Below are 115,343 nucleotides of genomic sequence, written 5' to 3' on the forward strand. Positions count from 1 at the left end.
CTAGCTCAATATCTAGATTTAAACACAAGTAAAATTCTCAAGCTCAACAGGCTTATTGTTAACCCTGTTAATAGATAAGGCTTGCCCAAAAAATCGATTATTAATTTTCGTTTTACGCAAGCAAATTCACGCTAAACCAGATGTAAAAAAATTATCGAATTGTTCTTGACTAAACATTTTGAATGAACGATAAAATTATTAAGCGCGAATTTAAGACCAAACGGATGTGTAAATCCAAAAAAGCTAGAGCAGATAGAAATTAAAAATCAAAAGTTTAAAAAAATTAACATAATTTAAGTGTAAAAAACCAAAACGGATAGGATAAATCGCCAATTTAAAACACAATCAAATTGCAGCGGTTTATTACAGGGGCATTAAAAACAGCAACAAAAAATAAAGTTTTAAAAACGTGACAAAACACTCTTTTAAACTGTTGCTTAGCCCCATACATTAAACACTGAATTAACATACAGTAGTTATAAAAGATTAGATTTGGCAACATTAATTAGGCACTACTAAATTACATAAATAAGCCAAATCCGACAGACAAACTGTCATAGACAAACAAAGAGTACCTGCAATCAATTTCATAACAAGGATTGATCTGCTACTAAAAGACTAGAAATTTTTCGTAAAGAAATTTGAATTTCGATGTCAGAATGAAAACCAAATTTTATTTCGAAATTGATAGATACAAAAAACATTACGGAAAAAATGTTTACTGATATCAGTTTCGAATAAAACACTGCAAGGAAGCAGAAACAACAAAAGGGCATACGCCACTAGTCCAACATCTACCTACTGAAAACATTGTTGGCCTCTTAGCGTGAAACTTGCTGAAAACCAAAATAGATTACACAAAAAGTGTAACGAAAAATTAAAAATACATTTTATTAAAACTGCGGATTCATTAATCGTTTACAAGGAAGCTAAATTATGAACACTGAAAAAGTAAAAAGAAGTTCTCGTGGTCGTCCAATCTCTTTCGACAAGGGTCAACTTGTACAATCAGTTATGCACAAGTTTTGGGAACAGGGTTATAACAACGTCTCTTTAAACGAGATTGCACGTGACAACGGTCTAACTCGTGCAAGCTTGTATCACAGCTTTGATTCAAAAGAAGCACTATTCCTACAAGCATTGAACCTATACATTAAAAACTCACCAGACGCTTTACTAGATAACTTGGATGAAGACGTACACGTTGGTGACACTTTCTTCTCCTTAATGGATCGAATCAGTGAAGCACGCGCTGCCGACGAACGTCATCGTGGTTGTATGGTGTTTAACTGCATCAACGAATTAATCACTTCTGATAGCGCGCTTGCTAAGCAACTGACTGATGTATTAGAAAAGCGTCGTCAACGTGTAAACTCCTTATTCGCTATCGCGGTTAAGAATAACGAATTGCCACAACACACTGATGTTGTTCTTTACAGTAATATGTTCCTAACCTTCCTTTGCGGTTTGAGCACGTTCTCTAAGACGGCTTCTGGCGAGCAAGAATTGAAACAATTGTGCGAAGGCTTCCTAAACAGCTTAGGTTTCTACCGCCGCTCTGCTACTCAGTAATAATCAGTAGTTAATAAGTCCTCGCCTTTGTTTACTAAAAAAATTAGTTAAGCAAAGGCGGACTTAAAGTTCTCTCTTCCCCTCTTTTTTATTTATCAATCCCTCGTTGTTTCTCTTCTCTTAACTGAGCGCCCGTTTTTCTTTCGTTAGAAAATAATTTACTCGTTACCTAAAAACTAAAATTAATGAACATTCAAAAAATAAAGATTCACGGTTAACAAAAACCCAATTACTTTATTAAAGATCGAACGTTCAAGAAAAGATTGTTAGGAAGCGATAGAAATAGCCGAAGCTAAGAAGGAAAGGATAAGAACTGGATTCAAGGCTTTCCACTCATAACTAGCAACTGAATGAAAAGCCTGTGTACAAGGTAGAAGATGCAAAATACTAGAAAACTAAAGGATCCTAGGGCCTGTTCACACCGATTTGGATTTTTCCGGCAAAGGCAACGCCGGTAAAGACGGGCTCAAAATAAGCGCTGATTGGCGATAGGAGTCACGGCTGAGTTCATTTTCGCCCAAGCTTTCTAACAACCTGCCAAGCTCAGCGTAAGCGCTGTGGCTAGGCTTTAATTGAATGCTCTTTTCAAAATATTCACGAGCCTGGCCCCACAGTCGATTGCGCAAGCTGATTCTGCCCAACGCCAAATACAACGCCGGATCATCATCGTGTGTTTTGATCCATGCTTCGGCAGCAGACAGCTGTTTCTGTGGATTCTCAGCGTTGAGGGTGCCATAAAGATTGAGCAGTTCGGTATCCCAACGCTCAGAAAGAATCTTTTTAATGGATTGTTCGGCCTGAGTAACCGCATTCAACTGACTCAGCAAGCGAATGTAGCTATCAAGCAGTTGCGGATCGTGACGGAACTTAGACGGCAGTTCTAACCATTTAACTTGCAGTTGCTCAGCAACCTTAGTTTTATCACTCACTTGCGATTGCTCAGCAATGTCTCTTAATTCGTACAGTGCAATTTGCCGCTGAAAATAATCTTTTCTTTCATGAGTTAATCGCTTTTTGAGTTTAGGTAATGTGCTGCGCACCTTGGCCCAATCACCTGTCTCTGCGTATAAATGGCATAAACGTTCCAGCAACAGTCCGTTATTTCCATACTCCTCAAGGTGCTGTTCCACACAGACAATACTTTCACGTAATTTACTCTGTTGCTCGAGTAGTTGCGAACGCGCCAATGTCAGGGCAACCGTGTTAGAAGAGTATTTCTCTGCTTCGCTCAGAATTTCTTGCGCGTTATTTTCATCACCCAAAAAATGCGCCGATTGCGCGGCAACCAGTAAATTTACTTCGGGCATGGGCGAGCGTCCGGCAGAGCCCAACAGTAATTTTTTTGCCGTGGCGTAGTTACCAATTAAAAATTCAGTGATACCTTGCGCCGTTTGTTTTGCCCGTGCCGACTGGCTTTTCACCCCCAATAATCGCAGTGAAATTCTGAACAACACTCGTATAAATTTAATTAGAAGATACAGCAGCAATACGGAAAAAATAACCAAAAAAACCGAAAACCAAAACTCGGTTTGCACAGTGGTATTGCCAATAGAAATCAGAACAAAACCGGGGTTAGCGGTGATCAGTTTCTCAAGAAAAAATCCGCCGACTAAAACCGCTAAAATTAACAGCAATAATTGAATTAATTTTGTTTTCATTATTGCTCATCCTCTTCGAGTTCTGGCTCGGCAGATGAGGCTTCTTGACTGCCTAATTTGTGCAGTTTTTCAATGTACGCTTGTAATTGTTGCTGAGAATTATTGACCGCTGGCAATGTTCGTATAATTTCTAGTTGCGACAAATAATCCAATTCAGAAATTAGTGCGCCAGCAGAGTTGGATTGTGGAAAATAGGTTTCTACCAATATTTTCGCGTTATTCAAAGCCGCGGTATAAATGCCCTTTTCTTCTCTTAACATGGCCAACTGCGCCTGTTCGATAGAAAAGCGTAAGTTCTGACGCAAATATTCAGACGCCGAAGGCGGCAGCAATGGCGCTACAGGTTCGTCGTGATGTTGAATTTGGAAATACTGACCAAACGATTTCGCAGCGTCGCTAACCCCCTCTGAGACACGATTCCATAAATTATCGGATGCAGGTTCTTCTGTCGTATCATTTTCAACTGACAAAGACGTTGTTTCACTGCGCAACGCTTCGGGCAATTGATGAGTCGGCAATACCGATACTGTCTCGGCAAGACCTTGGAGTCGCAAATAAATGCCTTCGCGATCCACTTCTGCGGCCAATCGAATCGCGGCAAGATCGCGGGCTAAAGCCTGACGAACGGGGAATAAATCTGGCAAGGAAAGATCTCGCAAGATGGCATCGGCAGCTTCCATTAACCCTAGAGCCGATTGCACATTTTGGTCGATTAAAATGCGCTGACTGGCCAATCGAACTAAGTAGTGTGCTTCGGCGAGCAACCAATCTTCTCGGCTGGTATTAGACAGCGATAACAAGCGCTCGTTGTGCGTGTTCAGTCGTTGAGTCACTTCTTCAACACTCAATGTGAGTGCTTCAGCAGTCGATTGGCTTTGCGACGCTTGGGTTTTTAACTGTTGGTTTAGCGTCGCGACAGATTGCTCCAATCGCTTAACTTCACCATCGCGCTGTTGTATTTCCGAACGTAGAGAAACGACTTGTTCCGCTTGCTGCTGCCACTGCGGGTAAAACCAGTAACCGACAAATCCAGCCGCGGCTATCAATCCGATCACCAATAGAAACAATAAGCTGAGGAAAACTCCGGTAAATCGGCTTTTCTTAGCGGGTTTATGACTCGCTGCGGATTTTTGTTTTGGCTCAGACTTTGGCTCAACCTGACTTGAATCGGTACTTTTGGAGCTGGCTTTGCTGTTTTTATCTGAAACAGTGCTTGTATCTGGAACAGGTTCTGCGACTAAGGTTTCGGGATCAGCTTTTTTCGATTCATCGTGCTGATTTGAAGTCGAAGTCTCTGTGGGCGAAGAATCTGTCGACGAAGTTTTATTAGGTAACTGGGGGGATGAATCGGAAGGCGTGTTTTCCGGTGATTCGTTTTGATCTTTTGGAGCGTCTGTCATGCCGTAATGTCCTAGGCGCGAGCCTAATTAAAATTGTGTCCTTGCCTATAACGATGGCACCGAATTACAAGCTATCGCAAGCTTGTGTCATGGTTGTGATCATCGCTTCCTCAGAGGCGTTTTTAGCTTCGAAAATGGTCGTGAACCCGAGGGATTTTGCCATCGCCGCAACCCGCGCTCCGGGTACGACAACAGCAGTATTGAATACGTGTGTTTTTTGGCTTTCTAAAATACTGCGCTGGAGGTTTTGCAAACTCTCGCCGCTGTATACCAGTATGATATCTTGCGAGTCATTGCCGAATTGGCTGACTGCCAGCGCGCTGGCGCAGTCGCTGGGATAAACGCGTTCGTACAGCTCACAATAGTCAACGCAAGCGCCGCGAGAAATCAGTTCATCGGCAAGCTTGGTGCGCCCGCCTAAGCCTCGAAATATCACCACTTTGAGCCCATCAACCGCGTTGAGTTGAGGCAACATCAGCAGAGATTCGCTGTCCATGGCTTCACCGAGACCCGACTCTGCGTTCACACCGTGCAAGGTCAAGGTACGCGCAGTTGCGCTGCCAACGGCGAAAAACTCGGTATTCAAGGGCAGTTGCGGCCAAAAATCATCGATTACATCAAAGGCAAACTGAACCGCATTTTGGCTCACAAAAATTGCGATGTGATACAGATCGAGATCCATGACCTGGCCGCGAATTTTCTGCCGTTGCTGAGCACCCGCTACGGGGACAATCTCCATCAACGGCTGCGACCAAATCGATTCGTATCCCAGCGCAACCAAGCGCTCATGGGTTTTTGCTGCCTGAGCTTTCGGGCGTGTTAACCAAATTGTCAAAACGTCGCCCTATTTAATCGAGTGGCCGTAAACTTCTTGCAAGATGTCACCAGCACCTGCGCTCAAAAGGCGTTCTGCCAACTGAATACCGAGTTCAGATGCCTGAGCTTTAGGGCCTCGAACCTCATCAGACAAGATAACTGTGCCATCCGGACGACCGACTAACCCTCGCAACCAAACCTCTTCGCCTTCTAGTTCAGCGTAGCAACCAATAGGAACCTGACAACCGCCCTCTAACCGGCGATTCATCGCTCGCTCTGCGGTAACGCGAATTGCAGCTGCATCGTCGTGCAGCGGCTTTAGCAGTGCCAGCACTTGCTCGTCGTCGGTTCGGCATTCGATACCCACCGCACCTTGTCCACCAGCTGGCAAACTGAGTTCGGGCTCTAGGAATTGTTTAATTCGCTCGGCCATTTCCAGGCGAATTAAACCTGCAGCAGCAAGAATAATGGCATCATATTCACCTGCATCAAGCTTTGCCAAACGGGTATTTACATTTCCGCGTAAGAATCGAATTTCAAGATCGGGGCGAATGGAAGACAGCTGGCACTGACGGCGCAGACTGGAAGTACCGACAATGGCACCTTGAGGGAGGGCATCAAAACTATCGTAGGTATTGGAAACTAATGCATCACGGGGGTCTTCTCTTGGACAAATAACCGCCAAACCGAGCCCTTCTGGGAATTCCATGGGCACATCTTTCATGGAATGAACGGCAATATCGGTCTCGCCGGCAAGCATGGAGGTTTCCAGTTCTTTTACAAACAGCCCTTTACCACCCACTTTCGCCAACGGAACATCAAGGATTTTATCGCCTCGACTGGTCATAGGACACAGCTCAACGCTCAAATCGGGATGGATACGCTCAAGCTCAGCTTTCACATACTCCGCCTGCCACAGCGCCAATGCACTTTCTCGGGTGGCAATACGGAGTGTTTTATTCTCGGGGGTTGATTCGTCAGTTGAGGGCAATTGCGACATAATCTTTTCTCATCTAGCTCGGGCATGTGCCAAAGCGCAAATGATACCAGTCTCAAATGACCCCGTGAAATTGCCTATAGGCGCTGCATCAATTCCTTTACACTTGTTAAGTGACGACGGCTGACCACAGGCTTGATTTCACAATCTTGTAAGCACAGCTGATAACCCTTCTCCGGGCCTTTTTCTAACGCGACAATGTACTTTTTGGCCACCAACGCATTGCGGTGAACTCGAATAAAGCTATCGCTAAAATTCGCCTCAAGATCTTTTAAGGTTTGATCGATTAAGGTTTGTCCGCCAGTGTGAATTACCGTGACGTATTTTTGATCGGCGCTGAAAAAACGGATGGTTTCGATTTCAATCAACTCCACACCGCGATGGGTCTTGGCGGTTATATGGGCACGTCCAGGTTCTGGTGGTTGATGATTGTCTGTGGTTTTTTGTAAGCGATTTAGCTTTTTCGCATTTTCAATCGCTTCTTGCAGCTGTTGCGATCGAATCGGCTTGAGTAAATAGCCCACCGCCTTTACATCAAATGCCTCCAACGCATACTGGTCGTAGGCGGAACAAAAGATAATAGCCGGGGGGTCTTCAATGGTCGAAATTTTTTGCGCCACTTCCATGCCGCTCGGGCCGGGCATACGAATGTCCAATAACACTAAATCGGGGTCTACGCGGTGAATTTGCTCAAGTGCTTCATCACCGGTAGAAGCTTGGCCAACGATTTGGCAATCTGGAATGTCTGCCAATAACTTTACCAATCTTGCCCGCGCTAAGGGTTCATCATCAACGATCAATATATCCATAAAATATTCATTACTGCCTGTTTTAGACTAACGCTTTTGCTCTGATTCCAATAAATCAGGCTCCAGAAAATCGCGTTGAAGTTTCGTTTTGTTGTAGCTTAGGTTGACGTGATATTCCCCGTCGTTAACATTTGTCTCAAATGTGGCTGAAGAGCCGCAATAAGCCGACAAACGCGCACGAATGTTGTCCTGAGCGAGCCCATTGCCGCGCCGCAAAGGCTCAATGGGCCGCCCCAGAGCGTCCTTCGGAATCGGATTGGTAATAGAAATATAGATAACGGATTCAACCTCCGACACCGAAATGGAAATTTCGCCGCCATTTTCACGGGGTTCAATACCGTGGTAAATCGCATTTTCCAGCAGTGGTTGCAAAATCATACTTGGGATAAGTACATCGCTCAGATCACCCGACTTTTTCCAATGCACGACCAGCCTGCCCCCTAAACGGAGCTTTTCAATCGAAAAATACTGATTCACCAACTCAAGCTCAGTATTCAATGGCACCAACGCCGGTTTGGCCAAACTCGATCGAAACAAATCGCACAAATCTAGGGTAACGCGCTCGGCGCGCTCGGGATCAATCGTGATCAAGCTGACAATGGAATTCATGCTGTTGAATAAAAAGTGCGGGCGAATACGGGCTTGCAGGGCTGAAATTTGCGCTTTGGCGCTGGCTTGCTGCTGATGGTATAGCTGCTGCTGTAGGTACATGTAGCGCAAGACAACACCACTAATAATCGCGGTAATAAAGCCAGTTCTGGCGAGAATATCGTAATCAATGGTGTTGTAGATAAGCCATTGACCGATGGCGGTAAAGACCAGTGCGATAACCACCACAAACGAGTAACACAGAGCCCCAGCCACTGCGACCGGAATTCGGCCCAACCAAAAACGCAGCTGGCACAGCACCGCCGCCGAGCCAAGCGTAATCCACTGCAACAACATCGATAATTGCCCGAGCATGGGCCAATTAAAATTACTGAGTGACGAATCCACCAAAACCAACGCAATAGCAATCAGCAAGGCTCCGACAACCAGCACCAATACTGACTGCAAAGAACATAAATCTGGCAAAAACGCGGCACTTTCATTTCTGTTATTGGGAACGGTTGCTGAATTGTCGGCGCTCGCTGGCCCACTGCCGGTATTTTTCAATTAGGCGTCCTGTCGATTCATTTGAACTATCAATTCTTTATAAATAAAAAAAGTCTAAGACATTCGCTGCAAATATCGGTAATTTAAAGGCTCTCGCAGCTAACCATGGCTTTCTTTATACTATGCCCCAATACTATGCCCGAGCAGTCAATTAATTTAACCGGATAATTGATGCAGTTGGCCGATATTTTTCGAACAATGCTCGCCAATGACTTTTAGCAGAAATCTCCATTTAAAATGTTAATGAATTATTCATGGTTCTCAAACAGTTGGCAGATTTCCGATTTAAGCAACCGCCATTGAGGATCAGTTTCCGCTGTTTGCGACCGCTTTTTATGATGAAGCACTAAAGCCATGAGGTTTTACGCAAAAGTGAGAGAATGAAATGGCTGGAGAGAAACAGCAAACAGTAATATTTGCTCTTCATTTTAAGAACTAAATTTCTTTCAAGCCCGAGCATTTTTATCAGCTTGATAGAAAATTGGCGTTTTATACTCACATTTTACAACGCTAATTCCAGTTTTACGTTAATTTCAGTTTCGATTTTGCAAGGTTTTAACATGTCTTCAGACTCTTCTACGAATCAACAATGGGGCGGCCGTTTTGCCGAGCCAACCGACGCTTTTGTTCAACGCTTCACGGCATCCGTGGACTTTGATCAACGCATGTTCCGCCAAGATATTGCCGGCTCAAAAGCGCACGCAAAAATGCTGGCAAAAGTCGGCGTGCTCACCGAAGAAGAGTGCGATCAAATTCACCAAGGTTTAACCCAAATTGAAGGCGAAATTGAGCGCGGAGAATTCGCTTGGAGCGTTGAGCTTGAAGACGTGCACATGAACATTGAAGCGCGCTTGACTCAACTGATTGGCATTACCGGTAAAAAATTACACACCGGCCGCTCTCGCAACGACCAAGTTGCGACGGATATTCGATTGTATTTGCGCGATGAAATCGACAACATCGAGCAAGAATTACAACGCTTACAAACGGGTTTACTGGACCTCGCTGAGCGTGAAGCTGAAACCATTATGCCCGGATTTACCCACCTACAAACCGCGCAACCGGTTACCTTCGGTCACCACTTATTAGCGTGGTTCGAAATGCTCACCCGCGACGCCGACCGTCTGCGCGACTGCCGCAAACGCCTCAATCAGTCGCCACTGGGCGCCGCTGCCCTCGCAGGCACCAGCTACCCAATTGATCGCGCTTATTCAGCTGAATTATTGGGTTTTTCTAAACCTACCGAGAACTCGTTGGATTCCGTCTCTGATCGCGACTTCGCCATTGAATTCTGTGCGTTTTCAAGCTTGTTACTGACTCACCTTTCCCGTGCATCGGAAGAGTTGGTACTTTGGACCTCAGCGCAGTTTGATTTTATCGAATTGCCAGATCGTTTCTGTACCGGCTCATCGATCATGCCGCAGAAGAAAAACCCAGATGTACCCGAGCTTGTGCGCGGAAAAACCGGCCGTATCAACGGTCACTTAATTGCCTTGTTAACTCTAATGAAATCGCAGCCATTGGCGTACAACAAAGACAATCAAGAAGACAAAGAACCACTGTTTGACGCCATCGACACCGTCAAAGATTGCCTGCGCGCATTCGCCGATATGATTCCTGCGATTCGCTCGAAAAAAGACTCTATGTACGAAGCCGCAAAACGAGGCTATGCCACCGCCACCGATTTAGCCGATTACCTGGTATGTAAAGGCTTGCCGTTTCGCGATGCCCACGAAGTTGTCGGTCGCTCGGTTGCTTTTGCACTGGAGAAAAATGTCGATTTATCGGAACTAACGCTCGAACAACTCCAGCAGTTCTCCGATATTATTAGTGAAGACGTATTCGATGTTCTCACCCTAGAAGGATCTGTAGCCGCGCGTAATCACTTCGGCGGAACCGCTCCTGAGCAGGTCAAACTTGCGGTTAAACGCGCACGCGAGGCCCTCGCATAAACTAGGGCCGATACATGCTCACTTAGGCCACTAAACCAACATGGAAATCTGGTAAAAACCTGGCACCATGAACCAACTTTTACCCACCGCAGAGATCGCGCCTGACCTTAACCAGCAGGACATCGATAACATCAAGCAACGCTTCTTCGCCATCAGCGAAGAGCGTTTGGCGCGAACTCGCTTTGGTTTAAATGACCGCCAGCAAATTGTTCTAGACACGCTACCTGCGCTGTTTCATTACAATCATCCTGCACTCCCAGGTTACGTTTCTCAGAAAACGCCGTCGGGCCTAAGTGGCTTTAACATCAGTAATCGCAATAAGTTAGCGATTAAACGCCTCGCCAGTAATTTTGAATTTCCACAGTCAAACGCCGAAAATGCCATTTACTCCATTTTCATCATGGGAAGTGTTGGCAGCATCGCCCACGGCAATCGCAGTGATTTGGATGTTTGGATTTGTCACAATCCCGACCTAGACAGCGAAAGTAAACGTCTGCTGGAACACAAATGTGAGCGGATTTCCCGCTGGGCAGAAGCATTCGAGGCCGAAGTTCACTGCTTTGTCATGAACAGTGAAGAATTCCGCCAAGGCAAAATTGCGCAACTCGATGACGAAAGCAGCGGCAGCTCGCAGCACTATCTTTTACTCGACGAATTTTATCGTTCGGGTATTTGGTTAGGCGGCCGTATTCCGCTGTGGTGGTTGGTGCCGCCGCACTGTGAGAACCAGTACGAGCACTTCGCAAAAAGTTTGCTCGACAGCAAGTTAGTCGCAACCGACGAGGTCATTGATTTCGGCTCGGTCGCCAAAATGCCGATCAATGAATTTGTTGGCGCCGGCATTTGGCAGTTGTATAAAGGCATCGATTCGCCTTATAAATCGGTGCTTAAACTTTTATTGCTTGAAACCTACGCCAGCACCTACCCCAACATAAAAAGCTTAAGCGTTGAATTTAAAGAGCGCGTCTACGGCGACGAATTCGATTTGAATCAGATCGACGCTTATCTGTGCTTGTATCGCCGTATCGAACTGTATTTAAAGGGTCGCAAAGAACGCAAACGCCTGGAACTGGTCAGACGAAGCTTTTATTTTTTGGTCGATTGTCCGTTGACCCAGCAGTCTTCGCCATTGGGTTGGCAGTGGCGCTTACTCCAGGAGATTGTTCACGAGTGGGGCTGGCAGCACCGCCAACTCACCCGATTGGACGCTAGAGCCACCTGGAAAGCGGCGCAAACCACGCTAGAAAAACAAAACTTAGTCCAAGAATTAACACGCAGCTACCGATTTGTTTCGGACTTTGGTGCGCGCCAAAGTGATGAGAACGCCATCGATCAATCTGAGCTGCGTACCCTAGGCAGAAAACTCAACGCAGCATTTGATCGTCGCGCCGGGAAAATCGAATTTATTAATCCTGATATCAGTCTCGATATCAAAGAACGTGTGCTTCTGTTTAAGAAAACCGAATTAAATCAGTCGTCCGGTTTTTGGCAGGTTTACGGCCTTCCTAAAAAAGAATCGAATCCAACCATTAATTTATTACTCAAACAGTCTCACAGTTTAAGTGAATTGCTGTGCTGGTGTTATTTAAACGGCATTTACGATTTAGACACAGACATTATTGTTCGCGACGACACGGTTTCTGAGAGCTACGTTAAGCAATTTTTGAGTTCAATTGGTGCATGCATTGTAACGCCGCCGGTTAAACCCAAACACGATGAGTTTCTTCGAACACCGCACATTAAACAGGTGTTGGTTTTTACCAATCTCGCTGGGCACGTTGATGTTAAAGACAACAAATCCAACGATGATCCCAACGATACTCGCGATGCATTTAGCTACGGCAGTCAGCAGAAAAATCTTGTCAGCAGCATCGAATTAATCGTTATCAACAGCTGGAATGAAGTCGTTTGCCAAAGCTTCAGCGAAAATTGCGTGCAGCAAATTGCGGTCAGATATCTGCAGTTGTTTTACAGCCAACCGACGCAAGAATTCCCCGAAATTATAGTTTTCTCTCCGCGTTCGCCGCACTCCAATTGTGTCTCTGAACGCATGCGCGAATTGTTTCGAGATTTGAATTCTGAACTCACTCGTCAAACCCATTCGCCCACGGAATCAGGTTTGCGGTACGTTTTTAAGGTTGCCAAGAAATACCACTTACTGCGGTCATTTCCGAACAAACCTCACGTAGATCAGTTCGACTCACAAGAAGCTTTGTTGGCAGCGTTGCAACGACCACAGAGCCGGTCGTCAATTTTGGCACTTGACCGCTACGCTCTGAACCATCACCCCCTTAAATTGGTGATTGATAACGCACAACAACGCGGAATTAAGGTGTTTGTTTTGCCGCTGGCGTTACACCGAGCGCGAGTGTTTATTGTCGATTGCAACCAAAGCTTAATTCAGCTGCAATTCCCATTCGGTCATTTGGACAATCTGCTCCACTCACTGAAACAGTTCATTCAAAATGTCTTGCACAAGCAGCCAATTCTAAACAGTGACGATCCAAAAGCGGATGAATGCCCGATTTTGTTCTATCGGTTGAAACAAGAACATGGCCAATGGCTTGATTGTGAAACTATCGAATTAAGTAAACGGGCTTCGATGTTTTCCGATTTCGAGGTCAAAGTCATTGTTGAGCCAATCAATTCAAAAAAACTGCACTACCGACTATTTTGCGATCAGTTTGAATTCTCGGGCGATTTGCCCCAACAAATCGCGGCGGTAAAACAATTCATTCTGTCGCACCGCAAAGGCGACAAAAACTACCCCTGCTATCTGTCAGACGTCGATATTTCGCTGTGCAGAGAACAAATCAATAACGGTGGTGAGCTGTTTTTGAGTCATTATCTGCGTATCAAAAACGACATTGAACAAAAACTCAATTCGACATTACTGCGATAATTCCGATCTTTTCACCCAAAACGCTTTAAGCACTGTTCAAATTTTGCAAAGCCAATGCTAGTGCTCATTAGCTTTGCTATACTCTTGCCTTTTTGCTGAGCTGATAGAAAATGCCTCATTATTTTCACGTATTGCGCACTTGGGCAATTCGCTCAAAATTGTTGTTTATTGGTATTTCGCTGGCGAGTCTTTTGGCTTTATCGGGCTGTGGCCAAACCGGGCCGTTGTATTTGCCCGATGAAAAGCCCAACGAAAACCAACAACCGAACAATTAGCATTCTCTATTTTATCGCGCGCTTTACAGTTAGATTTGAATTATGACTTACTTTGATTGGCAACAGGACTCCCTGTTAGCAGAAAACCTTTCCGTACAATCTTTAGCAGAGAACTATGGCACGCCGCTGTATGTGTACAGTAAAGCGGCCATTACCGACGCGTTTTTATCCTATCAAAACGCGTTAAAAGATTACCCCGGTCTGGTTTGCTACGCCGTCAAAGCAAATTCAAATTTGGCCGTACTTGGCTTGCTTGCACACCTTGGCAGCGGTTTCGATATTGTTTCTGCCGGAGAATTGGATCGCGTTATCGCCGCAGGCGGCGACCCTAAGAAAGTGGTATTTTCGGGGGTCGGCAAAACCCAAGCGGAAATGAAAAAGGCACTCGAAGCCGATGTGCTTTGTTTTAACGTCGAGTCGAAAGCTGAATTACACAGACTCAGCGAGGTTGCGCTCAGCTGTAATAAAGTCGCGAAAATTTCATTGCGCGTTAATCCCGACGTCGATGCCAAAACGCATCCCTACATTTCTACGGGATTAAAAGAAAACAAATTTGGCATTGCCATCGACGATGCACTCGATACCTATCGAGTGGCAGCGGCACTAGAAAATATCGAAATTACCGGCGTGGACTGCCACATCGGTTCCCAATTAACGGAAGTAACTCCGTTTTTGGACGCCATAGATCGATTACTCGTATTAATTGATCAGCTAAAAGCTGAAGGTATTGTACTCAAGCATTTAGACATTGGCGGCGGCTTAGGTGTTACTTATCAGGAAGAAACACCGCCAAATGCCGGCGATTATCTCGCCCAAGTTATCGAAAAAATTAAAGGCCGAAATTTAGAACTGGTTATGGAACCGGGTCGCTCTATTGTTGCCAACGCCGGCATTTTGGTCACACAGGTCGAATACTTAAAACCCACAGCGGATAAAAACTTTGCCATTGTCGATGCGGCAATGAACGATAATATTCGCCCTGCACTTTACCAAGCGTGGCAAGCGATAGAGCCGGTAACAAAAGGTTCTGGCGAAGCTCAAGCATGGGAAATTGTCGGACCGGTTTGTGAAACCGGGGATTTTCTTGGCCGCGATCGCAAATTGGCGATTGAAGCAGGTGATTATCTGGCAATGTTTGGCGCTGGCGCTTATTGCTTTACGATGAGTTCGAATTACAATTCAAGACCACGCGCTTGTGAAATCATGGTTGATAAAGACAGTGCATTTGTAGTCAGAGAAAGAGAGTCTTTTTCCGATTTAATTAAAGGTGAATCTCTTTTACCGATTAGTGAATAACACCAATGCGACTTCGATTTACAAAAATGCACGGTCTGGGTAACGACTTCATCGTTATCGACGCAATCAGCCAACGACCGAACCTGTCACCGGAAACCATTCGCAGTTTAAGCGACCGGCGCTTTGGTATCGGCTGTGATCAAGTGTTGGTGGTCGATTACCCAACCAACCCTGAGGTAGATTTCCGCTACCGCATTTTTAACGCAGACGGCAGCGAAGTCGAAAACTGCGGCAATGGTGCGCGCTGTTTTGCTAAATTCGTTCGCGAGCGTAAGTTGACGGGTAAATCATCAATATCGGTTGAAACCTCAACCGGAATTATGGTGCTAAAAGTTAACGACAGCGGTGAAATTCGGGTCGATATGGGCGAGCCGGAATTTACACCAGCGAATATCCCGTTTATCGCCGATGCCACTGCATCAAGCTACGCCATTGAAGTCGACAATCAGTGCTACAACATTGGCGCTGCATCGATGGGGAATCCCCACGCAGTATTGGTTGTAGAGGATGTTGAAACAGCACCGGTATTAACTCTCGGCCCCAAAATCGAGAACCACCCGGCGTTTCCCAACAGAGTCAATGTTGGCTTTATGTCTGTAGTTTCTCGAACCGAGGTTAACCTTCGGGTATTTGAGCGCGGTGTCGGTGAAACACTAGCATGTGGCACTGGCGCTTGTGCGGCGGTAGCCTGCGGAATTCAACAAGGCATTTTGGATAGTGCCGTCACCGTGCATTTGCCCGGCGGCGATTTAACGATTCATTGGGAAGGCCCCAATCACGCATTGTTTATGACAGGGCCTGCAACTTCGGTATTTCATGGTCAGGTACGCATATGAGCGACAATGTCGACAATAATGAACTAACCCCAGAGCAAGTTAGCCAATACCTTCGTAATCATCCGGAATTTTTTCTTTCCCAATCTCAACTTCTGCAATCTCTCGAACTCCCACACGAAAGCGGCAAGGCTATTTCGCTGATTGAAAAACAAGTCAGTGTTTTGCGAGATCGCAATGTCGAGCTGCGCCACCGTCTCGGCCACTTAATCGACAACGCCCGCGAAAACGATGTTCTGTTTGATAAAACCCGTCGTTTAGTGCTCGGGCTTTTAGAAGCCGAAGATTTGGGCGACCTTGTCGATGCCTTGCTTTACAGCTTTGACAGCGACTTTCAGGTGCAGTACACTAGCCTAATTTTGTTCTCAGAGAGCAAACCCGAAGGCGTCGGTCCCGTTCGATTGATTTCTCTGCGAGACGCCAAAAAATCCCTGCCACGATTTACGCGACTCTCGAAAACTCTGTGCGGCCAGTTTTCACCGGAAGATACTCAAGAGCTGTTTCCAAAAGAGCACCCACACATCGGTTCATGCGCCATCACACCTTTGTCGAATGGCTACCCACTGGGAATTTTAGCCATCGCCAACAGCGATCCTGATTATTATCGCTCCAGCATGGGAACCCTATTTCTGAGCTACATCGGCGAAGTCTTAAACCGGTGCTTACCACGACTGATGAGCTAGCCCCAAATACCAAGGCCTAGATCGGACGACTGCCGTAGTTACTGGAAGGTTTTTGCGGCGGATCGGCTGTGATATTCGCATCGATCTGATCAATTTTTCCGCCCTTGGCCAAAAACTCTTCCACCTGATTTTGTAACATCAAGCGCTCTTGTTCTTTCACCGATAAACTGTAATCAGCGTTAACGTCTGCATTTACTGATGACTCACCATCACCATTACTTTCACTATCAGTCAGCGATTCATCCGCTGCATTGTCTTCGTAGTCCTCGTTAGAATCGTCGGACATAACCTACCCCCTTGAAATAAACGTCGTATAAGTCGGTCATTTTCAAGTCAATATTTATAGCGCAACTTTTCTAACTTTATTTGGCATTACAAGCTTTTTCTTAGTTTATTTTGAAATGCTTTACAGACCAATTAATAGCCAATAAATAAAAAGAAAGATTAAGGCAGGAACTTACAGGCAAGAAAGGGAAAAATTAGGGAAGATAGGCATACCAAGCTCTCGGGGGTAGAGAGCTTGGAAGAGAGAACTTACACAGCGTCTGCGCCGGTTTCTCCAGTACGGATACGAATAATCTCATCCAGTGACGTGATGAAGATTTTGCCGTCTCCGATTTTGCCGGTTTGCGCCGCCTTGGTGATTGCATCAACTGCTTGCTCAACCACAGCGTCATCGACCGCTAATTCGATTTTTACTTTAGGCAGGAAATCAACGACATACTCTGCACCGCGATAAAGTTCAGTGTGACCCATTTGGCGACCGAAGCCTTTAACTTCCGTCACGGTCATCCCCTGAACGCCCACCTCAGACAATGCACTGCGCACATCATCCAATTTAAATGGTTTAATAACAGCAGTGATTAATTTCATTAATGTGTCCTTGTGTACGTAACTATTTTATTTTTACTCTGTATGTTTATTGGTCACGTCAGTAGATGCATCTCCATTAGAGACCTCAATTTAACCTTACCATAACATACAACCATTTCCAGAAATTCCAACTTGGTTGGTAACACTATCAGGAATATGGTTTAACAATATTTCTGGCCTTGACACACATAATTGGGGTGAAGTTGAAATTAACAAGCATTTCAAAGCAATACCCAAAACAAAAAAAGCCCGCAAAATGCGGGCTTTTTTCTAGAAGGTAGATTACTTACCGGTAGTGAATTCCGGATAAGCTTCCATACCACATTCTGAGATATCAACGCCTTCGAACTCTTCTTCTTCGCTGACTCGAACACCCATGATTGCTTTGATGATAAACCAAACAATCAAGCTGGTTACGAATACCCAGACGAAGATGGTGAGTAGACCAACGATCTGACCACCAAACGTAGCATCTGAATCTGATAGAAGAACGGCTAGAACACCCCAGATACCAACAACACCGTGAACAGAGATAGCACCAACAGGGTCATCGATCTTCATTTTATCCAATGCAAGGATACTGAATACCACTAACACACCACCTACAGCACCAATAATGGTAGAGAGAAGAGGCGATGGATCTGCAGGCTCAGCAGTAATAGCAACCAAACCGGCCAACGCGCCGTTCACTGCCATGGTTAAATCCGCTTTACCAAACATAATGCGAGCAACGATAAGTGCAGCAATCAAACCGCCAGAAGCTGCAGCATTGGTGTTTAGGAAGACACTCGCAACTTCGTTTGAAGAACCGATGGAAGACAATTGAAGTGTTGAACCACCGTTGAAGCCGAACCAACCCATCCAAAGGATGAACATACCAAGCGCGGCAAGCGGTAGGTTAGCACCTGGAATTGCGTTTACTTCGCCGTTCGGGCCATATTTGCCTTTACGTGGACCAAGTACCAATACACCCGCAAGCGCTGCAGCGGCACCAGCCATGTGCACAATACCAGAACCAGCGTAGTCACTGTACTCAAGAGTGAACATGCCGAATACTTCTTTACCACCCCAGGTCCAGCCACCTTCCATTGGGTAGATAACACCAGTCATAACAACTGCAAACAGTAAGAATGCCCAAAGCTTCATGCGCTCAGCAACAGCACCAGAAACAATCGACATTGCGGTGGCTACGAAAACCACTTGGAAGAAGAAGTCTGATGCACCTGAATAAGGCATAGAAGCATCTTCAACACCGTTTCGGAAATCTGCTTGTGCAGAGAGCACACCAGCAACGGCTTCTTCTGTCATTGAAGCAACACTGTCAGTGTCGAATAAGAAGAAACCACCGCCGTACATGAGTTGGTAGCCGCATATTAAGTACATGGTACAAGCGATCGCGAACAACGCCACGTTTTTGGTTAAAATTTCAGTGGTGTTTTTAGCTCGCACCAAGCCGGCCTCCAGCATGGCAAAACCAGCAGCCATCCACATTACCAAGGCTCCGCACACCAAGAAATAAAAGGTGTCCAGAGCATACTGGAGTTCGTATACATTGTTTTCCATAGCAGCTCTCCAAAGCTCCAATTTATCTAGTTTTAAAGGTATAAATAACAGCGAGAAAGCTGCTTAAAGTGCGTCTTCGCCAGACTCACCAGTTCGAATTCGAATCACTTGTTCGAGGTTAGCAACGAAGATTTTGCCGTCACCAATCTTGCCGCTATGCGCCGCTTTACTAACGGCTTCGACAACGGCCTCAAGCTGATCATCAGCGACTGCGACCTCAAGTTTGGTTTTCGGTAAAAAGTCGACGACATACTCAGCGCCACGATAAAGTTCGGTGTGACCTTTCTGGCGACCGAATCCTTTAACTTCTGTAACGGTTATACCTTGAACGCCCATCTCGGAGAGCGCTTCTCGTACGGCATCTAACTTAAATGGCTTGATAACAGCAGTTACTAATTTCATGCCTATCCCCTAACTGTGTGCTTTGTGTATTCAGCGATTGCGATCACTTGCCTGACCTTTGAAGCAAAGAATCAAACAAATAAGAAAACGATTTCCAACCCTGTGCTTAGGTTTTGTAGTTTTTGCAAATAGGGTGATCAACTAGCAAAGAAGTACTTTCAGAACTCTTCTATGGTTGAGTGTTGAGAAGCCGCGCCTTAGCGCGGCTAAAAATTTCTTAGAAACCTTTGGTCCAAGAAATCCAAGTCAATGGATCCTCTTCACCAGATTCCTCATCAGCGTCACTGAGTGAAATTGTGATATCGCCCCAGTCACCGTATGACTTAGTTAAGTCAACTTGGAAGTAACCGTAGCTAACATCACCTACAGCAGCATCGCCGTCGAAATCAAAGTCGTAGTAACCGTAAGTTAGACCTAAACTCCAGTCATCACCTAGGTCGAAACCACCACCGATGTAGTAGTGAACGTCGCCTTCAACAAAAGTAGCAGGCTCGTCCGCGTCACCATTAGTCGTGTAAGAAACACCAAATACTAAAGCGTCATAGCTGAAGTCGAGAAGAATCTCACCGTAATCGATATCGTCGGTAGTTGGGTACGCGTAGTAGATGTAACCAATGCTGTAACCGAAGTCTCCAGCTTCACCGCCGTAACCTAGATATAGGTCGATTTCGTTACTACCGAAGCTGGTGTTTGACAACCAAGTACCAGCGTAGAAACCGCTTTCATCTTCATAGTCAATGCCGCCAGAAATCGCAGCACCGTGCTCAGTTTGTGATACGCCACGGAATACGTAGTCACTTGATGCGCCAATATTAGTGCTTACTTCTGCCATTGCAGTAGTTGAACCCAAAACAGCAACAGCGATAGCGCTAGCTACCAAATTTTTTGCCAATTTCATTCGTTGAATCTCCAAAAGAGTGCTCTTTGTCTTTTAATTTTGATTGCCTTTTTGGGTCTGTTGAAAAGCAACCTGCTCACGGGATTAGCACTTGATATGCCAAATTCAGTTTTTCATGTAAATACAAACACTTACGATAAAAAACATAAGCACGAGTAATTGCCAGACCTGATAACCATCAAAATCACATGCATCTTACTAGTGCTAGAACAAGCATTCAGGTGCTTTTCCAGTGCATCTTGACTATAGACAAAGCGTTCAAAATTTTCATTAACATGATTTAGTTAGAAAGCAATCGAATAAAACCCAGCAAACAGAAAGTTTGCTCAAATACTGAACTAAAAGTTGACTTTTTTTACTAAGAAACTAAATATTTTGTCCTCCTCTTTTGTAATCTGTATAAAACTAATACTTTTTGCGCACCATTAGTGCTCATAAGCCGTTATAAAACCAAAAGGGTGAGCGTTTTTGGTACTGCAAACCGGTTCTCAAAAACTGAATCTGCCCACTCAATGGGCCGACTAATCTCCAAACCAAAACCCAGCGCGAACAAAAAACGAGGCCAGACAATTAATTTCTGGGATAAAACCCTTTAAAATTCGATTCCACAAAATTCGCACAGATTTCGCCCCCAGAGACCAACATGAACCCGTTCGAACAACTCCTTAACGCTTCGGCACTGAAAGAACTTCCGCTTCCAAAATCGAACCCTTTGTTTGATTTATTCGTTCAAAAAATTATTAAAGACAATCAATTAGTGACTCGAGAAGAGTTTGAAGCCCAAACTCGCGTGCTGCATGAAACCCAACAGCGCTTAAAAGATATGGAAGCGCTGATTACCTCTTTAGAGTCAGAAAAAGAAGCACGCAAAGAAACCGACTAAAGTCAGCATATTGTTCACACTATAGTCAATTTTAGACAGATTGTTCAAAATGCGATAAATTCTTCTCCGAAACGTGAGGTACGTCAGGCTCCAGCCCAGGTACTGTGAGCTATCACTTAAGGATGAGTTTTATGTCGTTGTCGGTGGTTAAAACCCGCGCCCAATTAGGTATTGAGGCGCCCGAGGTATCCGTTGAAGTTCACATATCCGGCGGGTTGCCCAGTCTAAATATTGTCGGCCTGCCAGAAACCGCCGTCAGAGAATCAAAAGAGCGAGTCAGAAGCGCTCTAATCAACAGTCACTTTGAATTCCCCACTCGCCGAATCACCATCAACCTAGCACCGGCCGACTTACCAAAAGAAGGGGGGCGTTACGATCTACCGATCGCTCTCGGCATTCTCGCAGCCTCCAATCAAATACCAGCAGAATCCTTAAACAATATTGAATTTTTGGGGGAGTTGGCACTATCAGGAGATATTCGTCCTGTTAAAGGCGTTTTGCCCGCAGCGATTAACTGCGAGCAAAAACAGAGGACTCTGTATATTCCTCTGGAAAATCAAACCGAAGCAGCGCTCGTTGAGAACTTAGACTGTTTTCCATTCGACAACTTATTAAACGTTTGCGCCCATCTAAAGGGCGCAATCGAATGGCCAAAAGCACAAGTCATCGCACAACATCACAGCGATGACTCCAGCCATAACCTTAATCAATTAGATTTAAGCGACGTTAAAGGACAGCAACAAGCAAAACGGGCATTAACCATCGCCGCCGCAGGTCAGCATAATTTATTGTATTTTGGGCCGCCGGGTACCGGAAAAACACTATTGGCTAAACGCATGCCGACCATTCTGCCCAGACTCACCAATGCCGAATCTCTAGCCGTTGCCTCTGTATATTCGGTAGCGGGAACCACACGACCCGCTTGGGGAGAGCCGCCTATTCGCTCACCGCACAACACAGCATCAGCAACTGCCATTGTTGGCGGCGGAATACATCCCAAACCTGGAGAGATCTCTCTGTCCCATCATGGAATATTATTTTTGGATGAATTTGCAGAATTTCCCCGCTCGGCACTGGAAGTTTTGCGCGATCCGTTAGAGTCCGGTTTGATACATATTTCAAGAGCCAATCAACAAGTCGCCTACCCCGCTAGATTCCAATTATTGGCTGCGATGAACCCGTGCCCCTGCGGTTATTTGCACAGCCAACGCTGCCACTGCACTCCTGATCAAATACGTCGTTATCGCAATAAAATTTCCGGGCCCATACTCGACCGTATTGATCTGCAGGTTGCTGTAGGAATGATAAATCCCAGCGAACTGAAAAATATGAGCGGTGGAGAAACCAGCGAGCAGGTTCGCGCCAAGGTTGTTGCCGCCAGAGATCGTCAGCAAACACGCCAAGGGTGCACCAACGCCAATCTTTCCAGCAAGCAGCTGGATAACATCTGTAAGCTTGGAAACAGCGAAAGCTTGCTGCTAGAAAGGGCCATAGAAAAACTGGGGTTATCAGCTCGGGCCTACCACCGAACCATTAAGGTCGCCAGAACCATCGCCGACCTTGCTCAAAGTGAAGACATTAAAAAAGAACACGTTATGGAAGCGTTGACTTATCGGCAGCTAGAAAAACAACCGACACACTCTCAGACTGGCTAAGACTAATTAAACTCAAAACCAAATGGGTTGCCTTTAGATCGCCGAGAGCGCCCGCCGTCGGCGTCTGACTCAACACTGATATCAAACTTAGAGATCGAACCCAACTGAGACACTTGGCACGACACAAAAGAGGACTCCGATTCTTTTTGTGGCCCGCTCAGTACCTCAATATTCATGAAAACTAAGAATCGTCGGTGTTGCTGATCATAACGAGTGGATAAATCATCCATTGCGTAAGCATACAACTCATCTCCGTACTCATTAGTGACCCGATCAACGCACTTGAGATAGGCGTCGGTCATAGTAACGTTTCGATATTGCGCCTCAGAGCCAGACCGAGACTCAGCACGATTAAAAAACGTTTTTGTCAGGAGAATAGAAATGAACGCCAATACAATCATCAGCACAGCAATCAATACTTGAGATCGAGTATTCTTGGAAAAGATCGACAACATAAACCCCGACAACGAACCACCTTATCAAAAGTGTAGTCGATACTCGGGTCGGCCCTAACGAAATTACGCTGGCTCAAGGCATAATTTCGTTAGCTATCAACTGACCTTTTACGGTCTACAATTACGACTTGCTTGGTTTGCGGTAGACACCAAAGTTGCCAACGCCGCCATTGAGTAAATGGCTGGCGTGCATTTTACTCATAACCCCTTGATCACAATACAAAAGATACTGACGCTTGGGCAGCTCGTCGGCCTGCTTGAGTAAGGCGTAAAACGGTATTTCTAGGGTTTCGGCTGAAACACCCAGTTGCAATGGTGCAGCCTCAATTTCATCGGGGTGGCGGATATCAATTAACACCGCATCGGTGGGTAAATAAGTAAACTCATCCACCTCAAGATCACCATCAGCCACTGCCATTACTTGCTGTATTGGCTCCACTTTGGCCTTTTCGATGGCTTGCTCAAGAATATTAAAATCGAAACCCTGTTCCTCGCTTTCAACTTTATCTATCTTGGCCCGCGTCGTTGGCTTGCGGGAAATTACCCCGCAATATTCCGGCATATTGGCGGCAAATTCTTCAGCGCCAATCTGTCTGGAAATATCAATGATGTCGCCCTTATCCATGGTGACCAGAGGTCGCATTACAAGAGTGTCAGTCACACGATCGATAATAGATAAGTTGGTTAAGGTCTGGGAGGATACTTGCGCAACGGCTTCACCCGTGACTAGTGCTTGAATGCCTTGATGCTCAGCAACTTTGGTCGCCGCTCGCAACATCATTCTTTTTAAGATAACACCCATATTGGCGTCGGATACTTTTGTCAGAATTTCCCCGACAACCTCTTCAAAGGGAACCGTGACAAACCTCACCTGATGGGATGCACCAAATTTGTGCCACAGATAATAAGCCACTTCTTTACAGCCAATTTCGTGGTCTCGCCCACCCAAACTAAAGAAGCAAAAATGCGTTCTAAGCCCTCTTTTGATGGTCAGATAACTAGCCACCGTAGAATCGAAACCGCCCGAGATCAGCGATAACACGGGATCTTGGGTACCCAAAGGAAATCCGCCGAGACCCGCGATCTGCTCGCGAACCACATAAAGATTTTGGTTTTTGATCTCCATCTTAACGGTAACATCGGCGCCTTTTAACTTCACACCAAGAGCTTTGGAGTGCTGGTTTAAACCTCCGCCGACATACTTTTCAACGTCGATAGAACTGAATTCCTGATCTCCGCTGCGCTTCACTCGAACACAGAAAGTCTTACCCTCAAGCGCATCCAACCAAATCGACGCGGTTTTTTCGTAGATATCGTGCATATCCTCGTAGGTAAAAGCGGATACCTCATAGAAAAAAGCCACACCGGGCGTGCAGGACAGAATATCCTTCGCTTTGGCGATGACTTGCTCATCATCATTTTCAGACACCACATCAATTTTTTCCCAATCTCGAATCACCTTGACGGTGGCATCCAAAGGTTTGAGCAGTGAACGCAAATTATTTTGCAACTGACGAGTAAAGCGCTTGCGCACCGGCGCACTTTTGATGGTGATTTCTGGGAAGAGCTTAACGATAAAATGCATGAAGAGACCAAAAATGGGGTTATTCAACAAAATTGTCAATTATAAGCCAGCGAATTGATTTTCACACATTCCAAGATCGCCTTATCCAAGGTAGCATATGCAGCTCGCTGAATGCCTGCAGTTAGTGCACCAAAAAGATGCGCCTGCACCAAAAGCGACCACCCTCGTGTTTTATATTACAAATCCAAGTGACGCAAGGTCTGCGGTTAGCGGAGGGTATTATAAAACACAGGGGCCCAAAAGGTAGTGGCATACAACTTGCTCACTTATGATGCACCCAACACTTGTCTGTTGGCTTTGTGCACGCCAAGGGGCAGATCACCTACATCAGCATTGGGTAGAAGGCGCTATAAAAGCGCTTAATCCCTAATAACCTTATTCTGGCACAGCCATTTTGGAGGAAACATGTCAGAGCAGACTCTGAATTTGATAAAAGAAAACGAAGTTAAGTGGGTTGACCTACGCTTCACCGATACCAAAGGTAAAGAGCAACACGTAACTATTCCTACAAGCGAAGTTGATGATAACTTCTTCTCTGACGGAAAAATGTTTGACGGCTCCTCAATCGCTGGCTGGAAAGGCATTAACGAATCTGACATGATCTTAATGCCAGATGACAGCACCAGTTTCCTTGACCCGTTCACTGATGAATCTACCGTTATCTTGCGTTGTTCAATCGTTGAACCTACTACAGGTGAAGGCTACAACCGCGACCCTCGCTCTATCGCAGAACGCGCTGAAGCTTACCTACAATCTACCGGTTTTGGCGACGCTGCTTTCTTTGGCCCAGAACCAGAATTCTTCGTTTTTGACGACATCAAGTGGGGCGCAGACATCTCTGGCGCGTTCTACAAAATCGATTCAGAAGAAGCTGCTTGGTCTTCAGGCAACGATATGATCGACGGCAACATGGGTCACCGCCCAGGCGTTAAAGGTGGTTACTTCCCAGTACCTCCAGTTGATTCTCTTCACGACGTTCGTGCTGCCATGTGTAACGCAATGGAAGCAATGGGCCTAGAAATTGAAGTACACCACCACGAAGTGGGTACTGCTGGTCAGTGTGAAATCGGTGTTGGCGCAAACACCCTAACTAAGAAAGCGGACGAAGTTCAAATTCTTAAGTACGCTGTTCACAACGTAGCTCACGCTTACGGCAAAACCGCGACCTTCATGCCGAAGCCACTTGTTGGCGACAACGGTAACGGCATGCACGTTCACCAATCTTTCGTAAAAGACGGTGTTAACCAATTCGCTGGTGATGCTTACGCTGGACTTTCTGAAACTGCTCTTTACTACATCGGCGGTATCATTAAGCACGCTAAAGCATTGAATGCTTTCTGTAACGCATCTACCAACTCTTACAAGCGTTTGGTTCCAGGCTTCGAAGCACCAGTCATCTTGGCTTACTCTGCTCGCAACCGTTCTGCTTCTATCCGTATTCCTTACGTTGCTTCTGCTAAAGGCAAGCGTATTGAAACTCGCTTCCCAGACGCAACTGCGAACCCATACTTGGCATTCGCTGCATTGCTAATGGCTGGTCTTGACGGTGTTAAGAACAAGATTCACCCAGGAGATTCTGCAGATAAAGATCTTTACGACCTACCTGCTGAAGAGCTTTCTGAGTACCCAACGGTTTGTGCATCTCTTGAAGAAGCACTAGCGTCTCTTGATGCAGACCGTGAGTTCTTGAAAGAAGGCGGTGTATTCGACGACGACATGATCGACGCTTACATTGATCTTAAGAACGAAGAAGTTGAAACATTGAACATGACTACTCACCCAGTAGAATTCTCAATGTACTACAGCGTGTAATCACTTCTTACCAAGTGCATGACACCGAAAACCCCAGCCTAGCTGGGGTTTTCTTTTTTTGGCCTCACTCACGCCACACCATGTCGAACACCAAACTAGATCGAACCGCAAACTCCCTGTAGAACCTTCCCCAAACCTGACGAAAACCAAAGACTCACCGCATCGAACGAGCTACTATAAAAACTGCTTGATAACATCAAATCAGAAATTCAAACCTTCGGATTACTCATCTAGAGGTCTTTATGAACAGATATCACACTCAACTACTCCTCTTGATCTCGTTGAGCTTGCCATTCAATCCGCTTGTCTTCGCTCAGGAAATCTACAAATCCGTTGATGAACATGGCAATGTCACTTACAGCGACAGCCCAAGCAAAAACTCGAAAGTCGTTGAACTGCCTACTATCAACAGCCAAATTCCCATTGATGGCGAAGTCGCGCCGAGGCTATTTCCCGGAGACACAGAAGAAAAGCCTGTTAAATACAAATTGACCATTTCCGAACCCGCAAACGATACCGCCATACCTCCCGGCCAACTCAGCTTTTCCATTCAAGCTTCCATCAAGCCACAACCGACAACAGCGCTCACCTACACCTTGGTTTACGACGGCAACGAGCAACAAACCTCCAGCGCACCCTCTTTTGTCATCAACCACCCGCTTCGAGGCAGCCACAATATAGCCATCAAAGCTAAGCTTGAAGGGAAAACGGTTGCATCATCAAATAGCATAACTGTTCATGTTATTCGCCCCACTGTCTCAAGATAGTGCATTTTCAAAATCAGGGCGGATAGGGCAACTCATAAATGCCTCTATATCGGGTGTGAAAACCCGGTAAAGCTGGTCTTTACGTGCACTCGAATGGTTCGAATTTTGCTATTTCTAAATTCAATTGATTGAAAGTGCTCACCAAGAATGACCCTCGAACCGAATTACAAACAATTACTCGACAGCCTTAGCACCGCTATCGTCGTCGTTACCAACAAGCTAGAGATCTGCTACCTCAATCCGACAGCAGAGGCTTTGCTTGCCATTTCGGGCGCTCGGGTTATCGGCACCAGCATCAACAATTATTTTGCCGAATCTGAAGCTGCAATCACCGCGATGCAAGAAGCGGCGAAACATCAACATCTATACACCAAGCGCCGCGCCAAATGGCAACTGCACAACAATCAGCAGTTGACGGTGGACTACACAGTCACGCCACTGGCTGACCACGAAAACATGGCAGTAGAGATTCAACCACTGGACCGGTTATTGCGCATCAGTCGAGAAGAAGCCGTGGTATCTGCGCAAGAAACCACCAAAAATTTGATTCGCGGCTTAGCCCACGAAATCAAAAACCCACTCGGAGGTATTCGAGGCGCCGCGCAATTACTCGCGCGCGAACTGCCCGAGTTATCTTTGAGCGAGTACACCGATGTCATCATTGACGAAGCCGATCGCCTCAGAAACCTTGTCGACCGCATGCTCGGCCCTCGGCAGTTGCCCAATTGGGCCGACATCAATATTCACGAAGTTTTAGAGCGAGTGTCCACACTAATCAGCGCTGAGAGCAAAGGACTGGTTGAACTCAAACGCGATTACGACCCCAGTATTCCTGTATTGCAGGGGGACAGAGAACTGCTCATTCAGGCGATCTTGAACATCATGAGAAATGCGATGCAGGCGCTAACCGAAGCGAAAACAGCATCGCCGGAAATCATGGTGCGCACACGCATACAACGACAGTTTACGATCGGCAGAGAAAACCATTCTCTCGTTTGCCGAATTGACATCGTTGATAACGGACCTGGAATTCCGCCGAATCTAATCGAGGATATCTTTTATCCGATGATTTCCGGGCGCGCCGAAGGCACGGGACTTGGGCTTTCCATTTCCCAACAACTGATCAACCAACACAACGGCTTGGTGGAATGCGAAAGCCGACCAGGCAGCACAAATTTTTCGATATATTTACCGATGGAAATGCACAATGCAGAAACCAAATAGCGTCTGGATTATTGATGACGACAAATCAATCCGTTGGGTACTGGAAAAGTCACTACAACAAGCGGGCATTGAGACCACTTGTTACGAATCCGGTGACCAAGCACTTAGTGCCGTCTCAAGCGGCAAAGCACCCGATGCCATTTTGAGCGATATTCGCATGCCGGGCATTGATGGTTTGGCGCTTTTGGAAAACCTACACATCAAATACCCAAATCTGCCCATCATCATCATGACGGCGCATTCCGATTTGGACAGCGCCGTGGCTGCGTATCAAAGTGGTGCATTCGAATACCTTCCCAAGCCCTTTGATGTCGACGAAGCACTCGCCGTAACTCGCCGAGCACTGGCTCATGCCGAAGAGCAGGAACAACAGATTGTCGAGGCTGCCAGCCCAGTGGAAGAAGCCGAAAACAACGGCGATATCATCGGTGAAGCACCGGCTATGCAGGAAGTGTTTCGCGCCATTGGTCGACTCTCACAATCAAACATCACCGTATTGATCAACGGTGAATCCGGCACGGGTAAAGAACTCGTTGCCCGCGCGCTTCACGAACACAGCCCGCGCAGACAGCAACCATTCATCGCACTGAACATGGCAGCTATTCCTCGAGATTTGATCGAATCCGAGCTGTTTGGTCACGAAAAAGGCGCGTTCACAGGCGCTGGCGGTCAACGCCAAGGGCGATTTGAACAAGCAAACGGCGGCACCCTGTTTTTAGATGAAATCGGCGATATGCCGTCAGACACGCAAACACGATTGCTTCGCGTACTAGCTGACGGCGAATTCTATCGAGTTGGCGGCCACACTCCGGTGAAAGTTGACGTTCGAATCATCGCCGCAACGCACCAGAATTTGGAAACCTTGGTAACGGAAAATCGCTTCCGTGAAGATTTATTCCACCGTTTAAACGTTATTCGTATCCACATTCCAAGACTATCAGATCGCCGAGAAGACATTCCGAAGCTGTCTCAGCACTTTTTCCAAAAAGCCGCATCCGAGCTTGGTGTCGAACCGAAGGTTTTATTGCCAGAGACCGAAAAGTACCTCTGTAATATCGCCTGGCCAGGTAACGTCAGACAATTGGAAAACACGTGTCGTTGGATTACGGTCATGGCCTCTGGCCGAGAGGTTCACGTTCAAGACTTGCCGCCGGAGCTGATGGATCAAAGCCACGAAGTTGAGCCATCTGGCGACTGGAACAAAGCCTTACGCCACTGGGCCGACCAAGCGCTCGCTCGCGGTCAATCCGATATTCTTTCTGAAGCCGTGCCGATCTTTGAACGAGCTTTGATCGAGACTGCTTTGAAGCACACTGCGGGAAGAAAACGAGATGCAGCAAATTTGCTCGGCTGGGGCCGAAACACGCTGACTCGAAAGCTCAAAGAATTGGGCATGGTTGAGTCCGGCGAAGAAGCGCCAGAAGAATAAAATCCTATCGTTGGAAATCGAAGTCCCTCGATCACACGACACTTCGATTTCTATCTTTCATGACACTTGTTGATTCCAACAACCACCAAATTTCCTCACTCTCAACTCCGATAACTGCATCGCTCAGATTAGCCAGCAACGCGCAGAAATACCCAACAAACCTGTCGCAGCACGCACTTCGACAAAAACTAAAAAACAGAATGTGAGTAGAAGAGGAAGAAAAATAAGCTGAAGCTAACAGCAGAAAGGAGCTGGGGAATCTATATAGAAAAGAAAAGCGAGAAGTAAAAAAGTATAGAAAGGGGAAACTAAAGCACTGAGTAAAACCAATTCTACATTGGTAACTTCTACTCAGTGCTTACACAGAAAACCAAGCCTTAGTTAACGGCTGGATCTTCCTGGCCTTTTGCTTCCGCGTTTTGCTGTGCTTGAGCAACAGCTTGCGCGAATAAGGCATCGAAGTTAACTGGTGGCAACATCAACGCAGGGAAACTTCCCTTAGTTACAACACCGTCAATCGCTTCGCGAGCGTATGGGAACAAGATTTGTGGACACGCTGTGTTCAACGCGTGCGCCAACTGTTGGCCTTCTAGACCGGCAACAGTAAATGCACCACCTTGCTGAACTTCAACCAAGAACGCAGTTTCTTCTTCGATCTTAACGGTAACCGTTAGAGTCAAGATAACTTCGTATAGGTTTTCATCAATTTTAGTGGTTTTGGTGTTCAACTCTTGGTTGATCGCAGGTTTCCACTGCTTGCGGAAAGCCTGTGCACCCATCGGTGCTTCAAACGATAAATCTTTGATGTAAATTCGCTGGATTGCAAATTGTACTTTTTGCTCAGAGCCCTCTGAAGCGGCTTGCCCTGCTGCGTGTTCTTCAGCCATGTTACTGCCTTATATTCTAGAATTAAAACTAAAAGACACCCGAACGATAATATCCATGTGTCCAGCGATTACTAAAAATCTTCCTTCGCGAAGGATATGAGGGTATTTAGCAGCATTTCAACCCTAATTTGATCCGCAAAGAAGACTAGCTAACTTGCGCAACGAGAGTATCGAGCTCGCCGGTAGAATCGGCGTAATACAGGTCGTCACAGCCACCGACGTGACGGTCGCCAATCCAGATTTGTGGAACACTGGTGCGGCCAGCTTTCTTAGTCATCTCTCTGCGTAACTTGTTGTTGTTATCAACAGGGATCTCTTTGTATTCAAGCCCTTTGTTTTTCAACAAGTGCTTTGCGCGAATACAAAAAGGACAAAAACGGGTCGTGTAGATCACAATGTTAGGCATAATTCCTCCAAATTACTTCACAACTGGTAATTTCTGATTTTGCCATTCACTCATCCCGCCCTCGAGCCGGCAAACTTGGCGTCCTGCTTTAACCAATTCGCGTCCAATAGCAGCGGTGTGGGTGCCTAGCTTATCTACCAAAATAACGGTCTTGTCCGGTTGGACATCAAACTGAGATAAATTGTTTTTCATCTTTGTGTAAGGCATATTAATCGCGTTAGCGATATGCCCTGTTTTAAACTCATTCGCCTCTCGGATATCAATCAACACCGCTGTATCGCTGTTAATCAAACGAGTGGCTTCGTGAGTTGATATTGACTGACCACTCCTGCGTTTTTCATTCCAAAAATACAGCATGATCAAACTGACCAATACAGTGACTAATATCCACTGCTCAGAAGCGAACACCAATATATCCACAAAGACACCTTACCGAAACAAAAATTCAAAAATTAACAAAACGAGGAAGAACGCCACAATTTTTACATCTGGCACTCGAATAATGGGCGGCAAGTATACACTATGAACATATAATGCGAAGGGCCGAGGAGAAAACCAAAACCCTGCCTCAGCTCCCATCAACCGGAAACATCGATCACTTAGGCGCTGTATTAACCATGTCTCGCAATGTGCTTTTATTAGCTATCGGATTAATCTTTTGCACTCACTGTTACGCCCAAACCGCAAGCAGTGATGAAGATTACCAGGCAAAACTGGACGAACTTAGAGTCATTATTGAGCAAGTAAAGAAAGAAATTGGTCAGGTGCGAGATTCAAAAAACGAGCTGGTCGACGAACTTGAATCCAACGAAAAAGACATCGGCAGTTTGAGTAAAAAAGCGGACTCCATCGAAAAGGAGCTCGACCACCAAAAAAAGCAACTAGCGCTGCTACGCCAGCAGCGCAATCAGGTAAACCAGAATAAGAATGAGCAGGCAGTATCAATTCGCCAGCACATTGTTTCTGCCTACAAGCTCGGCCACCAAAGCAACCTAAAAACCCTGCTAAATCAGGAAGATACCGAGCTATCCGCGCGAATGGTGAAGTATCACGAATACATCGTAAATGCGCGCACCGATCGGATCGCTGAATATCAAGCCATTCTCGAAAAGCTCACCGCACTGGATCGGGAAATCACGACAAAAACAGAACGCTTTGCTCGCCAAAAACAAAACCTGGAACAGCAACGCAACGCGTTAGAGGCGGCAAACGCTAAACGCAAGCAAACCCTGGCTCGATTAAACCAACAACTGCAGCAACAAGGAAAACAGCTCTCTTCGTTAACCCAAGAACAAGCGGATCTCGAGCAACTCATCAAAGAGGTTGCACAAGTGATTCTGGCGATTCCAACCCCTGAAGACCACAACCCATTCAATCATCAACGGGGAAAACTAAAGTGGCCGGTAAAAGGCAAAATCAAACACCGATTTGCCTCTGCGAAAGCCGCCGGCCGATTGACTTGGGACGGCGTACTGATCACCACAAAACGCGGCGCAGAAGTTAGCGCGGTACACGGCGGAAGAGTGGTCTTCTCCGACTGGCTGAAAGGCCAGGGAATGTTATTAATTGTCGACCACGGCGACGGCTATCTCAGCTTATACGGTCACAATGAAACACTTTTTAAAGAGGTGGGCGACTGGGTCAACAAAAATGAAGTCATCGCTTTAGCAGGAAGTACCGGCGGGCGTTCGGAACCTGGCTTATACTTTGAGATTCGAGAAGACGGGAAACCGCTCAATCCTGCCAAATGGTGTCGCGGCTGATAACAGTGATCCATACCGCTCACACGCAGGTAAGCAATTAGCAAGAAATATAATTGCACTATTGCTTTAATAAACAATCAAAGTACAAATATCCGTTGAGATCTTGTTTTTAAACCCAAAATCATCAACAGTTAATCATTGAAATTCATCGGGGAACGCCTAGAACACGTGTTTTCTAGGACGATTTTGACCTTTAGGAGACGACCATGAACTTCCGAATTTTGCCTTGCGCACTCCTCGCTTTTGCTGCAACCGCCTGGGCACAGGAAGAGCAAACGGAGCCTCAAGCTCAATTGCCTCTAGATGATTTGCGCACCTTCACACGCGTCTATTCGCACATTCGCAACGCCTACGTTGAAGAAATCAGTGACAAAGAACTGCTGGAATACGCCATTAAAGGCATGCTCTCCGAATTAGATCCTCACTCCACCTATTTAGACGCCAGCTCGTTCGATGACCTGCAAGTCAACACTACCGGCGAATACGGCGGTCTTGGAATTGAAGTGGGTATGGAGCGCGGATTTGTCAAAGTGATCTCCCCCATCGATGACACTCCGGCCTCACGCGCAGGTATCGAATCTGGGGACTTAATCATCGCCATCGACGATAAACCCGTTAAAGGCTTGAGCTTAAATGAAGCCATTGAATTAATGCGCGGGCCGATTGGTACCGACGTCATCATTTCTGTTATTCGCGAAACCGTAGATCAACCTTTTGATGTCACCCTCACTCGTGACACCGTCAAGGTTCGCAGTGTTCGCTCGCGCATGATCGAACCAGGCATTGGCTACCTTAGAATCGCCCAGTTCCAAGTCAGCACTGGCGATGACGTTTTGTCTGAAATTGCCAAACTCAAAGACAACGAAGAAGAATTAGAAGGCCTAATCTTAGACTTACGCAACAACCCTGGCGGCATACTGCAAGCATCCGTTCAGGTTGCCGATGCCTTCCTTGAAGAAGGATTAGTGGTTTACACCAAAGGCCGAATCGATAACGCCGACATTGAGTACAGCGCCAAACCCGGCGACAAGATAAACGGCCTACCGCTGATTGTTTTGATCAACTCGGGCTCTGCGTCGGCATCAGAAATTGTTGCCGGAGCGCTTCAAGATCACAGCCGAGCCATCATTATGGGTACCGACAGTTTTGGTAAAGGTTCGGTACAGACCGTTCTCCCAATCACGGATGATCGCGCCATTAAGCTCACCACCGCGCTTTACTTCACGCCCAATGGCCGCTCCATTCAGGCTCAAGGCATTGTTCCCGACATCAAAGTTGAACGCGCGAAAATCACCTCTCTACGCCAAGAAACCTTTACCGAAGCAGACTTGAGAGGTCATTTAGATAACGCCAACGGCGGCGAAGAGAGCGATTCGGAATCTCGTTTAGAAAATGCGCCCGAAACCACCTTAGCCGAACGCGACAATCAATTATTTGAAGCCGTGAACCTCCTGAAAGGCTTAACGATTTTCAACAACAGGACCCAAGCAACCGGTCACTGGGTAAAGTCTGAAAGCTAATCATCGATAACTGATACTGCCAGTGAAAGCTATTAAAACAGTGGGCGTGTTGTTCACGCTCATATGTTGTTCTTTATTCCTCTCGCAATCTTTCGCCGCTACAGACAACCCATCCACCGCTACCAAACCCGTTATCGTCATTATCATTGACGACGTCGGCCACAACCTCAGAAAAGGTCGAGAGCTAATCGATCTCAACGGGCAAATTACGCTATCGATTTTACCTTTTAGCCCACACGGAAAAACCATTGCCCACCTAGCCCACAACCAGGGCAAAGAAGTGATATTGCACTCACCGATGGCCCCACTCAATCACACAAGCCCACCGGATGGCCTCACCCTCGATATGGATAAAGCGCGATTTGTCCGACTGCTGAATCAGCAAATCAATGACATTCCCAATGTATCGGGCATCAATAATCACATGGGTAGCGCACTGACCCGCAATGTCATCGCCATGAGCTGGGTGATGCAAGAGCTTAAAAAAAGAGACCTCTATTTCATCGATAGCCGAACAACCGCTGAGAGTATCGCCTGGCACACGGCACTACATTATCGGGTGCCGAGTTGGAAGAGAGATGTATTTTTGGACAACCAAAGAGACGTTTCGGCAATCAACAAACAGCTTAATAAGCTGGTCAAGAAAGCAAAAGAGAAGGGAATCGCTTTTGGTATTGGCCATCCTTATGATGAAACAATAACTGCTTTAAAAGGCTTTCTGAATTCTCAAGCTGCGCACAACATTGAGATCAGAAGCCCATCTCAACTCGATAGTTGGATTAAAGTTAAGTACGCATCAAATAATTTGGAATAAATTGTAAAAAATTTATTTATTAAACACATAGATACATTTTACAATGAATTATAAAGCTATCTAAGCAGAGCAAAATGGAATAAAAATAGTGAAAATCGCTACCGTTGGTAGCAACTTCTTCACTTAAGCTCTATCGCTCATCGCCACTGGTGATTTTTTATCCACAACCAGCTATGCTATAGTTTTTACTTAACAGGGCAGTTTACAAAACGTAGTAGGTTTTCAGTAAAGCGCACAGGCCAGCACTTTATATGAAATAAAACTTATTTAAGGACTTCAGGCGTTATTTGAATTCGACTTACTCACACAGTCGTTTTCTACCCGGCTCGCCCAAAGAGAACGCTTTTATATGTATTTGCAATTTCTATGAGGGTTTAACAATGACCAATCATCGTCCAGGCGAACAGGGACCTATTCCCGGCCGTAGTGAGAGAATTTTCGTAAAACAAGGCTATTTCTATTACCGCACTCGTGAAGGTATTGATATCGGACCTTTTGATACAGAAGCTGATGCCGCTCGCGGTGTTGAAGATTTTGTTGGGTTCTTAGCTGACGATCCACATTCTGCGGAAACCTTGTCTCATTACTCGGGCAAAAAAGTCGCCTAAGTTTTTCAAAACTTATTTAACAGGCGAACATTCAATATAAATAATATGATTACTAGCATTACATATTATTTATATTGAACTGCAACATTCCTTCCTCAAACAACAATATTCAAACTTTCCTTCCTTCAATTAAACGCAAGTTATTTGCATTCAAAAAAATTTAACATTTGAATTTGCTTCACTGTTTTAAAAAACCTTTTTAAAACGCAAATAAGTTTTAAGAAAAATCTGAATAACTTTACTAATTTATTGATGGCTAATTTTTCTCAATAAAAACTATCAACAAATAGTTTGACCTTAAAATTTATCGCAAAATAAGGTTAGATTCTTACATCCACACCTTGCTCTTGCATAAATTCTTTTGCTTGCTGGACGGTGTATTCTCCAAAATGAAAAATACTGGCCGCCAACACGGCATCTGCCTTACCGACTTTAATTCCATCAACCAAATGCTGCAGATTACCAACACCGCCAGAGGCAATGATTGGTACATTCACTCGCTCACTCATCGCTTTAACTAACGGCAAATCAAAACCGTTTTTTGTGCCGTCTCGATCCATGCTAGTCAGCAAGATTTCACCGGCTCCATTTGCCACCATTTTTTCTGACCATTCCAAGGCGTCGATACCTGTCGGTTTGCGACCGCCGTGGGTAAAGATCTCCCAGCGATCTGGCTCACCGGGTTCACTGACTCGTTTCGCATCAATAGCAACGACAATACATTGCGCTCCGAATCGCTCAGAAGCTTCACGGACAAAATCAGGGTTTTTCACTGCGGCAGAATTGATACCGACTTTATCGGCACCGGCATTTAACATCGCGCGAATATCCGCCGTGGTACGAATACCGCCGCCAACGGTAAGCGGAATAAATACTTGGGAGGCGATCTTTTCGACCATGTGAATCGTGGTGTCACGGCCTTCGTGGGTTGCCGTAATATCCAAGAAGGTGATCTCATCTGCGCCCTGCTCATTGTAGCGTTTCGCCACTTCCACCGGATCGCCAGCATCGCGTATATCTACAAACTGAACACCTTTGACAACGCGACCGTTATCAACATCAAGACAGGGGATAATTCGTTTAGAAAGCGGCATAGGGTCGGGGCTCTTAATTCTGTGTAATCAGGCCCGGATTTTACACCTAAGTTTGGGGAAGTTTGAAATTTATCGAGAAATAAGCACGAATTGTGAGGACATAAAATCCATAAGGGTAAATCGAGTAACAGGAACGATCTTAACCGACATGCTGCTTATCGGCGTACATGCGCATATCAGCAACGTTTTTCAGCTCTTCTAGGGAATTACCATCAACCGGCCACACAGCAATACCAATACTGATTTCCAACTCAACCGTTTTGCCGCCAGACACATTCATTGGCAACCGGGTCGCAGCGCGCAATCGATCAACCAAAGCAACTTTTTGGTTTTCATCCAACGCCTCACGAATGACCACCAAGAACTCATCGCCACCAATACGACTGATGTACTCACCGCCGCGCAGTTTTGAACGCAATCGTCGAGCAAATTCAATCAGAACCTGATCACCAACACTGTGACCGTTTTGATCATTGACTTGTTTAAAACGGTCAAAGTCGATAAACACAACACTAAATCCAGAACCGTCACGAAGACTTTGCGCCTGAATTTTTCGCAATTGGAAATCAATAAATCGTAAATTAGGCAGCTGTGTTAAAGGGTCTAAATGAGCGAGCTGTCGAAGTTTGCGCTCAGTGACTTTATTGCGAGTCACATCGTGAAAAATCACCATTGCCGCCTCAACAGCACCGGCGTCATTTTTTATTGGGTAACAACTAAAATCAAAAAAACGATCATTCGCACAAAAATGATTGATAACGGCGTGATTGGATTTAACAGTTTCGCCTAAAAAACAGCGGATAAGAGAAGGGTCTAAATACTCAACAAATTCATCTTCTTCGACAAAGTTCTTAATGCTAGAACCTTCGACTTGACCGACGGTGGCCTCAAGATAAGTTTTAAACAGCGTGTTTAAAGCCAAAAAATTATAATCTGGGTCAACGAGCGCAAAGTAGTCTCGATCATCGTGATCGAACAAATCCAATAGCGTCTCAAATTTTTTCACCAATGGAGAAATAACTACGTCGCTACCAATTGTGCTATGCACGTCTTTCATCATTCCCCCAGACCGGATTAATTTTTCCTAGATATTTATTCGCTAAGTATAAAATAATCAATACCGAAACACTTTTAGTAGCTTCACCTTCTTTAAGCATTCGTATTCTTATATATTATTCTTGTTATTTTTAAGCGAGACCCTTTCTAATAACTCTAGGAACCTAAGATTAAATATAATTGTTCATTTTAACGGTGAACGTAGTCTTAATCCCAATAAATACACTGAATTAATTCGAATAATAAAATGTAAATTCTTACTTATCTCACTTAAACGCGGGTTTAGCTTAAGATAAAAACAAACACTTATTAGACCACCGCAATGTTACCATTTGGAATGGTAATTACTTATAAAATCATCTTTGATTTTATAAGCATAGTGTTAAAGTTAAGGAAATACTCCCGTCTTTATTGCTAAATTTGGAATTTAATTCGAAAAAAAGAGATAAGAGTTATAAGAATTTAGAACAATTACTTTCGTTAAACTGTAACTGGTCCACAGCTGAATTTTAGATTCTTAAACTCAAAAATAAAAATTACACTCAATTACAGGCTTTTAAGTATTGACTAATGCTTATTTAAAACAAGAAAAAAATCATTCATTCAAAAAAGAATCGCCTTTTAGCTTGTAACAACTGTTCACGAACCTTAAGAAATATCGCACGTCTCGCAAAAATTCAAGATTCGAGAAAATATTTATAAACAGTAGGAATTAATATTCTTGAATTACTCGCCAGTCCACCGACAAAAATTTGCTAACAACTGTAGACCATCGCGGTGACTTTTTTCTGGGTGGAACTGTGTGGCAAAAAGATTATCTTTCGCAATTGCGGAGGTAAATTCACTGCCATACTCAGAAACGCCTGAAGACAGATCGCTATTTTTTGGCTGGCAGTAATAACTGTGTACAAAATAAAATTGCGCTTGATCGTTAATGCTTTCCCATAAGGGGTGAGCAACGGATTGACGAACGTTATTCCATCCCATGTGCGGTACTTTTAACTTTTCACCCTGAGCATCAACGAGGTCATCGCCAAAATATTTAACGACACCGTCGACTATTCCCATACAGTCGATCCCGCCATTTTCTTCGCTGTTAGAAAACAATAATTGCATGCCAACACAAATACCCAATACGGGTTTACCGCTGGCAATAGCACGCTTAACGATGGTATCGAATCCGAGACGTTGAATTTCAGACATGCAATCTCGAACCGCGCCAACGCCTGGAAAAATCACTCGCGTTGCGCGCTCAATAAGTTCTGCGTCCGCTGTGATATGCACGTCAGCATCTGGCGCCACTTGAGTGATCGCACTGGCGACAGAATGTAAATTACCCATACCGTAATCACATATTGCAATGGTATTCACAGCGAGTTTCCTATGGTTGTTAAGCTAATGGTTGTTAAACAAACGGTTATTCAACCAACTAAAAATTAGGGAAGTTAGAGCTAAAGCGCCCCTTTGGTCGAAGGCATACGGTCGCCAAGACGCGGATCTGGTTCCAACGCCATTCGCAACGCCCGCGCAAACGCTTTAAATACCGTTTCAATTTGATGGTGAGCGTTATCGCCACGCAAGCAATCAATATGCATGGTCACTTGAGCATGATTAACAAAACCGTGGAAGAATTCAGAGAAAAGCTCAGTATCAAAGGTACCGACGCGTTTTTGAGTAAACGGAATGTTTAAAATCAAACCCGGTCTGCCGGAGAAATCAATCACAACCCGAGACAGCGCTTCGTCGAGCGGAACATAGGCATGGCCGTAGCGGCGAATACCTTTCTTTGAACCCACTGCTTTCGCCATAGCTTGACCAATGGTGATACCAATATCTTCAACCGTATGGTGATCGTCAATGTGAGTATCGCCTTTGCAATACACATCCAGATCAATCAATCCATGCCGAGCAATTTGATCCATCATATGCTCCAAAAAAGGAACGCCTGTATCAAATTGACTTTTACCGGTACCGTCCAAATCTAAAGAAACACGAATTTGCGTTTCCAGTGTATCTCGGCTGACCGTGGCTGTTCGCGCAGTCATAGAAGACTCTCCGCACTCAAAAAAAGATCGCGGATTATAAAGCGGCTAGCGCTTTGGCGCTAGCATTGGCAGGAACTTAACAATTTAAGGGTTAACGCGAACGCGGTTTTTCACACACGATAGGCAAAAAGCCTACTCGTATTGGCAATATTAAATTTCTGACTCAAGCGTTTAATACAACCGAATTAGCCACAAAGAAATTGGCTGGATGAGCGTGAATACGAGCGATAGCAGGCCCTAGAGCCTGCCGTTCATTAAGCATTTAACTTGAACGAAGATGACTGCGACCATGATCCAGCAAGAGATTTGAGTCGGGACCCACAGGAATAACACCCGACGGATTAATGGTTTTATGACTGTAATAGTAGTGGCGCTTGGTTTGTTCAAAATCGACTGTCTCTGCAATACCCGGAAATTGATACAACTCACGCAGATAACCCGATAAATTGTTGTAGTCGGCAATACGCTGTTTATTGCACTTAAAATGCCCCACATAAACGTCGTCAAAGCGGACCAAGGTGGTAAACAAACGCCAGTCTGCCTCGGTAATTTGCTCGCCCGTCAGGTAGCGACTTTTCTCTAAACGCTGATCCAATTCATCAAGCGTCTTAAATAAAGAATGAAATGCTTCTTCATAGGCCGACTGAGTTGTCGCAAAACCGGCTCGATAAACACCGTTATTGACCGTTTCATAAATGACCGCATTCAACTCATCGATTTCTGAACGCAGAGACTCGGGATAATAGTCCGTTGTATCTCCCGTTAATTCATTGAAGGCGGAGTTGAAAATTCGAATGATGTCTGCGGACTCATTATTAACAATGGTCTGATTGCGCTTATCCCACAGTACCGGAACGGTAACCCTACCCGTGAAATTAGGATCAGCGCGAGTGTAGATCTCGTGCAAAAAATCACTGTTATACAAGTCATCGCCACGAGAAGGCCCCAGACGATCAAATGTCCAGCCATCGCCGAGCATGTCAGGGTGCACAACCGAAACGCTGATCAAATCAGCCAGGCCTTTCAACGCCCGAAAAATCAGCGCCCGATTAGCCCAAGGGCAAGCCATTGCAACGTAGAGATGATAACGACCGGCTTCGGCTTTAAAGCCACCGTCTCCGGTTGGGCCAGGAGTACCGTCGGCTGTTATCCAGTTGCGAAAGCTCGCTCGTTCGCGAACAAACGCGCCGCCACTTTTTGTCGTGTCATACCATTTATCTTGCCATTGCCCATCGACCAAAAGACCCATAAATGCTCCGCTTACCTGTATTTCAGTTGCGGCAATCCTAGTCAGATATAACTGCCGACAACAGCAAGCAGTTTTAAGGGTGATATTCGATAAATTTGACCAACCTAAAAGTCGCGAGAAACACTAATTCATTTAAATCATTGTTAAATATGATTTAAATCTGCCAAACAAAAAACTTAATCTTTTCTCAGTGATCAATAAAAATTCACCAAATTCAAATATTATGAATAACTTTATGAATTCACACGTTTTGATCGCACAGAGATGACAACAAGCTGAGGAGGGATTTCAGAGCAGAGAACAACACAACCATGTGTCGATAGAACAAATTGGACGAAACAATTACATTAACCTTCAATAATGTTACTATATAACATTATATAAATAGAAATGAGAATTAAGTATTTGTAATTTTCATTCGTCTTTCAAGCTCACGCTAATCAATATCATCAGCACTGCACACATTTATCAATGACAGCTCAACGCCCAGCCGGAATTACCAAGCCAGCCGTTCGTGCAATCTGCCTGATATTATTGTTTTTACTCTCAAAGTTAGTGTGTGCTCACCACCTTGTCAGCCATACTGATGTAGACGCCGCAGAAGAACACACATGCGAATTGTGTGTCTATGCCTCCTGTGCCGCAGCGCTTCCTGCACCACCGCCTGAATTCATGCCGCCTACGGCACTGAGCGACTCACCTTTATTTTCAAATCACTGCACCAACAAAAATTCATCCGAATTTGCGGCAATACGTGCACCCCCTGCGAATTTCTCCTCTTAAAACCATCATCACAATCAACAACTCACCACCGTGCGTAAACCGTGGTGTTCTATTAAATGAATTCGAGTAAATAAGTCATGAATCACAACCAAGGCTTGAGCCGCTCTGTGCTCGGCAAACAATTGCGTAAAAACTTGTTATCAAAAAGCATTCGCACCGCTACTGCGGTTTTAGTCTCAGGTTTATCCGCAGCGGCAATCGCGACCGAAGGCCACGGCGTTCACAAAGACATTGAAGAAGTTATCGTTTCTGGCGCGCTCGACAAAAGCCGTCAAGATACTGCACTGCCAGTGAGCATCATCAGCGGCGACGCATTGAGAGCGGCCACTAAAAATTCATTGGGTGAAACCTTAAGTTCTCTTCCAGGCGTTCAATCCGGCACCTTTGGCACCAACGTTGGCCAACCGATTATTCGTGGCCAATCTGGCAACCGTGTGCGCGTTCTTCAAAATAACATCGCCGTTCTTGATGCCGCCGCAGCAAGCCCGGATCACGCCAACGGCATTTCGCCTTTTGCCGCTGAAAAAATCGAAGTACTTCGCGGACCAGCAACGCTTTTATACGGAAACGGCGCCATTGGTGGTGTGGTTAACGTTCTCGATAACCGCATTCCTAAAGCCGTTCCAGAAGAAACTGAAATCCAATTCTTACAAAAGCACAGCACATACAACGACCAAGACACCAGCTCATTGGCTATCGACGGTGGCGTTGAGCAATTTGCTTTCCACGTAGACGGCACTTACTACGAGTCTAACGATTACGAAATTCCAGAATCGACATTTCTACCGCCATTCCAAGATGAAGCGCGTCGCGGCACCTTAGGCAACTCAGACTCAGACAGCACCAATCTAACCGCTGGTGGCTCTTACGTTTTTGATACCGGCTACTTTGGTTTCTCTGTTAGCGATTTGGAACAAGAATACGGCTTGCCTGCGGCACCTCCAGGGGTCAGCGATGAAGAAGGCGTCGACATTCGAATCGACCTAGAGCAAACCCGCTATGAATTCGAACTTGGCTTAGAATTCGAAGGCTGGGTTGAGTCTTTCACCGCGCACATTGGTTTCACTGACTACGAACACCAAGAAATCGAAATCGAGCCTGAAGAAGAGGAAGAAGGCGAAGAGGGTGAGGAAGAGGAAGAAGAGGGTCCAGGTACCGTTTTCTCCAACGAAGGTTTTGACTCTCGCTTCACCATCAACCACGCACCGGTTGCTGGTTGGGACGGTATCATCGGCCTACAGGTTCAGGATCGTGAATTTGGCGCAGAAGGTGCCGAAGGCTTTATCGGTGAAACCGATATTTCCTCGTTCAGTATTTTCGCCCTAGAAACACTAGAGCGTGGCGATTACATCTATGAAGTTGGCGCACGAGTAGAAAGCAGCGATACCGAGCTATCGAGCAGCTGTGACCAATCCGAAACTACCTTCAGCGCGTCGGGCTCTGTACTTCGTAAGCTGACTGAATCAACCAACATTTGGTTCTCCACCAGCCTTTCTGAACGTGCCGCAACTGAAATCGAATTGTTCTCCAACGTTGACGGCAGCACCTGTACAAACCCAGCAGAAGACGAGTTGGTTGAACACGCCGCGACTCGCCGAATTGAAGTGGGCAACCCAGATCTTGATACCGAAACCAGCACCAACATTGAATTGGGCATCTTAAAACATTCCGGTAGCTGGACGGGTGAATTCAACCTTTACTACAACGACATCAGCGATTACATCTTTGCTGATTTCACCGACGACCCAGAAATTGTTGTTTACGAACAGCAAGACGCTGAGTTTATTGGGGTTGAGGCATCACTTACCCACCACATCATCGATGCTGAAAACCACCACTTGGATATCATTTTATTCGGTGACTACGTTGAAGCCGAACTTGACGACAACAACGATGTACCGCGTTTAGCGCCTGCACGCATTGGTGCGGAATTAAGTTGGGTAAGCACTCAGTGGAACGCATCTTTGCGTTTGGTTGATGTTGCCGATCAAACTCGTACCGGCGAAAACGAAACTGAAACCGACGGTTACACGTTGCTTGAAACCTACGTTGAATACAAAATCCCAACTGGCGCTGGCAATTGGGCTGTATTCGCCAAGGGCAACAACCTCTTAGACGAAGACATTCGTGACCATACCTCGTTCACGAAAGACTCCGCTCCAGCCCCAGGTATTGGTTTTGATTTAGGCGTTCGCGTGAACTTCTAATTCCTTGCCACTTATACCGGTCTCAAAAACTCCTCGCACTGCGGGGAGTTTTTATTTTCGCCATTAAAAATCGTCAACATTTGGCGAGACGTCTCCTTGCCATTACAATGCGCCAACATTAAAACCCAGTCTATCTGTTGCTTAAAAGATAAGCGCTCTACGTGTTCGGCGGCTCTTTCCAAAGCGAGATACAACCCAAGCGTGACAACGCCCTAAAAAAATAACATCGCATTGGCACTATAAATCTGTTGGCACTATAAATCTGTTGGCACTATGAATCTGCACGAACCCATTCCCGAATCATTCAGCGCATCATCGGTAATTACGCCAAGACGCATTGCGCTGCTAGGTTATCGCAGTGACCCTCACGTCGGCGGCCAAGGAATTTATTTAAAATATTTAAGCCGTGCACTCGCCAAGCTCGGCCACACCGTAGATGTCCTCAGCGGACCACCATATCCTGAGCTTGACGACAATATTCGCCTTATCAAAATTCCAAGCCTGGATTTGTACGCCAGTGCTGACCCTATGCGTGAACTTCGCTGGAAACATTTTTTAAGTGTGAGCGATTTGTACGAGTACGGTTCGAAAATGACCGGCGGTTTTGGAGAGCCTTATGTTTTCAGTCGTCGAGCGGCAAAATACTTATTAAAGCACCGGTCAAATTATGACATTGTTCATGACAACCAATGCTTAGGACACGGCCTAATTACCTTGCAAAAAGCGGGTATTCCAGTCATTGCCACTATTCATCATCCAATTACGCGCGACCGAAACCTTGCCGTTGACGCCCAAGATCATTGGTTTATGAAACTCGCTACCAAGCGTTGGTATCGTTTTTTAAGCATGCAAATCAAGGTCAGCCAAAAATTGCATCACGTGGCGACTGTATCGAAACAATCGCAGCACGATATTTTTAATGAATTTAATCGTCCCCAAGAAAATACACACATTGTCGCCAACGGCATTGATATCGACACATTTAAAAAGTTATCGGAAGAAAAAGTTCCTGGTAGAATTATTTCTACCGCCTCGTCCGATCAGCCATTAAAAGGGCAAAAATATTTATTGTTGGCGCTTGCGGCAATTATCAAAAAAATACCTGCCGCACATTTGGTGTTAATTGGTGAATTCAAACCCGGCAGCGAATGTGCTCAAATTATTGATCAACACCAACTTAAAAAGTACATTACATTTCGCTCGAATATTTCCACGCAAGAATTGGTCAAGCTGTACAACTCAAGCTGCGTTGCCGTCACACCATCACTGTACGAAGGTTTTGGTTTACCTGCAGCAGAGGCCATGGCGTGTGCCACTGCGGTTATCACCACCAACGCCGGCGCCTTGCCAGAAATCGTGGGTAATGCCGGAAAAATAGTGGCCGCGGGCGATGAGCACCAACTCAGTCTTGCCATCGAAGAATTATTAACAAACACTGCAAAACGCCACTATTTAGAAGTCGCCGGCCGAAAACGCATTGAACAGCATTTTAGCTGGCACAATTGCGCACTCGAATTTTCCAAACTCTACGAAACCATGCTTGAGCATTATTCTGAAAAATCATGCACACCGTCGAATATTCATATTTAAAGCCTGAACAAGGTCAAATCTGGCTGGACTTGGGTTGTGGCGAAGGCCGCCACTGTATTGGCGCATGCAACCAACAATTGCCAATAACCGTTATTGGTGTGGATCTCGGATTTCAAGATTTAATTAAAGCTCAAGAAAAATGGCGGGAAACCAACGATTTTCACCAGCAAATTGGTTTACCCGAATTAGAACCCAGCCACTGGCTTAACGCCAATGGTTCACAATTGCCTTTTGCCGACAACAGTATTGATGTCATTATTTGCTCCGAAGTCTTGGAGCACATTCACGATTATTTATCGGTACTAAAAGAAATTCGTCGAATACTAAAGCCCAATGGCAGATTGGCAATCAGCATTCCCAGACGCTGGCCAGAATGGATTTGTTGGCAGCTCGCCGAAGAATACGCACAAGTCGAAGGCGGACACGTTCGTATTTTTAATCACATTACCTTAGTTCGAGAAATTCGCGAACTCGGATTTGATCACTACAGAAGTCACGGCGCTCACGCCTTACACGCACCTTACTGGTGGTTAAAATGCGCTTTTTGGCACCAGCCCAATCAGCCAATCGTAAAAAAATACCACGACTTTTTAGTTTGGGATTTAATGGAAAAACCAAAATTAACGCGCACGCTAGAAAAGCTTTTAAACCCCTGGATGGGGAAAAGCTCCGTTTATTATTTTACAGCCAGTTGACACTCAGCATCTCTAATAAACTTATAAAATGAATTCAACGAGCACGCTTTGACAATAACAATACAGCAATCTGCGATACAACAATCTGCGACCCAACAATTATCACCCGCATTAACAAAAGCGGCGAAATATATTATGAGCCAACAGTCACCAACGGGCGCAATACCTTGGTTTGACGGCCACTTTGCCGACCCCTGGGATCATATTGAAGCGGCGATGGGATTAACGGTTGCTGGAAAATATCGCGAGGCACAACGTGCTTATTTATGGTTGGTACACAACCAAGAGAGAGACGGCAGCTGGTACAGTGAATACCATAAAAATTCCCACGGGGAATACGCAGCCAACACAGCCACATTAAAACAAACCCATCACGCAGCCTACATTGCCACCGGCCTTTGGCATTATTATTTGTGCACACAGGATGTAGAATTTATCCGCGAACTTTACCCACGTGTTGAAGCGGCTTTCGATTTTATCCTGCCACTACAAACTCCCGAGGGAGAATTCAACTGGGCAGTTAACTCCAACAATGACGTGCAAGAAGATGCGCTCATTACCGCTTGCAGCTCAATTTTAAAAAGTTTGTCCTGTGCAAGCTTATTAGCTCGCACACTTAATTTTCCGTCGAACTATTTCGATCACAGTTATCAGAAATTACAAAACGCATTAAGCAATAAACCCCATCGTTTTGACAGAACCTGGGAACCGAAAACTCGATTTTCAATGGATTGGTTCTACCCGATTTTTTGCGGCGCGTTAACAAAAACGGCCGCAAAAACACGCCTTGAATCTCGCTGGCAAGAGTTCGTTGTCGACAACTTGGGTTGTCGCTGCGTCAGTGACGAACCCTGGGTAACCACTGCAGAAACCTGCGAATTAATTTTCGCGCTGCTTTATTTAGAAGAAACCGAAACAGCCCAGCAACTGTTTCAACAATTACTGTCTTTACAAGATTCGTCAGACGGAGGGTTTTGGACCGGCATTGTCACACGAGACATGAGCCTGTGGCCAAAGGAAAAAACCACTTGGACCGCCGGAGCAATCTTGCTAGCCGCTGATGCGTTATTTCAACTCAGTAACGGCCATGAAATATTAATCCGCTAAACTTTTTACGTTTTATTAGGCTGTGTTTTTCTTTAGAAAAGAGCAGTCAAAAACGTTAATTTGCGTTGGCAAAATAGCCTCAACCACTTCTCGATAGCCAACGCTTACTTTATTCATTTCTTTTTAATACTGATTTTCAACTGGCTTGTTGATAGCGAAGGTAACATAAACTTCCTATACTTAGAGAAAACATTGGCCAGAGAAATCTCTATGACCTATTGCATTGCAATCAACCTAGACAAAGGACTTTTATTTGGCGGCGACACTCGTACCAATGCCGGGGTTGATCATATTTCAACGTACAAAAAGCTATTTACGTTTTCTAACGGCTCCACACACGCCATCGCAATTTTGTGTTCAGGAAATTTGGCAACCAGCCAACACCTGATCGAATCACTGAGGCGCGAAATAGAACTCGAAGAAGACAATCTTCTCAGCAAAGACTCACTGTTTGATTGCGCCAAACACGCAGGAAGAATTCTCTACGATATCATTCAAGAATCCGCGCATAATGAATCGGATAAACTCGGGGATTTTTCCAGCAACCTTTTGCTCGGCGGCCAAATTAAAGGCGAACGCCCACGACTATTTATGATTTACCCGCAGGGCAATTTTATCGAAGCCACGCGCGAAACCCCCTACTTCCAGATTGGCGAGCACAAATACGGCAAACCTATTATTGATCGAACCATTCGCTACGATCTGCCGTTGGAGCAAGCCTTAAATTCGACCTTAATTTCGCTGGATTCAACCATCAAAAGTAACCTGTCTGTGGGTCTGCCGATGGATATCTTACTCTACGAAAAAGACAGCTACGATTTAAGCCGATACCGCCGTATTGAGGAGTACGACGAAGACCTTCTGAACATGCGCCAGTATTGGTCGAACGGACTCAAGCAACTTCTGGAAGAACTGCCCACACCCAAAATTTAAATTTTCCCGCCTGCAAGCCCCATTCGGAAATATTTTTATAATATTTCCGAAATCTTTCTTTTCTTCGAGTGGCATAGAATCTGCTCCGCATATTTTTAGTGCATTGAGGCGCTAAACGAGATATTTTTCTATGCAAAACTTTTGTTTAACCAGAATTAAATCAACATCACTTTTTGTCAATATGACATCCTTACCACTATTTAAAGTTGACTGATGAATATAAATTCCAGGCAACCAAATACAACAAGATCGAATCCCCAATCGGAAAGCTTGAGAGCTTTCATGACAAACAAAAACACAAAAATTATTGGGCCACAGGAGCAAAGCTCGCAATGAGTATCAAATGGAAAGACTACGAGTGCGAAAATTTATACGACGAACTGATCAATAGTCGTGGCAATCCCAGGCAACCCGCCAAGCGTTTAGCAACCTATTTGAGTAAACTTGGTGTCGACGAACTGAATAAACGCCGACAACTCGCCGATGCGACCGTCCAAGACATGGGCGTGAGCTTCACCGTATACACCGACGAAGGCAACATTGATCGAGCTTGGCCATTCGACATTATTCCTCGGATTATTCCCGCCAAAGAGTGGAACCAAATTGCCCTTGGCTTAAAACAACGCTTGCGCGCACTCAACCTTTTCATCAACGATATTTACCACGAACAAGCCATCATTAAAGACGGCATTGTGCCGAGCTACCTAATTGAAAATTCGAAAAACTTCCGCCCCGAATGCGTCGGTGTGAAGCCCGCTTTTGGTGTCTGGGCGCACATCTGCGGCTCTGATTTGGTGCGTGACGGTGATGGCAAGATGTACGTGCTCGAAGATAATCTGCGAGTTCCCTCCGGTGTTTCTTACATGCTTGAGAACCGCGCCATTACAAAACGGGTTTTACCGGAAGTATTTGGCCGAGAAAACGTGCTCCCGGTAGATGACTACCCATCGCGCTTATTCGATATGCTCGCGGCACTATCGCCGAGAAAAGTAAAACAGCCTGAAATCGTCGTGCTTACACCGGGAATTTATAATTCTGCTTATTTCGAGCACGCATTTTTAGCGCAACAAATGGGTGCGGAGTTAGTCGAAGGCTCCGATTTGCTCGTTGATAGTGACGATTGCGTTTACATGCGCACCATTAGAGGGCGCGAAAGAGTCGATGTTATTTATCGCCGCATTGACGATATGTTTATCGACCCCGAAGTTTTCGATAAAGATTCACTGCTCGGCGTACCGGGTTTAATGCGCGCCTGGAAAAAAGGCAACGTTGCCCTGGCCAACGCACCCGGTGCCGGCGTCGCCGATGACAAAGTGATTTACGCTTACGTCCCGAAAATCATCGAATATTATCTCGATGAAAAACCGTTAATTCCCAACGTACCCACCTATTTGTGCGAAAACGAAGACGATCGCAATTACGTTATCGAACACATTGCCGAGCTTGTGGTAAAACCGGCAAACGAATCCGGTGGTTACGGTATGCTGGTTGGCCCGCATTCCACGAAAAAAGACCAAGATAAATTCGTTAAATTAATTAAAGAAAATCCACGCAATTACATCGCCCAACCCACGCTTGCGTTATCCACTGCCCCCACATTGGTTGGCAGCGATAACCCCGAACCCCGCCATTTGGATTTGCGACCATTTATTTTGCAGAGCAAAGATTTGTACGTCACCACCGGCGGGCTGACCCGTGTTGCTATGGTGAAAGGCTCGTTGGTCGTAAACTCGTCCCAAGGCGGCGGCAGTAAAGATACGTGGATTGTGGATTCGGAGGGCGCTTAAGATGTTATCCCGTGTTGCAGAAAGACTTTATTGGGCGGCTCGATACCTAGAGCGCGCCGAAAATACCGCGCGCTTAATCAGCGTGTACGACAATCTTCTCTACGATTTACCCAAAGATTTATTAGACATCAGCTGGTTTAATTTAATCGATTTAAACAGCGCCGCAGAAACTTATAACCGCCGTTACAAAGTTCAAAACGAACGCAACGTAGTTAAATTCTTAGTCGTTGATGACGACAATTTAAGCTCGATTACCTCTGCCATTAACGCCGTTCGAGAAAACCTGCGCACCACGCGCGATGTGATTCCACCGGCGGCCTGGGAGCAGGTTAACGAATTAAATATTTACGTCACCAAGCACGCAAAAGACGGTCTTCGCCGTGCCCTTCGCCACGAATTTCTCACTGAAATTATCGAGCGTTCCCAAGCACTCAACGGCCTGTTAACCGGAACCTTAATTCGCGACGAAGCCTGGCAATTTTTAAAACTCGGTCGCAACATAGAGCGCGCCGATATGACCACGCGCATTCTCGATGCCGGTGCTGCGGTTTTAGAAAACAATAAAATCTTTAAAACCTCAAACCCAGCGCAATTAATTTGGGGCAACGTGTTGCGCTCCCAGGGTGCTTACATGAGTTACCGACGCGCGGTGAAATCCACGGTTCGCGGCAGTGATGTGGCTCGATTCCTACTGGACGAAGTGCTGTTGCCAAGATCGGTCGCCTATTGCAGCGATCAAATCAAACAGGCAGCCACAAATCTTTCACAAGCCTCTGGTAGAAAACAACCCGTTAAAACGGATTTACCCGTTTATACCATCGAAGAAGAAGACGACTTAGGCGCAGATTTTCGTAATTACCTAAACGATCTGCAGCTCGCCATCGGCGACCTTCACCTACAAGTCTGCAACAACTGGTTTGCCCGAGATTAACGGAACTTGCGCGGCGTTGGCTGCGCTAAAGCTGCCTGATTCAGCAAGGAATTCAACATGACGATTCGCGTCAAGCTGCTCCATAAAACGCACTATAAATTCGATCGCCCGATTAATGTCGGCGCCCATATTTTGCGCCTGCGACCGGCGCCGCACTCACGCACAAAAATTCACGGTTACTCGTTAAAAATTCTGCCGCAAGATCATTTTTTAAATTGGCAACAAGACCCGTTCGGCAACTTCCAAGCGCGTTTGGTATTTCCAGAATTAACCAAAGAACTGGCGTTTGAAGTCGAAGTTATCGCCGACATGACGGCGATCAACCCCTTCGATTTTTTCGTTGAAGAATACGCCGAAGAATTTCCATTTAAATACGACGAGCAATTGCTCAGCGAATTAAAACCCTATTTAGAAACCGAAGAACACGACAGCCCATTGCTGAAACAATGGCTAGAATCCGTCGACACAGACGAATCTGTTCGCAGCATCGATTTTTTGGTGGCACTCAACACGCGCTTACAGCAAGAAATCGACTACAACATTCGCATGGAACCCGGCGTTCAGAGCTGCCAAAAAACGCTCGAAATTAAAAAAGGTTCCTGCCGCGACAGCGCTTGGCTGCTGGTACAAATTCTTCGCCATTTAGGATTGGCCGCACGCTTCACCTCAGGTTACTTGGTGCAGCTGACGTCGGATAAAGAATCCCTCGACGGCCCGTCTGGACCCGAACAAGACTTCACCGATTTACACGCCTGGTGCGAGGTGTATTTACCGGGCGCAGGTTGGATTGGCCTCGATCCAACCTCTGGCTTGTTTGCCAGCGAAGGGCATATTCCCCTGGCGTGCACGCCACACCCTGTTTCTGCTGCACCGGTTACCGGTGCCATTGATAAATGCGAAGTTGAGTTCGAATTCAGCAACGAAGTTTTCCGCGTTCACGAAGATCCACGCGTAACCAAACCTTACGTACAAGAAGACTGGCAAGCGATTCAAGCACTGGGTAAAGCAGTCGACGAAGAACTCAACCAAAACGACGTTCGCCTCACCATGGGCGGCGAACCGACGTTTGTTTCTGTCGACGATATGGAATCCGCCCAGTGGAATACCGACGCCCTCGGCGACGACAAATTAAAACTGGCGAAGGATTTATTACTGCGTTTGCGAGAGCGTTTCGCCCCCAACGGTCTGTTGCATTACGGCCAAGGCAAGTGGTATCCCGGTGAAGAAATTCCCCGTTGGGCCTTGGGCGTATTTTGGCGTTTAGATGGCAAACCTCTTTGGAATGATCCCGAGTTGCTGGCGCGGGTGGATCACGATTACGGCTTTGGGCCAGAAGACGCACAACAGTTTTCCAAAGCGCTGACCGAAAAATTAGGGTTGGATGAACAATACATCCAACCGGCGTTTGAAGACGCCCTGCACTACTTAGATTTAGAAGAACAATTGCCAGTTGATCTCGATCCCCTGAAAGCGGATTTATCCGATAACCTTGAGCGCAAGCGCTTGGCGAAATTACTTCGGCGCGGCTTAAACACCGTTACCGGTTACGCCATTCCGGTCGCCTGGGATTACGGCAACAGCTGCTGGATGAGCACCCAATGGGAATTCCGTCGCGGGCATTTAGCGCTGATTCCGGGTGACTCGCCCATGGGTTTCCGTCTGCCATTGGATTCCTTGCCAACTCTGGATGAAAAAATTCTCAAGCTGCATCAAGAACCAGAGCGCGACCCGTTTGAGGAGCGCGAAAAGCAAATCACCGCGCCTTACATTTACTCCGACGAATACGGCCAAATCAGCCCAGGGCCACGCAAATTAATGACCATTGGCGCCGACGCCAAACCGGAAGAACTGCTTGAGGCCGACAATAAGGACGATCTCTATCAACACTGGGTGAAAACCCTGCGCACGTGTATTTGCGTGGAGCCCCGCGATGGCAAACTTTATTTGTTCCTGCCGCCGCTGCAGTATCTTGAGCACTACGTCGCCTTAATCAACGCGATCGAAGAAACCGCCAAAGAGCTGAAATTACCGGTAGTTATCGAAGGTTACGAGCCGCCAAAAGATTTCCGCCTACAAAAGCTGTTAGTCACCCCAGACCCAGGCGTGATCGAGGTGAACATTCATCCGTCGAAGTCCTGGCAAGAACTGGTGAATAACACCACAGCCTTATACGAAGAAGCCTTTAAATCGCGCCTTGGCACCGATGCCTTTATGGTCGACGGTCGCCACACCGGCACTGGCGGCGGCAATCACATCACCCTAGGGGGATTGTCTCCCGCCGATAGCCCACTGTTGCGCCGCCCAGATATTCTGCGCAGCTTTATCACCTTCTGGCAGCACCATCCTTCGTTGTCTTACATTTTCTCTGGCATGTTTATCGGCCCAACGTCGCAATCGCCGCGCGTGGACGAAGGCCGCGACGAAATGCTGTATGAGCTGGAAATTGCTTTCCAGCAAATGCCCGATGGTGAAGTCGCTCAGCCTTGGTTGGTGGATCGCTTGATGCGCAACCTGCTTGTGGACATTACCGGCAACACTCACCGCGCCGAATTCTGTATCGACAAGCTCTACTCGCCAGGCAGCGCCAGTGGTCGCCAAGGCATTTTGGAATTCCGCGGTTTCGAAATGCCGCCGCACGAACACATGGCACTGGTGCAAGCGCTGTTGATTCGCACACTGCTTGCTCGCTTTTGGAAAGAGCCCTACCGCAAACCGTTAGTGCGTTGGGGCACGGAACTGCACGATCGCTTTATGCTGCCTCATTACGCGTGGGCAGACATGAAAGACGTAGTCGATGATCTCAACCGTCACGGTTACCCATTCCAGCTACATTGGCTGGCGCCATTTGAGGAATTCCGTTATCCCCATTATGGTCGTGTGCAAATTGATGATATCGAGATGGAATTGCGTTGGGCGATTGAGCCTTGGCACGTGCTCGGCGAAGAAATTTCCAGCTTTGGCACCGCTCGCTATGTCGACAGCTCTGTGGAACGCTTGCAAATTAAAGTGCGCGGCCTGACCGACAGCCGTTACGTAGTCGCCTGTAATGGCCGTCGCGTGCCGCTGAAATCCACGGGTCGCCACGGTGAATACGTTGCCGGTGTTCGCTACCGCGCTTGGGCGCCGCCATCTGCGCTGCACCCAACCATTGGCATTCACGCGCCGCTGACGTTTGATTTGATCGATACCTGGAACGGCCTCGCCATCGGCGGTTGCACTTATCACGTCAGCCACCAAGGTGGCCGCTCCTACGACGACTACCCGGTCAACGCGATGGCCGCAGAAACACGGCGCACCAATCGCTTTGAAGACTTTAACCACACTCAAGGGCCATTCACACCGCGTCCAGAGTACGATGCGATTCGCGAATTCTTCCCCAACAATGAACCACCGCGACCAATGGCACCGCCGCCGGAAGAACCCACCGATGAGTACCCGTACACGTTAGATCTCAGGAAATCGCAATAAAACCATTATCAGCAGAAGCTACTATACTCTGTAATAGTCATTCATTGACGGTACAAACTAACCTTGTGCAAATAGTGAATTGATATAACGACATTGAATGTATCAGCTATCTGCTGAATAATGATTCGCAAGATTAGTTTATGACGGGCCTCAGCAAATCAGAACTTGCCTGACGCCAACGGAGAACGGGCTCACTCACGAGCCCGTTTTTGTCTTTTGGACAAATCTTCTGAACAAGATCGCCTGAGCAAAAACCCATTATGTCGCAGCAGCAATCTCAACAGACCAACATCCCCAGTGACCCGCAACCACTGACCTATCACGGTGGCGCGCAAGACGAATCGTTGGATGGCAGTGGCCAGTTTAAATCCCACTGGCAAAACCTGATGACCAATTACCACGATTTGACGCGTCAGGGTTTGCTCGAGCGGACAACGAAAATTCAGCGTATCCTGCGCGATGACGGCGCCATCTATAACGCCAGCGGTGGCACCTCTATTTGGGGACTCGATCCGGTACCGATGGTATTGGCACCACACGAGTGGCTCGCCATCGAGCAAGGGCTGATTGAACGCGCTCAACTGTTGGATTTCGTGCTTAAAGACATCTACAGCAATCAGGAAATCATTCGCCGGGGCATCGTGCCACCGGAAGTCATCTACAATCACCCAGGTTTTATCCGCGCCTGTCACCGCACCTACATTCCAGGCGCTCACCAGCTGACTTTTTACGCCGCCGATCTCGTGCGCGGCCCCAATGGCGATATCGCCGTGCTTGGCGATCGAACCCAAGCACCTTCGGGCAGCGGTTATGCGCTGGAAAACCGCTTGGTAATGCAGCGGGTGTTCCCCATTATTTTCCGCGAACAAAACGTTCGCATGCTGCGCAGCTTTTTTAATACTCTGCGCGAACAAATGCTGCGCATCGCGCCGGAAAAAAATCTCGCCAGCGGTGAATCACCTCGCGTGGTGATTCTTACTCCCGGCGCCTACAGCGAAACCTTCTTCGAACACGCGCTACTCGCCAATTATTTGGGCTATCCATTGGTTCAAGGTAAAGATTTAACCGTGCGCAAAGGTTATGTCTGGATGAAAACCTTGGATGGATTGTCGCGAGTCGACGTGATCATTCGCCGCGTTGACGACAGTTACTGCGACCCCGTAGAACTTCGCGGCGATTCTCAATTGGGTGTGGCGGGACTGCTGGAAGTGGTTCGCGCAGGCAATGTGTCGGTCACCAACCCACTCGGCAGCGGTATTTTAGAAAGTGGCGCCCTGATGCGGTATTTGCCCGATATCAGTCGCCACTTTTTCGGTCGCGAGTTGAGTTTGCCCAGCGCACCTACGTATTGGTGCGGCGACAACGACGATTTTAACTACGTAATCAATAACTTACGTAACTTACGAATCAAACACGCCCACCGCCAGTTTGATTCCAGCGCCATTTACGGCAGCAATCTATCAGACAACGAATTATCGGCTCTGGCCGCCAGTATTCGACAATCGCCGCAAAGCTACGTGGCACAAGATTATGTGCAACCTGCGCAAAGTCCGTGCTGGCGAGACAAAACCTTGCAACCGCGACCCTTTGCTCTGCGCGCTTTTGCCGTCGCCAATGACAACGGCTACCAAGTAATGCCCGGCGGGTTGACTCGATCCGCCGCCAACGCTCACGACCAGCTTATTACCAATCAGCTAGGCGCGGTGAGTAAAGACACCTGGATTCAATGCGGCAAAAACGAAGACACACAGGCGGTATCGACCGGGCTCTCCCAAGCCAATCGCACGATCGACATCAGCTTGCCCAGCCGCGTGGTGGAAAACTTATTTTGGGCGGGCCGCTACAGTGAACGCGCCGATATGGCTTTGCGGTTACTGCGAACCGTCTTTGTCCAGCTCAACGGCGCTCATCAATTACCCGACGAAGCAGAACGGCTCTTGCTGTATTCGGTTACCCAGCTCACCATGACTTACCCAGGATTTACCGAAGCTAATCAAACGGTGTTCGATAACCCTGAAGCCGAGCTGATGAGCGTGATTCTCGACGAAAATCGCCCCGGCAGCGTCACTGCGAGCTTAAAAGCAATGTTGCGCTCTGCCAGCGAAGTTCGTGAAATGCTGTCGTCCGATACTCAGCGAGTGTTCAACGACATCGACGATGAAATCCTCGCCCTGCATCGCAACCTGAAAACCAGTATTAATTCAGCGCCTGAAGAAGCGCTCGATCCGCTGGTAACCGCCCTACTCGCACTCGCCGGTTTGTTCAATGAAAGTATGTTTCGCGGCATGACTTGGCACTTCCTAGAAATCGGTCGCGGCCTTGAAAAAATCTATCAATTAACCACCCTAATGCGGTCGTTGATTGTGCCGGTTTCTCAAAACGACGAGTCGCAATCGATTTGCTCCGAGGCAATCTTAATTACCACCGAGGGCTTAAACACCTTCCGCCGCCGCTTCCGCAACGACGCCAGTCTATACAATGTTTTGGCGACCTTGATGCTCGATCGCAGCAATCCGCGCTCGCTCATGTATCAGCTCACTCACGTTGAATTACTGTTGGAGAATCTGCCCAACAACGACGCCGCCAAACCGGAATTGAGCCGAGAGAATCGCGCCTTAATTGAAGCGATTTCAAGCATTCAGCTGGCGGATATCTCCGAGCTTTTGGTGACCTCCGAAGACAGTCCAATCCGAGCCAATCTGGACCAATTGTTGGTACGCGTACAAGAGCTGATGGAAACCATGGCCGTAGCCATCAGCAATGTCTATTTCGATCACACCGCAGGCCCGCAACAGCTCGTTAGCAACCCCTGGAACATGGATTAACCCGACGCATGCTTTATCGAATTCGCCACATCACCCAGTATCGATACGCCTCTCCGGTGAGCCTTGCGTACAACCTTGCCTGCCTGTTGCCGAGAAACACGGAGTATCAAACCTGTTTGGATCATCATCTAACGATTTCTCCCAACGCCTCCGCGCTCGCCCAACGCAAAGACTACTTTGGCAATAACACCCACAACTTTTGCCTAGAAACCGCCCACAAAGAATTAACCGTAGATATTGCATCTACCGTGCGTATTGCCGACGTCAGGCTGCTGGGCATGGACTTAGAAATCGGAAGCTCGTGGGAATTTTTACTGGAGCAAATGCACGAAAGCAAAGACGAAATGACACTGCGGGCGCGGGAATTTTGTTTGGATTCCAACATTGTACGAACCAGCCAAGAGCTACGTGAATACGCAGAGCCCTCGTTTACGCCAGGAAGACCGCTGCTGTCGGCGGTGCGAGATTTAAACCATCGCATCTTTACTGATTTCGCTTACGACCCCGGCTTTACCACCGTTAGCACGCCATTAACCGAGGTGCTTCAGCACCGCCGGGGCGTCTGTCAGGACTTTGCGCACCTGGCCATTGGCTGCTTGCGATCGATGGGTTTTGCCAGCCGCTACGTCAGCGGTTACCTAGAAACCCTGCCACCGCCTGGGGAAGAAAAATTGGTGGGCTCAGACGCGTCTCACGCCTGGTTCTCGGTTTACGCACCCGGTGAAGGTTGGTTTGAGTTCGACCCCACCAACGACAACATGCCTTCGGTACAGCACATCACCACCGCTTGGGGGCGCGATTACGCCGATGTTTCGCCGCTCAAAGGGGTTATTTTTGAAGGCGGTGGTTCGCAAACGCTGTCGGTATCAGTAGATGTACAACGGCTGGAAAATTAAAATCTGGTCAGCTCGATTTTTTGTTTCCAGCTCTGTAATTGTTGAACCAAGTCATCGCGGCCGTAGTTGCGCACAACATCAACGTAGAGATCAATAAAGCGCACATACAAGGGTACCAAACCAATTTGCAGGCATTCTGCCACTTCATCAATTCGCTCGGGAAATCCGTTCACTCGCCACTCGTAACCCTTGTTTACCAAGATCGCATCTGGCCCCAATAAATAATTCGTCACGTAATAATCCGCCGATTCTTGATTACCGGCAATCACGCCCGACTTCAAAAGATAAATAAATCGTGCGGGGAATAAAATGGTTTTAGTAACGTACACAACGCCTTTGTCCGCAATACGCTGACAATCGCAAAATTCTTGCGTACGCTCGGATGTGGCCAGTTTTTCTAGCGCGAATTCCACACAAGAGACTTCAAGCTCTTTTTGTGTGGGCAGTTTTAATTGATCGCGAACTTCTTTGCCCAATAATAAAGTGGCGTGTTCGATTAAATCCAAACGATCAAACGGTGGGTAACGGCCGCCGTCGGCATCGCCATTAATGGATTCAACTGACCCCCAAAATACCGATAAATTATTGTTGATACTGGGATGATTACTTCGAATCGTTTTTACTAATGAATCAATGTGTGCAGCGGTGTCGGAATTTACTTTAGTTAAAATAATGCCTAAATCAATATCACTGGCAAACTCACTAAACCCTCCGCGTGAAAGGCTTCCCATGATGTATATCGATACACAATTGTCTGCAAATAACGCACTTGCGCTATTGATAAAATCATCAATCAACTCGATAAACAACGGGCTTTGTGTTTGAACCTTACCAGCCACCGACGCATTTACTTCTACACTTACTTCCACCGCAACAACCTACTGTTCACCGCTCACATTCAAACCCACACACATTTGCATGCGGTTATTATTGACCGCGGAGTATGACAGATTTAACCCTGAGCTTCATTAGACACCGGTTTCACCTCACAAACAGAACTGCCTCGCAAGTTGGAGTGTTGCTGCGTAAACGGCGCAAAATTTTCATAAAATTTAAATCATCAGAGGTTTTACTTATCGCTCAGGCTATTTACTGAGGAAATTATTTTGGCTTTTACCGAAATAATATGATCTCGGTTTAATACGCCAAACACCTTCCCCGCTCGATACAGTAGGTTTGTTATGCACCCCATGGAAATCCGCACCCCTAGACTTCTTTTAAACGGCTTTTCTCACGCAGACGCACACCACGTTGCAGCCCTTGCCGGTGCCTACGAGATTTCTCGGTTTACACTGAACATTCCCTACCCTTACGAGCTATCGTCCGCGCAACAATGGATCGCCAGCCACGACACCATGTACACGCAAAAATCCGGCATTGTCTTTGCCGTGCGATCACCCACGACCATGTCGCTCATCGGTTGCGTTGGATTGAATGCGGACAATTGCCACCATCGCGGTGAATTGGGTTATTGGATCGGAACCGAATTTTGGAACAAAGGCTATTGCACTGAGGCAGCAACCGCCGCTGCCCAATTCGCCTTTGATTATTTTTCCCTGAACAAAATTACATCGCGGCATTTAGGCAGTAACAAAGCGTCTGGACGAGTCATGGAAAAATTGGGCATGAAGAAAGAAGGTATTCTTAAACACGAAATTTATAAAGAAGGCACGTATCACGATCTTCATGTCTACGGCCTCCTAAAAGACAATTTAGAAGTATTGCCGCTTTAACATCACGGATGATTAACAACCTTAGGATCGGCGCTTGAGCAAAAAATCCAGCGAATACCGATTAGCATCGAGCGGTGCCAACAACAAAAAGACAATTAAAATTAATCGCGTAAAAGTATGCCCATCAATGTCAAACAACGGTTGCTGCAAGGTGTGACCGTAGGTCGTCATCACCAATAAAAAACCAACGCCAATTAATGCAGCTCGCAATTGCAATCCAACAATAATTAAAAAACCAGTTATCAATTCGAAATACGGAACGCCATAGCCCAGCGTGACGAGCAACCACTCAGGAATCCAATACTCGGCAAAACCTTCAATAAAAAATTTTTCGGTGTGTGTTTTTACCGACAGGATAAAAACTTTCCAATATCCGGCCATAAAAAATAATAAGCCAAGAATCAAACGCACCATCAAATGCACAATGGGCCAATTGGTATGCATTAACACACAACCTCTCATGAATATTTTAGGAGCCTATTTTAAATAGGTAATGGCGAGACGAAGCTAAGACGCTTTTAATCAAGAATTTGGGAAAATATTCCTGAGATCAAAATATATTCATTAGTTTTCCGAACATTAAAATAAAATTGATGGAAGAAACTAAAAAATTGTAGGGGAGGGAACAGCCCAAATTGTGTTGATTATTTTATGTCACGATTTGGGCTTGTAAGAGTAGGAGAGTGCAATGATAGGAAATTACACAACAACAACTTGACCGCGATAGACACGTTTTGATTTTTGTCTATCTCCGCCAGAGCCCGCTTTCGGCTCTAGGCGAGTTTGACCTCGATACACTTTAACAACGTATCCAGGAGGTACCTCGGTTGAATTTGATGAACTTGGTGTGCTTGGACCATTTATTCGATCGATCCAACCATCACCGGCTTGAGTAAATATCTCTTTAATTACAGCTTTAAATACCGCATCTTTAGACTTTTCATACAAAGCCAGCAATTCTGACAAGACATCAGGATTAGCCAACTTAATACTGGGCTTATCCTCAGCAGGTGCTCGGCGACGAGCTTCTTTAATTAAATCAACAAGCGCTTTGGTATATTGCATGTTGGGCTCCTTGCTGAATACTTTCAGCGATGAGGTGAAAAGTGCCCTTATGACGAAGCAATTTCTACACCCATCATGACAATAGCGGCTTATTGCTTATTTAAAAGCTGATATGATCCGAGGCAACCACAGGAATGGCATCAATATTCACCTTTTGCTCTTTTCCGTCGTCCGCACGGCTTAATTGCTCCGAATTAACAATATCAGAATCTGCTAAACTTCTCTGAGGATTATCAATGCGGTCGTCGCCTGCTTCAACAAACGCCTCTCTGATTATGTCTTTTAAAGAGTTGTCATCAGTTTGCTTATAAAGACCAATCAACACCGTTAATACGTCGGGATTGGTAAGCTTAATGACACTTTTATATTCTTGAGGTGCTTTTTTTCGCGCTGCCTGAATTAAATCAATCAAAACTTTCGTGTATTGCATTTGATGATTCCTAATTATTTTTATCGACTGTCGGGTGAATGAAAATGCGATTCTGCCCAATAAAACCTGATTAAATACTTATTTAACAACCAGTAACGATCAATCAACCTTTTGCAGTAATTCAGCAATATCACCTTTAATAAAAGAACTGGATAACGCAGGATGAACATCGTGTTCCGATTGAACGGTATGAACTGGCGGAGATATTATTGATTGTTCGAGCTTCGATAACCAACCGTCACCAGCCTGCTCAAACACATCTTTTACAATATTTTTAAAGGCATTATCGTCTGACGCTTTATAAATGGACTCCAACTCAGATAAAACATTGGGATCCGATAATTTAATTCGAGATTTCACGTCAGAAGGGGCGTGTCGACGAGCCTTTTGAATCAAATCAATTAACGCTTTGGTATACTGCATTCTAGAAAATCCTTTGGCAGCTGGTCACTCCATTGTTAAAACGGCTAACAATACCTTCATTTGTTAAAGGTAAGACGTACGAAACAGCTGCTATCCAATAGTTATTGTTATTTATTCACTTGTCTGAAAGCGTAGCAACGGAATTCTCTACAATAACGAACCAAAATGCAGCATCAGTGCTTCATTTCTGAACAGAACTGTAAAAGAAACAACACAAATCATACGCATGAGCATTAGTTCATACAAATGTTTCAGCGGTTAGTTTAATCAACAGTTACCCGAAAATTCAACCAATGCGTATTCAATTACTTTCACGTCGTCTTTAGCAAGCTAACCAATATTTACACGCCGCAAAAAAGCAGTTGCTACATTTCAATATCAATAATTACTTCGGTATTTACCGAATTAGCAATAAAACACTGCTGGTGACTGTTATCGTGAATAGCTTTGACTTGATCATAAGAAGGCGCGTTTTCGCCCTGAAAAACCACTTTAGGCCTTAATATGACTTTGGTAATGGAGATACGACCGACATTATTTATTTCCATCGTTCCTACCGCATGATCGGTATAACTGTCGACAACAAGATGTTGACGAGCAGCGATGGATAAAAAAAACAACATGTGGCAACTCGACAATGAAGCCACAAAGGCTTCTTCGGGATCCACCGCATCGGCAGATGAATAGGGGGGAACAACCAGAGAAGGGGCGACGGAGGCGGGGACCTGAATACCTTCATCAAATTGCCAAATGTGCCTGCGACTGTATTTATTATTGGTAAATACTTCGCTTTTTCTGCGCGTCCATTTCACTAAAGCAAAGTGATCCGACATCCTACACCCCGTGCATCATCCATGTATATTTCTCGATCAAGAATATACAAATTATTATGTTTACCCTTTTGTAAACGATTTTTAACCAATATTAAATCGGTTTAACCCTTTTTTAACCTGAGAACACAGCAAAATATCTTTTCTCTATCCAACAGGAACTCAACCACTTATGAAACCTGTTCAATAAAACAGCGCCACTAAACAAACCACGTTTTCGTCTGAATGGCTCTCTGTTTTTAAAAATTCGCAAAAACAAAACGAATTCATCAGGATTTAAAATATAAACACATTTTTGCCCTAATGTTGAACATCTTATTCAAATAATTTTTGCAGTAACACACGCTAGAAAGGCATAGGCTATAGTCATCTACTCATTACTTGCCTGCTAAATTTTTTCTGTTTGATTCCATAACCGCCAGAAAATAACGACAAAAACCTCGGCTATAACCGCAGTAATAAGTCAACAATTGAGAAAACAGAACAAAGAAGAGAAGGGAAAAGAAGAAAGAGTATCAGAAAAGAATACAGCATTCGTAATTAACCTAGATACTACTTAATTACGAATGCTGTCTTGAAAGGTATAAAAAGAACTGAGTAATTGGTACTGATATTAACGATTAATTATTTTTTAAAGCCAAGCTTTTTCGCCCGTTAGATTAATGTTAATCCAGTGGTTCTTATTAATGCTTTCAGCGGCTTTAGCAATGCGGCTGCGAATGGTATCCATTTCTTCAATACTGAATGAGCGATCTTCTAACAAGATGTTCACTTCAATATCCAATTGTGGACCTTGAGAAACCATGCGCAATTTAAACTCGGCATCTAATTCGTCGGCAATTTTTTCTACTTCACCACGAATTGGCTGAGTCGATTCTTCGCAAACTTTGTAGTGAAGAATTTCGCGAATAGCACCCCAGAAGCTGCGAATTGGGAATATTAGGAAGAAACAACATACGACAATAACCATCGCAGGGTCAGCGTATGGAACCATCCAATCTAATTGAGTACCGCGGAAGAAAAACGCCGCCAAAAAGCCGACTAACACGCCCGCACTCAATAAGGTATCGCCGTACCACTGATCACGCTCAGCTTGTAATAATGACGATTGTTTGTCACGATTTTTACGATCGATATAAACCGTGACGATAGCGCAACCCACTGTACTAAATAGGGCGTAGAAAATTGCCGGTGTTGCAGCAACGTCTTTACCGCCAGAAATCAATACAGAGAACGCTTCACTTGCAGAGAACGTACAAATTGCTGCAAGTGTAATTGATTTTACAACAATGACTAAAGGCTCGAAATGCGCTTTCCCAAACGGGAAATTTTCGTCTTCTTTTTCAGATGCAATTAACTTTAAAACAACAAGTGAAAGAGTACTGAGTAAAACACTCAATAATGAATACACACCGTCAAAAAGAATGACGCCAGAGCTTGAAATCACACCGGATACAATTCCGACCAGCGCGTATAACAAAGCTGCAAATATCGATACCTTAATAACTTTTAACTCATCCATAGCACTTCTCCTTGGTAATAAATCGAAAGATTAATTCCTTGAATAAAGTTCAGAACACTAAATCTAAGCCTGAAACATCATTGTTATGCCACCTATGAAAAATTAATTTTCAGCAGTGAACATTAAGCAAGCAGTTTCTAAAAGGAAGTAACTCGGCCACCATTCAACAGCGCGAACAAACCCTTCGAGAGATAAAGCAATTCTCGAACGTAAGTCATAATGTTCTCAAAGCTAGAGAATATTATTCACGGCGCAATTTGATTGGTTTAATTCAGGAATAACTTCCTATGTCAAATTACCAGTCGCCTTTTAGAAAGCGGCTTTTATCCTTCCCTGTATTTTTGAGTTGCTTATTTTGTACTTTTGCAACTTACATAAATTAACTTGATTGTTAATTTTTAATTACATGCTCTTTCAAACTTATAGATACTACGCGCCGCCGAAGCGGGATAGCATTTGTATGTTTTAGCGTTTATATAATTAGTTTTGCCAAAACAAATTAGGATGAGATTTCTTCGATTTAATAAACACTATAAAGCTATGTTAACCGCCTACAGTGGATAAAAAGTCAAACAAACAACCCTGACCCGACCCAATAAACCCAACCTGTAATATCTGTTGGCTTTATTTGACGCGAAAATTACATTGTGAATTGCTTCTGGTCAAGTGAATCTCGCTTTTTTATGCCTTTTTTTTCTTAATAATGTCGAATTAATCTCTGTTCAAACTCGTAGATAAATTCAACACCTACGTCTATTCCTTCTACTCTATTCAGAATAAATTAATTCTGCGCCAAATTAAGATTTTCCAAATAAGAATTTTAATCACTCTCGTTTTGTTTAATTTTTAACTCGACCAAATTTCAGAATTCACAGCTGTCTAAACTCGCCTATATACCAAAAGACGAATCTCTTTAAAGAGTGAAAAACGAAGCAACTTTTTTATTCACCAGTGTTTTTAAAAAATAATACGTATCACCAGACGAGTTTTGGCCTTTAACCGCTTTACGTTTCTTAGTTTTTAACGCACTGACTAAAATAATTTCATCGCCGTCAAAAAATTTTTTCACTCTAGTGCAAGAATTTTTATTAGCGACAACAACAAATCATCGACGCTAAAACCCTAAAAATAGTCACGATTAATATAAAGAAGGAAGAAGATGAATTTTCCAAACAGGAATATTATTTTGGAAAAACACCAGTTAATAAAATTAGAACACCGAACGCTAAACACCTTTAATTAAAAACTATTAAAACTGGGAACCTTAATAGATAAAAAGATGAATAAATAAGAACGCGTTTTGAGAGGAGATCAGGATTGAATAAAAGTAGATGGTGCTTCAATGTTTTATTCAATCCCAACTGGGGGGAATCGCTGGTTCAATCAAACTAGATTAGAACCAGCCAAAGGAGACGTTATCGGAAACGCAAATTTTCAGGGGTAAGCTGGTCTACTCGGGTTTTACCCATTAATTTCATGTCGCGTTCTAACTCTGCCTTCATTAAACCAAGAGCGCGCTCAACGCCAGGTTGACCCGCCGCTGCCAACGGATACAAATACATACGGCCAACACCAACGGCTTTTGCACCCAAAGAAAGTGCTTTTAATACATGGGTACCACGCTGAACACCACTGTCTAGGATCACATCAATTTCATCGCCCACTTCGTCGACAATCTCTTTGAGTTGATCAAACGAACTGCGCGATCCATCCAACTGCCGACCGCCGTGGTTAGAGATGATAATTCCGGTACAGCCGATATCTACGGCACGTCTGGCGTCTTCTTTACTCATAATTCCTTTTAGGCAGAATTCGCCACCCCAGAATTCAACCATTTTGGCGACGTCGTCCCAGTTCATCGATGGGTCGAGCATGTTGGTGAAGTAATCGCCAATGGAGCTGGCGCCGCCGCCCATATCGATGTGTTCATCCAATTGCGGTAGCTTAAATTTTTCGTGGGTAACGTAATTAATGCCCCACATCGGCTTTAAAGCAAACTGCAACATACCGCCCAAGGTTAAGCGAAACGGTATCGAAAACCCGGTTCTTAAATCGCGTTCTCGATTACCGCCGGTAATGGAATCAACCGTTAGCATCATGACTTGGATGCCCGCCGCCTTCGCGCGCGCCATCATCGCTTCGTTAAGTCCGCGATCTTTGTGGAAATAGAACTGATAAACCTGAGGCGTATTCACTTGTTTAGCGATTTCTTCGAGACTCACCGTCCCGAGAGAGGAAACGCCAAACATGGTGCCGTACTTCTCACACGCTGCGGCAACAGCACGTTCACCTTGGTGATGGAACAAGCGTTGGAGTGCAGTTGGCGAGCAATACACCGGCATATCTAACTTCTGTCCCATCACGGTCACGGACAAATCAATGTCTTTAACACCCGTCAACACGCTAGGAATCAGATCGCACTCCTCAAAGGCAGAGGTATTGCGTCGATAGGTTGATTCATCGTCGGCACCGCCATCTATGTAATTGAAAATCGGACCCGGCAGGCGCTTTTTCGCCAATGTCCGGAAATCCTGAAAGTTATGGCAATCGTTAAGCCTCATGAAGAATACCTCTTATTATTAGACTTATAAGTTCAATGTGACGGGGAGGGACTATATCTTCAACACTTTTAGGGATGAATAGGATATAAAATAATAAACTATTTCCAAAACTTACATAATCACCCCTCTACTATTTCCGTTTAACGACTAATCAACCGAAATGAGCAGTACATCAAGAAGCCTGGAAACCCAATCCAGTGTCTTAAGGTTTAGTGGCACTCATTAAAAATAGCAGCATACCGCGATTATGGAGAACTAAAACCAACAAGAAGGGGACTTTAAATATACAAAGTCTGTGTGGAAAAAGAACGGAAAAAATAGGGGGAAAATAAAACGATAAACCAACAGAAATTAATCGTTTAAAACTCCAGTACCTGGAAACTGGAAACTGGAAACTCCGAATATCAGAGTTTCCAAAACTGTTTTATAGACCAAGCTCTGAAAGCGATGGAAAATCATCGGGACGGATGGCACCTTCCCAGGTAAATTTACGCTCAGACTCTTCAATGGCAACATCATTAATACTGGCGTGGCGTTCTTTCATTAAACCGTTTTCATCAAAGTGCCAGTTTTCGTTGCCGTAAGAACGGAACCAATTACCTTGTTCATCGTGCCATTCATAAGCAAAACGTACGGCAATTTTATCGTCGGTATAGGCCCAAACTTCTTTAATTAATTTGTAACCGTTTTCTTTTTCCCATTTTTTACTGAGAAATGCGACGATTTCTTCGCGGCCATTAATAAATTCTGAGCGATTACGCCATTGACTGTCTGGCGTGTACGCCATAGAAACAGCCTCTGGATTTTTTCCGTTCCAGGCGTCTTCAGCTTTGCGCGCTTTTACAGCGGCATCTTCTGCGCTAAACGGCGGTAATGGGGGACGTACTTGTGCGTTCATAACTCTCAATCCACTGCTGATAATAGTGAGCCCCCCGTTACCGAGGGGATGGTTGTGACAATTACTCTTTTAAGATAACCGTCTAAGCTCGATTTTAATAGACATCTAAAAAAGTATTTGTTCACCCAATGTATTATTGGTTTTTTAGGTTACACTGATTACCAAGACTTATAAGGCAAAAACTTACCGTTTAATGTCAGTAGAACACGATCCCCTTTTGGATCTTCAATTTTGTCGACTTCCATAGAAAAATCGATTGCGCTCATGATGCCGTCGCCAAATTTTTCCTGAATCACTTCTTTAAGAGTTTCTCCATAGACACCCACCACTTCGTACAAGCGGTAAATTAACGGATCTGTCGGCACCGCTTGATCCCAAATTTTGGTTGGATACACTTCCAGCGCAGTCGCCACTTCTTCGTCCAAACCAAAGTATTCAGAGATCGCTTTTGCTTTTTCAGCAGGCGCACTGTTCATACCCAAACACGCCGAAGCCAACCAAACAGGCGACATACCAAGCGCTTCACCAGCAACTTCCCAGGTAACGCCTTTCTCTAACTTGGCCGCTACTAATTTCTCGGTCATGGTCAGTTTATCCATCACAATCTCCTTAAAGTTATAAAAGTATTTGCTGTTTTATTGAATAAGAATCGGGTTTTGCCACACAAAAATTAAAGAGCTTCAAATGCTGTTAATTTCAAATTACTAAATGTTGTCTTTCTTTTTTCGGAACAACATAAAGTCGTTAGCGCAGAAAACGGATAAAAACGCACTGAAACGAATCGCCAATAACAGTATTGAGCACCTTAAAGCAGATCATGAAATAACATCGCTGAGGCATGCGTTTACGTTGCAATCATTTTTGCAATGTGGGTGCCAGATTTTTCTGCATACTTAAACTATTGATTTTTATAGAGATAGCGAAATTTTTCACAGCGGGTAGTACTACGAAAAATCGTAATTCACGATAACTCGTAACACGAATTACGAAATTTCGTAATTGGCCCGATACTTGAATTTACCTCAATGAATTTTTAACTATTTATTGAGTGAGCATCGATGCAAACTGCAATCAACCATGACTACGCAGACAGTGAAATAAACAGTCGCCACAACATTTACGAACAATTGTTTTTAAAAGCGTGTCATGCCCAGTTGATTATTGATCCTTTAGCAAATTCGGTATTGTCTTCCAATCAATCCGCACAAACGTTGTTTCATTTAACCGCCGAAGCTTTGCAAAAAGTCTCCGCCAGCCAATTGTTTACGCCTTCACTCGGCGAGCTGATTGTACTGAGCGAAGAGGCATTGGCTGAAGGTCACGCCTGGAATGGCGCTTTAGCGGTTGCAATCAACCATCAAGAAATAACACTGGAAATTACGGTTACCGCCATTGAGTACGATCAGAGAAAAGTTCTCTTATTTGTCTTGATCGACAGTAACGATTTACAACATAAACGCGAAAAATCCGATGCCAATCAGCACTATCAATCCGGTATGGGACACTGGAATAAAGTCACCCGAGTTTTTCAGGAATTTGAGCGAGAAAATCAACTGATTTTAGATGCCGCAGGCGAGGGTATCTACGGTGTTGATGTCAATGGAATCACAACGTTTATGAATCCGGCGGCAGAAAATATTCTCGGTTATCGCGCCGAAGAATTGGCCGGTACCGACATGCACAAAATGATTCATCACAGCCATTTGGACGGCTCTCATTTTGACTCCTGCGACTGCCCAATTCTAGAGGCATTTCGTGACGGCGTTGTTCACACGGTTGAAAAAGACGTTTTTTGGAGTAAATCCGGTCAACCCGTTTATGTGGATTACACCAGCACGCCCATTAAAGATAACGGTGTTATCGTAGGGGCAGTGATTGTATTTCGCGACGTCACTCAGAAAATCGCTGACGAACAAAAACTGTTATCGGCACTGAACGAAGTAGAGCAACTTAAAAATCGTTTGGAGCTTGAAAAAGCTTATCTTCAAGAAGAGATAAAATCAGAGTTTAATCATCACCAAATCATCGGTAACAGTACGGCCATTAAAGACATTATCCAAAAAATTCAAATGGTTGCGCCCACCGATGCAACGGTTCTTATTCACGGTGAATCCGGTACGGGAAAAGAGCTGATTGCCAGAGCCATTCACGAAACCAGTCGTCGCTGTGATCGCCCTTTAATACGGGTGAATTGTGCGGCCATTCCTGCGGAGTTATTTGAAAGTGAATTTTTTGGTCACATAAAAGGCGCATTTACCGGTGCTGCATCTGACCGAACAGGTCGATTTGAACTTGCCGATAAGGGCACATTATTCTTAGATGAAGTTGGCGAGATTCCTCTGCATCTGCAAAGTAAACTGCTGCGCGTATTACAGGAACAACAATTTGAACGAGTTGGCGGATCGAAAACTCACACCACCGATGTCCGTATTATTGCTGCCACCAATAAAGACTTACTAGAGAAAGTACGGCAAGGCAGTTTTCGAGAGGATTTATATTTTCGATTGAATGTTTTCCCCATTTCCTCAGTTCCATTGCGCCAGCGTATCGATGATATTCCATTACTCGCTCAACACTTTTTGAAACGCTCTTCCACGCGGACGAATAAACTCGGTTTAAAAATTCCATTGTCCGAATTGGAGAACCTTAAAAATTATTCCTGGCCCGGAAACATACGAGAACTAGAGAATATTATTGAACGGCAAGTTATTTTAAGCCAAGGGGAAAAGCTGCGATTTCCAGAGCTAAAACACATGGAAGAAACCTCAACCAAACCCGCACAAGCGGTCAATCAATTACTCAACGAGAATCAGTTCAAAGATTATCAACGCAGTAATATTTTATCGGCGCTGGAAAAATGCCAGGGAAAAGTGTTCGGTCATAATGGCGCCGCTGAGTTGTTGGGCATCAAACCCACCACGCTTTCATCGCGAATTAAAAAGCTGAAGATTGATCCCAAAAAATTCCGGTCCACATCGATCGGACACCGTGATTGAATCTTTATTTTCGCCGTAATGGCTAAACCAACAAAGAAACAATCTTAGCTCAACTTCATCTTCATATTAATAATAGACGATTCAAAACCGGCTTTTTCGTAAGCTTTTATAGCGGCGTCATTACCCGAATAAACATCGAGATAGGCGTATTCTATGCCTTTCGCTTTACTCCACTGAGTGAGCTCTTCGATGATTTTCTGATTAATACCCATGCCTCGAAATTCAGGATGGACATACATAAAGCCTAAATAGGCGTGCAGTTTGTGATCAAAGTAGGGTCTGGACTCGCGAATCAACGCGTACCCCGATGCAACAATGCGCTCACCAGCCTGTGCAACCACCACCACGGAATCATCATTGCGAATTAACTCGGCAATATCGTAGTAAGTAACCGGGCTATCCATGATAGACGTATTGTAGGGACGCTCTGCCTCAATGACGCCTTGTTCGAATTCCAGTAACGTCGGTAAATCCGCTAAGTCGGCCTGTCGATAAATGGTTGCCATACAATGTTTAACTCAAGCTGGTCGTTTAATTTGAGAGAATTTCAATTCTATAGCCAAATGATCGAATTACAGAAACCAGTGTTAAATTTTTATTATAAATGTGAATAAATGGCGTTGATTGCATTTTACGCACGACCTGTAAGCGATCACTTTTCAACCTTAATTAATACCCGCCAATAAAAAATACGGATAAAAAATGGCTAAGCGGCAAAAATAATTCATCTTTTCGTTGCGTATATACATAAAATATACTATAAATACACACGTGATTCACAACATATATCATTTTTCGTTCTTAATTCTAATCGATTAAGAACGTAGTATTACAGCGCAACTGAAATATCAGAGAACGAAGGGTATTAACATGACCAAGAAAGTAAGCAAAAAAGTTAAGTCACTAAAAAAATCAATCAAAGCTCGCAAAACACTTATTGCTAAGCACGAAGGTAAATTAAAAACCTTGAAGAAAAAGCTTAAGAAAGCAGCTTAATAATATTGATTCAAAAAAGAGGCGCCCAAGCGCCTCTTTTTTTAGGTATAAACAACATGTAAACGTTATCGCCAAATAACCCTGCTAGAATTTAACGCTTACTGATCGTATTGACGGAAGAGACAAATTCGAACTGTGACAACCTTCCACAAAAAACGTAACTGACTTACCCGCAACAGCAGCAGCCAGCAACGTCGAATACATTTCTGAATTCGTGCTTACACCCGATGAATTCAAACTCATCACAAATCTATTCTGTGCTCCATTCGAACAATTTTGAGAATTGGTAAAATTGGGTTCAAAAAATACCATCGCCGAACCTTCAAATGTTCTGATGTCTGTGATTGTTCTATTGGTGGCTTGCTCCTGGACAGCAAGCGCTAATCCAGGAAACAGCACAAAGCTCAACATCAACACAATCTGTCTCACGTAATTGTTCTCCATATATCATTAAAATAAACACTGAGAATTCACTCAAAGGAAGTGACTATTTTTCCTTTTTTATCTCAGCAAAATCGTTAAATTTAATGCCAATAAATATCGGCTGGCAGTGGGTAATCACTGTATTCAAAATGAATCACTCGACGACGTTTACTCGATACCATTTTGCTTGAAGCGTGTAGTAACAAGGGTCGCATAACGAGCGCATCACCGGCGTTCGCAATACAGTGAATAACCTCTAAATGACTGACAAACTCTGTAATTTCGGATTGAGTTAATATACCTTTGTCATGAGTATTGGGTATAACTTTTAAGCAGCCATTAGCCTCATTTGCATCGTCCAAATGAATTCGCACTGTTACCATGCGCTCCAATACAAATTGCGGTGGTTGAACGTGCAAGACATTATCTTTCAAGCTCCAAGGACCCCAATCATCACTATTAAAACGTTGATTCAGCGCAACGGTTTTGTCTTGATGCCACGTAACTAGCCAATTACTTTCTGGGGTTTTATCAAAAATAATCGCTCGCACCAATTTTGGTTCCTGTTGTAAATACTGCTGAGCGAGTGCTGTTACTGTGTTGGATTTAGAAAGTACGCTAATGATTGGAAACTTTTTCTCAGCGTTTCTTATGCCTCCAGAGTTTTTTCCCCAATCAACCGAAGTTATTTGCTCTCGTAAGTGATCGATGTCTTCTGCGGATAAAATATTAGGGATCAAGGTATATCCTTGATTCAACAACTTAGCCAAAACCAAACCTTTTGCATTTAATTTTCAGTAGTAAACCAACCAACACTGTAACATTCATAGATTCCAATACACTAAAGTCTTAAGTACCAACTCACCATGCTTAACACCTTTTACCTGAATACAGTTTTATTACAGATTTTTTTAGTAACAACAAACAGAAGGCTTCAATGCCTCATTATTGTGCAAAAAAACCTTTATTAAGAGTTAATTTGATTATCACACTGGTGAGTCGAAAATTCATGAATATTCCCTATTTATATTATTTCCCAATATATTTTCTGATTTTAATTTTTAATGCGAATAAAAAAAGATTATTCTGCTGAATATTGGTTTTATATTATCCAATCCTCACGTAACGCCTCAACATCGAGCAGAACAGCTTTTGTAAAATACACTTGACCGAACGACCAAGTGACGAGGGTCATCTATACTGGTTTTTACAGAACTGGCGATGTACGTAATCCTACTTTTTTTCGTTAACAACAAATCGCTTTTTTTGATTTATTTATCGCGTAATTAATAAAGGAGCCTCTGATTAACCTCAAGACCACGCTGAGTAATTTTGAGGTTAATCAGAGGTTCCTCGAACACGGATTTGGGGATAAATGATATACCAACACAACCAAACGCAAGCTAACGTTATCATGGGGAAATGTTTAAAACTGTTAGAACAATACGAACTCTCTCCTACGCCAGTAAATTATGCCGTCGCTTATGAATTACAAGTTGGTAAAAATGTGGGACTACGGTCGGACTATGAGGAATTAATCGAGAACCGATCCCAAATTAATAATTACGCAATGCAACATTTGTATTTCTCTCATCTGCACGAAGCCAATCATGTCGATAAAGAATTTGCCGAACCTTTTACCAATGTATTAAGAGACACATTATCAGATATTGAAGAGTCTCGAAAAGTTGTCACCAACTATCAAAAAGAATTAGACGAGAGCGAAAAAAAGCTCGAAAACTTCAAACCAGAAACCACCAAACAACTGATCACCAAATTAAAAAAATCAACCAAAATGCTCAAAGCCGAGCAACAGAAACTTGCGGTACGTTTGCAGCAGGCAGAAACAGAAACCAATTCACTGAGAGTTAATCTCGCAAAACTGGAAAAAGAAGCCACCATCGATACACTCTCACAGTTATTAAATCGGCAGGGATTACAAAAAGCGTTAAACCACATTAAGTTCGATCATCCACACAACTCGGTTATTCTTTTTGATATTGATAATTTTAAGGACGTCAACGATAACTACGGCCACATATTTGGCGATCACGTAATACAACACGTTGCCAAAGAAATTAAATCACGGGTACGAGGCAGAGACCTAGCAATTCGCTATGGCGGTGAAGAATTTTTGGTAATTCTGGCCGACACAGAAATTAAAGGTGCGCAAGTTGTCGGTGAGAAAATTCGCAGCGGTGTAGAAAAACTTCGCTGGCGAAATGTTAAAACCGGTAAACAGTTACCATCGATTACTCTGTCGGGTGGAATTACACAATTAAAACGAGAAGAGTCCCTTCAAGAAGACATCAACTCAATTATTTCACGCGCCGACGAAGCACTGTATAACGCGAAATCTGCAGGCAGAAATCGGGTTAAATTTAAATAACTCCATCTAAACTTCAAACGCCAAGTCAAGCAAGAGTATGACGAATTAAATAAAAAAACAATCATCACAGTTTTTATTAGATGATTGTTTCTTTGTTACCTGATTTAAAATACAGAAACCAAGTTTTATTTACGCTTGCGACTGATATCCAATGCTTCGTATTCAATTTCAAGCTCGATGGCTTGTTCAGTGTTGAACGCTTCGGGTTGAATCACAACGTTAATGAATCGTGTACGAATTAAACCACCGGGTGCGCCTTTGGTTTTAACGTGCAAGCGTGTCGATTTACCGGGTTCTAGCTGATCGATATCGCTGTTAATTTCAATGACTGGATAAGATTTCTTTTTATTATCTGAAATCGAAAACTGCTCAGGCTTCAATGCTTTAAGATCAACCGGTGCATCCGCAGAACTCGCCACTAGCACGTCTAGATAAAAATTGGTAAACGATTCCTTACGCGTATTTTTAGTGGCGCCAACTTTAGAAACGTATTCTTCGATATCCGCCGACGCTACGGCAACTTCAATCGCCAATTCTCGGTATTGAGTTTCTTCTTGAACCGGCGCCAAACCAACGTAACTCCAACTGCCGTCAGGCTTGAGTTCTACACGCTGGCCTTCTCGGGTATCGACAAAAATACTGTTCGATACATAGTCCCACGTACCGTCGTCTTTTAAGAGAATTTCTCGGCCATCGGCACCGATTAATGTCTGATCAGCAGCAACGGGTAAGGCTAGTAATAATCCTGCTAAACAGGCAATCTGTCGATTTCTGAAGTTCAAAACTCATCTCCTAACATTTCAAGGATATCTATTAATTAATAAGGTCAAATTCGGCTTCTTTAAAGACTTTTCCGTTCACCAACAACTGCAGTTTGTGTTTTCCTGGGTAATATTTTCTTGTCGTCAGCAGTTTGAATGAATGGGATTTTTGCACACTCTTGTGACGTTCGTTAACGTCGCCTTCAGAAATTTTAAACACTTTTTTGGACCACGATTGGTTAGCACGCAAAAAGTGGATGGCGTATTCTAAGCGAAGTTTACCCAAATTGACCGGCTGATTGGCTTCTAAACGGCAAGCAAATGAAAAGTTGTCGCCCACCGCCACCGACTTGTCGGCTTTCCAAGCCTTGAGGCTAACATGCTGGGTACCGCTGTAACCGAACAATTCCAAGGCCCGTGGTTCGGGCGTTTTTAACAGGGTTCGACACCCGTGCTTCACTACCCAGCGAATGTCGTTGCTCTCGTCCTGAAACCATTGCTCGGCCAGCGATAACACCAGTTTTGGGTGATCTTTAGAAATATCATTGAGATTGTTCGCGACACTGCGCCTTACGTACAAGCTGTCATCGGCTTTAAGCTTTTCGAGTATCGGCAAAATAGGTGCTGGGTCTTTTTTAAATTCAGCCAGAGCAACACCCCAGGGCAGTCGTGGCCGACAGCCTTCGCTGGCCAATCTGCGTACGTGATAGTTTTTGTGTTCCGCCCACTTTTGCATCTGTATCAGAGTTTTTTCAGGATACTGAATAAGAAATGCCCGAATCGCAAACTCACTGCTGGAATACTGGGTAAACCACTCCAACGCTTTAATGGAAGTTTTGTAGTTTTTAATACCAAACAACGACACAAATTCCGGGAAATACATCGATAACAGATCGCCCTGAGCGCCGCCCCCAATCGCTTGAGCGACCGGCTTTAATACTTCGATACAGTCTCGATAATTATCGGGCAGAGATAAACGCAAACAACAGGCAATGTGCTGCATTCGCTCTTTGAGGGGCTTTTTTTTCCAGTTGTCACAAAATATATTGGTAATAAATCGTTCGCGATTAAAAAAAGGATCTTGCTCGTGCACAAGTTCCGCTAAATTCTCTATGTACTCTGCTGTGTAGCCGTCTTTTAATAAGGTACTTGCCATTATTTTTTTAAGCTGTGGTTAACGTATCCAAGTTGTTTTAATAAATTCGCCGCCTCAACAACACGGTCAGGAACGGCAACCGGCTGCATGTAACCTTGATCGGGATAAAGAATCAGGCGATCAATTTCTCCCACCATCAGATGCGTTGCTGCATCTGTGTCGACGGAATCCTTTTTATTGTGCTCACTCAATTTATCGATGGGAGTTTGGCAATAATCGTCAAAATCCACCGCCGCACTGACAAGCCTTGGTGTCAGTTCTGGGTAATAATGAGCGAAGGTTGCCCACACACGCGGGCGCATCACGTTTTTACACACCAAAATCGGATTAGTAATATTCAGCCCTTTTGCTGCTAACAACTGTCTCGCAAAGCGAACATTGTCACCGGTATTGGTTGAGTTTTTTTCCAAAATAACTCTGGCCTCATCGACACCCTGTTCGATGGCTACCTGCGCAAATATTTCTGCCTCACTGCGAGTAAACGTCGTTTTTGAAAGCCGCCCGAGGCCACCACAAAATATCAAAGGTACGTGCTGGTGACGACTGGCGAATTCAGCAGCTGCTTTGGCAACGCGAATATCATTACAGCCGAATACAAAAATCATGTCAGGATCAGCAACAGGCGATAGATCAGACTTAAATCCGTTTAAATAATCCCAGAGAATTTGAACCGCAGTTTTTTGGGTGAGGGTTTTGGAAGAGTTCAAAGGCGTCCGTTAACGTATTGATGTTAACGGACGATCATACCATTACTGGATAAGAAATTGGTGACAGCTAAGGCGCATCGTAAGGCACAAAGCCGAGCAGCGAACGTGGGAATTTATCGGTGACCAATAAAAAACCAACGTCATCCAAACGAGCGATACCTTCCCAGTTGCGGCCTCGGGTACCTTCCAGTTCGATTTGAATGGGCGGTGTGTCGGTTAAAAAAACGTTGTTACCGTCAAATTCCAGCTCAACCAAACGCTCCACTTGCTTGCGCGATTTGTGGCTCTCGCCGATGCCGTATTTTTCCCAGATGGGGTCTTTGTCGGTCACCAGTTTGGTGTCGCGCTGGTACTGATAATTAATCACCCAAAATCGACCGGATTCATCCGCCATGGTCGCGTCGGTTATTCGGTAGGGAATATCCGCCACAGGTGTGAGTGATTCGGTATCTTCGAAGGAATTCAGAAAGTACGCGCTTTCGTTGTAGTTTAATAATCGCGTGTCGTTCACTTCGTGCAAGCTCAACAAACCGCCATTAACCTGCACTAACGACTCATTTCCCTTGTTGCTCAGTTTGGTGGGACTTAACAGTGTTTCACCAATGGAGTGAACCACAATTTTATCGCCGCTGTATTTTGCGCCGACCAAAACTGTGGCTTCTTGAGAACCCAATTGATTGGTTTCAATTGCAAGAGTGATGTCGTCGCCAGAGCAAACTGCCGCTTCAATGCCTTCATAACCGTAGATGGTTTCGAGTAAATCGATGCCTTCAAAGGCAATGCTTTTAGGGACTAATCCTTCCGTAGAATTCTCTGCTTTTACCGCATCAATAATCACCGATTTAGTAAAAGAAAATATCGCGGCGGGCTGACCACTTTTGAAATCAGGGTACTGTGGAAACACCATTAACTCGTCGCCACACCAAGTTAAAGCCGACATTTCTGAGTCACCGTCGATCAACGGTTCGGCTAGCGGCAGGTACTTTACGGCTGTTTCGGGCGCGGTAGGGTAGGTGTGCCGGTTATCAACCAGTGATTCCGGCTCGGCATAGGTGCAAGCCACCATCACCGAGCAGGCCGCTGAGGCTGCAGCAATTTGTGTCAATCTGAAAATCTGAGCCATCGGTGAAGGTGAATCCTTTTTCAAAGTTAACTCCGCGCCATTACATTGAATATAGCAGTTCAATATACCGACTGAATGTGAATTACTGAATGCCAGAGAAAAGCGAAACACACGAATTTCACAATTCGTTACAGCTAGAGAGCCCTTACGCGAAAAAGCTGACGGCTTTAGAAAAGAGATCTTTTTGAGGGCTTGTTACACAGCGCCCATTCTTTAAATTTTAAAAACAGGCGCAAGAAGAGAGATTAGAGGGAATTAGGAAAGATCGGTAGGATCGCTGCTGTCGTCGCTCTTTTTGGCGAATTTCTCATGCAAGATGATAGCGACAATAACACCGACAAAGGCAAGCAACGAAACCGTGTGCTTAACGGCCTCAGAATAGACACCCGAATAGCGATCGATCGACAGCTTGAGCATACCGGCACACAGCAGCGCGGCGGCAAAATACCCCCAGCGGACTTGCTTAAACACAAAGTAGGCGCAAGTCGTGACTGCCACACCAAACACAATACCGACGGTATCGCCCGACCAAAACCAGGCAACTCCGGCCAATACTAGGGTTACAGCGTAGAGTCGATTTACTAACAACATGGATTTACCTTCATCAAATTAAAAAGCGCCATCTCAGACACCAAGAATTTCTCGTGCGATTGTATTCTTAACCAGTGCCCACTGATCAACTTGTTTGATGCCCGCATTTCTCAACCATCGCACTTGCAGAGATTTAGCGCCAAATAAACGCTTGAAGCCTTCCATTGCTGCCATCGTCATCAAATTATGGGATTTTCGATTGCGCTGGTAACGCCTTAGTAAGCTCGGTTCACTCAACGACAACCCGGCTTGGGTGAAACGGCGAATCTCGCCTGCCAACGCGTGAGCATCGAGAAAACCCAGGTTGACGCCTTGCCCCGCCAAGGGATGAATACTGTGGGCTGCATCGCCCACCAGCGCCAACCCCGGACGTGTGTAATCCACCGCATGGCGCTGCCAAAGCGGTAAACAATAGCGCCGATCACTCCATGTTACCTCGCCCAATCTGGACTCAAAAGCGCGGCTCAATGACGCATTAAATTCGTCATCAGACAGCGCCATTTTCTGTTTGGCAACGTCGTCGTTTAATGACCAAACGATAGAGCTAACGTTGTTATTGCTGGGATCAATGCTGTTATAGAGCGGCAAAAATGCCAGCGGGCCGGTGCTCAAAAACCGTTGCCAGGCAGTGAATTGGTGGCTTTGTTCGGTTTTCACCGTCGTCACAATCGCGTGATGACCGTAACTCCACTGCCTTACGGGAATGGCCGCGAGCTCTCGGATTTTCGAGCGCGCGCCGTCGGCTGCAATAATCAAGGGCGCGCTGAGCGTTTCGCTGGATTCCAAAATCAGGCGCCGATTTTTTTCATCTCCGGCTAACTGCACCACACGCTCGCCAAATAAGCGATGAACATTGGTCGCCTTAGCCAGTCGCTGATGCACCGCATTCAGGGCAATGGAATTTTCAACGATGTGCCCGAGATTCGACTCACCAATTTCCAGACAATCAAAGTGAATACTGCCTGTGCCTTCGCCGTCCCAAACTCGCATATCGGTATAAGGACAAGCGCGCTCGGATTCGATGATTGGCCATGCACCGACACTTCGCAGCACATTTTGGGAGCTGCGAGTCAGGGCCACTACTCGCGGATCAAATTTAGATAAATCGGGCGCAGCAGGCTCACAACCGCCTTCAACAACGGCGATATTCAGCAAGCTTCTGTCTTTTTTGCGAACATTTTGAATCAACGCCGCCAAGGTTGCGCCCACCAAACCACCACCGACGATGATGATGTCGTAGTCACGAACACTGGATGTAACCGTGGTTTGTGGTTGGTTAGAATCGCTCACATAGGCTCCTATAGCCGTTGTCTACTGGCGTTTACGTTATGAAGGCGCTGCCGATAGTGATCGATAAAAGCATCCATCAAGCTATCTCTCGAACTATCTATCTTTCAAACAGGGCACCGAAGTTCGCACGACGGCCCACTCGTCCCATGCTCTGTTGAGCCAATTGCTTTTTACCCAGCGGCAGCAATTCCAATCCCAACAAACCGGCGCCACGTGCGGCAGCGGCCGGAAGGGCACTGGTGGAGAACAGTTTCGGCAACCAATGGCTGAATTGAATCGTCGTGAACTGATCACTCTGGCGACTGCGCAGATACTGCTGCATGCAGGTTAAGTTGGCAAATGGCGAATCGGACTGTAACCAGTTTTTGTGTAGGGTATCGGTCAACAAGGCGCAATCGCGCACCGACAAATTAAACCCCTGACCGGCCACCGGATGAAGCGCGTGCGCGGCATTGCCCATAATCGCTAAATGGCCACGCACTTGCTCGCTGGCTTGGTACAACTTCAATGGGTAATGGCTCTTTTCACCGATACGTGTGAAGCGCCCTAGGCGATCACCAAAGGCTTCTTGAAGGCGGGACAAAAATTCTTCCTCAGAGGAATTCAACAACTTATCCACAGCTTGATGAGGCATTGTCCAAATCAACGCACCCTCACGCGCCTTGCCGCTTTCGCCACGGGGCAAAATGGCCATTGGACCATTGGCCGTAAATCGCTCGAAGGCCACACCACAGTGTGGCTGACTGAAACCGACGTTCGCGATAATCGCCGTTTGCTGGTAATCCTTAACATCGAGATCAATACCCAATGTTTTCTTTAACTGTGAATTCGCACCATCGGCCAAAACCAGCAGTCGGGTTTTTAACGAGTGCTCACGGTCATCGTTAGAATCCGTCACGCTCAGGCGATAACCCTCGGACACCGCCTTGATGTTACTCACCGACGCAGGCGCTTGAATCTGCACCGACTCAAGCTGAGAAACCGCATCAAACAAACACTGACCGAGCCACTTATTATCAATAACGTAGCCGAGTGCCGGCTCGTCGTATTCCTCGGCAGTCATGGTACTGCCGCCAATGTGGCCCTTATCAGACACATGCACCGTAGCCACTTCGGTCGCGTGCAGCTTAAGCTTGTGCCAAACGCCTAAGCGCTCAAACATATCTTTGCTGCCAGCGGCAATGGCCGAACTGCGCGCATCAAAGCTCGGTTGATAAAGCGCGTTAGTGCCGGATGTCGGAAATGGGAAGGTTTCGATGAGTCGAATCTGCCAGTGCCGACACGCTTTACCCAGCATCAGAGCCAAACACAACCCCACCATTCCGCCGCCAACAATCACAATATCGGCTTCAGATGGGCTTTCATTTTGCGCGTTCAAAACGCTGTCAGTGGCAGACATTGGCAAACCTAAATGGCTTTAACAGTAGTGTGACTCAATTTAAGCGGCCTATTTTCGGCGAAGCTCGGTAGAGATTCAACCAACGCGGAAATGAACTGCGGTATATCCGTAAAACAATTTGATTTGTGTTGAATTCAACTGACTGAAAATAAGCGCTATAAAAGAATTACGCAGAGGTAAGAAAGTAAGGATCAGAACAAAAGCAGGCTAGAAATTGTGTTTAGTAAACGACTCTAGGAAGGCTAAAACGAGATACCAAGCAAAAGGCTTGGTATCTCAAACTCACACTGAAAAATTAATGATGACTGGAAACGGTTTTATCTGTTACTGCGGTTTTACCCTCGCTCAGCTTTCGCTTCACAATGTCCCGCTTGATGATAAAGTAACCGAGAATACCGGAGGCCAATGAGCCGACCAAAATACCCAGTCGTTCATCAAACAAGGCTTGGTTGCCATTTTCTTCGAACGCAAGGGAGCTGATAAACAAACTCATCGTAAATCCGATACCACACAGCACGGCGGTTCCGTATAACCCTGTCCACGACATTCCTTTGGGCAGTTCCATGCCTTTTATTTTGATAAACAACCAGCAGCACCCAAAAATACCCACCTGTTTACCGATAAATAATCCTGCCGCAATACCCACAGGCACGCCGTGAAAAACTTGGTCAAAAGTCAAACTTCTAAAATCGATTCCCGCGTTGGCAAACGCAAACACTGGCAAAACAAAAAAGCTCACCCACGGATGCAGGCCGTGCTCCATGTCTTTTAGCGGAGTAATTTTTGGATCGGTTTCACTTTTTAGTGGAATAAACAGCGCCAAAATAACACCGGTTAAGGTTGCGTGAACGCCTGACTTCAACATCGCAATCCACATAATCACGCCGATAACAACATACGGTGATCGCGACATAACATTTTTGCTGTTAAGCACAGCGAGAATAGGGATACACACCATAACAACCGCCAGAGAAATCAGCGATATTTTTGAGGTGTAAAATATTGCAATAATAATAATTGCGCCGATGTCATCGAAAATGGCCAGCGACGTTAAAAATATTTTTAGCACAGTGGGTACGGATTTACCCAATAAACTAAGCACGCCTAACGCAAAAGCAATATCGGTTGCCGCTGGAATTGCCCAGCCGACAATGGCGCCTGGGTCGTCCCAGTTAAACAGTACGTAAACCAATGCAGGAACGGCCATGCCACCAAAGGCGCCAACTCCTGGCAGAATAATATTCTTTTTATCGGAAAGCTCACCTTCCAACGTTTCTCTTTTTAGCTCCAATCCAACCAGCAAAAAGAAAATGGCCATCAAGCCATCGTTAATCCATAACAATAAAGGTTTGGCAATGGATAACTCTGATACCCGAACTTCAACTGGTGTATCCAGTAATAATAAATACACAAAATCCAAAGGTGTATTTGCAAAAAGCAACGCAAGAGCAGCGCCGGCAATCAGCAAAATACCCCCAGCAGATTCCATTTTAAAAAACTCGTTTAAGCGAGCTGACGTGTTCACTGAGAAATTAACTCCGAAATAGATGTAAAAATAGGATTTTTAGTTGTTATTCAAATTTTAATAGTTGTAGTAATTTAACGGCGTAAGAATTGGATTCTCACACTACCATTAAATTATTAGTTACTTTTATAAGTCAATAGAATAACAGTTAATCCAAATACTGGTGACTCTATAAATAACGCACCAATTTTGCCCATTCATAAAAAATTATTTGTAAATAACATTAAAATATATAAAAAAGCTTTACTAAAATTTTTTATATAAAATGCAATACTCACTTAATTTTAAAATTTCCAAAGGCAATAAATACACCAGCAAAAAACGCCTAACACGTATTTATCATCTTAGACTAGATTCGGAAAACTATTTGACTACTCGCATTTCTTTTGATGGTCTATTTTTTCGTAATGATTTTGAAATCTGAACGGATAGTTCTTTTATTGTATTGGGGCAAATTTCAAATCCTCAATGACAACAAGAAAAATATCGGTGGCGGATAATAGAAATTTAGGAATAAGGTTAAATCCTAAACTTCCATAATGACAAACGAGACAAAATTAAGGATATTGATAAATTCAATATAAGAAGGACGTACTTCATTAGCCTCTCATAATTTAATCGATCTGGAAGCTGCGTATTCAAAATAAAAAAAGGAGCACAAAAAGTGCTCCTTTTCTATGTTCTAAAATTACAATTTGTTAATGAGAAGTTGCTGGAGTTAAGTGAAATTTAAGTTCGGCAGTTTTGTAATTCGTTGTCCGCAACGGCCAATAAACAGCGCTCGATTAAATCAACACCATTGATGTGTAAAAAATGGTCTTGCTTTTCAATTTTTAAAACGTGGGAATTTTCTGGGTTTAATACTTCTTCGGCAAACTCTGCATTTCTCGGGCTGACCAACGGGTCTTTCATGCCTTGAACAACAACCGTTGGCAATTCAATATTTTGCCAATGCGGAAGTAACTCTTCCATTTCTGGCGACAGCGCGTACATCTCAACGTTTGCGTCCAACATAGATTTACCAAGAATACGCTTGCCCAAATAGGTTTTTGCAAAGCGATTGTACCAACGCGGCTTGGTTAAATCGGGATCGAGACCAGCGGCAAATATCGCCAAACCATCAACGCAATCTGGGAATTCTTTAGCCACACCCGGAACAACCGAACCGCCCCAGGAATGCCCGGCAAGAATTAATGGCACATCCGGCGCTTCTTCTCTTAATTCGTGTAATAACGGGCGAATTAATTCTGCAATTTGAGTGAAATCCGTAACAAGACGGGGGTTATCAATGTATTGAGATCGACCCCAACCCGGGCGGTCGATTGAGACAAATAAGGTGGAATCGGTAAAGTCTTCTTTCACCATTAATTTACCGATGTCATTCCAAGCACCCGGCGTGCCGTGAATCCACACCACCACCGCGCGCTTTGGCTCACCGACACGGCGGTAATACAATTCGAAATCATCGTTCACAGTCATTACATGTGGCTCAAGCTTTTCGTTTTCTTCAAGGGTTTTCATAAACTCGAAGTGACGATTTAACTGTGTCTGCGCCGCACAGCCAGCAATAACAACAGCAACGATGGCAATCAATGTGATCAGTCGGCTTTTGTGAAGAAGGGTTCTAATCATGTATTTGTCTCAGTCATTTCTATACACCTACTAACATACAGCAACACCAGCGGTTTCGGATTACGTTAACGCTGGCTCAAACTCATGGCCGCTCGGCGGCAACTAGTAGTAATTTTCATTCCGATCTATGACATAACTTATATCAATTTCGTTTAACAAAAATGATCACATTTCTATGCCACTTTTCTTTGCCACTTTCAGGAATCCTAGCAACTCGGCTCGGGAGAGTTTTTAGCATCGGTGACAAATTGTCTGAGGTAATCAATGTCGGCGTCGGCCTGGCGAAACCCCAAGTGAATGTGTTTGTGAATGCCTTTTTCACCCAAACGCAGATCGACAATGGCCAACTGCGGTTGGTACTGCTGAATCAACCACCCCGGTAAAGCCGCCACACCGCGGCCGGCGGCGACCATTTGCAACATGATATCGGTGGCCTCAATGGCTTTTACCCGTTTCGGGCGGCAGTCCGCGGGCAATAAAAATTGGCTGTAGATATCCAATCGATCCGCGGCAACAGGGTAGGTAATGAGGGTTTCTTTGGTGAGATCCGACGGACACACGTGAGCACTACCTGCCAAGCGGTGATCGGCTGCAACCGCCAGCTTCTGTTCGTAAGGGAATACTGGAACAAACTCCAAGCCCTTGGTTTTAAGCGGGTCTGGCGTGACCAGCAAATCAATTTCATGGTTGAACAATGCGCCCATACCGCCAAATTGAAAGCGCTGTTTTACGTCCACATCCACATTGGGCCAATCCGACAAAAACGGCCCAACCACGGTTAATAACCAGCGATAACACGGGTGACACTCCATACCTATCCGTAAACTGCCCCGCTGGCCAAGTGCCACATCGCGCATCTGCTGTTCGGCGTACTCAATTTGCGGCAACAAGCGCTCGGCAAGCTTTAACAGATAAACGCCAGATTCCGTAAAACGCAGGTTTCGGCCTTCTTTTCGCCAAATAGGCGCGCCCAAATAACTCTCGAGTTTTTTGATTGAGTGACTCAATGCAGATTGGCTCAAGCACAGTCGATTCGCCGCTTCGGTGACTGTACCGGCCTCCGATACCGCGCGGACAATTTCTAAATGTGTACGCTCTAACATAATTCTCTGCTAGCCAAATGATGAGGGATATTCATAGATTAAAGCACTTATACCACGATTTTTCATCGAATGGGCTGGGCAGGCCGTGTTCTCGATAGGCGATATTAACCAGCCTGAGGGCACAGACTCACTTGCCGGTACTTTAGAAACAGCTAGGCTTAATGATGTAGCCTGTCGCCAATCAGGCGGTTGCGGATGAGCCTGATGATCAAAGAAACCAACCTTACTCACTGGGATACCCTAAACACAAAACAGAACGCCAGCGCGGCGCCAGGCTCTAATCTAAAAAAGCTGTACGATGAATTAGGCTCGGCAGCATTTATTTATCAGCAAACGACCAATTATCAACTAGGCACTAGCGCTAAAATCACAACCTTCTTTCCAGAGCCGGCTTTAGAGACGCTGGAGCCACAGACTCGCTTGGTGATTTTAAACACCCTAAAGGCGCTCACAGCCAAACTGCAAAACACGCACAAATCCGTTAAATTTTATAGCGAGCGCTGCGACTTTTCTTTTTTAAGTTTGAAACCAAACGACAATGAAATCTTAATTGTTTTATTCAAAGGTAATTTAACCAACAGCCAAACCCAGCAACGGCTGTCGTGTTTAAAACAATGTTCATCAAAAAAATATCCATCAAAACCCACAATCGAACCTGTTAATTCTGAGCAACCACAGTTAACCAATCATCGTGTTCAAGAACACCTAAAAAAACTGCTGACCGTTATTGATGAACACGATGATGCAAACACCATCAGCGGATTGATTGCCTCCCATATCGCTGATTACTTTTCTGTCGACCAAGTAGTAATAGCGTTTTATTTAGACGAGCCTAACGTCACCCAGAAAAGATCCACATTTCAAGTGATTGGTTTTTCCAACAAAAAAGAATTTGACGGCCACAATCCGTATATAAAAAGCATTGAGCGTTATCTCGATAATTATCACATTATTGGCGCTCAGCAATCAGATGAAATACCCAACGATTTGGTGGCAAGCACAGTACAGCAAATGGCGCTTGGTGGACTAGGTGGTTGTTTATTCTCGAACGCCAATAAACAACAAACCAATGAAGCAATACAGCGTGAGCTGGACGATGTTATTGAAAAAATATCTTGGCCGTTACTGTATAAAATCGCCAAAAAAGCCAGCTTAAAACAAAGGTTATCGATATTTTTATTGCCGAGTGTATTTACACGCTTTAATCGTGTGAGAACGAATCATTGGACTCAACTTAAAATATCGATTGCGGTTTTTCTTACGCTAGCGTTGTTTATTCCTTTGGATTACCGCGTAAACGCCCAAGCCACCATTGAAGGAAAAATCCAACAAGCATTAGCATCACCGATCGATGGTTTTTTACTGTCAAGCCACGCAAGAGCCGGAGATGTAGTTAACAAAGGCGCTCTCATCGCTAAAATTGACAGCAGTGATTTGGAATTAGAGCACGCACGCTTAAACAATGTAAAAACAGAACACGAAAAAACCTATCGCAAAGCACTCGCTGAATTCAATCAAGCCGACGTCAGAATCGCTTCTGCCAAAATTGAACAAGCCGATGCCGAAATCAGTTTAGTGCAACAAAAGTTGAACCGAACATCCATCACCGCACCGTTTGATGGGGTTATCGTAAAGGGGGATTTCAGTCAATCACACGGTTCGCCAGTCAACAAGGGCGATGTGTTATTTGAAATATCGCCCGCCAACGAATACACCTTAATTCTTAACATTAAAGAATCAGACATTAGACACATTAATAAACAACAACAGGGAGCCTTATATTTAAAGTCTCAGCCAAATACTGCCATAAACTTTCAAATAGAAAAAATTGCAGCAATAGCACAGGCATCAGATAACCAGGTGTATTACCGAGTAAAAGGCACACTTTCCGAACCCGCTGAAGTTACACCCGGCATGGAGGGAATCGGCAAAATACACGTGGGCAAAAAAAGCATTGGCTGGATTCTATTGCACCGCCCCTTAAACTGGTTGCGATTTAAATTGTGGTGGCTTCTGCCGTGAAATTGTCAGAGGTAACAAAGCAGCATTTATTGAACTCGGTTTTCAAACGATCACCTACTGCCAAATTAGTGGTACACACACATCGAGGCAATTCCTGGCCAATTATTTATGACGAGTTAAACAGCAGCAGTTTGTACGTAAATGAATTGACGTACAATATATTGGTCCAATTAGACGAAAACAAAACCCTACAGCAGATTCTCACCACTAACGCAGAAATAAACCCAAACCATCTAGAAGCCACTCTGGTAGAGATCATCAAACTCTATCAATACGGTTTGGTTCTGGGAAATCTTCCCATTCTTGAAAGCATTCATCAGAAGACTATTGGTCGCACGAATTTAATATCTCAACTGATTAGAAATCCATTTTCGCAAAAAATACCTTTATTTGATTCCGATAAAAGACTGCACACCATTAGCCAATGGTTAACGCCTTTTTTAACACCTGGATACTTAACATTAACGATAGTCTTTATTTTAATGGCTATCGTCATGGCTATTGCCAACAGTGATGAACTACTCGATCACTTCAACAATGACTTTCAACAACCCAATAATCTACTACTGTTGGCATTGTTGTACCTGCCAATGAAAGCATTACACGAAATCGCACACGGAATTACCGCCAAAAAGCTGGGGGCCAATACCGGAAAATTTGGCTTGGTTATGTTTGCTTTTTTTCCTATTCCTTATGTTGATGTTTCATCCAGTGCACGATTTACAAAAAAGAGCCACCGTATGTTGGTGGCATCGGCTGGGATATTAACCGAACTGACCATTGCCGCCATCGCGCTGGTCGGCTTTGTTGTTTTGAACGACGGTTGGTTTTCACACCACTACGCCACAAGCCATTGGATTAAATCTGTTTTGTTTAATCTAATTTTTATTGGTTTTGCATCAAGTCTTTTATTCAACGCAAATCCACTACTGAGATTTGATGGCTATTACATTCTCAGTGACTGGTTAGAGTTACCCAACTTAGCGACTCGCTCAAGGCAGCTGTTATCTCAAACGGTACAAAAGGTGTTTTTTGGCATTCGCAACATCGTTCCCCCCAGGCACGATAGATCTGAAACAAAACTCTTACTGCTCTACGCGGTTGCATCATTTATCTATCGAATAGTGATCTTCATTGTCATTATTCGCTTAGTGACGGCGCAACTGTGGTGGCTGGGGTTCTTGTTGTTTATTCTTGGTTTAACCAACCAGTGGTTTATCCCCGGAATCAAAAACCTACTCAAAGTATTTATTCGAGCACAGCACGAACACAAGACAACACGTTTTTTAAGCATGATCAGCAGCGTAATCACATTGGCTATAGTGGTTATATTTTTTATACCCATCCAACAATCAACGGTGGTAAATGGTGTTCTAGACCGCAATCAATATTGGGTTCGAGCCAACAGCGACGGTTTTATCGCAGAAAGTTTCTTAGAAGCCGGAAGCACTGTGAGCCAGGGCGACCTTCTATTTAGTCTTAACAACCCTTCGTTAACAGCCGAACATAAACAACAAACGGCAATGTTAAACGCTGAAAAGATAAAGTATCAATCTTTGTTATTTTCTGACTCTGTTGCGGCGCAAACTCAAGGTTTAACTATTGAAAATATAAGCAATGAACTTAATCTTATTAATGACAAAATTGAAAACAGCCACACTTATTCTCACATTTCGGGTGTACTCGAAATAGAAAACGCGGGCAGTTTACTAGGCCGATTCGTTACCCAAGGAGAAAGTATCGCCAATGTTGTGAATAAGCGTCACATGTTGTTGGATGTATTAGTTCACCAACAAAATCTCGCCTCGGTGAGAGATCATTTACGAGCAATTGAAGTCATACCACTTTCATTAATGGACGGACCGTTTACTGCCAACATAGTTAACATCGTTCCAAAAGCAACACAAGATTTACCGTCCGATCTCTTCACCACAAAATACGACGGCGGAATTGAAACCAAAACTCACGACGGAAAAACGGTTTCGGATGATTCTTGGTTTGTGGTAAAAATATCAGTCACCACTGATCAAGAATTAACTGTTATTCCTCAGCGATGGCAAGTTCGATTTTTTCATAATCAATACACCATTGCCCAGCGCGGCCACCTTATTTTTTCGAACTGGTTTTTAGATCACATGCTCTAAAATCTTATTTCACGTCTATTTAATACGATCATTTCCTCTAAAAATTCACCAGCGATGCTAACCTTAATGGTGGGAATTTTTATTCTTCAAATACTGTTGGTTTAATAATGATTAGACCTACATTTATTACCGAACACTCGAATTAAAGCTTATGGGAATTGAAAGTTCGTTAACAAAAACGATGGCCAATAACGCAGTCATTTTTTTGGCGATTATTTTTTATTGCCACAATGGGATGGCTCAAAGTCAAATTCCTCCACTCGATTGCGTTATTAACCCGTACCAAACCATCGAATTATCAAGCCCGGTTTCTGGGGTACTCAAAGAAGTTTCGGTGCAACACGCGGACTATTTGGAAAAAGGCGACGTGGTGGCTCATCTTATTTCGGATGTTGAACTGGCGTCGGTAACGCTTGCCCTAGCAAGGGCCGAGATTAATTCGGAAATTTCCGTTAACAAAGTGAACCATAAATTCGATTTACGCAGAAAAGAACGAATTGATTCTTTATACAGCAACAACAATGTTTCTTTCGACGCTAAGGATCAAGCCGATCGCGAATACCATTTATCGAAATGGCGACTCAAACAAGCACAAGATTTACAACATGTTAGAGCGTTAGAATTAGAACGTGCCAAGCAACAGCTGGAACAAAAAACCATTCGTTCCCCCATTGATGGTTTCGTGACTAAAACCTATTTAAATGTTGGTGAGTACGTCGATGATCAAGCTGTAGTTCGGCTGGCACAGCTCAATCCATTAAAAGTAAAAGTGATTGTGCCACTGCAATTTTATTCATCGATCACACCAGAGCAAATTGCCAACGTCTTTCCAGAATCAGCTCCCGATTCACCATTGAAAGCCCACGTGCTAAGTGTTGATCCCATGGCCGATGCCGCCAGTGGCACCTTTGGTATTGAACTCACTTTAGAGAATTCGGATTTTAAAATATTAGCTGGGCAAAAATGTTTGATTCATTTATCGGAAAGCGCGGTGAAATCAGTCGCAAGATAACCATTCAATATTTGTATAATTAATTTAAATTGTTGTTGCACTATGTTGAAACACTTAAAAAAACAGTGGTCGAGATTTTCGGACTCCGTACTGTCTGAATCGCACCACGGCCCATTGCAATCCGTTGAAACACGGTTGATGTTTTCGGCAGATACTGCTGTGGTATTTGATCCCGATAAATTATTAGAAGCCACTGATAAAATTGAGCTTGCCACAACCATCGAAGAAATTAATACCAAACTTACTAAAACTGCACCACCGAGCGAAGCCGACAAACCGGATTTATTGCAGCCAAGACAAGCGATTTCTGGAATAACATCAGAGCCTGCGATATTAATATCAGCAAATAGTAATCAAACAGAACTCACTGGTGAGGATGGTAGCACTGAATCTCTGACAGCCAGTGAATTAATCGCTGGTGATACTATTTCCGACGAAGCAACCGGAAACTCGTCGGCATTTCTAACCAATGTTCTCGATCTTTCGTCGTTTACCAATGGCAGCGTTGATTTAGACGCAGCACATTTTGTCAGTAACGATATCACCCTCGGCGTTGGTGCTAATGCGGTCGATCTACAAGCGGGTGATTTAATTCTATCCACGGCTACAAACCGCACATTTACCGGCACCGACGGTGGTGAGTTGTCGGTTAACCGAGACGATTTATTTATTTTTCGGCCCACCACCGCCGGAGATTTTTCCAGCGGCAGTTTTCATGAGTTACTTACAGATCTCAATTCCAGAACCGGTTTATTAGAAGCACTCGGTATTACTCTAACCGGCGGCGATACCGTATCGGCGGTGAGCCTTATTGAACAAGACGTGGTCATCGGTGGCCAAACCTTAACGACTGGAAGCTTACTGGTGGGCTTTCAACAAGACTCATCGGTTTATGTAATTACGCCGGAAAATTTCGGCACCGAAGATTCCCTCACACTGCTCACCGATTTGAATATTGACGGCACCAGCTTACCGGAAGATACAGGAATTGCTTCACTGGAATTTATCGAACAAACCGTTACTTTTGGTTCATCACAACTTACTGCTGGCACACTTGTCGTTTCATTCACTGGCACCGGAGATTTTCCTAACGGCGGCAGTAATTTAACAACCGCCACTACCGATTTAATCAGTTTTTCGTTAAGTGAATCTGGTTCGGATCTTGTCGCCAGTGTTGATTCAATTATCTTTGAAGGTGGCGATATTAATCTTACCGATTCGACCATTAATGCCTTTGGTTTTTTTACCGGCACGCTCGATTCTCAATCTGAAAACGCACCACCCATTGGGGAAATTACAATCGCTGGTAGCACTGTCGAAGGAGAAACCCTATCGGTCGATACCTCCACGCTTGCCGACGCCGATGGTTTGGGCACATTTAATTATCAATGGTTACGCAACGGAGAAGTGATAGGTAATGGTCGCGACGCGACTTATGAATTGAGCCAGCCTGATGTCGGCCAACAAATTTCGGTAGAAATTACCTACACCGATGGCAGCGGCAATGAAGAAACCATCGTTAGTGATGTCACATCAGCGGTTACCAATGTGAACAACACGCCGCAAGGCAACGTTAATATCATTGGCACTCCCACCGTTGGCCAAACCCTTGTCGCCGACATTTCACAACTTCAAGATGGAGACACACTGGGCACATTAAACTACCAGTGGTTGCGCGATGGCAATCCAATAACGGGAGCTAACAGCAACCAGTACGTTGTGATGAATTCCGATGTGGGATCAGAACTGCAATTGCAGGTTTCTTACGTTGATGGTCAAGGCACGGGCGAATCCGCCGCCAGTGCCGCGTCGCCATTGGTGTCTTCACCGTCAACGCCAGACGACACCATCGTCACGAGTTTAATGGGCAGTAATATTGAAGACTCGACCTTTTCGGTAAATTTGGATGTCACCGATTCCTCCACCAATCCATTCACACCAACGGATACCACCTACCAGTGGTTGCGCGACGGCTCGGCCATTGATGGCGCCACCCAATCAACGTACACCGCAGACGACGCCGATGTCGGCTCGCGAATTTCGGTGTACATTGAATTCACCAACAGTTCTGGAGAAACCCAAAATACCGTTTCTTCCGAATCCGAAATCATTACTGCCATTAATGATTCGCCCACGGGCACGGTTTCGGTAACCGGCAACCCAACAGAGAATGAAACGTTATTGGCCGATACATCCGCAGTTTCCGATGCGGATGGGCTCGGTGCGTTCAGTTATCAGTGGTTTCGAGATAACACATTAATTGCTGGCGCCACAGACGCTTCTTTCACGCTGTCGCAAACCGACGTTGGCACAAACATTCACGTGCAAGTTTCCTACACAGATCAGCAAGGCTTTGATGAAACACTGACATCAGCGCCAACAGCAGCCATCACCAACATTAATAATCCAGTGACTGGTGATGTCTTTATTTCTGGCAACGCTCAAGAAGACGAAACCTTATCTGCCGTTACTGCTTCTCTCACAGACACTGACGGACTCGGCACGCTCAATTACCAGTGGTTTCGCAATGGCGAAGCGATTTCTGGTGCAGTAGGGGAGCATTATCAACTCGACGACCAAGACGTGAACGCCATTGTCAGTGTTGAAGTGAATTACATGGACGCAAACGGATCAGTGGAACGTGTGTTTAGTGAAAATACCGATTCCATAACCGGTGTGAACGATTCGCCCGACGGCACAATTAACCTTGTCGGCACCGCTAACGTCGGTGAGCGTTTAAGTGCGAACACCAATCAGTTGTCGGACCCCGACGGAATTGGAACACTGACTTATCAATGGTTGAGAAACGGTATTACCATTGATAACGCCACCGAATCTGATTACACCATCACCTCGCTGGATGAAAACACCGCACTGTCGGTGCAAATCAGTTACTTGGATAATCAAGGGACACTAGAAGCTATTACGAGCGATTCGCTATTGGTTAACGCAATCGAAGAAGAACCACCAGCAACACCACCAACCGACAATACCGAACCTGACACGACAGTACCGGACACTACTGAACCAAATCCTACTGAACCAGACCCAACTGAACAGCCCATCAACAACGAGCCTCCTCCCGAAGAAGACACGCCCGTTGTTACACCAAACAACGAGGAAGACCAAAACCCAGAGCAGGAAGAAGTTGCCACGCCGGAACCGAACCCGATTATTACACCAATAAACGACCCAACCCCGGTGTCTACGCCGAGCAGTGCTGAGTCGGAACCGGTTACTGCGGTAGATTCGAACACCGGCAACGATGCTCTAGAGTCTGATACCGAAACTGCAAATACAGACGATAACGAAGGCGCAGAAATTACGGCGGCGGTTAATTCAGAAGAACAATCCAACAGCAACGACGACAACAGTAACAACACAGAATCCGATGCCATAGACACTAACACTTCGGATGAATCGCCAGCAGAAGAAGCAACAGTCACCATTGGTGCAACCACAATTTCACGCGGTTCAGTGGCAGACATCGACGGTATTTTTGATTTTCAGAATTTAAGCACTGCGCGCTTAGCCAGCTTTGCGTCGGTTCTGGGCGATTCATCGTCGCCAATTTCTAGTTTTAGCGAGCTGTTCAATGCTAACGCCCTTAAAACCGAATTAACGTCGTTTATTAGCTACCACGAAGATAATTTCCTGAACATCGATAGCGTTTTAAACTCGTTCGATCTATTAAATTATCTGAACGAATCTGAAGGAGATGAGCCGTGGACACAAGAAATACATAATTTAGAAATTAAAAGTAAAATTATTTGGGACGGCGTTGCCACATTAACGGCCGGTGTTTCTATTGGTTATACCGTTTGGATTATTCGCAGCGGTTTTATTTTATCGACCGCCTTAGGCGCCTTGCCTGCGTGGCGATTTGTTGATCCTCTGCCGGTGCTCACCGGAATCAACACCAGCCAAAACGACGACGATCAAAGTCTTGAAGCCTTGGTCAGCGACAATGCTAACCACCAGCCATCGGGAGGCACACATGCTGATAAACCGATGGCTTAAACAGTATACCGTCAGTGTTAGAATCGCATTGGGATTAGCCAGCATTGTTACGCTGTTGCTGATTACGTCTGGTTTAACCGGAATTATGCCAAAAGAGAACGAAGCCATTTGGCATTCCAGGCAAACGGTCGGAGAAATTATGGCGGCGGCCAATTCTTTGTATGTGGCCCGCTCCGAATTTCAGCGATCGGAGTCGCTGTTAGCTTATTCAGTGAAACGCGACGCCACATTATTATCGGCAGGTTTGAGAACAAAACACGGCGTATTGTTAGTTGACGTAGAAGAACACGCGGATCACTGGGTGATAGAATCTGATTCGACTGTAAAGCTTTCTGGTGAAAACCCTCGCAGCGATAATAAATCACAGTTCGCCACCATTGCTAACCAAACAGACTCCCACGGCCACAACGTTGCACAAATAACCATTCCCATACAAAAAAACAACGATCACTGGGGACAACTCGAACTCCGATTTGAGCCAGTTAATCATTCTTTTTTAGGCATTTATTTGCCGCCTTCTTACGGATTAATTATTTTTATTTCGTTTTTCAGTTTTTTACTGTTCAGCTTTTTATTACAACGGATTTTAAAAGACTTAGACCCATCCCAGGCAATTCCTGAGCGGGTGCAAAACGCGTTGGATACCATTGCCGAAGGATTATTGGTTCTCGATTCAAAACAAAATATTGTGTTAGCGAATCAAGCCTTTACTAATATGGTAAACATTCCAACAAAAGCGTTGCTCGGCAAACCTGCAACCACGTTCGACTGGCTTTCGCTCAATGGCGAGTCTATCGACAAGCAAAATTTGCCTTGGCAAAAAACGTTAACCACAGGGGAACGCTACAAAAATCAACGCTTGCATTTATTAATTGATAATAACCAAAAATATTCTTTTCAAATCAGTTGCTCTCCAGTTTTAAACACCGAAAATTCCGTTGGCGGAGTTTTGGTTAGCCTCGACGACATCACGCTTCTTGAGCAAAAAGAAATGGAGCTGCAAGCGTCTAAACGGTTAGCCGAGCAAGCCAACCAAGCCAAAAGTGATTTTCTCGCCAACATGAGCCACGAGATTCGCACCCCCATGAACGCGATTATGGGGTTCACAGAAGTTTTGCTGCGCTCCTACCAAGATTCCGGGAATGAAAAACTCGCCGACAACGCCGAGCATTACTTAAATACCATTGCCAGCTCTAGCCATCATTTATTGAATTTAATCAACGATATTTTGGATTTATCCAAAGTCGAATCCGGCAAGCTCGAATTGGAAAGTATTGAGTGCAGCATTCATTTAATGATCGCAGAAGTCATACAGGTGCTTTCGGTGAAAGCCGAAGAAAAAGGTTTACAGTTAGTTTATCAACCTCGCACACCCATGCCGCAAACGGTTGAGTCAGACCCAGCAAGGGTGCGGCAGATCATTACCAATCTGGTCGGCAACGCAATTAAATTTACCCACAAAGGCCGGGTGGTGGTTGCCAGTCACTGGCGGAAAACCGCAAAAGGTTACGCCTTAGAAATTGATGTTGAAGACTCAGGCATCGGCATGACACAGCATCAAGTTGATCATATTTTTTCGCCCTTCGTGCAAGCCGACAGTTCCATAACACGTGAATTCGGTGGCACGGGGTTAGGCTTGAGTATTAGTAAACACTTTGCCGAAGCCTTTGGTGGCAAACTCGATTGCAAAAGTATTTTGGGCGTCGGCAGTACGTTTCGATTAATTTTACCGATCAAAAAATTCCACGCCAATTTGCTGTCCATCGACGAACTTAAACAGTCGAACACACCCATCAGTGAACAAGCCGAACACTGGCAATTTGAACCCACACGAATATTAGTAGTTGATGATGGCGATGAAAACCGAGAACTACTGACTATTGTGCTCGAAGACGCAGGACTAGAAGTGGTCACCGCCTGCGACGGCATTGAGGCGTTAAAACAAGTTGCCGTCACAGAGCCAGAGGTAATTTTGTTGGATGTGCAAATGCCCAAAATGGACGGATTTACCGTGGTTAAAAAACTGCGCGCGCAGCAGTGGAACAAACCCATTATCGCGCTCACTGCTCATGCAATGGCGGGCACAGCCGATAAATGCTTAAAGGCGGGCTATACTGATTACTTATCAAAACCTATCGTTATTAATAAATTATTAAATACATTAAAAAAATACGTACCAGGTAACGCTCATAAAGCAATACCCAGCGATACAACTTCAACGACACAAACATTCGACAGTCAAACAGCCGGTCATCAAACAATCAGTAGTCAAACAACAAGAAATACAACGGCAAATGCTCCTATTTTTTCACCATTAGCCGAAGATCCCCGATTTTTCCCCATTGTGAAACGTTGGGTTGATCGCCTGGATGGGCAAATGGCAGAGCTGGATCTTTCCGTTGTCGAAAAACAGTACGAAAAAATTTCAGAAATAGCACACGCATTAAAAGGATCAGCAGGCACCGCAGGCTTTTATGAATTCAGTGATAGCGCCAATAACTTAGAACAACTCGCCGGAGAAGGCACTAACGCTCCGGCCATTGAACACGCAGTTAAGCAAATAAAAAGTCTGCGCCGCCGGATTCAGTTACCGGCCAGTGCCGACGCTTAAAACAGCAAATATTAGCCATCAAAACATGTGTAGCCGCAGCCAGGAATCTACGTTAACGCAATGACCGATCAATTCGCAAAACTGCTCAATAAAGATTTAATAGAACGAATCTACGATTCTCTGTTTTTATTGGTAGACGACGAAGCGCTGGTCACGGACTTTATTCAGTTGTACTTAGAAGACAAAGGCTTCAACAATATTATGTCGCTGACTCAATCCGAGGCAGCCATAGACACCATAAAAAACCATCCCGTTGATATCGTTCTTCTGGACCTTGTGATGCCCAAGGTGTCTGGGTTTGAAATTCTCACTCAACTGCGCAAACACTCGCAGTTTCAATATCTGCCTGTGATCGTTTTAACGTCATCAACCGACGCCCAAACAAAATTGCGCGCGCTCGAACTCGGCGCCACCGATTTTTTGGCGAAACCGGTCGACCCCAGTGAATTGGTATTGCGCGTGCGCAATTGTTTGACAGTGCGAGCGTATCAAACCCAATTAACGTATTACGATCCACTAACCTGTTTGCCAAATCGGCAGCTGTTTATTCAACGCCTTACCCACATTGTCAGCAATAACAAATCTCAATCGCTGTCTATTTTTACCATTTGCCTCGATCAGCACCGTCGGGTTCACAACACATTGGGACCGTTAATTGCCGATGAGCTGTTATCGGCGGTAGCGGAAAATTTGGCGGCAACGTGCCAGTCGGCGGATATTACCGAACGGTTGGGGATAACGGATTTAACTCGCATGCTGGCTCGGACTGCGCCGGATGAGTTTTCACTGATGCTGCCGTCGTGCGAGCCCGACTGCTGCGCCCAACTGGCGGAGAAAATTAATCGCAGCTTGTCGCACAAATACGTGGTCGATGATCACGAAATATTTGCTTGCGTATCGATCGGCATCGCTTTTTATCCCAGAGATGGGGAAAGCCCTAATCAGCTGATTAAATCGGCCAGCGCTGCTTCCGCTTACGCGCGCAAACAAGGCGGTAACCTGTACAAGTTTTATTCGGCCGACATTGATACCAATGACAAAAAGCGCCTCAGCCTAGACACCGCACTTAGGAAAGCACTGGAGAACAACGAATTCGCGCTGGTTTATCAACCCAAAGTGGATCCCAGTAACGGTAAGGTCATAGGAGCGGAAGCACTACTGCGCTGGCGCCGATTTGGTCTGAACGTATCGTCCCCAGAAGTGTTTATTTCTATGGCTGAGGAAAACGGCTTGATTGTGCCCATTGGCGAATGGGCCTTCAATCAAGCGTGCAAGCAGTTATCGATTTGGCATCACCAAGGGTTTTCGCATTTATCGATGGCAGTTAATGTTTCTGCGCCGCAATTTTATGAGCCTAATTTTTTAAACAATCTCTTAAAAGCAAAACAGACCAACAACGTTAACCTAAACAAAATCACAATAGAAATTACCGAAAGCACCTTGATGGGTGATGCTGAAACGCTGATCGAAAAGCTCAACGTGATCAAAGATTTTGGCGTAGAAATTTCGATCGATGATTTTGGCACAGGCTATTCATCATTAAGCTATCTAAAACGCTTCCCCATTGATGAATTAAAAATTGACCGCTCGTTTATTGAGGATTTACCGTCATCGGCCTCGGATTTATCCATCGTGAAAGCAATTGTCGCTATGGCCGAAAGTCTGCAATTGCGCTTGGTTGCCGAAGGGGTCGAGACGGAAGATCAACTCAATATTTTACAATCCTTAAACTGCGCCTGCGTTCAGGGTTATTACTACTCAAAACCGGTTTCCGCCGAAGACTTCACTCGCTACTTAATCCACAACCAAGCAACCCAAACAACCACCCAAGAACCAAGCGCGCCGGACGCTCGTATCAACCCGTAAATCAGCGGCGACACAATCACTCTATCGAATCAAATCCGGATTTGATGGCTGACCAATTTGGGGGAATTGTGGGGTCAACTTTCAATCGAAATGTGAAATTGTCTTAAAATAGATCAAAACTAAACGAACAAGACTATATTTTAGTCGGGCTTTATCCGATTAATTTTCACCCCTCGGAGGTTTGTGGTTATAATCCCGCCCCAATTAAAAAGTACAACCCTAAAAGTGCATGAGGGAAATCGTGATGCTAGACACAATCAAGCCGGTAGTTAGTAAGCTAATCACTGCAAAAAATGCTTTGTTCACCCTGGCAGTTGCCACTTTGTTAGGCGTATCTATCAGCCACGCAGATGAAGTTGCCGAAGGAATCAAAGAGCGTATTGCTCCTGTGGGCGAGCTTTGTATGTCAGGTGACCCTTGTGCCGCAGCGCCGGCTGCTCCAGTTGCCGCTGGTCCTCGCAGTGGTCAGGAAGTTTTTGACACCAAATGTACGACTTGCCACACCGCAGGCGTATCTGGCGCACCAAGAATTGGTAATGCTGCCGATTGGGCACCACGTATCGCACAGGGCGACAGCGCTATGTTCGACAACGCCTGGAACGGTATCAATGCAATGCCACCAAAAGGTCTTTGCCTAGATTGTTCAGAAGATGAAATTCGTGCTGCTATCGAACATATGGTCAATAACAGCAAGTAATCAATCGCCCGATTGATCTGGTTTGGCTTGAATGACAACTTCGTTCAAGCCAACACCACCTTACCGTTTATCTCTCCTAGCTTAATTCTTCCAGCGCTTCACTGACTTCCAACCACTGCTCTTCTTGAGTTTCAATATCACCGCGATACTTCGCTTGATCCTTGAGTAATTCCTGTAAAAGATCAGCGGATTCATTACCTTCATAAAGACTGGTATCAGCAAGCTTTTCTTCGATGTCAGCCAGCTTGGTTTGCAGCTTTTCGATTTCCCGTTCAAGCTTTTTCAGCTTTTGGGTTAACGGCTTTAATTGCTCACGTTTGGCCGCCGCTTTTTGTCGCTGTTCTTTTTTATCGACTTTGTCGTTGTCTGACCCACGTTGGCTCGGCGCATTGGCACTGTCGGGTTTGGCCTTTTTCGCCTCCGCCAACCAGCGCTGATAATCGCCTAAGCTGCCATCAAAAGGCTCCACTTTGCCATCGTGGACTAACAAGAATTCATCAACGGAGTTTTTTAATAGATGGCGATCATGGGAAATCACAATCACTGCACCGGCAAATTGTTGCAGGGCAACGGTTAACGCGTGACGAACTTCCAAATCCAAATGGTTGGTCGGTTCATCGAGCAACAATAGGTTGGGTTTTTGCCAAGCAATAATGGCCAACGCCAAGCGTGCTTTCTCGCCCCCAGAAAAATGTTGAATAGGCTCAAGTGCACGATCGCCGATAAAACCAAAACTGCCCAAAAAGTTGCGAATTTCTTGCTCACGCGCTTTCGGTGATATTCGCTGAATATGCAACGCACAAGACGCGTCCATATCCAACACTTCCAACTGATGCTGGTTAAAGTAGCCAATCGCGAGATGCTCACCTTCGGTGCGCCCCCCCACAAGCGGCGCTAAATCCCCGGCCAAGGATTTAATAAGCGTTGATTTACCCGCGCCGTTGGCGCCGAGCAAACCTAAGCGAGTGTCGGCATCAATGGTTAAATTGATGTTTTTCAGCAGCGTGTTATCGCCGTAACCCAAATCAACCTGGCTCAAACTTAATAAAGGAACGGAGACTTTGTCGCTGCACGGAATCGAAAAATGAAACGGAGAATCCACATGCGCCGGAGCTATGTCTTCCATGCGCTGCAATTCTTTCAAACGACTTTGCGCTTGCTTGGCTTTGGTGGCTTTAGCACGAAAGCGGCGGACAAAGTTTTCGATTTCAGCGCGGCGTTCTTGTTGTTTCTCAAAAGCTTGCTGTTGTTGCGCTAGTCGCTGGGCTTTTTGTTTTTCAAACGCGCTGTAGTTGCCGGTGTATGAGATAAGCTTTTTGGCTTCATAATTCACGACTTCGGAAACAACGTTGTCGAGGAAATCGCGGTCATGGGAAATGATTAACAGGGTGCCTTGGTAATTTTGTAACCAAGATTCCAACCATACTGTGGTATCCAAATCCAAGTGGTTGGTGGGTTCGTCCAACAGTAATAAATCGGAAGGGCTCATGAGCGCTTGGGCAAGATTCAAACGAATTCGCCAACCACCACTAAAATCGCTGACAGGGCGGTCGTAATCACTGATGAGAAAACCGAGACCATCTAATAATTTTCCCGCCTTTTGCTCTGCGGTGTAGCCGCCCAGTTCTTCAAATTGAGCGTAGAGTTTTGCAAGGGCTTCACCATCGTCTCCGCCGTTTTCGGCAATTGCCGCTTCAACAGCACGCAACGACTTATCGCCATCAATGACATAATCGCGAGCACTGCGAGCACTGGCGCCGGTCTCCTGGGCCATATGGGCAATGCGCCAATCGGATGGGATTAAGCAGTCTCCGGCGTCGACCTGTAACTCGTTGAGCAACAACTTAAATAGGCTGGATTTACCGCTGCCGTTGGCGCCAATAACACCAATTTTGTGGCCTGGGTAAATTCGTAAACTGGCTTGTTCCAGCAGGATTTTAGCCCCGCGCTGTAAACTAATTTCGTTTAAAGTAATCATGGCGGCGCATTGTACTCTTTGAAGCAACGAGGATATAGGTTCACACTCGCTGCGATGTCATTAACAATAATTCAGAAATCAATGACTCGATTATACTGGGCTATTACAGCCACTCCCACTGCTTCGCAAAAGCGTTTTTCAATACAGACATGATCAATCAAAACAGTAACGCAGTTAACCTCGACAACCCATTTTGGCAATTTTCGCTCGCGGTTTACGCAAAGCCTGAGGTACAAACGCTGGTACTCGCCATGCAAGATCAACACGGCGTGAATGTGAATATGGTTCTTTGGGCGGCTTGGTTAGATAAACAACAACTGCGTTTGCCTGAAAACCAATGGCCAGCTGTCGAACAATGGATTCAACCTTGGGTTACCAAAACCGAAGAGATTCGCTCATTAAGGCGTTATCAGAAATTGCTTGTGAAAGAATTCGAAAAAAATGATTCATCCGTTTCAGAACAAGCAAAATACTTACGCGCGAGAATTCTGAAACTGGAATTGGCCTCGGAGCAATTCCAACAAGCGTTATTATTTGGATACACAAAAAAGAGCGTCGATTCATCAACGGATAAAGCCCACGCTAATCTATTCGATTTATTGGGTAATCATTGGCAGTTGCCGCACACCTATTTCGAGCAGGCGCGATCCCTATTGATTTAGGGCCCTCTGATCAGAAGGCAGTAATAATGAGGAAGAGGTTAGAAGCAAACAACGGCGAGAAATAGAGAAATTTTGGGCAATAAAAAACGGAGCCTAGACTCCGTTTTTTATTGGTGAACCTTTGTTCAATTTAGCCCATTAACTAGAGGGCGCATCAAACAAGCTCTTTACCACGTTTTCGGATTCGGGCTGAGCTTCGGCAACACTTTCTTCTTCTGAACTTTCGCTTTCTTCTGTATCGGCAAGCTCGGCAACTGCTTCAACGGCAACTTCTTCTTCGTTTGCCGCTGTTGTTTCAACTTCGTCTGCCGGGTTAGTCGAGAAGGGGGCGACCGTTTCTGTAGAACTTTCGGTGCTTTCGGCTTCAGTTGGTACTTCCGCTTCTTCTTTTTTTTTCCCGCCTTCATCAGAAGGGTTAGGAGTAGAAAATAAAGGCGCTTGTACTGAGGTTGATTCACTGGAATCTACTTCGACCACGGCCTTTGGTTTTCTGCCCCGTTTTTTGGGAGCGGGCTTTTCAGCAGCGGCGGTGTCTTCGGTTTTTGCTGCCGCTTTAGGACGACCGCGTTTTTTCGGCGCCGCCTCAACTTGAGCTTCTGGCTCTACGACTTTTTTAGGTCGACCGCGACGCTTTGGAGCGGCATCAGCTTCTGGAGCTTCAACTTTAGTCTTAGGGCGACCGCGCTTTTTCGGCGCAGCAGGAGCATCAGCTTCTACGGCCTTGGCAGCAGCCTTTGGACGACCGCGTTTTTTCGGTGCTGGTGCTGCTTCATCTGCGGCTTTCGCAGCAGCTTTAGGGCGACCGCGACGCTTTGGCGCCGGTGCAGATTCTTCTTCAGCGGTTGCTGCAGCAGCCTTAGGGCGACCACGCTTCTTAGGCGCTGCGGCCTTGGTAGCAGTCGCTTTAGGACGGCCGCGAGTTTTAGTCGGGGCTGTGGAAAGACCTAATTTTTTAGTTTCAGCAGCAATAGCTTTTGATACCGCGGTAATTTCTTTTAATTCCGCTTTGGCATCACGAACTTTCTCTTTAAGAGTAGCGAGAACTTCTTTCGCCTCATTAAAGACGTCTTGAGCTACGCTAACTGCTTCTTTGGCTTTTTCAGCACGAGCTATTTGCGCGGCGGTTTTTGGCGCTTTAGCTGCTTTTACTTTAGCCTTGGACGCATCTAGTTTTTTCTTTGCAGAACTGACAGCTTTATTAGCTCGCTCCAACTCCTTTTCAGCATCACTGATTTTTTTCTGACGGGCTTTATTGAGATCTTCGCTGACCTTGGCAATTTGCTTTTCAAGATCCGCAATAGAAACTACGGTTTTCTTTCGGGCGGCCATGTGATTGTCCTGTAAATGAGAGTGGTGAAATTTTTAACGTAGCAAAATTATAATAACTCTGTTTTTTTAAAAAATGTATGTTTTCGAAGAAGAATAATAAAAAAAATTCAATTCTTTGACTGATACTTCACGATTAATTATCAATATACATTTAAACACAGAGAATTTTGTAGTGTATTTAAACTAAAAACGGAAAATACACCAAATCCCTTACTGGTAATTTTAACGAATTTATTCGACCGTTGCCCACCATTGGATCGATATTAGTCAATTTAACGGTTACTGCCGTTGTTTGGGTGTACCGATTTCCGGCAAATTCCTTACTCAAATTAGACATCAGCGACATCTATAGAAACCTCGAATTAACTCCGAAATAGCGCACCTTAGCTTTTTCTGATGCAATTTTGCCTTTGAAACGTAAATACGTTTAATCGAAATAACTCGACTGCCCACGAGTAATAAAAGATAGAGAATTCCCGCCAAGCCTTGATACACGTGGCTTCCAGCGCAACCACGACGGTGATGATTTATAAGTCATCGTATTCATTAATTGCCAATTCCACAGCGCTGCGGAAAATTTAGATCGCACTGAGTAATTTTGACGTTATCTACGATGCCTTCTTAAGACATTATCTAGGGCACATCGTTAAAAGAAGTATTTGGGAAATTAAATGCGTCGAAAATTTAATACAAAAAATAAGAATGTTTGTGGTATTGACGCCCAAGCGGATCACTCAAAAGCCATTCTTGCACCAACTTATTCATGCCAACATAAATGCGCATTAGCGGTAAATGCACTTAATTAATTCTTTTTGAGTATTAACGGCGGTAGCTCATTCAAATCAGCTGCACGATCCCGGTGGTAACGGATCTCAATATCAGTAAGAAATTTGTCAAAATTACACAAACCCCGTTTATTAGGGTGACATTGCCAGGCGGATTCTGACAAAAAGTTAACAATTCTAATAATCGGCGAAATATACTGACACAAAATGCAGTATAGAATTCCCGTTTTGCGTCAATCGACGATGAATATCCACGACATTTATTCGTCACCAGAACAGGCTAAAGTCACGTTCAAAAACGTGACTCTCAGAACTCGGTCGTTTGTACCAATATTTATTGACCATTTGGCGAGGCTAGCATTCGTTTGAGAATTACCAATTGACCGTATTCGACCGGTAATTTGGTAACGTATCGGATATATCGCACATTAATTTTGGATTCGGGTTGAGCAGAAACTGACATTTGTGGTCTGATAACCACCCATTCGACAAGACAATCATTACTGATTTGGTCGAATTTTGGATAAGCGTTTTTTTGACAGCGTTGGCATAAACGCCTATTACTTTTTCAAAATTAGGCATACCAATGTAAGTAATGAACCAAACGCAGCTTTCACAATTAAAAGTAAAGGTAAAAAACATGAAGTTAAAATTATTAGCCAGCGTTGTAGCCAGCTCGGCTTTGTTGATGGCTTGTGCTGGTGACAAGCCAGTTAAAGAAGAAGAAAAAGCACCGTTTGCTCTTGAAACATTTGAGCAAAAAGTCAGTTACGTCGTTGGCTTAAACATTGGTCGCCAATTTGAAAGCGACGAAATCCAGTTGGATATGGCTGCATTGGTTCAAGCACTTGAAGACTCGCAATCGGAATCTGATCCGAAAATGACCGACGATGAGATGCGTGTAACCATGGAAGAACTGCGCGAAAAAATGACCGCACGACTTCAAGCACAACAAGCTGAAGCCGCCGAAGCTGCGCGCGTTGCAGCCGAAGCAAACGCTAAAGAAGGCGAAGAATTCTTAGCGGCAAACAGTGAAAAAGAAGGCATCACCACCACCGAAAGTGGTCTTCAGTACAAAGTTGTTACCGAAGGTACTGGCGCAAAACCTGGCCCAACCGACAAGGTTACCGTTCACTACCGCGGTACTTTAATTGATGGCAGCGAATTCGACAGCTCATACGGTCGCGGTTCTCCAGCAACCTTTGGTGTTAACCAGGTGATCTCTGGTTGGACTGAAGCACTTCAATTGATGTCTGAAGGCTCAAAATGGGAATTGTACATCCCATCAGATCTAGCCTACGGCCCAGGCGGCACTGGCGGCTTGATTGGTCCAAACGCTACGTTGATTTTCGAAGTTGAATTGCTCAACATCGGTGACGCACCAGAAGAAGAATCTTCAGAAGGTTAATCGTTACCGCATAAAAAACGCCCGCATTTGCGGGCGTTTTTTATTAATCGACAGAAATAATTAACCTGCTTTATAGAACTCTTTGTTCATTAATTAGGATCATCATCAAACATTGCCATTAAATTACTGAGCGTTTCTTGGCCTTTTTTCTGATTGTTTTCTGGCGTGCTTTGACCAAATCCTTCGCGCTCAACATCGCCTTCCGGTAATTCAGCTAAAAATCGACTTTCGCTGGTTTCAATCACTTCACCGTATTGTTTGCGTTTGTTGGCCAGTAATAGAGTTAAGCTTCTCTGCGCCCGAGTAATTCCCACATACGCCAGACGTCGCTCTTCTTCGATATTTTCGTCCTCAATGCTGTTGCGGTGAGGCAAAATCTCTTCTTCAAGACCCACAATAAAGACGTGGGGAAATTCCAAACCTTTAGAAGCGTGCAGCGTCAGCATTTGTACTTGATCCAGAGTTTCTTCTTCCTCTTGGCGATCCAATAAATCCATCAACACCAATTTGCTGATGGCGTCTTTTAAGGAACTGGGTTCTCGGGCTGGGTCTTCTGGATTTAACATTTTACCGATGGAGTCCAACAGGTAATACACGTTTTCCATTCGACGCTCCGCCACTTTACTGGAGCTGGCGTTTTGATGAAGCCAGGCTTCGTAATCGATATCGTCGACCATTTCACGAATGGCAGGCATGGCTTCGTCGGTTTCAGAACGCTCACTGATTTTTAAAATCCAGTGGCAAAACCGCTTAACTCTTTCCAAAGGCTTTTCAGGAATGTGCGACTGCAGACCCAATTCATCGCAAGCGGTGAACAAGCTGATTTCGCGCTCCGTAGCGTAGCGGCCCAACGCCTCTAAGGTGCTGGTTCCGATTTGTCGGCGCGGCGTATTAATAATGCGCAAAAAGGCGTTGTCGTCATCGGGATTGATCACCAAGCGCAAATACGCCATCACGTCTTTAATTTCGGTGCGAGCAAAAAACGAGGTGCCGCCGCTCATCGCGTAGGGAATTTGGTGATGCTGTAATTTTAATTCTACGAGCCGCGCTTGATGGTTACTTCGATACAACACGGCAAAATCGTGGAATTTCGCTTGCCGCTGAAGCTTTTGCGCCACAATTTCGTTGGCGACGCGTTCGGCTTCGGCCTCTTCGTTGGAACACTGAATAATCCGAATCGGTTCACCAATGGATTTATCGCTCCACAGCGTTTTCTCGAATTCGTGGGGATTGTTGGCAATTAGGTGGTTCGCGGTTTTCAGAATTCGTTGAGTCGAGCGGTAATTTTGCTCCAGCTTGATCACCTCTAAGCTCGGAAAATCAACTTTTAATTGACTCATATTTTCCGGTCGAGCCCCGCGCCAAGCGTAAATTGACTGGTCATCATCGCCCACTACCGTGAGCGAACCGCGATCGCCAATCAATTGCTTAACCAATAAATACTGAGCGTTATTGGTGTCCTGATATTCGTCGACGAGCAGATAGCGAATTTTTTTCTGCCAGTGGGCGAGGACATCGGCATTTTCGGCAAACAACTGCACCGGCACCAAAATTAAGTCGTCGAAATCAACCGCATTGTAGGCGCGCAACGCCTGATTGTAGCGTTCGTAAACAATGGCCATGCGCTGTTCACCTTCGCTCTCGGCCTTGCTTAATGCTGTTCCAGGTACGACTTGGTCATTTTTCCAATTCGAAATCTGGTGCTGAGTTAAATCCAAAAGATCGGTATCGAGATCGCCATCTTTTAGCATTAATTCTTTTAGCAGTGCGCGTGCATCTTCACTGTCGAAGATGGAAAACCCTGGCTTAAAGCCAAGTGCACGGTATTCGCGGCGAATGATGTTCAACCCCAGGTTGTGAAACGTCGAAACCGTCAAACCTTTTGCCGCGCTGCCTTTTACCAATTTGGTCGCACGTTCCTTCATTTCGCGCGCGGCTTTGTTGGTAAAGGTCAAAGCGGCAATATTGCGCGCAGCAATTTGGCACTCTTCTATTAAATAGGCGATTTTTCGGGTAATCACACTGGTCTTACCACTACCAGCACCGGCTAATACCAAACAAGGTCCATCAATATAATGAACGGCTTGTTTCTGCCTTGGGTTGAGTTGTGTCACTTGCCACCTATTGGGTTATACCTGAACAACGAAGGTCATCGTTAAAAAAGGGCGTCATTCTACCTTGCTCGCCACTGAGCAAGAAGTGGGTAACGCAGAGACTTGCCAATGAATCATTCAACAATACAACACTAGAACCAGGCCGTTTTCTGCCTCATGCCGTTCACAGAAGTACAAGTATTGAAATAAAAACACCCTATTCTCAAAACCCCCTATGTTATGAACACGACACTGGGTATAATCGCGCCCAAATTTTGCCCACCTAGAGATTTCCCTGTGATTGAGAAGTTAAGAAATATCGCAATTATTGCTCACGTTGACCATGGTAAAACCACCTTAGTCGACAAATTGTTAAGCCAATCCGGCACCCTCGACCGTAAAGACGTGGGCGCCGAGCGCATCATGGACTCCAACGATCAGGAGAAAGAGCGCGGTATTACTATCTTGGCGAAAAACACGGCCATCGAATGGAACGATTACCGAATTAACATTGTAGACACCCCAGGGCACGCCGACTTCGGCGGCGAAGTGGAGCGTGTTCTTTCTATGGTTGATTGCGTTTGTTTATTGGTTGACGCCGTTGACGGCCCAATGCCACAAACGCGCTTTGTAACTTCTAAAGCGTTCGAACAAGGCTTAAAGCCGATCGTAGTTATCAACAAAATCGACCGCCCAGGTGCACGCCCTGATTGGGTAATGGATCAGGTATTTGATTTGTTCGACGCTCTTGGCGCTACCGAAGAGCAATTGGATTTCCCAGTGATATACGCATCAGCTCTAAACGGGATTGCCGGTTTAGACCCTGATGACATGGCCGAAGACATGACGCCATTGTACGAAATGATCGCTGAAAAAGTTCCTGCGCCACAGGTTGACCCAGAAGCACCATTCCAAATGCAAGTATCTGCATTGGCGTACGACAGCTACGTTGGTGTTATCGGTGTTGGCCGTATTACTCGCGGAACACTGTCGCCAAACCAACAAGTAGTTGTTAAGTCGGCTGACGGTAAAGAGCGCAAAGGTAAAGTACTTAATGTGAAAGGCTACTTGGGTCTTGAGCAAGTCGAAACCGAACTTGCCTCAGCGGGTGATATCGTTTGTATCAATGGTATTGACGGTCTCAGCATTTCTGACACCTTGTGCGACCCAGAATGCATTGAAGCGCTTCCAGCGTTGAGCGTGGATGAGCCTACCGTAAGCATGACCTTTATCGTAAACGATTCACCGTTTGCAGGCCTTGAAGGTAAGTTCGTAACCACACGAAACATTAAAGATCGACTCGATCAAGAACTGATTCACAATGTGGCTCTACGTGTTACTCCTGGCGATAGCCCAGACAAATTCGTTGTCTCTGGCCGCGGCGAATTGCACTTGTCTGTTTTGATTGAAACCATGCGTCGTGAAGGCTTTGAGTTCGGCGTTTCTCGTCCAGAAGTGGTTCAAAAAGAAATCGACGGTGAAATTCAAGAACCTTACGAGCAAGTTGTTATTGATGTTGTCGATGAACATCAAGGTTCAATCATGGAAGAGCTGGGTCTACGTAAAGGTGAACTCACCAACATGGAACCCGATGGCAAAGGCCGCACCCGACTTGAATTCATCGTGCCATCTCGTGGCTTGATCGGTTTTAGAGGACAATTCCTCACCATGACCTCAGGCTCCGGCATCATGACCAGTATCTTCGATCACTATGGTCCGGTAAAAGAAGGCGACGTTGCTAAGCGTCAAAACGGTGTATTGGTCAGCATGCTGAAAGGTAAAACTGCGGCTTATTCCTTGTTTAACTTGCAAAGCCGTGGGCGCTTGTTCCTTGGCCACGCTGTGGACGTTTACGAAGGACAAGTCATCGGCATCCACTCTCGTTCAAACGATTTGGCAGTTAACCCCATTAAAGGTAAGCAGTTAACCAACGTTCGCGCCTCCGGTACCGACGAAGCGTTAACCTTAACGCCGCCAATCAAGCACACTCTTGAGCAGGCGCTTGAATTCATCGAAGACGACGAATTAGTCGAAGTAACGCCAGAGAGCATTCGTATTCGTAAGAAGCTATTGACCGAAAACGAACGTAAGCGCGCGAAAAAATAATTGCACGTAATCTGCGTCACACCATAAAAAACGGGCTCATTCGCAGCCCGTTTTTTTCAGCCTATTTTTCTCTGCCCGTTTTTCTCTCCCCATTGTTCATAGGCACACCCAAATCTAGACACGCCCAAATCTTTATTTTGACTCTATTACCTTCAATAGATCGTCCGCCAACGCCTTCAACTGTTTAGCATCTTCATAAGAAAAACTGATTCGGCAGGCGAGCTGTTCGGGAATTGCTTTCGCTTGTTGGTACAGTTCTTCACCTTTTGAAGAAAGCGTAATTTCACGCACTCTTTCATCCGTTGTTGATCGCCGACGAACAACCAGCGCTTTTTCTTCCAAGCGTTTAAGCAACGGCGTTAATGTCCCGGAATCGAGACGCAGAAAATGACCCACCTGCTTAACGTTCAACGTTTTGTGCTCCCACAACACAATCATCACCATGTATTGCAAGTAGGTTAAATTCAGCGCATCGAGAAGCGGGCGATAAGCGCGTATCAACGCATTGCTGGCACTGTAAAGAGAAAAACAGACTTGGTTTTCTAGTTTGAGATCGGGCACTTGAAGACTCTGGATAACAGTAATAGTTAGTAAGGACCCGCCAACGGACCTTGGTACATCCATCATTGTATTAAATTCCATAAAACATTGCGCGCAACCTAAAACAATTATATTGTGCACAATATAATTGCTAACAATCTATTTATAGGATGATTTATGTTATCGACTTCTGAATTCGGACAAGTGATGGTCTCTAACTACAGTGGCTCTCTTTACGCATTGACCGCATTGCTGGTGATGGCGTTTGTACAAAGCCTGGTTGCCATGATTGCTCACCGCAAACAATCGCAGTACATACCCGGTATTGTCGGCGCCGAGCTTGGGCAAGAGTCTTTTGTGTTTCGAAGCAACCGAACGTTTTTAAACTCGCTTGAGAATCTGCCGTTGATGGTGTTTCCAGCGTTGATAGCCATGCTCGTTGGAATGGACGCGAACTGGCTTAGCGGATTGCTTTGGGTGTACGTCATTGCTCGATTGATCCACATGGTTCTTTATTATGTAATAGCAACCGAGGCCAACCCCAGCCCGCGCAGTTATTTTTTCGCCATCGGCTTGCTGTGCAATTTAATTCTCTTGATTATTCTAGGCATGCACTTGGTGGGCTAATCACCAATGCTTGCCAAATGCTTTCAAAACTGACGACGACACTCAGGCAAGTTTTGTTATTTTCACGACTTGCCTGAGCCGTTCACGCTTGGAAGCAATAGGAATCAGAATATGATCAATACAAAATTCCGTCACAACTTTCAGCCAAACCACCATTTATTGTTGATCTTTAATCAATGCCTACAAGTAAAGGCTGGTATAATTCTCTGCGTTCAATAGCAGAGACAGAAACCCGTTAATATTTTTATGATCGAGTCTTTATTCAAAAAAATAAACACGCTCGCTCACCGGCTGACGATAACCAGTCGCCGTGTCTTCTGCCTGATTTTTATGGGTATTTTCACTTTCCTCACCGCTTGCGAAAATTTTCCAGCGCTCCAACCACAGTACCAACCCCAAGCACAAAGCTTTGCCATGCGTTATAAAAAGTATTCGCCTTCCGGTGAATCTTTGGATGATTCGTTTATTGATGAAGGTTTGCAGCTGTTGTTTCCCGCCATTCCCGGCGGAATTTTTGGCAATCCATCGTCGACGGTTCTCGATTATATTGAAGTAAAAGAGCACTCATTTACCTTAAGCTTGCCCGCCAACATTAATGAAATTGCCCAACCTTTTGCCAGCGACGAATTAACGGTTTCCCCAAAAAATTTAGAAATTGTACGCGTTGAAACTTTTCACTCGGTGCCAAACGGACCGATTGGAAAAGGAGCGTTCAAAAATACTGAGTCCGGTAATTTACTGATTCTGGTGTATTTTTCAAAATCGGCAAAAATCACCGGCGAATTAAGTAATAACGGCGACGTTTACGTTCACGACATTTCCATCAAGCGCCCAGGCTGGCATTGGATTGAAATCAGCCGCGAAGACAGCGCTTTTATTTTGAAAAAATACGAAGGCTCTGACAACGCCATTGAACTTGCCTTATTTGTGCAAAACATTTTGAATCTTTAAATTGCTTTTCCAGCGTATAAAAATAATTGAATTACTTTTAATAACGTAATCAGCTGAAAAATATTTTTTATATCACTTCTCTTAAATTCATAAAATTAAGTTGCTAATCAGTCGCCTTTTTGTTGTCGGAAGTTAATCAGAAACGTCTAATTCATTTGGATTGATTTACGTCAGTGGTTTGTTAATCGAATCAATCCAAAATAAAACCACACGTATCTTTCGCCATAATCTGATATGAGCAAATTTAAGATTTTACTCAGTGTCTGTGTTGTCCTGGTTGTTGGGCTTTTTGTTTGGCAGCCTTGGAGTGAAAAGTCCATCGGCGTTTGGCAAGTAACGGCCGAACTTGGCCCGGTGGAATCAACCGTTACCAACACCCGCGCAGGCACGATTAAAGCGTGCCGTCGCTCAAAATTATCGATGCCCGCCGGTGGTGTTGTCTCACGACTGGAAGTTACCGAAGGGCAGTACGTTGAACAAGGTGAATTGTTACTGGAGCTGTGGAATAAAGATAACGCCGCGTTAATTGCTCAAGCGCAAAGCTCGCTGAATATGCGCGAGAGCGAAAAAATAAGAATTTGCCTACAGGCCGATTTAAAACAGCGCGAAGCCAAACGCCAGAGTCAACTACTCGCGAAAAAACTGACGTCCATTGAAGAAGCCGACAACGCACGTACCACTGCGCAAATCGAACAAACTGCGTGTACAACGGCAGAACTTCAAGTTCAAATTGCGCGTTCTAATCTGGATTTACACACCGCCAATTTTGAACTCACACAATTGCGTGCGCCTTTCGCGGGTGTTGTTGCCGAAATAGAAGGCGAAATAGGGGAATACGTTACTCCGTCACCGCCGGGAATTTTAACCCCTGCTGCCGTAGATTTAATTGACCTCTCTTGCCTGTACGTTTCCGCGCCCATTGATGAAATCGACGCGGCCAGTGTTCGGGTTGGGCAAAAAGCAACAATCACATTGGATGCCTACCGCAATCGCGAATTACCCGGCACCGTCAGCCGAATTGCGCCTTATGTATTGGATCTCGAAAAGCAGGCGCGCACAGTAGCGGTGGAGGTACAGATCGATGAATTACCCCCGGAGGTGAAACTCTTAGTGGGCTACAGTGCCGATATCAGCGTAATTTTAGCGCGCAAAGAAAATCAACTTCGCCTGCCCACAGAAACCATTTCGCTCGACCAAAAAGTATGGCGCATCAACGCTGACAATCGATTAGAACAAGTCTCCATTGTTACGGGGTTGAGTAATTGGTCGTTCACGGAAGTGGTCGAAGGGCTCAACGCTGGCGATCAAATTGTCAGAAACCCCGACGCCGACAATATTACAGACGGCCAATTGGTTTCGATTAACAATGATTAAATTAATCGATATCTGCAAAACATTCGTTCTGGGTGATCAACCCATTAACGCCTTAGACAAAATCAATTTAGACATTCATTCCGGCGAATACCTTTCTGTTATGGGGCCTTCCGGTTCCGGTAAATCAACCTTATTAAATGTGCTGGGCTTATTGGATTCACCGGATTCTGGGCAATATCTTTTAGACGGCATAGACACCAAAAATCGCAGCGAAGCAGAACTCGCAAAATTGCGCAGTGAAAAAATTGGTTTTGTCTTTCAGGCTTATCATTTAGTGCCACGATTAAACAGTCGGGAAAATATAGAACTGCCGATGATGTTGGCCGGTGTGAATGCCAAACAGCGCCGACAATTATCCACGGTTGCTCTGGAGCGATTGGGCATTGCCGATCGAGCACTGCACCTGCCCAATCAATTGTCCGGCGGCCAGCGCCAACGCGTTGCCTTAGCGCGCGCGATTGTGCGCAAACCGGAGATAGTCCTCGCCGACGAACCAACAGGAAATCTCGACAGCCACTCAGGCAAAGAAGTGGTCGATTTGCTGGAACAACTCAACAACGAGGGCATTACCTTAATGGTAGTGACTCACGATTCTGAATTAGGTGCGCGCGCGAAACGCCAATTACAGATGGTCGATGGCAACATCGTACAAGACAAACGTCATGAGCCTTGTTGATTATTTAAGGTTTACTTGGATCAGCATCAGCCGCCACAAATTTCGCAGCAGCATGATTATTGTTGCCATCGCTTTTGCCTTGAGTTCGGTTATTTCGTTAACGGCATTGGGGGAAGCCGCGAAATATTACGTACTCAATCAATTTTCGTATTTAGGCTCAGACACGTTAATTATGTACCCCGGACGCAACGAAACTACTGGCGGAATGCCACCGATTACCGGCGTTGCCGCACGTGATATTACCCTTGATGACATTTATTTTTTACAACGAAAATTATCGGCCATTAATGCGGTCGCACCGTTAATTATTGGCAGCGCAGAAATCTCCTCA

General features: G+C 45.2%; 97 protein-coding genes (1 of these 97 cut by a window edge). 48 read left to right on the plus strand and 49 right to left on the minus strand.

Going from position 1 to position 115,343, the window contains the following annotated elements; translation table 11 throughout:
* Positions 1 to 936: 936 nt before the first annotated feature.
* Positions 937 to 1,572, plus strand: coding sequence for a TetR/AcrR family transcriptional regulator (locus LU361_RS05545; RefSeq protein WP_233087819.1), 636 nt, complete (start codon positions 937 to 939; stop codon positions 1,570 to 1,572).
* Positions 1,573 to 1,988: 416 nt separating this feature from the next.
* On the opposite strand, the gene LU361_RS05550 is transcribed toward LU361_RS05545, so the two are convergent.
* The 6 genes from LU361_RS05550 to LU361_RS05575 all read right to left on the minus strand — a co-directional run bounded on the left by LU361_RS05550 (position 1,989) and on the right by LU361_RS05575 (position 8,407).
* On the minus strand, positions 1,989 to 3,230 hold the full coding sequence (locus LU361_RS05550; protein WP_233087820.1) for a heme biosynthesis HemY N-terminal domain-containing protein: 1,242 nt from the start codon (positions 3,228 to 3,230) through the stop codon (positions 1,989 to 1,991).
* Complete coding sequence (locus LU361_RS05555; protein ID WP_233087821.1) at positions 3,230 to 4,630, minus strand: uroporphyrinogen-III C-methyltransferase; 1,401 nt, start codon at positions 4,628 to 4,630, stop codon at positions 3,230 to 3,232. Before LU361_RS05555 ends, LU361_RS05550 begins: the two co-directional genes overlap by 1 nt.
* Before the next feature lie 64 nt (positions 4,631 to 4,694).
* Complete coding sequence (locus LU361_RS05560; RefSeq protein WP_233087822.1) at positions 4,695 to 5,465, minus strand: uroporphyrinogen-III synthase; 771 nt, start codon at positions 5,463 to 5,465, stop codon at positions 4,695 to 4,697.
* A gap of 9 nt (positions 5,466 to 5,474) precedes the next feature.
* On the minus strand, positions 5,475 to 6,446 hold the full coding sequence (hemC, locus tag LU361_RS05565) for a hydroxymethylbilane synthase (protein ID WP_233087823.1): 972 nt from the start codon (positions 6,444 to 6,446) through the stop codon (positions 5,475 to 5,477).
* 74 nt (positions 6,447 to 6,520) lie between these two features.
* The gene (locus LU361_RS05570; RefSeq protein ID WP_233087824.1) at positions 6,521 to 7,252 is read right to left on the minus strand and encodes a LytR/AlgR family response regulator transcription factor; all 732 of its coding nucleotides are present in this window, start codon (positions 7,250 to 7,252) and stop codon (positions 6,521 to 6,523) included.
* 27 nt (positions 7,253 to 7,279) lie between these two features.
* Positions 7,280 to 8,407 (minus strand): sensor histidine kinase, encoded by a 1,128-nt coding sequence (locus LU361_RS05575; RefSeq protein WP_233087825.1) that lies wholly within the window; start codon positions 8,405 to 8,407, stop codon positions 7,280 to 7,282.
* Between the two features lie 560 nt (positions 8,408 to 8,967).
* On the opposite strand from LU361_RS05575, the gene argH reads away from it, so the two are divergent.
* From argH to LU361_RS05605, 6 genes are all read left to right on the plus strand, one after another.
* Entirely contained in the window at positions 8,968 to 10,359 is a 1,392-nt protein-coding gene (argH, locus tag LU361_RS05580) for an argininosuccinate lyase (RefSeq protein WP_233087826.1), read from the plus strand.
* A 67-nt stretch (positions 10,360 to 10,426) separates the two neighbouring features.
* On the plus strand, positions 10,427 to 13,261 hold the full coding sequence (locus LU361_RS05585; protein ID WP_233087827.1) for a class I adenylate cyclase: 2,835 nt from the start codon (positions 10,427 to 10,429) through the stop codon (positions 13,259 to 13,261).
* A 110-nt stretch (positions 13,262 to 13,371) separates the two neighbouring features.
* Entirely contained in the window at positions 13,372 to 13,536 is a 165-nt protein-coding gene (gene lptM / locus LU361_RS05590) for an LPS translocon maturation chaperone LptM (protein WP_434064653.1), read from the plus strand.
* A 42-nt stretch (positions 13,537 to 13,578) separates the two neighbouring features.
* Positions 13,579 to 14,832, plus strand: a complete 1,254-nt coding sequence (gene lysA, locus LU361_RS05595; protein WP_233087828.1) for a diaminopimelate decarboxylase — start codon at positions 13,579 to 13,581, stop codon at positions 14,830 to 14,832.
* Positions 14,833 to 14,837: 5 nt separating this feature from the next.
* Positions 14,838 to 15,668 carry a diaminopimelate epimerase gene (gene dapF / locus LU361_RS05600; protein WP_233087829.1) on the plus strand — a complete coding sequence of 277 codons (831 nt, stop codon included), beginning with the start codon at positions 14,838 to 14,840 and terminating at the stop codon, positions 15,666 to 15,668.
* On the plus strand, positions 15,665 to 16,348 hold the full coding sequence (locus LU361_RS05605) for a DUF484 family protein (protein ID WP_233087830.1): 684 nt from the start codon (positions 15,665 to 15,667) through the stop codon (positions 16,346 to 16,348). Before dapF ends, LU361_RS05605 begins: the two co-directional genes overlap by 4 nt.
* Positions 16,349 to 16,364: 16 nt before the next feature.
* Here the strand turns inward: LU361_RS05605 and LU361_RS05610 are convergent, their stop codons facing one another.
* The 5 genes from LU361_RS05610 to LU361_RS05630 form a co-directional block, all read right to left on the minus strand.
* Positions 16,365 to 16,634, minus strand: a complete 270-nt coding sequence (locus tag LU361_RS05610) for a hypothetical protein (protein ID WP_233087831.1) — start codon at positions 16,632 to 16,634, stop codon at positions 16,365 to 16,367.
* Between the two features lie 248 nt (positions 16,635 to 16,882).
* On the minus strand, positions 16,883 to 17,221 hold the full coding sequence (locus tag LU361_RS05615; RefSeq protein ID WP_233087832.1) for a P-II family nitrogen regulator: 339 nt from the start codon (positions 17,219 to 17,221) through the stop codon (positions 16,883 to 16,885).
* A gap of 282 nt (positions 17,222 to 17,503) precedes the next feature.
* Entirely contained in the window at positions 17,504 to 18,784 is a 1,281-nt protein-coding gene (locus LU361_RS05620) for an ammonium transporter (protein ID WP_233087833.1), read from the minus strand.
* 63 nt (positions 18,785 to 18,847) lie between these two features.
* Positions 18,848 to 19,186 (minus strand): P-II family nitrogen regulator, encoded by a 339-nt coding sequence (glnK, locus tag LU361_RS05625; protein ID WP_233087834.1) that lies wholly within the window; start codon positions 19,184 to 19,186, stop codon positions 18,848 to 18,850.
* 217 nt (positions 19,187 to 19,403) lie between these two features.
* Positions 19,404 to 20,084 (minus strand): TorF family putative porin, encoded by a 681-nt coding sequence (locus tag LU361_RS05630; RefSeq protein ID WP_233087835.1) that lies wholly within the window; start codon positions 20,082 to 20,084, stop codon positions 19,404 to 19,406.
* 643 nt (positions 20,085 to 20,727) lie between these two features.
* On the opposite strand from LU361_RS05630, the gene LU361_RS05635 reads away from it, so the two are divergent.
* On the plus strand, positions 20,728 to 20,967 hold the full coding sequence (locus LU361_RS05635) for an accessory factor UbiK family protein (RefSeq protein ID WP_233087836.1): 240 nt from the start codon (positions 20,728 to 20,730) through the stop codon (positions 20,965 to 20,967).
* Positions 20,968 to 21,098: 131 nt separating this feature from the next.
* A complete protein-coding gene (locus LU361_RS05640; protein ID WP_233087837.1) occupies positions 21,099 to 22,622 on the plus strand; it encodes a YifB family Mg chelatase-like AAA ATPase in 1,524 nt (507 codons plus the stop codon).
* A gap of 2 nt (positions 22,623 to 22,624) precedes the next feature.
* Here the strand turns inward: LU361_RS05640 and LU361_RS05645 are convergent, their stop codons facing one another.
* Positions 22,625 to 23,089, minus strand: a complete 465-nt coding sequence (locus tag LU361_RS05645; RefSeq protein WP_233087838.1) for a hypothetical protein — start codon at positions 23,087 to 23,089, stop codon at positions 22,625 to 22,627.
* Between the two features lie 109 nt (positions 23,090 to 23,198).
* Positions 23,199 to 24,662, minus strand: coding sequence for a tRNA uracil 4-sulfurtransferase ThiI (thiI, locus tag LU361_RS05650; RefSeq protein WP_233087839.1), 1,464 nt, complete (start codon positions 24,660 to 24,662; stop codon positions 23,199 to 23,201).
* A gap of 405 nt (positions 24,663 to 25,067) precedes the next feature.
* Between thiI and glnA the strand changes: the two genes are divergently transcribed.
* From glnA to glnG, 4 genes are all read left to right on the plus strand, one after another.
* Entirely contained in the window at positions 25,068 to 26,474 is a 1,407-nt protein-coding gene (glnA, locus tag LU361_RS05655) for a glutamate--ammonia ligase (RefSeq protein ID WP_233087840.1), read from the plus strand.
* Positions 26,475 to 26,716: 242 nt separating this feature from the next.
* Positions 26,717 to 27,241 carry a DUF4124 domain-containing protein gene (locus LU361_RS05660; RefSeq protein WP_233087841.1) on the plus strand — a complete coding sequence of 175 codons (525 nt, stop codon included), beginning with the start codon at positions 26,717 to 26,719 and terminating at the stop codon, positions 27,239 to 27,241.
* Positions 27,242 to 27,388: 147 nt separating this feature from the next.
* Positions 27,389 to 28,465: a nitrogen regulation protein NR(II) gene (gene glnL / locus LU361_RS05665; protein WP_233087842.1), complete on the plus strand. Its 1,077-nt coding sequence runs from the start codon at positions 27,389 to 27,391 to the stop codon at positions 28,463 to 28,465.
* Positions 28,449 to 29,894, plus strand: coding sequence for a nitrogen regulation protein NR(I) (gene glnG / locus LU361_RS05670; RefSeq protein ID WP_233087843.1), 1,446 nt, complete (start codon positions 28,449 to 28,451; stop codon positions 29,892 to 29,894). The genes glnL and glnG overlap by 17 nt, the downstream gene beginning before the upstream one ends.
* A 377-nt stretch (positions 29,895 to 30,271) precedes the next feature.
* Here glnG and secB read toward each other — a convergent pair whose 3' ends face one another.
* From secB to LU361_RS05685, 3 genes are all read right to left on the minus strand, one after another.
* Entirely contained in the window at positions 30,272 to 30,781 is a 510-nt protein-coding gene (gene secB, locus LU361_RS05675; protein ID WP_233087844.1) for a protein-export chaperone SecB, read from the minus strand.
* Between the two features lie 145 nt (positions 30,782 to 30,926).
* Positions 30,927 to 31,187, minus strand: a complete 261-nt coding sequence (gene grxC, locus LU361_RS05680; protein ID WP_233087845.1) for a glutaredoxin 3 — start codon at positions 31,185 to 31,187, stop codon at positions 30,927 to 30,929.
* Between the two features lie 12 nt (positions 31,188 to 31,199).
* Positions 31,200 to 31,607 (minus strand): rhodanese-like domain-containing protein, encoded by a 408-nt coding sequence (locus LU361_RS05685; RefSeq protein ID WP_233087846.1) that lies wholly within the window; start codon positions 31,605 to 31,607, stop codon positions 31,200 to 31,202.
* 113 nt (positions 31,608 to 31,720) lie between these two features.
* On the opposite strand from LU361_RS05685, the gene LU361_RS05690 reads away from it, so the two are divergent.
* From LU361_RS05690 to LU361_RS05705, 4 genes are all read left to right on the plus strand, one after another.
* Positions 31,721 to 32,950: a murein hydrolase activator EnvC family protein gene (locus LU361_RS05690; protein ID WP_233087847.1), complete on the plus strand. Its 1,230-nt coding sequence runs from the start codon at positions 31,721 to 31,723 to the stop codon at positions 32,948 to 32,950.
* A gap of 206 nt (positions 32,951 to 33,156) precedes the next feature.
* On the plus strand, positions 33,157 to 34,470 hold the full coding sequence (locus tag LU361_RS05695; RefSeq protein ID WP_233087848.1) for a S41 family peptidase: 1,314 nt from the start codon (positions 33,157 to 33,159) through the stop codon (positions 34,468 to 34,470).
* 22 nt (positions 34,471 to 34,492) lie between these two features.
* Positions 34,493 to 35,284, plus strand: a complete 792-nt coding sequence (locus tag LU361_RS05700) for a divergent polysaccharide deacetylase family protein (RefSeq protein WP_233087849.1) — start codon at positions 34,493 to 34,495, stop codon at positions 35,282 to 35,284.
* A 380-nt stretch (positions 35,285 to 35,664) separates the two neighbouring features.
* Positions 35,665 to 35,892 (plus strand): DUF6316 family protein, encoded by a 228-nt coding sequence (locus LU361_RS05705; protein WP_233087850.1) that lies wholly within the window; start codon positions 35,665 to 35,667, stop codon positions 35,890 to 35,892.
* A gap of 320 nt (positions 35,893 to 36,212) precedes the next feature.
* Here the strand turns inward: LU361_RS05705 and hisF are convergent, their stop codons facing one another.
* The 5 genes from hisF to LU361_RS05730 all read right to left on the minus strand — a co-directional run bounded on the left by hisF (position 36,213) and on the right by LU361_RS05730 (position 41,336).
* The gene (gene hisF, locus LU361_RS05710) at positions 36,213 to 36,986 is read right to left on the minus strand and encodes an imidazole glycerol phosphate synthase subunit HisF (protein ID WP_233087851.1); all 774 of its coding nucleotides are present in this window, start codon (positions 36,984 to 36,986) and stop codon (positions 36,213 to 36,215) included.
* Between the two features lie 139 nt (positions 36,987 to 37,125).
* Positions 37,126 to 38,034: a sensor domain-containing diguanylate cyclase gene (locus LU361_RS05715; protein WP_233087852.1), complete on the minus strand. Its 909-nt coding sequence runs from the start codon at positions 38,032 to 38,034 to the stop codon at positions 37,126 to 37,128.
* 734 nt (positions 38,035 to 38,768) lie between these two features.
* Positions 38,769 to 39,413: an imidazole glycerol phosphate synthase subunit HisH gene (hisH, locus tag LU361_RS05720; RefSeq protein WP_350337993.1), complete on the minus strand. Its 645-nt coding sequence runs from the start codon at positions 39,411 to 39,413 to the stop codon at positions 38,769 to 38,771.
* Positions 39,414 to 39,493: 80 nt separating this feature from the next.
* The gene (hisB, locus tag LU361_RS05725) at positions 39,494 to 40,087 is read right to left on the minus strand and encodes an imidazoleglycerol-phosphate dehydratase HisB (RefSeq protein ID WP_233087853.1); all 594 of its coding nucleotides are present in this window, start codon (positions 40,085 to 40,087) and stop codon (positions 39,494 to 39,496) included.
* Positions 40,088 to 40,349: 262 nt separating this feature from the next.
* A complete protein-coding gene (locus tag LU361_RS05730) occupies positions 40,350 to 41,336 on the minus strand; it encodes a glutathione S-transferase family protein (protein ID WP_233087854.1) in 987 nt (328 codons plus the stop codon).
* A gap of 471 nt (positions 41,337 to 41,807) precedes the next feature.
* Here LU361_RS05730 and LU361_RS05735 point away from each other — a divergent pair, with 471 nt between their 5' ends.
* The 11 genes from LU361_RS05735 (at position 41,808) to LU361_RS05785 (ending at position 58,558) form a co-directional block, all read left to right on the plus strand.
* Complete coding sequence (locus LU361_RS05735) at positions 41,808 to 42,119, plus strand: hypothetical protein (RefSeq protein ID WP_233087855.1); 312 nt, start codon at positions 41,808 to 41,810, stop codon at positions 42,117 to 42,119.
* 77 nt (positions 42,120 to 42,196) lie between these two features.
* Positions 42,197 to 44,326, plus strand: coding sequence for a TonB-dependent receptor (locus LU361_RS05740; RefSeq protein ID WP_233087856.1), 2,130 nt, complete (start codon positions 42,197 to 42,199; stop codon positions 44,324 to 44,326).
* A gap of 273 nt (positions 44,327 to 44,599) precedes the next feature.
* Positions 44,600 to 45,916 (plus strand): glycosyltransferase family 4 protein, encoded by a 1,317-nt coding sequence (locus tag LU361_RS05745; protein WP_233087857.1) that lies wholly within the window; start codon positions 44,600 to 44,602, stop codon positions 45,914 to 45,916.
* Entirely contained in the window at positions 45,889 to 46,611 is a 723-nt protein-coding gene (locus tag LU361_RS05750; protein ID WP_233087858.1) for a class I SAM-dependent methyltransferase, read from the plus strand. Before LU361_RS05745 ends, LU361_RS05750 begins: the two co-directional genes overlap by 28 nt.
* Positions 46,612 to 46,659: 48 nt before the next feature.
* A complete protein-coding gene (locus LU361_RS05755; protein WP_233087859.1) occupies positions 46,660 to 47,718 on the plus strand; it encodes a glucosidase family protein in 1,059 nt (352 codons plus the stop codon).
* Between the two features lie 210 nt (positions 47,719 to 47,928).
* A complete protein-coding gene (locus LU361_RS05760; protein ID WP_233087860.1) occupies positions 47,929 to 48,651 on the plus strand; it encodes a proteasome-type protease in 723 nt (240 codons plus the stop codon).
* A gap of 332 nt (positions 48,652 to 48,983) precedes the next feature.
* A complete protein-coding gene (locus tag LU361_RS05765) occupies positions 48,984 to 50,438 on the plus strand; it encodes a circularly permuted type 2 ATP-grasp protein (RefSeq protein ID WP_233087861.1) in 1,455 nt (484 codons plus the stop codon).
* 1 nt (position 50,439) lies between these two features.
* Positions 50,440 to 51,369 carry an alpha-E domain-containing protein gene (locus tag LU361_RS05770; RefSeq protein ID WP_233087862.1) on the plus strand — a complete coding sequence of 310 codons (930 nt, stop codon included), beginning with the start codon at positions 50,440 to 50,442 and terminating at the stop codon, positions 51,367 to 51,369.
* A 57-nt stretch (positions 51,370 to 51,426) separates the two neighbouring features.
* Positions 51,427 to 54,837, plus strand: a complete 3,411-nt coding sequence (locus LU361_RS05775) for a transglutaminase family protein (protein ID WP_233087863.1) — start codon at positions 51,427 to 51,429, stop codon at positions 54,835 to 54,837.
* 260 nt (positions 54,838 to 55,097) lie between these two features.
* Positions 55,098 to 57,662, plus strand: a complete 2,565-nt coding sequence (locus tag LU361_RS05780) for a circularly permuted type 2 ATP-grasp protein (RefSeq protein WP_233087864.1) — start codon at positions 55,098 to 55,100, stop codon at positions 57,660 to 57,662.
* Positions 57,663 to 57,670: 8 nt separating this feature from the next.
* Entirely contained in the window at positions 57,671 to 58,558 is an 888-nt protein-coding gene (locus tag LU361_RS05785; RefSeq protein ID WP_233087865.1) for a transglutaminase family protein, read from the plus strand.
* Here LU361_RS05785 and LU361_RS05790 read toward each other — a convergent pair.
* Positions 58,555 to 59,427, minus strand: coding sequence for a hypothetical protein (locus LU361_RS05790; protein WP_233087866.1), 873 nt, complete (start codon positions 59,425 to 59,427; stop codon positions 58,555 to 58,557). The genes LU361_RS05785 and LU361_RS05790 overlap by 4 nt on opposite strands.
* Before the next feature lie 321 nt (positions 59,428 to 59,748).
* On the opposite strand from LU361_RS05790, the gene LU361_RS05795 reads away from it, so the two are divergent.
* The gene (locus LU361_RS05795) at positions 59,749 to 60,291 is read left to right on the plus strand and encodes a GNAT family N-acetyltransferase (protein WP_233087867.1); all 543 of its coding nucleotides are present in this window, start codon (positions 59,749 to 59,751) and stop codon (positions 60,289 to 60,291) included.
* A 21-nt stretch (positions 60,292 to 60,312) separates the two neighbouring features.
* Here the strand turns inward: LU361_RS05795 and LU361_RS05800 are convergent, their stop codons facing one another.
* The 9 genes from LU361_RS05800 to cynS all read right to left on the minus strand — a co-directional run bounded on the left by LU361_RS05800 (position 60,313) and on the right by cynS (position 68,619).
* On the minus strand, positions 60,313 to 60,735 hold the full coding sequence (locus tag LU361_RS05800) for a DoxX family protein (RefSeq protein ID WP_233087868.1): 423 nt from the start codon (positions 60,733 to 60,735) through the stop codon (positions 60,313 to 60,315).
* Positions 60,736 to 60,990: 255 nt separating this feature from the next.
* Positions 60,991 to 61,356, minus strand: coding sequence for a hypothetical protein (locus tag LU361_RS05805; protein ID WP_233087869.1), 366 nt, complete (start codon positions 61,354 to 61,356; stop codon positions 60,991 to 60,993).
* Between the two features lie 100 nt (positions 61,357 to 61,456).
* Complete coding sequence (locus LU361_RS05810) at positions 61,457 to 61,786, minus strand: hypothetical protein (RefSeq protein WP_233087870.1); 330 nt, start codon at positions 61,784 to 61,786, stop codon at positions 61,457 to 61,459.
* A 99-nt stretch (positions 61,787 to 61,885) separates the two neighbouring features.
* Positions 61,886 to 62,209, minus strand: coding sequence for a hypothetical protein (locus tag LU361_RS05815; RefSeq protein WP_233087871.1), 324 nt, complete (start codon positions 62,207 to 62,209; stop codon positions 61,886 to 61,888).
* A gap of 365 nt (positions 62,210 to 62,574) precedes the next feature.
* The gene (locus LU361_RS05820) at positions 62,575 to 63,042 is read right to left on the minus strand and encodes an OsmC family protein (RefSeq protein ID WP_233087872.1); all 468 of its coding nucleotides are present in this window, start codon (positions 63,040 to 63,042) and stop codon (positions 62,575 to 62,577) included.
* 628 nt (positions 63,043 to 63,670) lie between these two features.
* Positions 63,671 to 64,561: a cation diffusion facilitator family transporter gene (locus LU361_RS05825; RefSeq protein ID WP_233087873.1), complete on the minus strand. Its 891-nt coding sequence runs from the start codon at positions 64,559 to 64,561 to the stop codon at positions 63,671 to 63,673.
* A 1,415-nt stretch (positions 64,562 to 65,976) separates the two neighbouring features.
* Complete coding sequence (locus tag LU361_RS05830) at positions 65,977 to 67,122, minus strand: alpha-hydroxy acid oxidase (RefSeq protein ID WP_233087874.1); 1,146 nt, start codon at positions 67,120 to 67,122, stop codon at positions 65,977 to 65,979.
* Between the two features lie 424 nt (positions 67,123 to 67,546).
* Positions 67,547 to 68,020 (minus strand): nuclear transport factor 2 family protein, encoded by a 474-nt coding sequence (locus tag LU361_RS05835; RefSeq protein ID WP_233087875.1) that lies wholly within the window; start codon positions 68,018 to 68,020, stop codon positions 67,547 to 67,549.
* Between the two features lie 158 nt (positions 68,021 to 68,178).
* Entirely contained in the window at positions 68,179 to 68,619 is a 441-nt protein-coding gene (gene cynS / locus LU361_RS05840; RefSeq protein ID WP_233087876.1) for a cyanase, read from the minus strand.
* Between the two features lie 459 nt (positions 68,620 to 69,078).
* Here cynS and LU361_RS05845 point away from each other — a divergent pair, with 459 nt between their 5' ends.
* Complete coding sequence (locus LU361_RS05845) at positions 69,079 to 71,016, plus strand: sigma 54-interacting transcriptional regulator (RefSeq protein WP_233087877.1); 1,938 nt, start codon at positions 69,079 to 69,081, stop codon at positions 71,014 to 71,016.
* Positions 71,017 to 71,060: 44 nt separating this feature from the next.
* On the opposite strand, the gene LU361_RS05850 is transcribed toward LU361_RS05845, so the two are convergent.
* Complete coding sequence (locus LU361_RS05850; protein WP_233087878.1) at positions 71,061 to 71,522, minus strand: GNAT family N-acetyltransferase; 462 nt, start codon at positions 71,520 to 71,522, stop codon at positions 71,061 to 71,063.
* A 364-nt stretch (positions 71,523 to 71,886) separates the two neighbouring features.
* Here LU361_RS05850 and LU361_RS20110 point away from each other — a divergent pair, with 364 nt between their 5' ends.
* Positions 71,887 to 72,012: a hypothetical protein gene (locus LU361_RS20110; RefSeq protein ID WP_286206430.1), complete on the plus strand. Its 126-nt coding sequence runs from the start codon at positions 71,887 to 71,889 to the stop codon at positions 72,010 to 72,012.
* A gap of 84 nt (positions 72,013 to 72,096) precedes the next feature.
* On the opposite strand, the gene LU361_RS05855 is transcribed toward LU361_RS20110, so the two are convergent.
* Both LU361_RS05855 and LU361_RS05860 read right to left on the minus strand, forming a co-directional pair.
* A complete protein-coding gene (locus LU361_RS05855; protein WP_233087879.1) occupies positions 72,097 to 72,441 on the minus strand; it encodes a hypothetical protein in 345 nt (114 codons plus the stop codon).
* Between the two features lie 95 nt (positions 72,442 to 72,536).
* Positions 72,537 to 73,175 carry a phytanoyl-CoA dioxygenase family protein gene (locus tag LU361_RS05860; protein ID WP_233087880.1) on the minus strand — a complete coding sequence of 213 codons (639 nt, stop codon included), beginning with the start codon at positions 73,173 to 73,175 and terminating at the stop codon, positions 72,537 to 72,539.
* 635 nt (positions 73,176 to 73,810) lie between these two features.
* Between LU361_RS05860 and LU361_RS05865 the strand changes: the two genes are divergently transcribed.
* Positions 73,811 to 74,824, plus strand: coding sequence for a GGDEF domain-containing protein (locus LU361_RS05865; RefSeq protein ID WP_233087881.1), 1,014 nt, complete (start codon positions 73,811 to 73,813; stop codon positions 74,822 to 74,824).
* A 125-nt stretch (positions 74,825 to 74,949) separates the two neighbouring features.
* Here LU361_RS05865 and LU361_RS05870 read toward each other — a convergent pair whose 3' ends face one another.
* The 10 genes from LU361_RS05870 to LU361_RS05915 form a co-directional block, all read right to left on the minus strand.
* Positions 74,950 to 75,606 (minus strand): hypothetical protein, encoded by a 657-nt coding sequence (locus LU361_RS05870; RefSeq protein WP_233087882.1) that lies wholly within the window; start codon positions 75,604 to 75,606, stop codon positions 74,950 to 74,952.
* A gap of 31 nt (positions 75,607 to 75,637) precedes the next feature.
* Positions 75,638 to 76,741, minus strand: coding sequence for a DNA alkylation repair protein (locus tag LU361_RS05875; protein ID WP_233087883.1), 1,104 nt, complete (start codon positions 76,739 to 76,741; stop codon positions 75,638 to 75,640).
* On the minus strand, positions 76,741 to 77,448 hold the full coding sequence (locus LU361_RS05880) for a YdcF family protein (protein WP_233087884.1): 708 nt from the start codon (positions 77,446 to 77,448) through the stop codon (positions 76,741 to 76,743). Before LU361_RS05880 ends, LU361_RS05875 begins: the two co-directional genes overlap by 1 nt.
* Positions 77,449 to 77,515: 67 nt before the next feature.
* Positions 77,516 to 78,595 carry a hypothetical protein gene (locus LU361_RS05885; RefSeq protein ID WP_233087885.1) on the minus strand — a complete coding sequence of 360 codons (1,080 nt, stop codon included), beginning with the start codon at positions 78,593 to 78,595 and terminating at the stop codon, positions 77,516 to 77,518.
* A 231-nt stretch (positions 78,596 to 78,826) separates the two neighbouring features.
* On the minus strand, positions 78,827 to 79,162 hold the full coding sequence (locus LU361_RS05890) for a hypothetical protein (RefSeq protein ID WP_233087886.1): 336 nt from the start codon (positions 79,160 to 79,162) through the stop codon (positions 78,827 to 78,829).
* Positions 79,163 to 79,195: 33 nt separating this feature from the next.
* Entirely contained in the window at positions 79,196 to 80,452 is a 1,257-nt protein-coding gene (locus LU361_RS05895) for a UbiH/UbiF/VisC/COQ6 family ubiquinone biosynthesis hydroxylase (RefSeq protein WP_233087887.1), read from the minus strand.
* Between the two features lie 97 nt (positions 80,453 to 80,549).
* The gene (gene ubiH / locus LU361_RS05900) at positions 80,550 to 81,851 is read right to left on the minus strand and encodes a 2-octaprenyl-6-methoxyphenyl hydroxylase (protein WP_233087888.1); all 1,302 of its coding nucleotides are present in this window, start codon (positions 81,849 to 81,851) and stop codon (positions 80,550 to 80,552) included.
* 295 nt (positions 81,852 to 82,146) lie between these two features.
* On the minus strand, positions 82,147 to 83,376 hold the full coding sequence (gene nhaA, locus LU361_RS05905; protein WP_233087889.1) for a Na+/H+ antiporter NhaA: 1,230 nt from the start codon (positions 83,374 to 83,376) through the stop codon (positions 82,147 to 82,149).
* Positions 83,377 to 84,105: 729 nt separating this feature from the next.
* Entirely contained in the window at positions 84,106 to 85,008 is a 903-nt protein-coding gene (locus tag LU361_RS05910) for an alpha/beta fold hydrolase (RefSeq protein ID WP_233087890.1), read from the minus strand.
* A 206-nt stretch (positions 85,009 to 85,214) separates the two neighbouring features.
* Positions 85,215 to 86,111: a LysR family transcriptional regulator gene (locus tag LU361_RS05915; protein WP_233087891.1), complete on the minus strand. Its 897-nt coding sequence runs from the start codon at positions 86,109 to 86,111 to the stop codon at positions 85,215 to 85,217.
* 204 nt (positions 86,112 to 86,315) lie between these two features.
* Between LU361_RS05915 and LU361_RS05920 the strand changes: the two genes are divergently transcribed.
* The 7 genes from LU361_RS05920 to LU361_RS05950 all read left to right on the plus strand — a co-directional run bounded on the left by LU361_RS05920 (position 86,316) and on the right by LU361_RS05950 (position 100,483).
* Positions 86,316 to 88,133 (plus strand): efflux RND transporter periplasmic adaptor subunit, encoded by a 1,818-nt coding sequence (locus LU361_RS05920; protein ID WP_233087892.1) that lies wholly within the window; start codon positions 86,316 to 86,318, stop codon positions 88,131 to 88,133.
* Positions 88,130 to 90,277, plus strand: coding sequence for an efflux RND transporter periplasmic adaptor subunit (locus LU361_RS05925; protein ID WP_233087893.1), 2,148 nt, complete (start codon positions 88,130 to 88,132; stop codon positions 90,275 to 90,277). The genes LU361_RS05920 and LU361_RS05925 overlap by 4 nt, the downstream gene beginning before the upstream one ends.
* 151 nt (positions 90,278 to 90,428) lie before the next feature.
* A complete protein-coding gene (locus tag LU361_RS05930; RefSeq protein ID WP_233087894.1) occupies positions 90,429 to 91,289 on the plus strand; it encodes an efflux RND transporter periplasmic adaptor subunit in 861 nt (286 codons plus the stop codon).
* Positions 91,290 to 91,331: 42 nt separating this feature from the next.
* Positions 91,332 to 95,309 carry a beta strand repeat-containing protein gene (locus LU361_RS05935; protein ID WP_233087895.1) on the plus strand — a complete coding sequence of 1,326 codons (3,978 nt, stop codon included), beginning with the start codon at positions 91,332 to 91,334 and terminating at the stop codon, positions 95,307 to 95,309.
* Positions 95,287 to 97,920 (plus strand): response regulator, encoded by a 2,634-nt coding sequence (locus LU361_RS05940; protein WP_233087896.1) that lies wholly within the window; start codon positions 95,287 to 95,289, stop codon positions 97,918 to 97,920. The genes LU361_RS05935 and LU361_RS05940 overlap by 23 nt, the downstream gene beginning before the upstream one ends.
* 60 nt (positions 97,921 to 97,980) lie before the next feature.
* Complete coding sequence (locus LU361_RS05945; protein WP_233087897.1) at positions 97,981 to 99,786, plus strand: GGDEF/EAL domain-containing response regulator; 1,806 nt, start codon at positions 97,981 to 97,983, stop codon at positions 99,784 to 99,786.
* Positions 99,787 to 100,030: 244 nt separating this feature from the next.
* The gene (locus tag LU361_RS05950; protein WP_233087898.1) at positions 100,031 to 100,483 is read left to right on the plus strand and encodes a c-type cytochrome; all 453 of its coding nucleotides are present in this window, start codon (positions 100,031 to 100,033) and stop codon (positions 100,481 to 100,483) included.
* Between the two features lie 76 nt (positions 100,484 to 100,559).
* Here LU361_RS05950 and abc-f read toward each other — a convergent pair whose 3' ends face one another.
* A complete protein-coding gene (gene abc-f / locus LU361_RS05955; RefSeq protein WP_233087899.1) occupies positions 100,560 to 102,461 on the minus strand; it encodes a ribosomal protection-like ABC-F family protein in 1,902 nt (633 codons plus the stop codon).
* Positions 102,462 to 102,610: 149 nt separating this feature from the next.
* On the opposite strand from abc-f, the gene LU361_RS05960 reads away from it, so the two are divergent.
* Positions 102,611 to 103,123 (plus strand): TIGR02444 family protein, encoded by a 513-nt coding sequence (locus LU361_RS05960; RefSeq protein WP_233087900.1) that lies wholly within the window; start codon positions 102,611 to 102,613, stop codon positions 103,121 to 103,123.
* Between the two features lie 138 nt (positions 103,124 to 103,261).
* On the opposite strand, the gene LU361_RS05965 is transcribed toward LU361_RS05960, so the two are convergent.
* Both LU361_RS05965 and LU361_RS05970 read right to left on the minus strand, forming a co-directional pair.
* Positions 103,262 to 104,452 carry a hypothetical protein gene (locus tag LU361_RS05965; RefSeq protein ID WP_233087901.1) on the minus strand — a complete coding sequence of 397 codons (1,191 nt, stop codon included), beginning with the start codon at positions 104,450 to 104,452 and terminating at the stop codon, positions 103,262 to 103,264.
* A gap of 178 nt (positions 104,453 to 104,630) precedes the next feature.
* Positions 104,631 to 104,789: a hypothetical protein gene (locus LU361_RS05970; protein WP_233087902.1), complete on the minus strand. Its 159-nt coding sequence runs from the start codon at positions 104,787 to 104,789 to the stop codon at positions 104,631 to 104,633.
* A gap of 334 nt (positions 104,790 to 105,123) precedes the next feature.
* On the opposite strand from LU361_RS05970, the gene LU361_RS20115 reads away from it, so the two are divergent.
* Together LU361_RS20115 and bamJ are read left to right on the plus strand one after the other, a co-directional pair.
* Entirely contained in the window at positions 105,124 to 105,258 is a 135-nt protein-coding gene (locus LU361_RS20115; protein ID WP_286206431.1) for a hypothetical protein, read from the plus strand.
* 619 nt (positions 105,259 to 105,877) lie between these two features.
* Entirely contained in the window at positions 105,878 to 106,645 is a 768-nt protein-coding gene (gene bamJ / locus LU361_RS05975) for a BamJ family beta-barrel-assembly machinery protein (protein WP_233087903.1), read from the plus strand.
* An 89-nt stretch (positions 106,646 to 106,734) separates the two neighbouring features.
* Here bamJ and rep read toward each other — a convergent pair whose 3' ends face one another.
* Entirely contained in the window at positions 106,735 to 108,759 is a 2,025-nt protein-coding gene (gene rep / locus LU361_RS05980; RefSeq protein WP_233087904.1) for a DNA helicase Rep, read from the minus strand.
* Between the two features lie 276 nt (positions 108,760 to 109,035).
* Between rep and typA the strand changes: the two genes are divergently transcribed.
* Positions 109,036 to 110,844 (plus strand): translational GTPase TypA, encoded by a 1,809-nt coding sequence (gene typA / locus LU361_RS05985; RefSeq protein WP_233087905.1) that lies wholly within the window; start codon positions 109,036 to 109,038, stop codon positions 110,842 to 110,844.
* 132 nt (positions 110,845 to 110,976) lie between these two features.
* Here typA and ohrR read toward each other — a convergent pair whose 3' ends face one another.
* On the minus strand, positions 110,977 to 111,486 hold the full coding sequence (ohrR, locus tag LU361_RS05990) for a transcriptional regulator OhrR (RefSeq protein ID WP_233087906.1): 510 nt from the start codon (positions 111,484 to 111,486) through the stop codon (positions 110,977 to 110,979).
* Positions 111,487 to 111,561: 75 nt separating this feature from the next.
* On the opposite strand from ohrR, the gene LU361_RS05995 reads away from it, so the two are divergent.
* The 5 genes from LU361_RS05995 to LU361_RS06015 form a co-directional block, all read left to right on the plus strand.
* Complete coding sequence (locus tag LU361_RS05995; RefSeq protein ID WP_233087907.1) at positions 111,562 to 112,011, plus strand: MAPEG family protein; 450 nt, start codon at positions 111,562 to 111,564, stop codon at positions 112,009 to 112,011.
* Between the two features lie 246 nt (positions 112,012 to 112,257).
* Positions 112,258 to 112,962 carry a hypothetical protein gene (locus LU361_RS06000; RefSeq protein WP_233087908.1) on the plus strand — a complete coding sequence of 235 codons (705 nt, stop codon included), beginning with the start codon at positions 112,258 to 112,260 and terminating at the stop codon, positions 112,960 to 112,962.
* Between the two features lie 234 nt (positions 112,963 to 113,196).
* Positions 113,197 to 114,336, plus strand: a complete 1,140-nt coding sequence (locus LU361_RS06005) for an efflux RND transporter periplasmic adaptor subunit (protein ID WP_233087909.1) — start codon at positions 113,197 to 113,199, stop codon at positions 114,334 to 114,336.
* Complete coding sequence (locus tag LU361_RS06010) at positions 114,329 to 115,012, plus strand: ABC transporter ATP-binding protein (RefSeq protein WP_233087910.1); 684 nt, start codon at positions 114,329 to 114,331, stop codon at positions 115,010 to 115,012. The genes LU361_RS06005 and LU361_RS06010 overlap by 8 nt, the downstream gene beginning before the upstream one ends.
* Positions 114,999 to 115,343 carry the start of an ABC transporter permease gene (locus LU361_RS06015; protein ID WP_233087911.1) on the plus strand. It continues 864 nt past the right edge of the window, so 345 of the gene's 1,209 nt are visible here — the first part of the coding sequence; the start codon lies at positions 114,999 to 115,001; the stop codon falls past the right edge of the window. The genes LU361_RS06010 and LU361_RS06015 overlap by 14 nt, the downstream gene beginning before the upstream one ends.

The organism is Sessilibacter corallicola, assembly GCF_021290925.1.
Classification (GTDB): Bacteria; Pseudomonadota; Gammaproteobacteria; order Pseudomonadales; family Cellvibrionaceae; genus Sessilibacter; species Sessilibacter corallicola.

Coding starts and splice junctions, on each gene's coding strand:
- LU361_RS05545 (WP_233087819.1), top strand. CDS start 937: ATGAACACTGAAAAAGTAAAAAGAAGTTCTCGTGGTCGTCCAATCTCT.
- LU361_RS05550 (WP_233087820.1), bottom strand. CDS start 3,230: ATGAAAACAAAATTAATTCAATTATTGCTGTTAATTTTAGCGGTTTTA.
- LU361_RS05555 (WP_233087821.1), bottom strand. CDS start 4,630: ATGACAGACGCTCCAAAAGATCAAAACGAATCACCGGAAAACACGCCT.
- hemC (WP_233087823.1), bottom strand. CDS start 6,446: ATGTCGCAATTGCCCTCAACTGACGAATCAACCCCCGAGAATAAAACA.
- LU361_RS05570 (WP_233087824.1), bottom strand. CDS start 7,252: ATGGATATATTGATCGTTGATGATGAACCCTTAGCGCGGGCAAGATTG.
- argH (WP_233087826.1), top strand. CDS start 8,968: ATGTCTTCAGACTCTTCTACGAATCAACAATGGGGCGGCCGTTTTGCC.
- LU361_RS05585 (WP_233087827.1), top strand. CDS start 10,427: ATGAACCAACTTTTACCCACCGCAGAGATCGCGCCTGACCTTAACCAG.
- lptM (WP_434064653.1), top strand. CDS start 13,372: ATGCCTCATTATTTTCACGTATTGCGCACTTGGGCAATTCGCTCAAAA.
- lysA (WP_233087828.1), top strand. CDS start 13,579: ATGACTTACTTTGATTGGCAACAGGACTCCCTGTTAGCAGAAAACCTT.
- dapF (WP_233087829.1), top strand. CDS start 14,838: ATGCGACTTCGATTTACAAAAATGCACGGTCTGGGTAACGACTTCATC.
- LU361_RS05605 (WP_233087830.1), top strand. CDS start 15,665: ATGAGCGACAATGTCGACAATAATGAACTAACCCCAGAGCAAGTTAGC.
- LU361_RS05610 (WP_233087831.1), bottom strand. CDS start 16,634: ATGTCCGACGATTCTAACGAGGACTACGAAGACAATGCAGCGGATGAA.
- LU361_RS05615 (WP_233087832.1), bottom strand. CDS start 17,221: ATGAAATTAATCACTGCTGTTATTAAACCATTTAAATTGGATGATGTG.
- LU361_RS05620 (WP_233087833.1), bottom strand. CDS start 18,784: ATGGAAAACAATGTATACGAACTCCAGTATGCTCTGGACACCTTTTAT.
- glnK (WP_233087834.1), bottom strand. CDS start 19,186: ATGAAATTAGTAACTGCTGTTATCAAGCCATTTAAGTTAGATGCCGTA.
- LU361_RS05630 (WP_233087835.1), bottom strand. CDS start 20,084: ATGAAATTGGCAAAAAATTTGGTAGCTAGCGCTATCGCTGTTGCTGTT.
- LU361_RS05635 (WP_233087836.1), top strand. CDS start 20,728: ATGAACCCGTTCGAACAACTCCTTAACGCTTCGGCACTGAAAGAACTT.
- LU361_RS05640 (WP_233087837.1), top strand. CDS start 21,099: ATGTCGTTGTCGGTGGTTAAAACCCGCGCCCAATTAGGTATTGAGGCG.
- thiI (WP_233087839.1), bottom strand. CDS start 24,662: ATGCATTTTATCGTTAAGCTCTTCCCAGAAATCACCATCAAAAGTGCG.
- glnA (WP_233087840.1), top strand. CDS start 25,068: ATGTCAGAGCAGACTCTGAATTTGATAAAAGAAAACGAAGTTAAGTGG.
- LU361_RS05660 (WP_233087841.1), top strand. CDS start 26,717: ATGAACAGATATCACACTCAACTACTCCTCTTGATCTCGTTGAGCTTG.
- glnL (WP_233087842.1), top strand. CDS start 27,389: ATGACCCTCGAACCGAATTACAAACAATTACTCGACAGCCTTAGCACC.
- glnG (WP_233087843.1), top strand. CDS start 28,449: ATGCAGAAACCAAATAGCGTCTGGATTATTGATGACGACAAATCAATC.
- secB (WP_233087844.1), bottom strand. CDS start 30,781: ATGGCTGAAGAACACGCAGCAGGGCAAGCCGCTTCAGAGGGCTCTGAG.
- grxC (WP_233087845.1), bottom strand. CDS start 31,187: ATGCCTAACATTGTGATCTACACGACCCGTTTTTGTCCTTTTTGTATT.
- LU361_RS05690 (WP_233087847.1), top strand. CDS start 31,721: ATGCGAAGGGCCGAGGAGAAAACCAAAACCCTGCCTCAGCTCCCATCA.
- LU361_RS05695 (WP_233087848.1), top strand. CDS start 33,157: ATGAACTTCCGAATTTTGCCTTGCGCACTCCTCGCTTTTGCTGCAACC.
- LU361_RS05705 (WP_233087850.1), top strand. CDS start 35,665: ATGACCAATCATCGTCCAGGCGAACAGGGACCTATTCCCGGCCGTAGT.
- hisF (WP_233087851.1), bottom strand. CDS start 36,986: ATGCCGCTTTCTAAACGAATTATCCCCTGTCTTGATGTTGATAACGGT.
- hisB (WP_233087853.1), bottom strand. CDS start 40,087: ATGACTGCGCGAACAGCCACGGTCAGCCGAGATACACTGGAAACGCAA.
- LU361_RS05730 (WP_233087854.1), bottom strand. CDS start 41,336: ATGGGTCTTTTGGTCGATGGGCAATGGCAAGATAAATGGTATGACACG.
- LU361_RS05735 (WP_233087855.1), top strand. CDS start 41,808: ATGACAGCTCAACGCCCAGCCGGAATTACCAAGCCAGCCGTTCGTGCA.
- LU361_RS05740 (WP_233087856.1), top strand. CDS start 42,197: ATGAATCACAACCAAGGCTTGAGCCGCTCTGTGCTCGGCAAACAATTG.
- LU361_RS05745 (WP_233087857.1), top strand. CDS start 44,600: ATGAATCTGCACGAACCCATTCCCGAATCATTCAGCGCATCATCGGTA.
- LU361_RS05750 (WP_233087858.1), top strand. CDS start 45,889: ATGCACACCGTCGAATATTCATATTTAAAGCCTGAACAAGGTCAAATC.
- LU361_RS05760 (WP_233087860.1), top strand. CDS start 47,929: ATGACCTATTGCATTGCAATCAACCTAGACAAAGGACTTTTATTTGGC.
- LU361_RS05765 (WP_233087861.1), top strand. CDS start 48,984: ATGAGTATCAAATGGAAAGACTACGAGTGCGAAAATTTATACGACGAA.
- LU361_RS05770 (WP_233087862.1), top strand. CDS start 50,440: ATGTTATCCCGTGTTGCAGAAAGACTTTATTGGGCGGCTCGATACCTA.
- LU361_RS05775 (WP_233087863.1), top strand. CDS start 51,427: ATGACGATTCGCGTCAAGCTGCTCCATAAAACGCACTATAAATTCGAT.
- LU361_RS05780 (WP_233087864.1), top strand. CDS start 55,098: ATGTCGCAGCAGCAATCTCAACAGACCAACATCCCCAGTGACCCGCAA.
- LU361_RS05785 (WP_233087865.1), top strand. CDS start 57,671: ATGCTTTATCGAATTCGCCACATCACCCAGTATCGATACGCCTCTCCG.
- LU361_RS05795 (WP_233087867.1), top strand. CDS start 59,749: ATGGAAATCCGCACCCCTAGACTTCTTTTAAACGGCTTTTCTCACGCA.
- LU361_RS05800 (WP_233087868.1), bottom strand. CDS start 60,735: ATGCATACCAATTGGCCCATTGTGCATTTGATGGTGCGTTTGATTCTT.
- LU361_RS05805 (WP_233087869.1), bottom strand. CDS start 61,356: ATGCAATATACCAAAGCGCTTGTTGATTTAATTAAAGAAGCTCGTCGC.
- LU361_RS05810 (WP_233087870.1), bottom strand. CDS start 61,786: ATGCAATACACGAAAGTTTTGATTGATTTAATTCAGGCAGCGCGAAAA.
- LU361_RS05815 (WP_233087871.1), bottom strand. CDS start 62,209: ATGCAGTATACCAAAGCGTTAATTGATTTGATTCAAAAGGCTCGTCGA.
- LU361_RS05820 (WP_233087872.1), bottom strand. CDS start 63,042: ATGTCGGATCACTTTGCTTTAGTGAAATGGACGCGCAGAAAAAGCGAA.
- LU361_RS05825 (WP_233087873.1), bottom strand. CDS start 64,561: ATGGATGAGTTAAAAGTTATTAAGGTATCGATATTTGCAGCTTTGTTA.
- LU361_RS05830 (WP_233087874.1), bottom strand. CDS start 67,122: ATGAGGCTTAACGATTGCCATAACTTTCAGGATTTCCGGACATTGGCG.
- LU361_RS05835 (WP_233087875.1), bottom strand. CDS start 68,020: ATGAACGCACAAGTACGTCCCCCATTACCGCCGTTTAGCGCAGAAGAT.
- cynS (WP_233087876.1), bottom strand. CDS start 68,619: ATGGATAAACTGACCATGACCGAGAAATTAGTAGCGGCCAAGTTAGAG.
- LU361_RS05845 (WP_233087877.1), top strand. CDS start 69,079: ATGCAAACTGCAATCAACCATGACTACGCAGACAGTGAAATAAACAGT.
- LU361_RS05850 (WP_233087878.1), bottom strand. CDS start 71,522: ATGGCAACCATTTATCGACAGGCCGACTTAGCGGATTTACCGACGTTA.
- LU361_RS20110 (WP_286206430.1), top strand. CDS start 71,887: ATGACCAAGAAAGTAAGCAAAAAAGTTAAGTCACTAAAAAAATCAATC.
- LU361_RS05865 (WP_233087881.1), top strand. CDS start 73,811: ATGATATACCAACACAACCAAACGCAAGCTAACGTTATCATGGGGAAA.
- LU361_RS05875 (WP_233087883.1), bottom strand. CDS start 76,741: ATGGCAAGTACCTTATTAAAAGACGGCTACACAGCAGAGTACATAGAG.
- LU361_RS05890 (WP_233087886.1), bottom strand. CDS start 79,162: ATGTTGTTAGTAAATCGACTCTACGCTGTAACCCTAGTATTGGCCGGA.
- ubiH (WP_233087888.1), bottom strand. CDS start 81,851: ATGTCTGCCACTGACAGCGTTTTGAACGCGCAAAATGAAAGCCCATCT.
- LU361_RS05910 (WP_233087890.1), bottom strand. CDS start 85,008: ATGATTAGAACCCTTCTTCACAAAAGCCGACTGATCACATTGATTGCC.
- LU361_RS05915 (WP_233087891.1), bottom strand. CDS start 86,111: ATGTTAGAGCGTACACATTTAGAAATTGTCCGCGCGGTATCGGAGGCC.
- LU361_RS05920 (WP_233087892.1), top strand. CDS start 86,316: ATGATCAAAGAAACCAACCTTACTCACTGGGATACCCTAAACACAAAA.
- LU361_RS05930 (WP_233087894.1), top strand. CDS start 90,429: ATGGGAATTGAAAGTTCGTTAACAAAAACGATGGCCAATAACGCAGTC.
- LU361_RS05935 (WP_233087895.1), top strand. CDS start 91,332: ATGTTGAAACACTTAAAAAAACAGTGGTCGAGATTTTCGGACTCCGTA.
- LU361_RS05940 (WP_233087896.1), top strand. CDS start 95,287: ATGCTGATAAACCGATGGCTTAAACAGTATACCGTCAGTGTTAGAATC.
- LU361_RS05945 (WP_233087897.1), top strand. CDS start 97,981: ATGACCGATCAATTCGCAAAACTGCTCAATAAAGATTTAATAGAACGA.
- LU361_RS05950 (WP_233087898.1), top strand. CDS start 100,031: ATGCTAGACACAATCAAGCCGGTAGTTAGTAAGCTAATCACTGCAAAA.
- abc-f (WP_233087899.1), bottom strand. CDS start 102,461: ATGATTACTTTAAACGAAATTAGTTTACAGCGCGGGGCTAAAATCCTG.
- LU361_RS05960 (WP_233087900.1), top strand. CDS start 102,611: ATGATCAATCAAAACAGTAACGCAGTTAACCTCGACAACCCATTTTGG.
- LU361_RS05965 (WP_233087901.1), bottom strand. CDS start 104,452: ATGGCCGCCCGAAAGAAAACCGTAGTTTCTATTGCGGATCTTGAAAAG.
- LU361_RS05970 (WP_233087902.1), bottom strand. CDS start 104,789: ATGTCTAATTTGAGTAAGGAATTTGCCGGAAATCGGTACACCCAAACA.
- LU361_RS20115 (WP_286206431.1), top strand. CDS start 105,124: ATGCGTCGAAAATTTAATACAAAAAATAAGAATGTTTGTGGTATTGAC.
- bamJ (WP_233087903.1), top strand. CDS start 105,878: ATGAAGTTAAAATTATTAGCCAGCGTTGTAGCCAGCTCGGCTTTGTTG.
- ohrR (WP_233087906.1), bottom strand. CDS start 111,486: ATGGAATTTAATACAATGATGGATGTACCAAGGTCCGTTGGCGGGTCC.
- LU361_RS05995 (WP_233087907.1), top strand. CDS start 111,562: ATGTTATCGACTTCTGAATTCGGACAAGTGATGGTCTCTAACTACAGT.
- LU361_RS06000 (WP_233087908.1), top strand. CDS start 112,258: ATGATCGAGTCTTTATTCAAAAAAATAAACACGCTCGCTCACCGGCTG.
- LU361_RS06005 (WP_233087909.1), top strand. CDS start 113,197: ATGAGCAAATTTAAGATTTTACTCAGTGTCTGTGTTGTCCTGGTTGTT.
- LU361_RS06010 (WP_233087910.1), top strand. CDS start 114,329: ATGATTAAATTAATCGATATCTGCAAAACATTCGTTCTGGGTGATCAA.